This window comes from Rhodanobacter sp. DHB23, assembly GCF_014842975.1.
Classification (GTDB): Bacteria; Pseudomonadota; Gammaproteobacteria; order Xanthomonadales; family Rhodanobacteraceae; genus Rhodanobacter_A.
Map to the genome: position 1 here is coordinate 170,455 of NZ_JACYXK010000027.1, position 110,697 is coordinate 281,151.

Consider the following 110,697-nt stretch of genomic DNA (forward strand, 5'->3'; position numbering starts at 1 on the left):
TAACGCGATCTCGGAGCTGATTCGTCCGGTGGGCTGAATCAGCGCCACCGCGATTACCAAGAACAACCCGAATACGGGATCCAGGAATTCCTCTAGACGCAAATCCCGAACCAGCGCACCGAGAAAGAAATAAGGCGCCACATCGAGCAGGCTGATCAGATCGGTACCGTAAAACACCGGATGCTGCGCTGGCTGGTGCGCCCGGGCGTACCACAAGCTGATCGAGCACAGGCCAAATGCAAACAGCGCGAACATCGAATGACTCTTCGCGCGCTGCTGGATCCAGCACACCATCGGCAGCAACAAATACATCGTAAATTCCACCGGCAGGCTCCACAGCGAGCCGTTCACGGCTATCGGATACGGGTTGAACTGAAACAGTCCCGGAAGGTCGTAGACTGGCCGCAGCAACACGTTCACGAGGTAGTAATAGGTGTGCGCATACCCGAAATAGGTGCGCAACGGAATATCGGTTATCAACGGCCCGGCGATGAATACCGTCAACAGACACAGCACCACCAGTGCCGGAAATATGCGCAGCGCCCGTTTCTGCAGGTACGGAATTGCGCTGGGCTGGAGACTCCAGCTTGTGCATATCAAGTACCCGCTGATGACGAAAAAGACTTTGACGGCGACAGCCTGCACCGAACTACCCAGCAGGCTCAAGTCGAGGCTTTTGGTAAGCGGATGTGCGTGCCCGAAAATGACTGCAATCGCCGCCAGCAGGCGTAGGGCATCAAAATTGTTCGTGCGATGCATGACTCGTTCCTGTAGTTTTACAAGCACCTATCCTGACCGTCGTCAGGATCGAACTGCTCACGCCGAAGCGTCCTCGATGCAAATGTTCCACATGGGAATTCCGACCAGTCCTGTGCTGACCTGGCTGGAATGACTGCTCACGACCAATGCATCGTGATACCAGTGATGCACCACATGGGAATCCTGACTCCCCTCCGATACCGCGACCGAGACCGCATATTCCCCTGCTGGAAGAATCGGCATTCGGAATTCGAAAATCGCAACCTTTTCCTGGCCTGCTTCGCAGCATACTGGTCGATCGACATAAGCCAAGAACGTGTTGTCGCCAAACAGGGATTGGCCCTGCTTGTTCTTCACCAGAAACCCCACGATCACATTCGTCAGCGGCTGCAGTGCGCGAAAACGCACACACAGGCGCACGGATTCACCGCCAATCGCCCACGATAGGAGCCCACCATCAGGCTGTGTCAGGTGCACGGCGGTCACCTTCGCCCCACCCTTTCCGAAGCTCTCCGCATGGGTGTCGAAGCGGCCGACTTGAAGATCGTTGCGCAGGTTGGATGCAAGCACCAGTTCGCGCCGCGCATCAACATAGTCCATGGCTTCGCTCGATCGTCCCTCGGCCAGCGTCATGCCGCTACTCAACCGATCACCACCCTGATTGGCGAGATACATATCTGCCAGATAATGCTGAGTCACCCGCTTAGGCGTGTCGTCCATGCGGATCGCTCCTTCGGACAGCCAGATGGCACGATCGCAGAGCGCACTGATCGCGCTGCTGTCATGACTTACAAACAGCAACGTGCCACCCTTTTCACGGAACCGACGCAGAAAGCGCATGCACTTCTGTACGAAGTATGCGTCACCGACCGCCAGCGCCTCGTCGATCACCAACACGTCCGCATCCACATGGGCAATCACTGCAAAAGCGAGCCGCATGAACATGCCACTGGAATATGTTTTGACGGGCTGCAGAACGTATTCGCCGATATCCGCAAAAGCCACGATCTCGTCATAGCGCCGCTCGATCTCATCCTGGGAGAGGCCAAGGATCTGCGCACTCATGAAGATATTTTCGCGCCCGGTAAATTCCGGGTTGAATCCGGCCCCCAACTCCAGCAGCGCGGCGATGCGGCCATGCACCAAGCAATGTCCGGAATTCGCCGAAACCACACCACAAAGGATCTGCAGCAAAGTGGATTTACCGGCGCCATTACGACCGACGATGCCTACCGTTTCGCCCCGGCGTACCTGGAACGAAATGTCCCGCAGCACCTCATGTTCCTGGTAAAACCGGCGGCGCCCGCGGAACAGCATTTGCAACAGGCGATGCGATGGTTTTTCGAAGATCAGGTAGCTCTTGCAGAGCTGATGTACGTCGATGGCAATTTCAAAGGACATCGGCGAAACCGTTCTTTGTACGCATGAACCACCAGTATCCGAACACCAATATCGCGTATGCGAAGAGCGCATATAGGCCCAGTGTGCCCCAATGCGGGAAGCCACCCTGCAACGTCACCTGCCGGAGTTCATTGACAGGAAGGGTCAAGGGGTTTAGGTCCAGCCAGCCGCGGTATTCCGGTGGCACCATATCCACCGGATACAGGATGGGGCTGAGATACATCAGGACCATGGCAAGAATGCCGGTAACCTGGGCAATATCGCGCAGGTACACCCCAAGAGAAGCCAGGAAATACGCCACGCCCAGCACCAGCATCAGCAGTGGCAGCACCACCAGCGGCGCGAAGATCCAAGTCCATGGCAACGCTCCGGTCAGCAGCAATTCGCCAGCCAATAGAATCAGCATCGCCAGCAGCAGATTGACCAAGGCCCCACCGACCGTGACAGCCGGGAGCACGTCCAGTGGGAATATCACTTTCTTGACATAGTTGTCGTTCTGGACAATGAGGGTCGGCGCCTTGTTGATTACGTCACTCAGAAAAATGAACAGTATCAGCCCCGAGTAAATAACCAGGCTGAAATTTTGCTGGGCCGATCCCCAGCGGGCATGCATCACTACACCGAACACGAAGCTGAATAGCGCGAGCAGCGCTAATGGATTGAGCATGGACCACAAAAAACCCAGCACCGAGCCTTTGTAGCGCAGACTTACATCGCGAACGACCAAGCGATACAGCAACAACCGATGGCGGCGCAACTCGACGAAAGGCGCCACCAGTGGTAACCACGCACCACGCAAAGGGATCGAAAGAACGCGGTCGGTCATCGCAGCGCCGCATCCAGTTCGGCTTTCAGATCCGCAACATCCTCCACTCCTACCGAAAGCCGCACCAAGCCGTCGCTGATACCCAACCGTTTGCGGTTCGCCGGTGGCACCGAGGCATGAGTCATGATGGCGGGATGCTCGATCAGGCTTTCCACGCCACCGAGCGATTCGGCGAGCGAAAATAATTTGCATCGCTCCAGCATTCGGCGCGCCTTCTTCAAGCCGCCCTCCACTTCGATGGTGATGATGCCACCGAAACCATGCATCTGGCGCTTGGCCAGCGCATGTTGCGGGTGACTCTTCAGGCCCGGATAAATCACCTGCCCGACTGCCGGTTGTTTTTGCAACCAACCCGCCAGCTCCAAGGCGCTGGCGCAATGCTGGCGCATGCGCAGATGCAGGGTCTTCAGGCCGCGCATGGCGAGGAAGGCATCGAACGGTCCGGCGACTGCACCCACCGAGTTCTGCAGGAACGCCATGCGCTCGGCCAGTTCCGGATTGCTGGCGACCACGATGCCACCCACCATGTCGGAATGACCATTGAGGTATTTGGTGGCCGAATGCAGCACCAGGTCCGCGCCGAATTCCAATGGACGCTGCACCATCGGCGAGCAGAAAGTGTTGTCCACCACCAGGATCAGGCCGTGCTTCTTCGCGAAGGCGGCGACCTTGGCCAGGTCGACCAGCTTCAGCATCGGATTGGTCGGCGTCTCCGCCCAGATCATCCGCGTATTCGGTTTGAGCGCAGCCTTCAGCGCCGCGCCGTCGTTGAGGTCGATGAAGCTGAAATCCAGCCCCGCGGAACGACGACGCACCCGCTCGAACAGGCGATAACTGCCGCCGTAGAGGTCATCCATCGCAATCACATGGCTGCCCGAGTCGAGCAGGTCCAGTACCGTGGCCGCCGCCGCCAGGCCGGAAGCAAAGGCGAAACCCGCCACGCCGCCTTCGAGGTCCGCCACGCAACGCTCGTACGCCATGCGCGTAGGATTTTGCGTGCGCGAATATTCGTAACCCTTGTGCTTGCCGGGGCTCTCCTGGACATAGGTCGAGGTGGCATAGATCGGCGTCATGATCGCGCCGGTCGAAGGATCCGGGTGCTGACCGGCATGGATGGCGCGGGTACCGAGGCCGAGGCTGTCGACGGGTATCTTTTTGGGCATGACGGGCAACCATAGCTGTGCGGCAATTGCCGAGAACCGGCCACCGCGTGTAATGAATCACGCATTGTACCCGCGGGATCAGCAGTTGCCTTAACCAAAGCCGGCGCTCGAACCGAATGTCGAACGCCTGCGCCTTTGAGTCGCGGGGCACACATGCAAAAATGGGTCTTTGTTGCCACACGGATCACGTGCCCTCATGCAAACCCTTCTAGTCACCGGCGGCGCCGGCTTCATCGGCGCGAACTTCGTGCTGCAGGCCGTGGCCGATGGCTTCGCCGTGGTGAACCTCGACAAGCTCACCTACGCCGGCAACCTCGACACCCTGGCCTCGCTCGATGGCAACGATCGCCACCTGTTCGTGCAGGGCGACATCGGCGACCGCGCGCTGGTGGCGAAGCTGCTGGCCGGGCACAAGCCCGACGCCATCGTGAACTTCGCCGCCGAGTCGCACGTGGACCGCTCCATCGACGGCCCCGCCGAGTTCGTGCAAACCAACGTGGTCGGCACGCTGGGCCTGCTGGAAGGCGCGCGCGACTACTGGCGCAGCCTGGAAGGCGCCGCGCGCGAAAACTTCCGCTTCCTGCACGTCTCCACCGACGAGGTGTACGGCTCGCTGGGCGAGACCGGCATGTTCACCGAGACCACGCCGTACGCGCCGAACTCGCCGTATTCGGCATCGAAGGCCGCTTCCGACCACCTGGTGCGCGCCTTCCACCACACCTACGGCCTGCCGGTGCTCACCACCAACTGCTCGAACAACTACGGCCCGTACCAGTTCCCCGAGAAGCTCATCCCGCTGGTGACCGCCAAGGCGCTGGCCGGCGAGTCGCTGCCGGTATACGGCGACGGCCTCAACATCCGCGACTGGCTGTTCGTGGGCGACCACTGCTCGGCCATCCGCCGCGTGCTGGAAGCCGGCCGCACGGGTGAGACCTACAACGTGGGCGGCAACGCCGAGCGCACCAACATCACCGTGGTGAAGACGATCTGCGCCTTGCTGGACGAACGCCGCCCGCTGGCCGATGGCCGCCAGCGCGAGTCGCTGATCACCCACGTGAAGGACCGCCCCGGCCACGACCGCCGCTATGCGATCGACTCGTCCAAGCTGCAGCGCGAGCTGGGCTGGAAACCCTCGCAGACCTTCGAGAGCGGCATCGCCGCCACGGTGGACTGGTACCTCGCCAACCAGCCCTGGGTGCAGCGCGTGCTGGACGGCAGCTACCGCATGGAGAGGCTCGGCCAATGACCGCCAAGGGCATCATCCTCGCCGGCGGTTCCGGCACCCGCCTGCACCCGATCACCCGCGCGGTGAGCAAGCAGCTGCTGCCGGTGTACGACAAGCCGATGATCTACTACCCGCTGGCCACGCTGATGCTGGCGGGCATCCGCGAGATCCTGGTCATCAACACGCCGCACGAGCAGGCGATGTTCCAGCGCCTGCTGGGCGACGGCGCGCAGTGGGGCATCGACATCCACTACGCGGTGCAGCCCTCGCCGGACGGCCTGGCGCAGGCGTTCACCATCGGCCGCGATTTCATCGCCGGCCAGCCCAGTTGCCTGGTGCTGGGCGACAACATCTTCTACGGCCATGGCTTCACCGAACGGCTGAAGCGCGCCGCCGCCCGCGAGCACGGCGCCACCGTCTTCGGCTACTGGGTGAAGGATCCCGAGCGTTACGGCGTGGCGGAGTTCGACGCCAGCGGCAAGGTGGTCGGGCTGGAGGAAAAGCCGGCGCAACCCAAGTCGCACTACGCCGTCACCGGCCTGTATTTCTACGACAAGCGCGTCTGCGACTACGCCGCCGCGCTGAAGCCCTCGCCGCGCGGCGAACTGGAAATCACCGACCTCAACCGCTGCTACCTCGACGACGGCTCGCTGCACCTGGAGCAGCTCGGCCGCGGCTTCGCGTGGCTGGATACCGGCACGCACGAATCACTGATGGAGGCGGGCAACTACATCGAGACGATCGAGAATCGCCAGGGCCTCAAGGTCTGCTGCCCGGAGGAGATCGCCTACCTCAACGGCTGGATCGGCGCGGAGCAACTGCTGGCGCTGGCCGCCCCGCTGGCCAAGACCGGCTATGGCCAGTACCTGCAGAAAGTCGCGAAGGAGGGCGTGGCCCGATGAAGGTGATGGCGACGCGCCTGCCCGGCGCAGTGGTGATCGAGCCGCAGGTGTTCGGCGACTCGCGCGGTTTCTTCTACGAGAGCTACAACGAGGCGAAATACCGCGAGGCCGGCATCGACCGCCGCTTCGTGCAATCCAACGTGTCGCGCTCGGCGCGCGGCGTGCTGCGCGGCCTGCACTACCAGTGGCCCAACCCGCAGGGCAAGCTGGTCAGCGTGCTGGAGGGCGAGGTCTACGACGTGGCGGTGGACATCCGTCGCGGCTCGCCCACGTTCGGCCAGTGGGCTGGCGTGATGCTCACCGAGGAGAACCATCGCCACTTCTGGGTGCCGGAGGGCTTCGCCCACGGCTTCTGCGTGGTCTCCGAGTTCGCCACCTTCGCCTACCAGTGCACTGCGCTGTACGACGCCAAGGCCGACGCCGGCATCCGCTGGAACGATGCCGCGCTCGGCATCGACTGGCCGATCAGCGAACCGCTGCTGTCGGACAAGGACGGCAAGACGCCGTTGCTGGCCGAGGTGCCTGCCGAGCGCCTGCCGGTGTACGCGCCGTGAGGATTCTCCTGCTTGGCGCCAACGGCCAACTCGGCCGCAGCTTCATCGAGGATGGCGGCTTGGCTGCACGCGGCGGATTGATCGCCGCCAGTCGCGATGGCCGGCGTTACGACGACGCCAGCATCGAAACCGCCGACCTTTCCGCCCCGGACAGTCTGCCGGCCCTGCTCGACCGCGTGCGACCCGACGTGATCATCAACGCCGCCGCCTACACCGCCGTGGACCGCGCCGAGCAGGAGGAAGCGCTGGCCACCCGCGTCAACGGCGAAGCCGTCGGCGTGCTGGGCCGCTGGGCCGCTGCGCACGGCGCCCTGGTGATCCATTACTCCACCGACTATGTGTTCGACGGCGCGGCCGGCGCACCCTATCCGGTCGATGCGCCCACGGCACCGCTGGGCGCGTACGGCCGCAGCAAACTGGCCGGCGAGCAGGCACTGGGCGACAGCGGCGCGGCACATTTCATCCTCCGCACCGCGTGGGTGTACGCGCCGCACGGCCAGAACTTCCTGCGCACCATGCTGCGCGTGGGCGCCGAGCGCGACGAACTGCGCGTGGTGGCCGACCAGATCGGCGCGCCCACCAGCACCGCGCTGATCGTGGCGGGCACGCTGGCCGCGCTGGATGCGTGGCGAACTGCGGACGCCGGACAACGCAATGCGTTCGTCGGCACGCATCACCTCGTCGCCAGCGGCCACACCAGTTGGCATGGCTTCGCCTCGATGATCTTCGACGGCGCCGTCGAGCGTGGCCTGATCGCACGCGCGCCGCATGTGGCGGCCATCGCCACCGCGGATTACCCGACGCCGGCACGACGCCCTGCCTGGTCGGTACTCGATAACACGGGCTTCCAGCAGCGCTTCGGCTATGCTTTGCCCGATTGGCAAAGCGGCCTGGACGACGTGCTGGATGCGCTTTCGCACCAGCACGCCTGAACCGCCGACGGGAGTGCACCCTGTGCGCGAATGCTCCTGGCCTGGGCCAGGCATCAGAGCATTCGCGCACAGGGTGCGCTCCTACCGGCAAGCCATTGGCCGCAGGCAGACAAAGGTCGATCCACCATGCTCATTCCCCTGATCCTCAGCGGCGGCAGCGGCACCCGCCTGTGGCCCGTCTCGCGCCGGAACCTGCCCAAGCAGTTCCTGTCCCTGGCCGGCCACGGCACGCTGTTCCAGCAGACCGTCGCGCGCACGCGCGCCCTGCCCGAGGTGGCCGCGCCCATCGTGGTGGCCAGCGAAGACCATCGCTTCCTCGCCGCCGAGCAGTTGCTGGAGGCCGGCGTCGAAGGCGCCGCCATCGTGCTGGAACCGCTGGCGCGCAATACCGCGCCGGCGATCGCGCTGGGGGCGCTGGAAGCGCTGAAGCGCGACCCCGCGGCGCTGCTGCTGGTGCTGCCGGCGGATCACCTGATCGGCGACACCGGCGCGTTCGCCGCCGCGGTGGCGCAGGCGGTGCCGCTGGCGAAACAGGGCTGGCTGGCCACCTTCGGCATCCGCCCCGACCGCGCCGAAACCGGCTTCGGCTACATCCGCCGCGGCGCGGCGCTGGCCGAAGGCGCGTTCCGCGTCGAGCGCTTCGTGGAGAAGCCCGATCTCGCCACCGCCGAGGGCTACCTCGCCGACGGCGGCTACGGCTGGAACTCCGGCATGTTCCTGTTCCGTGCCGACCGCTACCTGGAAGAACTGGGCCAGCACGCGCCTGCGATGCTTGCCGCGGTACGCGCCGCGCACGCCGCCGCGCAGGCCGACCTCGACTTCGTGCGCGTGGACAAGGAGGCCTTCGCCAAGGTGCCGGAAGACTCCATCGACTACGCGGTGATGGAAAAGACCGCGCGCGCCGCGGTGATCCCGGTGAGCTGCGACTGGAGCGACATCGGCTCGTGGTCGGCGCTGTGGCTGGCCGGCGAACGCGACGCCGACGGCAACCTGCGCGAGGGCGACACGCTGACCGTCGACACGCGCAATTCGCTGCTGCGCTCGCACGGCCGCCACCTCGTCGCCGCCGTGGGCGTGCAGGACCTGGTCGTGGTCACCACGCCCGACGCCACCCTCGTCGCGCACCGCGACGCGGCGCAGGACGTGAAGAAGATCGTCGACCAGCTCAAGGCCGGCGGCCGCAGCGAACACTCCTTCCACCGCGTGGTACACCGCCCGTGGGGCAGCTACGACTCGCTGGAGGCCGGCGAACGCTTCCAGGTGAAGCGCATCGTGGTGAAGCCAGGCGCCAGCCTCAGCCTGCAGAAGCACCACCACCGCGCCGAACACTGGATCGTGGTCTCCGGCACCGCCGAGGTCACCTGCGACGACAAGGTGTTCCTGCTCGGCGAAAACCAGAGCACCTACATCCCACTGGGCAGCACGCACCGCCTGCGCAATCCCGGCAAGGTGCCGGTGGAGCTGATCGAGGTGCAGTCCGGCAGCTACCTCGGCGAGGACGACATCGTGCGCTACGACGACGTGTACGGCCGCGCCTGAATCGCGCACAGGGTGCGCTCCTACCGGCGTTTGCGCAGGCGGTATTCGTCGCGTATCACGTAGCCCGCCGCACCCAGCACCATCAACGCCAGCAAATACCAGGTGATCAGGTAGTTGAGGTGGTGGTTGGGGAACTGGATCACCGTCATGCCGCCACGCGGCCACGCGGATGCGTCCGCACCCGGCGTGGCAGCGGCATCCACGAAGTACGGCGCCACGTCGGTCAGGCCCCGCGCCCTGGCGATGGCCGCCACGTCGCGGGTGTACCAGCTGTCGGTGGCCGGGTCGTTGCGCGGAACCAGGCCGGAAGGCTCGCTGATGCGCAGCAGGCCGGTCACCGTGACCTCGCCGGTTGGCGCCGCCGGGCAATGCCCCTTGAAGTCGCACCAGCCGTCCGGCGCGAAGCCGCGGTTCACCAGCACGATGCTGCCGTCGTCGCGGCGCAGCGGCGTGAGTATCCAGTAGCCACCGCCGGCGTCGGTGGCCGTCCACACCCGCGTCTGGCGCCCGGGCACCCATGTGCCGCTGAGCTGCACGTGGCGGTACTCGGCATTGGCCGCCGTGATGCCGCTCCAGTCCGCCCTCCCGGGCGCAGGCACCGGCGGGGCATGCACGCGCTCATTGGTGTGGGCGATCAGCGCCGTCTTCCACGCCAGCCGGTGCACCTGCCAGGTGCCCAGCCCGACGAAGGTCGAGAACAGCACGATACCGAGCAGCGCCAGCAGGGCAAGCGCCAGCGGGCCGCGCATGTGGCGCGTGTTGTCGCCGGGGGGAGTCGATGTGTCAGGCATGGCACGGCATGGTCGCCTGCCGCACGCGTTGTGCGGCAGGCGATGGACAGCTCGCCGTCAGTCGTTGGGCAGGCCGGACTGGCGGCTGAACCACAAGGCCGCCAGCGTGCCGATCGCACCCGTCAGCAGGTACAGGCCCACGTATGGCACCCCGGCATAGATGGCGAGCGACAGCGCCACCAGTGGCGCGAAGCCCGCGCCGATCAGCCAGCCCAGGTCCGAGGTGATCATGGCACCGGAATAGCGGAACTCCGACGGGAAGTTCGCGCTCACCGCGCCGGCCGCCTGCGCATGGGTGAAGCCGAGCAGGGCATAGCCGAAGATGATGAACAGGTAGCTGTTCACCACGCCGCCGGAAAGCAGCAGCGCGGTCCAGCCGCTGTACACCGCGATCAGCACGCCGCCCACGCCCAGCGTGGTGCGGCGGCCGAAGCGGTTCGCCACCTTGCCGGAGATGACCATGCAGGGCATCGCCACGAAGGCGCCGACCACCTGCACCAGCAGGAAGCTGGTCACCGACTGCTGCGTATAGAGCAGCGCCCACGACAGCGCGAAGATGGTCACCAGGTGGAACAGCGCATAGCTGGCCAGCGGGGCAAAGGTGCCCAGGGCGACGTTGCGGCCCTGCGCGCGCACCAGCTCGCGCATCGAGGAGGGCTCGAGATCACGCTCCCTGAGCTGCTCGGCGTAGCGCGGCGCCACCACCATGCGCAGGCTGGCGAACAGCGACACGATGTTGATGGCGAACGCCGCGAAGAACGGATAGCGCCAGCCCCACTCGATGAATTCCTGCGGCGTCAGGCTGGACCAGATGTAGGCGAACAGGGCCGCGGCGAGGATGAAGCCGACCGGGTCGGCCAGCTGCGGCAGCATGGCGTACCAGCCGCGCTTGTCCTTCGGCGCCTTGAGCGCCGCCAGCGAGGCAAGCCCGTTCCAGCTGCCGCCCAGCGCGAAACCCTGCATGAAGCGCAGCACCGACAGCGCCGCGATGGCGGACCAGCCCAGCGTGGCGTAGCCGGGCAGGAAGGCGGTGCCGGCCGTGGCCATGCCGAGCAGGAACAGCGCGATGGTCAGCTTGGCGGCGACGCCGATCTGGCGTTGCAGCACCACGAAGAACATGGAGCCCAGCGGGCGGGCGACGAAGGCCAGCGCGAACAGCACGAACGAATAGAACACGCCGTCCATGTGGCTGGCGAAGGGGAAGAACACCTCCGGGAACGCCAGCACGCAGCCCAGGCCGAACACGAACAGGTCGAAGGACTGGCAGATGCGACCAATCACCACACCGATGGCGAGGTCGCCCGAGGTGAGCTGGTCGTGGGGATTCGCGCCGTGCGCTAGGGAGGCCGGGTGGCCGGCCGACTGGACGTTGCTGATTGACATGGTGATTCCGTGGAAAAGCGCGTGCAACGGGGATGGTCGAACAAACCGGCTGCGGCGCGGCGGAACATGAAGGCCGGCTTCATCTGGCCGTCCGGATTCCTTTGCGACGCCGAACCACACCTGGGCGAACCCGTCCAGCCGGGGGAAACTCGTCTACATAGGGAGTATTATAGGCGCTCCCTGCGGGAGCAGTGTAAGCAGCTCCCCGTTGCCTCCCTACATAGATACATGTGTCCATGACAGTGAAACGCCTCCGCGGCTTGCTGCTGCTCCCCCTCGTGCTGCTTTCCGGCTGCCACCTCGCGCTGCTCGATCCCTCCGGCGACATCGCGCGCCAGCAGAGCGACATCATGCTCGTCACCACGGGGATCACCCTGCTGATCGTGGTGCCGGTGCTGGTCGCCATCGGCGTGATCGCCTGGCGCTACCGCGCCTCCAACAAGCAGGCCCACTACGACGCCCACTGGGACCACTCGCCCAGCCTGGAACTGCTGGTGTGGGCGGCGCCGCTGCTCATCATCATCGCCGTCGGCGCGATCACCTGGATCGGCACCCACCAGGTCGACCCCTACCGCCCGCTCAGCCGCGTGGCCCCGGGCAAGCCCGTGGCGGCGGACGTCAAGCCGCTGGAAGTGGACGTGGTGTCGCTGCGCTGGAAGTGGTTGTTCTTCTACCCGCAGTACGGCATCGCCACGGTGAACCAGCTGGCGGCGCCGGTGGATCGGCCCATCCAGTTCAAGCTCACCTCAGACGAGATGATGGATGCGTTCTCCATCCCGGAACTGGCGGGCATGATCTACACCATGCCCGGCATGCAGACGATGCTGCACGCGGTCATCAACAAGCCGGGCCAGTACCAGGGCTTCTCGGCCAACTACAGCGGCGAAGGCTTCACCGATATGCGCTTCACCTTCGACGGTATGAGCCAGCAGGATTTCGACAGCTGGATCGCCAAGGCCCGCGCCTCTGGCGGCACGCTCGACCTGCAGGCCTACGAGCAGCTGCGCCAGCCCGAACGCGACGTGCCCGCGCGCGCCTTCGGCAGCTTCGAACCCGACCTGTTCACGCGCATCCTCGAACGCTGCATCGACGCCAGCCAGACATGCATGAGCCAGACCATGTCCGGTGACGCCATGCAGGACATGCACAACGACAACGCCGCGCCCACGGATGCCGCCAAGCCTGACGGCATGCAAGCCATGGCGAAATCTCAGGCAGCGCTCTTTGTAGCGCACGGGCAACCTGCCGATCCGCGTGCCAGCGCGAAGCACTGATTCTGTTTAGGGATCCAAACCATGCTTGAACCAATCACCCATCCCGCCGGCAGGAGCCTCCTGTTCGGCCGGCTTACGCTCGATTCCTTGCCGTTCCTGAAGCCCGATCTCGAGGGCCACATCGTCCTCGCCACACTCGTCGGCGTGCTTCTCGGCGGCCTGGCCATCCTCGGCATCGTCACCAAGAAGCGCCTGTGGGGCTATCTCTGGAACGAGTGGTTCACCAGCGTGGACCACAAGAAGCTGGGCATCATGTACATGATCCTCGGCACGGTGATGCTGCTGCGCGGCTTCGCCGACGCCGTCATGATGCGTGCGCAACAGGCGGTCGCCTTCGGCCCGAACATGGGCTACCTGCCGCCCGAGCACTACGACCAGATCTTCACGGCGCACGGCTCGATCATGATCTTCTTCGTGGCGATGGCCTACATCGTCGGGTTGATCAACTACGTGATGCCGCTGCAGATCGGTTCGCGCGACGTGGCCTTCCCGTTCCTCAACAACCTCAGCTTCTGGTTCACGTTCTGGGGCGCGATCACCTTCATGGTGTCGCTGTTCGTGGGCGACTTCTCCACCGCCGGCTGGCTGGGCTACCCGCCCGTCTCCGAACTGCAGCAGGGCCCCGGCGTCGACTACTACATCTGGGGCCTGCAGCTGTCCGGCGTGGGCACCCTGCTCAGCGGCGTCAACTTCGTGGTCACCATCATCAAGATGCGCGCGCCCGGCATGACGATGATGAAGATGCCGGTGTTCACCTGGACCTCGCTGTGCACCAGCGGCCTGATCATCGCCACCTTCCCGGTGCTCACCGCCACGCTGCTCCTGCTCTCGCTGGACCGCTACGTCGGCACGCACTTCTTCACCAGCGACTTCGGCGGCAACGTGATGATGTACATCAACCTGATCTGGGTGTGGGGCCACCCGGAGGTGTACATCCTGATCCTGCCGATCTTCGGCATCTACTCGGAGATCGTGCCGACCTTCTCGGGCAAGCCGCTGTTCGGCTACTCGTCGATGGTGTACGCCACCTGCGCGATCATGATCCTGTCGTACCTGGTGTGGCTGCACCACTTCTTCACGATGGGCTCGGGCGCGGACGTCAACTCGTTCTTCGCGCTGACCACGATGATCATCTCGATCCCCACGGGCGTGAAGATCTTCAACTGGCTGTTCACCATGTACCGCGGCCGCGTGCACTTCACCGTGCCGATGCTGTGGACGATGGGCTTCCTGTTCACCTTCACCATCGGCGGCATGACCGGCGTGATGCTGTCGGTGGCGCCGGCGGACTTTCTGCTGCACAACAGCCTGTTCCTGATCGCGCACTTCCACAACGTGATCATCGGCGGCGTGGTGTTCGGCGTGTTCGCGGGCGTGAACTACTGGTTCCCCAAGGCGTTCGGCTTCAAGCTCGACGAGTTCTGGGGCAAGGCCAGCTTCTGGTTCTGGCAGATCGGCTTCTGGCTGGCGTTCGGCCCGCTGTACATCATGGGCTTCATGGGCGTGACCCGCCGCCTGAGCCACTTCGACAACCCGGCGCTGCAGCCCTACTTCATCGTCGCCGGCATCGGCGCCGCGCTGATCGCGCTCGGCATCGGCAGCTTCGTCCTGCAGATCGCCATCAGCATCCTGCGCCGCAAGCAGTACGCCGTGGGCGGCGACCCGTGGAACGGCCGCACGCTGGAGTGGGCCACCTCGTCGCCGCCGCCGGGCTACAACTTCGCGTTCACCCCGAACGTGCACCAGCGCGACGCCTGGATGGACATGAAGAAGCACGGCTACCAGCGCCCGCTGGAGGGCTTCAACGACATCCACATGCCGAGCAATACCGCCGCGGGCGTGGTCATCGGCGTGCTCTCCTTCGCCTGCTGCTTCGCCCTGGTCTGGTACATCTGGTGGCTGGCCGCGGCGTCCTTCGTCGGCGTCATCGTCGCCAGCATCGTCCACACCTTCAACTACCACCGCGACTACTACATCCCCAAGGATGAGGTGCGCACGTTCGAGCACAGCGGCAACTGGCAGCCCGAGAGCCAGGGAGCAAACGCATGAGCACCACGGCTGTCGATTCCGCCGGCATCGCGCGATCGCCGTTCCTCTGCCACGAGGAACCGCACGCGCACAACGGGACCCTGCTCGGGTTCTGGATCTACCTGATGAGCGACTGCTTCATCTTCGCCTCGCTGTTCGCCTGCTACGCCGTGCTGGGCACCAGCACTGCGGGCGGCCCGACCGCGGCGGAGGTGCTGGACCTGCATGGCCTGGCGGTGAACACCGCCTTGCTGCTGGTCTCGTCGGTGACCTTCGGCTTCGCCATGCTGGAAATGGCGCGCAGGAAGAAGGGCGCCGTGCTGCTGTGGCTGGCCGTGTCCGGCCTGCTGGCGGCCGGCTTCGTGACGCTGGAGCTGCGCGAGTTCGCCAGCATGATCGCCGACGGTGCCGGCCCCGGCCGCAGCGCCTTCCTGTCCTCGTTCTTCACCCTGGTCGGCACGCACGGCCTGCACGTGTCCGTCGGCATCCTGTGGCTGATCGTGCTGATGGTGCAGTTGGGCAAGTTCGGCTTCAACGAGGCCAACATCCGCCGCATGCAGTGCCTGAGCATGTTCTGGCACTTCCTCGACCTGGTGTGGGTCGGCGTCTTCAGCTTCGTCTACCTGGCAGGTGTGCTGCGATGAGCCATTCCGATTCCCACGACCACGCCGCGCACGGCCACGACGAGCACGCCAACCACGGCAGCCTGCGCAGCTACCTCACCGGCTTCGTGCTGGCGGGCATCCTCACCGTCATCCCGTTCTGGCTGGTGATGGGGCACGTGTTCCAGAGCCACTGGGTGACCATCACCGTGGTGCTGCTGCTGGCCATCGTGCAGATCCTGGTGCACGTCATCTACTTCCTGCACCTCGACACGCGCTCGGAAGGCGGCTGGAACATGCTGTCCTTCGTCTTCACCATCGTGCTGGTGGTGATCGTGCTGGGCGCCTCGATCTGGGTCATGTACAACGAGAACACCAACATGATGCCGATGTCGCCGCAGTACCAGCACAACGGTGAGTGATCATTGCGATCATCCCTGATCGCGAGGATCAAATGGGCGGCCATCCATGACCGCCCCCTCAAGGAAAAGCCGGCAATTGCCGGCTTTTTCGTTGCCTTGACCCGCGCGGGCGAGGCGCCAGGCTGGCCAGTCGTTCCAGCCCACGATCCAGTTCCCGGTCCCGCATCGGCGGCGCCCGTGCCAGGCCCCTTCGAACCTGCCACCGCCGCGCCTTTGCCCACGCCCACAGCCGAGACGTCAATGATGCGGGCAGCGCAAAATGCATCGCCCGCCCGCATGACAGTGGCGCTGGTGACCAAGGGGCATTCGACGGCTTCGCCAGGAGCCTCGGAAGAAGCTTCCTCACGACAGGAAACTCCCAATGATGCATCGCCGTGTTTCTTCGAGCAGTATCGTCCAGCGCTGGATGGGGTTGATCGGCGGCATGCTCGCCGCCTCATCGGCGTTCGCGGCATCCAGTCCGAAGGCGCCGTATTACCACCCGCATCGCCTGGTGCAGATCGAAGCCGGCCGCCGGCTCAACCTGTATTGCGTGGGAAGCGGAAGCCCGGTCGTGATCTTTGATTACGGGCATGGCGGCCCGATCACGGTATGGTCGAAGGTCCAGCCCGCGATCGGAAAGCTCACCACGGCCTGCGCTTACGACCGTGCCGGCTATGGCTTTTCCGATCCGGGCCCGTTGCCGCGCAGCACCGCCGCGCGCGTGTCGGACCTGCACGCCTTGCTTCACGCCGCCGGCCTGAAAGGCCCTTACATCTTCGTCGGTCACTCCCTGGCAGGCCTGGACGGCGACCTGTTCGCGGACAAATATTTACCCGAACTGGCAGGCATGGTGTTGGTGGATCCTTCGATCGAGGGCCAGGACGAAGCTTTCAACGCAGTGCTGGGCTCCAGGGTCCGGTTCGACAAGATCCGCTCCGGCTTTTCCAGGTGTGCAGCGATAGCCAGGTCGGGAAAGCTCCCGACCGATGCCAAGGATGTGAATGATTGCCTGGATCGGGATCCCCACGACGATGCGCTGGCGCGACGCGTCAAGGACCAATGGAGCATGAGCCCGGCGCTTTGGGACACTCTCCGTTCGGAGTTTGAATCCATATATCCCGGTTCACCGAGCCCCGATCAGGACTTCGCCGGCATCGATGCCGCGCAACGGGACTGGGGCCACCTCCCGCTCATCATTTTGACGGCAGGCCATTCAAGCGACTGGGCGCCGGCGTCGTTGCGCCGGCGAGTGAAAGCGGTGTGGGTATCGCACCACGATGCCCTGGCCGCCCGCTCGTCGCGAGGGCGCAACATCCTGGTTCCCGATTCGGGTCATTACATCCAGCTTGAACACCCCGCCGTGGTGGTCGATGCGATCACGGAAGTGCTCAAAACGGCCCGTCAGGATGCCAGTGGCAAGTCGACGCCATAACGACGTGTGTGCGGAAACCACACCCTCGGTCCGGCGCCAGGCTCAATTTCCCGGCGCCAGATGGGCGAATCCATGGTCGGTCCGGCCGCGCTGAGTTGCCCAACCATTGCCCAGTTGGACCAACTATTCCCACACCAGCTGCCCGGGCGCCTGTCGCCTATTCCACCGTCACCGACTTGGCGAGGTTGCGCGGCTGATCCACGTCGGTGCCACGCAGCACGGCCACGTGGTAGGCCAGCAGTTGCAGCGGCACGGTGAACACCGCCGGGGCGATGAAGTCGCCGCCGGCGTCGATGCGTAGCAGGTGACCGCGCGCGGCATTGCCGTCCATCGGCGCCGCGCTGTCGGCGAACACGATCAGCTCGCCGCCGCGGGCACGTACTTCCTGCAGGTTGGACTTCAGCTTGTCCAGCAGCGGGCCGTTCGGCGCCACCGCCACCACCGGCATGTCCTCGTCCACCAGCGCCAGCGGGCCGTGCTTCAACTCGCCCGCGGGGTAGGCCTCGGCGTGGATGTAGGAGATTTCCTTGAGCTTGAGCGAGCCTTCCAGCGCCACCGGGAACTGCGCGCCACGTCCGAGGAACAGCGCGTGGTGGCGCGGGATGAAATGCGCGGCCAGCTCCACGATCTGCGGCTCCAGCTTGAGCGCGTCCGCGATGGCGTGCGGCAGGTGCTGCAACTGCGCGCAGAGGTCGAGGTAGCGCGCGTCGTCCAGCCCGCGGTGCCGCGCCAGTTGCAAGGTCAGCAGCGCCAGCGCCGTGAGCTGGGTGGTGAAGGCCTTGGTGGAGGCCACGCCGATCTCGGGACCGGCGCGGGTCATCAGCTTGAGGTCGGCCTCGCGCACCACCGAGGACTCGGGCACGTTGCAGATCGCCAGCGTGCCGAGGTAGCCACGACGACGCGACTCGCGCATCGCGGCCAGCGTGTCGGCGGTTTCGCCGGACTGCGAGATCGCCACGAACAGCGTGCCCTCCGGCACCACTGCCTCGCGGTAGCGGTATTCGCTGGCCACCTCGACGGCGACCGGCAGGCGCGCGTACTCTTCGATCCAGTACTTCGCCACCATGCCGGCGTGGTAGCTGGTGCCGCAGGCGATGATGTGCACGCCACGCACCCTGGTCAGCAGTTCGTCACCACCCACGCCGAAGATGTTCGGCAGCACGCCGTTCGCGCCCAGGCGCGATTCCAGCGTGTCGGCCACCGCGCGCGGCTGCTCGAAGATTTCCTTCTGCATGTAGTGGCGGTATTCGCCGCGCTCCACCGCGTCGGCGGACAACTCGCTCTCGTGCACGGCACGTTCGACCGGGCGGCCGTCGAGGCCGAACACCTGCACGCGTTCGCGGGTGATCTCGACGACGTCGTCCTCGTCGAGATAGATCATCCGGTTGGTGACCTGGATCAGCGCCTGCGCATCCGAGCCCAGGAAGTGCTCGCCGATGCCCACGCCCACCAGCAGCGGCGCGCCGCGGCGGGCGCCGATCACGCGGCCGGGTTCGTCGCGGCTGACCACGGCGATCGCATAGGCGCCCTCCAGGCCGCGCACCACGGCCAGCACCGCCTCGCGCAGACCCATGCCTTCGGCAAGGCGCTGCTCGACCAGGGCCGCGATCACCTCGGTGTCGGTTTCGGAAGTGAACACGTGGCCACGCGCCTTCATTTCCTCGCGCAGGCTGGCGTAGTTCTCGATGATGCCGTTGTGCACGATGGCGACGCGCCCGGCGACATGCGGGTGTGCGTTCGCCTCGTTGGGTACGCCGTGGGTGGCCCAGCGCGTGTGCGCGATGCCGGTGCCGCCCGGGAACGGTGCGGCCAGGTATTCCGCCTCCATCTCGCGCACCTTGCCCTTGGCGCGCACGCGGCGGATCTCGCCCCCCTCCAGCACGGCCAGGCCGGCCGAGTCATAGCCGCGGTATTCCAGCGCCTTCAGGCCGGCGATCAGCAGCGGTGCCACATCCCGCTGGGCGGCGGCGGCGACGATTCCACACATGGCGAAGCTCCGTGTCGATTGATGCAAACGAAGGCGGCGACTGTGCCGCCCACGCGTTTCAACCAACTTTCGACACCGTTGTCAGGCCAGCGCCTGTTCCACATCTCCCGGCGCGGGCTACGTGGAGATATTGAACAGACGCTCAGTTCACCTTGCGGCGAAGCCAGTTCAACAGGTCGATGCGGGTGATCAGGCCGAGGAACTGCTCGCCGTCCATCACGATCGCCACGTGGCCGCGCTCGAACACCGGCAGCAGCGACTCGATCGGCGAGCGCACGTCGAGCATCTGCAGGTCGCTGATCATCGCCACCGACACCGGATCGCGGAAGCGCGTCTCGTCGGCATGCACGTGCAGCAGCACGTCCGACTCGTCGACGATGCCCACCAGCTTGTTGCCGTCCATCACCGGCAGCTGCGAGACGTCGTACAGCTTCATGCGCGTGTAGGCGGTGATCAGCAATTCGTTCGGGCCGATCACCACGGTGTCGCGCTTGGCGAACGGGCGCAGCAGCAGGTCGCGCAGGTCGCCGTGCTGTTCGCGCTCGAGGAAGCCGTTGTCCAGCATCCAGTAGTCGTTGTAGAGCTTGGACAGGTACTTGTTGCCGGTGTCGCAGACCAGGGTCACCACGCGCTTCGGACTGGCCTGCTCGCGGCAGTACTTCAGCGCCGCGGCCAGCAGGGTGCCGGTGGAGGAACCCGCCAGCACGCCTTCCTTCGCCAGCAGTTCGCGCGCGGCGAGGAAGCTTTCCCTGTCGGAGATCGCATAGGCCTTCTTCACCCGCGAGAAGTCGCTGATCGGCGGCAGGAAGTCCTCGCCGATGCCTTCCACCAGCCAGCTGGCCGACTTGGTGGAGAGCGTGCCCTCGTTGATGTACTGGGCGAGGATGGAGCCCACCGGGTCGGCCAGCACGATCTCGGTGTGCGGCGAGGCCTTGGCGAAGTACTGCGACAGGCCGGTCATGGTGCCCGAGGAACCGCAGCCCACCACGATGGCGTCGATCCGCCCGTCCATCTGTTCGAGGATCTCCGGCCCGGTGCTCTCGATGTGCGCGCGCGGATTGTCGGGATTGCCGAACTGGTTGATGAAATAGGCGCCGGGCGTCTCGCGCGCGATGCGCTCGGCCATGTCCTGGTAGTACTCGGGATGGCCCTTGGCCACGTCGGAGCGCGTGAGCACCACCTCGGCGCCCATCGCCTTGAGGTTGAAGATCTTCTCGCGGCTCATCTTGTCCGGCACCACGAGGATCAACCGGTAGCCCTTGGCCTGCGCCACCAGCGCAAGGCCGAGGCCGGTGTTGCCGGCGGTGCCTTCGACCAGGATCGCGCCGGGCTTGATCCTGCCGGCCTTCTCGGCGCCCTCGATCATCGACAGGCCGATGCGGTCCTTGATCGAGCCGCCCGGGTTCGCGCTCTCCAGCTTCAGGAACAGCTCGCACGGCCCGGTGGCCAGGCGCTGCGCGCGCAGCATCGGGGTGTTGCCGATCAGTTCGAGAACACTTTGCCGGATCGTCATGGAGAAACCGTCGCTTGCTGGAAAGGCGTCCATGATAGCCGAGCACCGGAAACCCACCCGCCCAAAACGTCGCGGCCCCGGTGGCTTCCCGTGGGAAGCGGCCGGGGCCGTCGTGGTGCCGGGTCAACGATTCAATTGGACAACTGGCGCCGCCCTTCCCACATGCGTTCCAGGCGCGCCTTGGCGTACAACTTTTCCTTCTTCATGCTGGCGAGGGTGAAGTCATCGAGCGGGAGCACGCCGATCTCGGCGTCGTGCACCTTGCTGTCGAGTTCCCGATGGTGTTGATAGAGGCGGCGGAATTCCGCATCGGCCTTCATCAATGCCTCGACGTCATCACGCTGCTGGTTTTCGAACATGATCCAACCTCCTCGTGAGTGAGCATGCGGCGCAGGAACGCGCCCATCCACCGACCCGGATCACGCGCACACGTCCTCGCCCACCCGCACCGGCAAACCGGTGGAGGGCGGGAAACTGGCAAGGAAATGGGGCATGGGTCGGACCGGCAGGCATGGAGCGGAACGGCTCCATGGGTCCGACCCTACTCCCCCCGGAAAAGTGCCGCAAGCCTTCCCGGCGACAGCGGCCACGGGGAGTCGAAACGGTGTGAAGTCCGCATGAAAACTGCCGAAACAGCTTGTTGCGCCCCTTCAAAACAACATGGCGCCGCTCTCGCGACGCCATGCAGGGAGAAGCTTGCATTGAAGAGTGCAGCCATGGATGGCTGCCCGCTTGATCTTCGCAATCAAGGACGATTGCAGAACCCGCTGCATGGATGGCCGCCCGTTTGACTTTTGCGATCATGGACGATCGCAAAAGTAAAGCTACGGGTTGCCGCTGCTGTCCTTGTCCTGCTGCTGCATCTGCGCACGCATCGCCTTGGCGGCCTTGGCGGCAAGGTCGGCTTCGTGCTTGGCGGAACGCGCCACCCGGCTCTGCGCCTCGGCCAGCTTCTTGGCCTTGGCCGCCTCGGCCTGGGCCTGCTGCGCCGCCTGCGAATAGGCCTCGCCCTGCTCCTGCAGGCGCTGCGCTTCTTCCTGCGCCATCTGGTTCAGCAGGCGCTGGCGCTCCAGTTCGCGCTGCGCCGTCTCCGCCTCGCGGCGGGTGTTTTCCAGCTGGATCTGGTCGTGTTCGCGATCCAGTTGGGCCAGTTTCATCTGGGCGTCCTGCAACTGGGCGGAGGCACGGGCCGTGTCCACCAGGCGCTCGGCCATGTACAGCGCGTGCGGCCGGTCGTGCGAGTCGGCCTGGGCGAGCTGGGCGATGGCGTTGCGGGCCAGCGACTGCTCGGCCTGGGCATAGTTGCCCAGCACCGGGTCACCGGCGAGCTGGTTGAGGTTGCCGGTCAGCCGGCTGACGTCGATGTCGTCGCGATGGGCCTGGACGGTGCCGGCGATGCCGAGCGCGATCATGCCCATGACGAATACGGTGGCGGCGCGCTTCATGGCTGGCCTCCCGCAGGCTGGAAGCCCTGCGTTGTGTTGGAATCCTGGTCCGGCGGTGGCGCCAGCACCGAGGCCGACGGCGCCGGCATGTCCTCCACCGGCGCGGCGGACGGCAACGCACCGGAGCTGGCTGGCGCGGGCGCCGAACCGGCCGCTGCCGGCACCGGCAGCGGCTTGGCGAACTCGGCGGCAGCCGCGGCGGCAGCCTGCGCCCCCTCCTCGCGCAGCTCGGCGTTGGTGTTCATCTTGTCCTGGATCTTGGCCCGCGCCGCGCCCAGATTGGCCTTGGCCCGCGCCAGATCGGCATCGGCCCGCGATTCGGCGGCCAGGTCGGCGGCCAGCGCATACTTGCGGTCGGCCATCGCGGCCTGCGCCTGCTGGAACTTGTCCTGCGCAAAGCCCAGGTCCACCGGGTCATAGTCGGTCGCGCCGGCATCGCGTGCCGCCTGCAGCCGCGCCTGCGCCTGGTTCATCCCCTCGTTCGGCGGGGGAACGCTGGCGCAACTGGCCAGCAGCAGCACGCCGGCCAGCAGGCCGGCCAGGGCCGGCAACCGTCCCGCCACGCTCAAGCCCGCCGCAGTCCGGGCCGATGAAAAGGAGATGTGCACCATCACGCATTCCTGATTAAGCTTCTGGGCGTATTGTGGGCGTGCGCAATCGCTCAATGCAACGAAAACGAACAGGGGATTCGGCGTGGATATCGGTTACTTCCTCAAGCTGATGGTCGACAAGGGCGCCTCGGACATGTTCCTGTCCACCGGTGCCCCGGTGAACATCAAGGTCGAGGGCAAGCTCTACCCGCTCGGCAACACCGGACTGCCGGGCGGCATGGTGAAGAAGATCGCCTACTCGTTGATGGACGAGGGTCAGGTGCCGCAGTTCGAGCGCGACCTGGAACTCAACATGGCGCTGGCGGTGAAGGAGGCCGGCCGCTTCCGCATCAACGTGTTCAAGCAGCGCGGCGAAGTGGGCATGGTGATCCGCGCGATCAAGAGCGAGATCCCCAACGTCGAGCAGTTGCAGCTGCCGCCGATCTTCCGCGAGCTGATCATGGAGCCGCGCGGGCTGATCCTGGTGGTGGGCGCCACCGGCTCGGGCAAGTCCACCACGCTGGCCGCGATGCTCGACCACCGCAACACCAACTCGGCGGGCCACATCCTCACCATCGAGGATCCGATCGAGTACCTGCACCGGCACAAGCGCTCCATCGTCAACCAGCGCGAGGTGGGGCTGGACACGCACACCTACCACGAGGCGCTGAAGAACGCGATGCGCGAGGCGCCGGACGTGATCATGATCGGCGAGATCCGCGACACCGACACGATGGAAGCGGCCATCGCCTTCTCCGAGACCGGCCACCTCTGCCTGGCCACCCTGCACTCCAACAACGCCGACCAGACGCTGGAGCGCATCCTCAACTTCTTCCCCGAGTCGGCGCACAAGAACGTGCTGATGAACCTGGCGCTGAACCTCAAGGCCGTCATCAGCCAGCGTCTGGTGATCGGCAAGGACGGCCGCCGCCTGCCCGCGGTGGAGGTGCTGCTGAACACCCCGCTGATCCGCGACATGATCCGCCGCGGCCAGGTGCACGACATCAAGGAAGCGATGGACCGCAGCCTGCAGGAAGGCATGCAGACCTTCGACCAGTCGCTGTACCGGCTCTACAAGGATGGCCGCATCGAGCTGGACGAAGCGCTCAACAAGGCCGACTCCCGCGACGGCCTGGCGCTGAAGATCCGCCTCGCCGAAGGCGGCGGCACGAACGACAACGCCTTGATTGGCGGCAGCAACGACCCTTACGGCATGGGGTTCTGAATCCGGGCATCAGGCCGCGGGGCGTACGTCGACCCGCGCGCCCTTGACCCAGCAGAGGCCGGCACCCGGCGTACCCTTGCAACATCCTGTCGCAGCCACCGGCCCGCCGGCCACGCCGCCGGCGCCACGGGTGTTTCCAGGCCGATCCCACACGCTCATCCCTGCGCGGCCGGCGCATCCGGCTGCGCTTCCGGCGCAGCCATGCGGAACGCCTCGAGTTCGCCGCAGGCCGCATCGATGCGCAGGATCGTCGGATAGCCGTCCAGCGGCAGCTTCCAGCGCCGCGCGTTGTACACCTGCGGGATCAGGCAGGCATCGGCCATGCCCGGCGCGTCGCCATGGCAGAAGCGACCGGTGGCCGCGTTGCCCGCCAGCATCGCTTCCAGCGCCGCGAAGCCCGTGGCGATCCAGTGCCGCGACCACGCGCCACGCAGCGCCTCGTCGGTGCCCAGCTCGTGCTCCAGGTATTGCAACACGCGCAGGTTGCCCAGCGGATGGATGTCGCAGGCCACCAGCTGCGCCATCGCCCGCGCCTGGGCGCGACCACGCGCATCGGCCGGCAGCAACGGCGGCTCGGGATGGAGTTCTTCGAGGTATTCCATGATCGCCAGCGATTGCGTCAGCGTCCGGTCGCCGTCGCACAGGCTGGGCACCAGTTGCTGCGGGTTCATCGCGGCGTAGGCTGGCGCGTGCTGCTCGCCGCCGTCCTTCACCAGATGCACGGGACGGTTCTGGTAGTCCAGGCCCTTGAGGTTCAGCGCGATGCGCACGCGGTAGGCGGCGCTGGAGCGCCAGTAGCCGTACAGCACGAGTCCGGAGGTCATGGTGCCCGCCCGCCATGGAAAACCCGCAGTGTAATTTGCATCCCCTCCGGGCGAGCGGGAAAATACGCGATTCCTGCCGCCGACGCGGCCCATCCGCCACCACCGGAGTCTTGATGTGACCGTCCTGCGCATGAGCGACCTCGACCTCCACGGCCAGCGCGTGCTGATCCGTGAAGACCTCAACGTGCCGATCGACGACCACGGCCACATCACCTCCACGCAGCGCCTCGACGCCGCGCTGCCGACGATCAGGGCAGCCCGCGATGCCGGCGCGAAGGTGATGGTGCTCTCGCACCTTGGCCGTCCGAAGGAAGGCCAGTTCGACGAGGCCTCCTCGCTGGCACCGGTGGCCGCATGGCTGGGCGACAAGCTCGGCAAGCCGGTGCGCCTGGTGCGCGACTACCTCGACGGCGTGGACGTCGCCGACGGCGAGGTGGTGGTGCTGGAGAACTGCCGCATGAACGTCGGCGAGGGCAAGGACGACGAGGCGCTGTCGAAGAAGTACGCCGCGCTGTGCGACATCTTCGTGATGGACGCCTTCGGCACCGCGCACCGCGCACAGGCCTCCACCCACGGCGTGATCAGGTTCGCCCCGGTGGCCGTCGCTGGCCCGCTGCTCTCGGCGGAACTCGATGCACTGGGCAAGGCGCTGGAAAACCCGGCGCACCCGCTGCTGGCGATCGTGGCCGGCTCCAAGGTCTCCACCAAGCTCACCCTGCTGGAGAACCTGATCGGCAAGGTGGACCAGCTGATCGTGGGCGGCGGCATCGCCAACACCTTCATCGCCGCGATGGGCCACTCGGTAGGCAATTCCCTGGTCGAGCCCGACCTGCTCGACGCCGCGAAGAAGGTGCTTGCCGACGCCAAACGCCGCGGCGCCGAAGTGCCGCTGCCGGTGGACGTGGTGGTGGCGCCGGAGTTCTCCGCCAAGGCGCCGGCCACGGTGAAGCCGGTGGACCAGGTGCGCGACGGCGAGATGATCCTCGACATCGGCCCGGAGACGGCGCAGCAGTACGCCGCGCTGATCGCCAAGGCCGGCACCGTGGTGTGGAACGGCCCGGTCGGCGTGTTCGAATTCGACGCCTTCGGCAAGGGTACCGAGACACTGGCGCGCGCGATCGCAGCGTCGAAGGCGTTCTCCATCGCCGGCGGCGGCGACACGCTGGCCGCGGTGGACAAGTACGGCATCGAGAACGAGATCTCCTACATCTCCACCGGCGGCGGCGCCTTCCTCGAATTCCTCGAAGGCAAGGAACTGCCCGCGGTGGCCGCGCTCAAGGCGCGGGCCGGCCAGTGACGCTCTGCCTGTTCGATCTCGACGGTACGCTGATCGATTCCGAACCCGGCATCACCGCCTGCATCCGCTACGCCTTCGACAAGCTGGGCGTAGCGGCGCCGACCGACCTGCGCCCATGGATCGGCCCACCGCTGCGGCACGGCTTCGCGCCGCTGCTGGAGCATGACGCCGAGCGTGTCGAGGCCGCGGTGGATTACTACCACGAGCGCTTCGCCACGCTGGGTTGGCGCGAACACGCGGTCTACCCCGGCATCGTGACGATGATCGAACGGCTGCAAGCCGCCGGCCATGTGCTGGCGGTAGTCACCAGCAAACCCGAACGGCATGCGCGACCGATCATCGAGCACCTGCCATTCGGCGACGCATTCGCCCGCCTGTACGGCCCCGATCCGTCCAGTCCGCACAGCGAAAAGGCCTCGATGATCGCCGCCGCGCTGGCCGATTTCGATGCCTTGCCCGAACAGGCCGCGATGATCGGCGATCGCCATTTCGACATCGAAGGCGCCGTGGCCAACCACGTGCGCGGCATTGGCGTGCTGTGGGGTTTCGGCAGCCGCGAGGAACTGGAGCTGGCCGGCGCACATGAACTGGCGCGCGATCCGGTGCATCTCGCGGATCTGTTGGCGACATAGCCGTCTGCTCCGGAGCGCACCCTGTGCGCGAATGCTTTTGCTTCGGTCGTCACCAGAGCATTCGCGCACAGGGTGCGCTCCTACAGCAAACGAAAACGCCGCGGGATTTCCGCGGCGTTCTTGTTTGGGAAAGGCGTCGATCAGCCGACGACGCGCTTCACCGCATCAACCACGTTCGTCACGGTGATGCCGAAGTACTCGTACAACTGCTCGATCGGGGCCGAGGCGCCGAAGGTGGTCATGCCGATCACTTCGCCGTCGAGGCCGACGTACTTGCGCCAGAAGTCGACATAGGCCGCCTCCACCGCCACGCGCGCGCGGCACCAGCCGGGCAGCACGCCTTCGCGGTATTCCAGCGGTTGGGCGTCGAAGGTCTCGGTGCACGGCATCGACACCACGCGCACCGGCACGCCTTGCTGCGCCAGCGTGCGCATCGCTTCCATCGCCAGTTCCACCTCGGAGCCGGTGGCGATCAGGATGGCCTTGAACTTGGTATCCGCCGGATCGGACAGCACGTAGGCGCCGCGCGTGATGTCCGCGACCTGCTGTGCGCTGCGCGACTGGTGCTTGAGCGTCTGGCGCGAGAACACCAGGCAGGAGGGGCCGTCCTTGCGCTCGATCGCCGCCTTCCACGACACCGCCGACTCCACCGCGTCGCAAGGACGCCACACGCGGTTGTTCGGGATGTAGCGCAGGCTGCCCAGGTGCTCCACCGGCTGGTGGGTGGGGCCGTCCTCGCCCAGGCCGATCGAGTCGTGGGTGTAGACGTGGATGGAGTGCGCGGGGATCAGCGCGCTCATGCGCACCGCGTTGCGCGCGTAGTCGGAGAACACCAGGAAGGTGGCGTCGTACGGGATGAAGCCGCCGTGCAGCGCGATGCCGTTGCCGATCGCGGTCATGCCGAACTCGCGCACGCCGGAGTGGATGTAGTTGGCGTTGGGGCTGGTTTCGGTGACGCTCACCGAGCCCTTCCAGATCGTGAGGTTGGAGCCGGCGAGGTCGGCCGAACCACCGATCAGTTCCGGCAACAGCGGGCCGTAGGCATCCAGTGTCATCTGCGAAGCCTTGCGGCTGGCCACATCCGGGCCTTCGGCCTGCAGCTTGTCGACCCAGGCCTGCGACTTCGCGGCCCAGTCGGCGGGCAGTTCGGCGGCGAGGCGGCGCTTCAGCTCGGCCGCCAGACCGGGGTGCGCCTTGGCGTAGGCGTCGAACAGCGCGTTCCACTCGGCCTCGCGCTTCGCACCGGCCGCCTTCGCGTCCCAGCCGGCGTAGATCTCGGCGGGGATCTCGAACGGCGGGGAACGCCAGTCCAGCATGTCGCGCGCGGCGGCCACCTCGTCCTTGCCCAGCGCCGCGCCGTGGCAGGCCTCGGTGCCTTCCTTGTGCGGCGCGCCGAAACCGATGATGGTCTTGCACATCACCAGCGTGGGCTTGCCGGTTTCCGCCTTGGCGGCGGCCAGCGCGGCCTTGATCTTGTCGGCGTCGTGGCCGTCCACGTCGCGGATCACGTGCCAGCCGCAGGCCTCGAAGCGCATCGCGGTGTCGTCGGTGAACCAGCCCGGCACCTCGCCGTCGATGGAGATGTTGTTGTCGTCGTAGACCAGGGTGAGCTTGCCCAGCTTCCAGGTGCCGGCCAGCGAGATCGCCTCCTGGGAGATGCCTTCCATCAGGCAGCCGTCGCCGCAGAACACCCAGGTGTGATGGTCGACGATGTCGAAGCCCGGCTGGTTGAAGCGCTCGGCCAGCACCTTTTCGGCCAGCGCGAAGCCCACGCCGTTGGCGATGCCTTGGCCCAGCGGGCCGGTGGTGGTTTCCACGCCCACCGTGTGGTGCGCCTCGGGATGGCCCGGGGTCCTCGAATGCAGCTGGCGGAAGCGCTCCAGCTCGCCCATCGGCAGTGCGTAGCCGGACAGGTGCAGCAACGCGTACTGCAGCATCGAGCCATGGCCGTTGGAGAGCATGAAGCGGTCACGGTTGAACCAGTGCGGGTTTGCCGGATTGTGGCTGTGGAAGTCGTTCCACAGCACCTCGGCAATGTCGGCCATGCCCATCGGCATGCCCGGATGGCCGGAATTGGCCTTCTGCACGGCATCCATGGCAAGGGCTCGCACGGCATTGGCGAGTTGGCGGCGGGTGGTCATGGGGAAAGCTCCGGGCGACGACGGAAAGCGCGCATTGTCGCCGATCCCGTCGATGCTGTCGCGACGCGCCGACAGGATGGACATTAACTGGCACTTAATTCTGTACTAATCGGTATTGAATTCCTTCAGCCAGCTTCCCATTTAATGCCCCGGCACCGCCCACGAGTGGTGCCGAGCCACGGCGATGCCTTTCCCCAAGGTGCCGTGGACTGACCAGAACAAGAGGAATTCCCCATGAAAAAGACTCTGCTCGCTCTCACCGTGGCTGCCGCCGGCTTCGTCGCCGTACCGGCCGCCTTCGCCCAGGATCAGGCTCCGTCCGCCACGACCGGCACCGCCCAGCAGGGCTGGTACGTCAGTGCGGACCCCGGCTACGCCAACATCAGCAAGGGTCCCTACGACGACGGCAAGTTCGCTGGCGGCGTGAAGGGCGGCTACCGCTTCGCGCTCAACCCCGAGACCTCGCTGGGCGTGGAAGTGGGCTATCAGTGGCTTGGCCGCGTGACGCCCGAGGGCCAGTACGCCAGCCAAGGCCCGGGCAACGCCCAGTCCAAGCTGCGCGGCAGCACCGCCGGCCTGGACCTGCGCTACAACGTCGCCCCCAACTGGTACGGCGAGCTGCGCAGCGGCCTGTTCTATGCACAGGGCGAAGGCCTTACCGACGCGCCGAACCCGCAGTTCCGCCAGTTCAACCGCACCAAGTACTACGCCGGCGCCGGCGTGGGCTACAACATCAACCCGAACTGGAGCGTGGGCGTGAACTACGACTACTACGCCGGTACGGGCAATGGCGTGCAGTTGGATACCAGCAAGTATTCGCTGAACGCGGAATACCGTTTCTGAGCGTTGCTCGCTCATGTCGCACGAATTGGAACGGGCGCCGATGGCGCCCGTTCTTCTTTCAAAACAGTCGCTTGCCGGGAAAGTTAATCGTTACTTAATAATGTACTAACGAGTATTGAATTTTTCCGTCCCGGCAACCATCTAAGAAAACGTGCCCGGCATTTCCCCGATACCAGGCATGCGGCACCGCCCTTCCCCAAGGTCCGGCAGCCGTTTTCCCATAACAGGAGAATCTCCATGAAAAAGACCCTGCTCGCCCTTGCCCTCGCCTCCACCGGCCTGCTGGCCATCCCCGCCGCCTTCGCGCAGACCGCGCCGAGCGACGGCAACTGGTTCATCAACGGCAACGTCGGTCGCACCGCCATCAACCAGGGCCCGTACGACAACGGCCACGACACCGGTTACGCCCTCAACGGCGGCTACCGCTGGGCGCTGTCGCCGAACTTCCAGTTGGGTGCGGAAGTGGGCTACAACGACCTGGGCAACATTCGTGCGAAGAACATCTTCAACAATTCCCCGATCGTCGCTCCGGGCAAGTCGCAGCTGCACGGCTGGACCGCCGGCGCCAACGCCCACCTCGACCTCAGCCCGAGCTGGTACCTCAGCGGCCGCGCCGGCCTCTACAGCTGGACCGGCCACGGCATGAGCAACGACGTGAACCCGATCAACAAGGGCCTGAGCGACAACAGCTGGTACGCCGGCGCAGGCGTGGGCTACAACATCACGCAGAACGTGAGCGTGGGCCTGAACTACGACTACTTCGACGCCAAGAAGCACAACGTCGACCTCAGCACGGACATGATCTCGGCCAGCGCGGAATTCCGCTTCTGACCCGAACCTCGCTGCTGCACGACCGCGAAGGGCGCCGAAAGGCGCCCTTCGTTCATTTAACAATCCTTGAAGCCCAATCAACGGTCTCTTAACATTTGGCGGTCGCGGAACAAAGCGACACGACCATTACCAAGGCACAAGGAATTCATACATGTACAGGAAACTGCTTCCGCTCGTTGCCGCCGCCTGCGGCTTCTTCGCCACCGCTGCCCATGCCGATCAGACCGATGGCTGGTTCGTCAATGGCAACGTCGGCACCGCCCACTACAAGGCCACGGTCGACGGCCAGGGCACGGGCACCGACAGCAACACGGCTTTCATCCTCAATGGCGGCTGGCGATCCCAGGGCCTCATCGGCTTCGAGGCCGGCTACACCAACCTGGGCAGTGTCAGTGCGAAAGACGTCTATGGTGATCGCGCCAAGATCAAGGGCGACGGCTGGACGTTCGGCCTCGACGGCCATTTCAACTTCAACGACCACTGGTACATGTCGGCCCGCACCGGCGGCTTCCTGTGGAAGCTGAAGGCAACCGCCACGATCGACGACGGCCTGGGCTCTTCGGAATCCTTCCGCAACAGCAAGCAGGGGCTTGGCTGGTTCGCCGGACTGGGTACCGGCTACGACATCAACCAGCACTGGAGCGTGGGCGCGAACTTCGACTACTACAACATGCGCAACCGCGGCTACTACGAAATCGGCACGCGCATCTTCTCGGTCAGCGCCGAATACCGCTTCTGAGTCTCCGCTCCAGGCAAAAGCAAAACGGGCGCCGCGAGGCGCCCGTTTTGTTTGAACCTTGAACAGTGCAGCCATGGATGGCTGCCCATTTGATCTACTCGCGATCACGGATGACCGCAAGAACCCGGCCCTCAGCCGTTCCAGCGCCCCAGCGCGGCGAGGCCGTTGTCCTTGGCGCGGGCGTGCACGGTCTTCTGCGCTTCGGCGTAGTTGGCCTTCATGTCCTTGGCCCACAGCTTCAGCGCGGCCTGCTGCATGGCACGGCCGTAGGAGAACGACAGCGGCCACGGATGCGGGCCGATGCGGTTCATCGCGTTGAGGTGCGCGGTGCTCTGCTCGTCGGTCTGGCCGCCGGAGAGGAACACGATGCCCGGCAGCGAGGCCGGCACGCAGGTCTTCAGCACGCGCACGGTGGCCTCGGCCACTTCCTCGGCGTCGACCTGTTCGGACGAATCCTTGCCCGGGATCACCATCGACACCTTCAGGATGGTGCCTTCCAGCATCACGTTCTGCTCGTACAGCGCGTTGAACAGGCTGCGCAGCACGGCCTCATGCACCTCGTAGCTGACCTCGATGCTGTGGTCGCCGTCCATGATCACTTCCGGCTCGACCATCGGCACCAGGCCGGCTTCCTGGCACAGCGCGGCGTAACGGGCCAGCGCGTGGCAGTTCGCCTCGATGGCGGTGGAAGACGGGTTGTCCTCGGAGATGTTGATCACCGCGCGCCACTTGGCGAACTGCGCGCCCAGCTTCACGTATTCGGCAAGGCGCTCGCGCAGGCCGTCGAGGCCTTCGGTGACCACGTCGCCAGGGAAGCCGGCCAGCGGCACCGGGCCCTTGTCCACCTTGATGCCGGGGATGATGCCGGCCTTCTTCATCAGCTGGGTGAACGGCACGCCGTCCCTGGTGGACTGGCGGATCGTCTCGTCGTACAGGATCGCGCCGGAGATGTGCTCGTTCAGGCCCGGCGTGGTGAGCAGCAGCTCGCGATAGGCGCGACGGTTTTCCTCGGTGTTCTCGATGCCGACGGCCTCGAAACGCTTCTTGATGGTATTGGTCGACTCGTCGATGGCGATGATGCCCTTGCCGGGGGCGACCATGGCCAAAGCGACGCTTTCGAGATCTTCGATACTCATGACGGCTCCGTGCAACGAGGCGTAATCCGCCCGCTCAAGGTGGGTGCCGCCCGGGTGGGCGGCGGGATGAAAGGCCGCGAATTATAACGAAACCGCCGGAAAGGCGCCGGTTACTGCCCGTAACCCGGCAATTTGCAGGGTTCCATCACCTTCTGCATGCCATCCGCACCCTCGGGTGCGTTGAACGGCACGATGTAGTAGGTGTCGATGGGCTGGCCGATCCGGTTGGTGAGCGCGGGACCGTAGCGGAAGTTCTTCACCGCGGTCACCGCGGCATTGCCCAGGTCGCTCTTGGGCACCAGCTTGACCAGTTGCACGTTCATCGGCACGCCGTCGGAACCGATGGTGTAGGTCACCGCGGCGCAGCCGGGCTTGTCCAGGTTGAGGCCCGAATTGGGCAGATCCGTGTCCACCTTGGTATTGAGGCGGATCCAGTAGTGGTACTGGTCCTGCGGGTCGATGCGATGGGACGACTGCGCCAGCACGGGCACGGCGCAAACCAGCGCCGGCACCAGCAGGAGGGAGCGGATCAGGCGACGGGCGTGCGGGTGCATGGCGATACTCCGGGGGTGGGGGCGCCGACAGTCTAGCCGTGCGGCCCGATCCCGTCGTCAGTCTCCGCCGACGCATGCGGTGGACGCCCGCGCATGCGCTGCAGGAGGGTCATCAGCCCGCGCGCGCCCAGCATCAAGGCCATGCCACCAGCCGCCTGCACGAGGTAGTAGATCACCCAGTGCCATCCCGACACGGGCAACTGCCCGGTTGCCGCATCCGCCAGGCGGCTCCTCAAGAGGAGCATGGTGAGCCCGTGCCCGAGGCAGCCCGCCAGGCCCGACACGCCGAGCATGGCGCCGGTCACGGTCAGCGCCACGCGCATCAAACCGTCGGCATCCAGCTGGATTTCCAGCAGCTCGTGTCCGCGCCGGCCGATCGCCCAGCCGGCAAGGATGCCCGGCCACAACCATAGTGCCCCGGCCACCAGCAGGCCGAACACCGCCAGCAGCACGGCATCCAGGGCGAAGCCGCCAGCCGGTGATTCCCAGAGGAACACCGGCAACCGCTCCAGCAACCCCACGGCCATCAGCACGGCCCCCAACCGGATCGCGACGCACAGCACCGTGTACAGAGTCGTTTTCACCCTTCCCCCTGCTGCACGCGCCCCTGCCCAGGTCAGAGCTCGCGGATGTTGTCCACCGTGCCGCCCGGACCCACCGAGAGCAGCTTGAGCGTGTTGGTGCCGCCGACGTGGCCCACGCGGTCACCGTAGGTGATGACCACGCTGTCGCCCTCGACCAGCTTGCCCTGTTCGAACAGCAGGCGCACCGCGGCACGGGTGGAGGCGGCCATGCTCTGGTTCTCGCCGTGGCTGAACTCCACCGCGCGCACGTCGCGCAGCACCTGCATGCGGCGGCGCGCGGCGGCGAACGGCGACAGGCCGTAGATCGGTATCGCGCTGCGGTAACGCGACAGCCACTGCGCCGTGGCGCCGGATTCGGTGAGCGCCACGATCGCGCGCACGCCGAGCTGCGCCGCCAGCACCATCGCGGCCAGCGCGATCGCCTGGTCGGTGCGGCTGAGGTGGTGGCTGACGTTGGCGAGGTCTTCCTTGGGCTCGAACTGGCGCTCGGCGCCGAGGCAGATGCGCGCCATCGCCGCCACCGCCTTGTCGGGGTGGGCGCCGGCAGCGGTCTCCTCGGACAGCATCACCGCGTCGGTGCCGTCGATCACCGCGTTCGCCACGTCCAGCACTTCGGCGCGGGTGGGGATCGGCGAGCGCACCATCGACTGCAGCATCTGGGTGGCGGTGATCACCGCGCGGTTGCGCTGCACCGTCTCGCGGATGATCTTCTTCTGCAGGCCGGGCAGCTCGGCGTCGCCGATCTCCACGCCCAGGTCGCCGCGCGCCACCATCACCACGTCGGAGGCGTCGATGATCTCGCCGAGCACGGGGATCGCGTCGGCGCGCTCGATCTTCGACACCAGCGCGGCGCTGCCGCCGGCCTCTTCCATCAGCCGCCGCGCCAGGTGCATGTCGTCGGCCGAGCGCACGAAGGAGACGGCGAGGAAGTCCGCGCCGATCTCGGCGGCGAGCTTGATGTCGGCCTTGTCCTTGTCCGACAGTGCGGAGACGGACAGGCCGCCGCCCTGGCGGTTGAGGCCCTTGCGGTCGGACAGCTTGCCGGCCACCAGCACCGTGCAGTGGATCTCGGTGCCGGCGACCTCGTTGACGGTGAGCGCGACCAGGCCGTCGTCCAGCAACAGCACGTCACCGGAACGCACGTCCTGCGGCAGGCCGAGGTAGCTCACGCCCACGCGGCCGATGTCGCCGGGCGGCGCGTCGGCGCGGCAGTCCAGCACGAAGGGCTGGCCGACCTCGAGCTGGATCGGGCCGTTCGCGAACTTCTCCACGCGGATCTTCGGGCCCTGCAGGTCGGCGAGCACGCCCACCTCGCGGCCCGCCGCCGCCGCCGCGGCCTTCACCGCGGCCGCGCGCGCGCGGTGGTCGTCCGGCTGGCCGTGCGAAAGGTTGAGCCGGACCACATCGACGCCGTTGGCGATGATGCTTTCGAGCATGCCCGGCGCGTCGGTGGCAGGGCCGAGGGTGGCGACGATCTTGGTGCGGCGTAGCGGTGTGCTGGTCATGCGTTGGGCCTGATGGGCTATGGACGTCTAAATTCGGTCAAGCCGTGGAGGCTAGCAGATACCCGGTGCCATGCCAGCCTGCATTCGTATGTATCGCCGCATGCAACACATCGGGACTTGTCCGCGCCCCAGGCGAACCCCGCGCCACGGACCATCCGCGCAGGGCACTGGGCGACCATGGACAGGCCTTCAGTCCGACAGCGCGAGGTTGAGCACTTCGGCCAGCCGGCGCCCGGCGACGCGCAGCTGGTTCTCGGCCACCGGCAGTTCGGCATCGACGTAGGCCTGGCCGACCTTGTGGCCGTCCGGATAGAAACCCGGGGCGGCGGTGATGCGACAGGACTCTTCCGCCCACTGCGCGTAGGGGTCGTCCAGCGGCGCGCCGTCCGGCGGCAGCGCCACCGGGCCTTCGGCATCCAGCTTCTGCGCATAGGCCTGCCAATCGAGGCCGCGCGTCTTCAGCATGCCCGAGTCCCAGACCTTGTGCAGGTTGCTGCCCTTGCCCTCGAACTGCACCTGGTACTTGTTGCCGCCGAGGTCGTCGCGGTAGCCGTCGTGCAACGGCTGGTGCTCGTCGCCCACGAAATGCACCACGAACTTCAGCGCCGCGAGGCGCGCCGCGTCCGGCTGCGACTTGTCGTGCAGGATTTCCACGTAGTGCGCAAGCCCGCCCACCACGCATTCGCCGTCGCGGCAGTCGCGCGGCGGCACGTAATCGCAGGCGGGGCCGCCGCGGAAGTTGATGTAGTGCAGCTTGCGCGTCTGCTGCCACAACGTGGCCTGCGCCGGGTCGTCCTGGATCTGGTCCGGCCAGCTGGCGACGTCGGCGAGCTGCGTGGTGTGGTCGGCCGCGAGCAGGTGTTCCACCTCGGCCTCGGCGGCTTGGCTCAGGTGCTTCTGCGCCAGCGCGGCGACGATGCTGTGGCCCAGCGGCCCCCAGGCCTGCGCGGCGGGAACGAGGACGAACACGGCCAGCGAGGCGGCCAGCAGGCGGCGGGTGGACTTCATGGCAAGCACTTCGAACAAGGGGGTCTGGCAGTGTGCCACAGCGTCAGCGCGCCCAACGTCCCGCCAGCCACCAGCCCAGCAGCATCGCCGGCAGCAACCATGCGAGGTCGGCATTGCCCAGGCCGACGCCCGCCAACGCCGGGCCGGGACAGTAGCCGCCCAGTCCCCAGCCAAGGCCGAACACCGCCGCGCCGGACAGCAGGCGCCCGTCGATGCGGCGATGCGCGGGCACGTAGAACCGCGTGTCCAGCCACGGCCGCCCCCGTCGAATCACGAGCCGCCAGCCGATCGCGTAAGTCAGCGTCGCGCCCGCCATCACCAGCAGCAGGCTGGGATCCCACGCACCGGCCACGTCGAGGAAGCCCAGCACCTTGTGCGGGTCGGCCATGCCCGACCATGCCAGGCCCGCGCCGAACAGCAAGCCGGCCAGCCATGCTGCCAGCCGGTTCACCACAACACCCCCGGCAACAGGTGACGCCACGCGTAGACGCACATCATCGCGGTGGCCATGAACACCGGCACCGCCACCATCGAGCGTGGCGAGAGGCGTCCCAGCCCGCACACGCCATGGCCGCTGGTGCAGCCCGAACCGATGCGCGTGCCCACGCCCACCAGCAGCCCGGCCAGCGCGAGCTGCCAGGAAGGCGCATGGCTGGCCAGCACCGGACCACCCTGCCCCTGCATCCACAGCGCCGCGCCCATCGGCAGGCCGAGCACGAAGGCCAGCCGCCACGCGGCATCGCCACGACGAGGCGGCAACAGGCCGGAGGCGATGCCGCTGATGCCGGCGATGCGCCCCAGCGCGACCAGCAGCAGCAACGCGGCCAGGCCGATCAGGATGCCGCCGCCCAGCGCGCTCCATGGCGTGAAGTCGGCGATCACGGCTTCGCCGCCAGCGCGTCCGCGTCCAGCGGCAGCTTCAGGAAGCGCCGCCCCTCGTCGTCCGCCGGCGGCAACTCGCCCGCGCGGATGTTGACCTGCAGCGCCGGCCAGAACAGCCGCGGCACCGCCAGCGTGGCGTCGCGCCGCTCGCGCAGCGCCACGAAATCCGCTGCGCCGGTGCCGGCGGCGAGATGCACGTTGTGTTCGCGCTGCTCGCGCAACGGCACCCTGTCGCGCGGCGCGGCGCCGGCCGGTGGATAGTCGTGGCAGAGATACAGCTGCGTGTCGTCCGGCAAGGCATACAGGCGGCGCACCGAGGCATGCAGCGCCGCCGCGCTGCCGCCGGGGAAATCGCAGCGCGCGCTGCCCGCGGCCGGCGAGAACAGCGTGTCGCCGATGAACACCGCATCGCCCACGCGATAGCTCATGCTGTCGGCGGTGTGGCCCGGCGTGGCCAGCACCTCGATCGTCGACCCGCCCAGCGGCAGCGTGTCGCCATCGCGCAGCAGGCGATCGAAGTGGGAGCCATCGGCCACGAACTCCCCGCCCAGGCCAAGCCGCTGCTTGAACCCGGCCTGCACCTCGACGATGCCGGCGCCCACCGCCACCGGCGCGCCGGTCCGCGCGCGCAACCAGGCCGCGGCGGTGAGGTGGTCGGCATGCGCGTGGGTTTCCAGTATCCACCGCAGGTCCAGCCCGTGCGCTCGCAGGTGGTCGAGCACCGCCTGCGCCGGCCCGGTGCCGATCCGGCCGGCGACCGGATCGAAGTCCAGCACGGGGTCGACCACCGCCGCCGCGCCGGTCGCGGCATCGCCGGCCACGTGCGTCCAGGTGGAGGTGGCGGCATGGAAGAAGGAGGCGACATCGACGGGCATGGGCTTGCATCCGCGGGAACCATTCGCGCCAATATATTAGATACAGCTAATTTAGAAAAGCATGCAACAATGCCCGCATGAAAACCGCGATCGACCCCGGCCGCATGCGCGCCCACGCCGGCAAGGCCAGCGAACTGCTGAAGGCGCTGGCGAACGAGCAGCGCCTGCTGATCCTGTGCCACCTGTCCGAGGGGGAGCTGGCGGTGGGCGAACTGCTGGAACGGCTGGAGCTGGGCCAGTCGGCGCTGTCGCAGCATCTCGCCCGGCTGCGCGAAGCCGCCCTGGTGCAGACCCGCCGCGAAGCCCAGACCATGTATTACCGGCTCGCCGACGGTCCGGTGCAGGCGCTGATGGCCACCCTGCACGACATCTACTGCGGCAAACCGGCGCGCGGCCGGCGCTGAGCGGGCAACCGGGGCGTTTCCCCGCTAGAATCGAGGCTTTCCGGTCGCCTCCCACGACCGCCCTTCCCCTGTAATTCGGAGGACGCTGTCCCATGACCATCAAGGTCGGCATCAACGGCTTCGGCCGCATCGGTCGCAACGTGCTGCGCGCTGCGGTGCAGAACTTCGGCAAGGACATCGAGATCGTCGCGATCAACGACCTGCTGGAGCCGGACTACCTCGCCTACATGCTGCGCTACGACTCCGTGCACGGCCGCTTCAAGGGCGACGTGGCGATCGAGGACGGCCAGTTGGTGGTCAACGGCAAGACGATCCGCCTCACCCAGGAGCGCGATCCCGCCGCGCTGAAGTGGAACGAGGTGCAGGCCGACGTGGTGATCGAGTCCACCGGCCTGTTCCTCGACAAGGCCACCGCGCAGAAGCACCTCGACGCCGGCGCGAAGAAGGTGATCCTGTCCGCGCCGTCGAAGGACGACACGCCGATGTTCGTCTACGGCGTGAACGACAAGAGCTACAAGGGCGAGGCGATCATCTCCAACGCCAGCTGCACCACCAACTGCCTGGCGCCGCTCGCGAAGGTGCTCAACGACAAGTGGGGCATCAAGCGCGGCCTGATGACCACCGTGCACGCCGCCACCGCCACGCAGAAGACCGTGGACGGCCCGAGCAACAAGGACTGGCGCGGCGGCCGCGGCATCCTGGAGAACATCATCCCGTCCAGCACCGGCGCGGCCAAGGCTGTCGGCGTGGTGATCCCCGAGCTCAACAAGAAGCTCACCGGCATGAGTTTCCGCGTGCCGACCTCGGACGTGTCCGTGGTCGACCTCACCTGCGAGCTGGAGAAGCCCGCCACCTACGCGGAGATCTGCGCGGAGATGAAGGCGCAGTCGCAGGGCGCGCTGAAGGGCGTGCTGGGCTACACCGAGGACAAGGTGGTCGCCACCGACTTCCGCGGCGAAACCTGCACCTCGGTGTTCGACGCCGACGCCGGCATCGCGCTGGACTCCACCTTCGTCAAGCTGGTGAGCTGGTACGACAACGAGTGGGGCTACTCCAACAAGTGCCTGGAAATGGTGCGCGTGGTGGCGAAGTAAGCCCGCACCTTCCCTGCGATCACCCCTGATCGCGGGAACCGGGCGTGCGACCGGCCATCGCCGCGCCCTCGAACCGAAAAAGCCCGCGCAAGCGGGCTTTTTCGTGTGCGCACGCGATGCCGCGGCTGGCCGGCGACGCCCGTGGCGAGAGGGCGCAGCAAGCGCAAGCGCGCCGGCATGCACGAGCCATCCCGGCCCATCCGGCACACGGTGCGCGGAGACGCCCGCGGGCCAGGGGCGGCACCCACCGTCACGCCAACCATGCACCATGGCCCGCAGCATGACCAACCCGATAGGTCAAATTGCCGCGGCCACTTGACCGGCGTCATGGCGTCCCGCCACGGCCTGCAGAAAATGTAGCGCCGGATACCGAGGGAATTCGCATGCCGAACACCGAGTACTACAACGACAGGGTCGTGCGCCAGTTCCTGCTGGCCGCGGCGGTCTGGGGCATCGTCGGCATGTCGGTGGGCGTGTACATCGCCGCCGAGCTGATGTGGCCCGCACTGAACTTCGACCTGCCCTGGATCACCTTCAGCCGGCTGCGCCCCGACCACACCTTCGGCGTGATCTTCGCCTTCGGCGGCTCGGCGCTGATGGGCACCTGCTACTACGTGGTGCAGCGCACCGGCCATGCACGGCTGGCCTTCAACCGGCTGGCCGGCTTCACGTTCTGGGGCTGGCAGGCCGTCTGCCTGATGGCGATGGCGTCGATGCCGCTGGGCCTCACCACCAGCAAGGAATACGCCGAGCCGGAGTGGTGGGTCGCGCTGTTCACCGCGGTGGTGTGGGTGAGCTTCGGCGTGGTGTTCTTCGGCTCGCTGGCGCGCCGGCGCATCAAGCACATCTACGTGGCGAACTGGTACTACGGCGCCTTCATCATCGCGGTGGGCCTGCTGCACATCGTCAACCACCTGTCGCTGCCGGTGTCCTGGAGCAAGTCCTACCCGATCTACTCGGGCACGGTCGACGCGATGGTGGAGTGGTGGTACGGCCACAACGCGGTGGCGTTCTTCCTCACCGCGGGCTTCCTCGGGATGATGTACTACTTCGTGCCGCGCCAGGCGCAGCAGCCGCTGTGGAGCTACCGCTTCTCCATCGTCAATTTCTGGGCGCTGATCTCGGTCTACATGTGGGCCGGCTCGCACCACCTGATGTACACCGCCCTGCCCGACTGGGTGCAGTCGGTGGGCATGGCGTTCTCGCTGGTGCTGCTGATGCCGAGCTGGGGCTCGGCGGCGAACGGCCTGCTCACCTTCAACGGCTCCTGGAGCAAGGTGAAGACCGACCCGGCGGTGAAGTTCATGGTGATGTCGCTGGTGTTCTACGCCGCCGCCACCTTCGAGGGCTCGATGATGGCGATCAAGACGGTGAACTCGCTGTCGCACTACACGGACTGGACGATCGCCCACGTGCACTCGGGCTCGCTGGGCTGGGTGGCGATGATCACCATCGGCTCGCTCTACGCGATGGCGCCGCGCGCGCTGGGCCGCCCCGCGATGCATTCGATCAAGGCGATGAACCTGCATTTCTGGCTGCACATGGCGGGCACCCTGCTGTACGTGTGCGCGATGTGGGCCGCCGGCATCACCGAGGGCGAGATGTGGCGCGCCACCCTGCCGGACGGCGCGCTGAAATACGGTTTCCTCGACAGCCTGATCGCGATCAAGCCGATGTACCTGATCCGCTGGTTCGGCGGCGTGCTGATCCTGGCCGGCATGTGGGTGATGGCGTGGAACCTGTGGCATACCGCCGCCGACGCCCGCGCGCGCCTGATCAAGCCGATCCCGGTGCCGATCCCGGAGCCGGAACCGCACCAGATCCCGGCGCCGCTGGCGGCTACCTGATGCGCCCGTCCGTGATCGCCGCTTCGGCCAGGCTCCCGCTGCGGGGAGGTCACTCGATCCTGCAAGTCCACCGCGGCCATCCGTGGCCGCACTCTTCAAATAGGAAACAGGGCTGACACCCATGGCCTACAGGCATTTCGAAGCGATCGAGAAGCACGCCGGCCTGCTCGGCATCGGCATCGCGATCATGGTCTCGCTGGGCGGGCTCGCCGAGATCACCCCGCTGTTCATGCAGGCGCACGAGGTGCGGGCGCCGGACGGCGTGAAGCCCTATGACCCGCTGCGGCTGGCCGGCCGCGACGTCTACGTGCGCGAAGGCTGCTACCTCTGCCACTCGCAGATGATCCGCGCGCTGCGTTTCGAGACCCAGCGCTACGGGCATTACTCCACCGCCGAGGAATCGGTGTACGACCGTCCGTTCCAGTGGGGCTCCAAGCGCACCGGGCCCGACCTCGCCCGCGTGGGCGGCAAGTATTCCGACGACTGGCAGCGCATGCACCTGACGAACCCGCGCAGCGTGGTGCCGCAGACCAACATGCCCGGCTTCCCGTGGCTGGCCAGGGCCGGCATCGACGGCGCCGACCTGCAGGCGCGCATGCGCGTGCTGCGCAAGCTGGGCGATCCGTACAGCGACGCCGAGATCGCCGCCGCGCCCGACGCCGTCAAGGGCAAGACCGAGATGGATGCCTTGATCGCCTACCTGCAAGGGCTGGGCATAGCCAACGAGCCGGCGAGTGCCACGGCGGCTCCCGCCAGCGACGGAGGTGCGCCATGAATCCGTTCTGGGGCCACCTGGCCGGCGTGCTGATCGTGCTGATGATGGTGAGCTTCGTCGGCATCTGGATCTGGGCCTGGCGCAGATACCACAAACCCGTGTTCGACCGGATGGCGCAGCTGCCGATGCAGGACGACGACATCCCCGCCGGCGACGCGACGCAGGAGGGAACGCGATGAGCAGCGGCTGGTCGTTGTGGGTGATGTTCCTGGTGGTGCTGAACCTCGGCATCACCTTCTTCCTGTACCTGTGGGGACCGCGCGCGAAGATCCCCACCCAGCCCGACGGCACCAGCGGCCACGTGTGGGCGCACGGCGTGCTGCGCGAGGGCGTGCGCCGGCTGCCGACCTGGTGGATCGTGTTCTCCGGCGCGATGTTCTGCGCCGCCTTCGTCTACCTCGTGCTGTATCCGGGCTTCGGCAACCACAAGGGCGTGCTGGGCTGGACGTCGCACGGCCAGCTGGCCGACGAACAGGCCGCCAACGGCGAGAAGCTCGAACCGCTGATGCAGCGCTTCATGCTCTACACGCCCGAGCAGTTGGCCGGCGACCCTGCCGCGCAGCAGCTCGGCAAGGTGCTGTTCGAGGACAACTGCGCCGCCTGCCACCAGCGCAGCGGCAAGGGCAACCAGCAACTGGGCGCACCCGACCTCACCGACAGCGACTGGCTGTACGGCGGCAGCGGCAAGGACATCACCACCTCGATCCACGACGGCCGCGCCGGCGTGATGCCGCCGTGGGCCAGCCTGGGCGAAGACACGGTGAACAACCTGGTGCAATACGTGCTGGGCCTGTCCGGCTCGCCCCACGACGCGAAGATGGCGGCGGCGGCCGAACCGATCTTCAAGGGCACCTGCGCCGCCTGCCACGGCCCCGACGGCAAGGGCAACCAGGCGCTGGGCGCGCCCAACCTCACCGACCACATCTGGCTGCACGGCGGCAGCGTGGCCGATATCCACGCCACCATCCACGACGGCCGCCAGGGCCACATGCCGGAGTGGGACAAGCGCCTCAGCGACGACCAGATCCACGTGCTGGCGGCCTATGTCTACCACCTGTCACACACCGATGCCGGTGCCGCCGAGTAAATCCGGCGGGCGCTGGTACCACCAGCCCATCCTGTGGCTGGGCATCGCGGTGTTCGTCGCCTCGATGCTCGGCTGCACATGGATCATCGTGGCTGGCGCGCGCAGCGCCGACACGCCGCTGCAGACCTCGCGCACCGTGTTCGGCGTACCCACCACCGCAGGCGACCCGCACGCCGCCGACAGGCCATGAACGCGCACGCCGCCTGGAGCCACCCGCAGCTGCTCGCGCAGGTGCTGCGCCCGCGCCGCGACGGCCGCAGCGAAGTGGCACTGCGCATCGACGCGCTGGGCGAACCGCGCCGCGCGCTGGCGCTGGAGCAGGCGATCCGCGCCCTGCCCGGCGTGCAGCGCGTGGCCATCCTGCCCACCGCCCGCCGCCTGCGCGTGGTGTGGGACACGCACCGGCTCTCGCTGGACGCGCTGGTGGAACGCTGCACCGCGATGCAGTGCCCGGCCCAGCCGCTGCCGCACGACGACGCCGACGACGCGCGCGCCGCCGAACTGCACGACGCGCTGAAGCGCCTGCTGGTCGCCGGCATGTGCATGATGCAGGTGATGGCCTACGCCCTGGTGATCTACCTCGGCGCCGTCGATTTCGTGGACTTCACCACGCGCGGCCTGTTCCGCTGGCTGGGCTTCCTCACCACCATCCCGCTGGTGGCCTACTCCGCGCAGCCATTCTTCGCCGGCGCATGGCGCGAACTGCGCGCGCGCCGGCTCGGCATCCACCTGCCGGTGGCGCTGGCGGTGGCGCTGGTGTTCCTCGCCAGCGCGTACGACACGCTGCGCGGCGCGGGCGAGATCTACTTCGATTCGGTGAACATGTTCGTGTTCCTGCTGCTGGCCGCGCGCTACGTGGAACTGCACGCGCGCCATCGCGGCAACGCGCAGGGCGATGCCGCCATCGACGCCGCGCCGCTGCTGGCGCAACGCCGCCGCGCCGACGGCACGCTGGAAACCGTGCCCGCCCTGGCCTTGCGGGCCGGCGACATGGCGCACGTCGCCGAAGGCGCCACCGTGCCCGCCGACGGCGTGCTGGAATCGGCGTCGGCGCGGCTGGACGAGGCCCTGCTCAGCGGCGAATCGCGCCCGGTGCTGCGCCGCCGCGGCGAGCGGCTGGCGGCTGGCAGCGTGCTGCTGGACGGCCCCGCCACGCTGCGCGTGGAATGCAGCGGCGAGGCCACCGCGCTGGCACGCATCGGCGCGCTGGCGGCACGCGCGCGCCAGGCGCGCGACTTCGCCGCCGCCAGCGACCGCGACATCGCCCGTTTCGTGGTCCGCGTGCTCGCGCTCACCACGCTCACCGCCGCCGGCTGGCTGCTGGTCGACCCCGCACGCGCCTTCGACGCCGCGCTCGCCGTGCTGGTGGTGGCCTGCCCCTGCGCCTTCGCGCTCACCGCGCCGGCCGCCTTCGCCCGCGCGCTGGGCGTGCTGGCGCGGCACGGCGTGCTGGTCACCGATGGCGCCGCGCTGGATCGCCTCGCGCGCGTGGATGTCGCCCTGTTCGACAAGACCGGCACGCTGGGCGTGCCGCAACTCGGCATCGCCGGCGTCGAGCCATTGCGCGGCGACAGCCGCGAGGAAGCACTCGCGCTGGCCGCCGCGCTGGCGCGCGAAAGCTCGCACCCGCTGGCGCGCGTGCTGGCCGATGCCGCCGCCCAATGCGGCCCGCCGCGGCAGGCCGAGGGCGTGGAAGCCATCGCCGGCGCCGGCCTGCGCGGCATGGTGGCGGGTCGCGCACTGCGCCTCGGCCGCGCCGACTTCGCGCTGGATCGTGCGCAGGCAGGCATTCATGCCAACTCTGCCCTGCTGCTGGCCGATGCCGACGGCGCCATCGCCGCCTTCCACCTGGCCGAGCACCCGCGGCGCGACGCCCAGGCCACGCTGGATGCGCTGCGCGGCGACGGCATCGCGGCATGCATCGCCAGCGGCGACACGCCCGCGCGCGTGGCCGCGCTGGCCACGCGGCTCGGCATCGCCGACTGGCATGCGCACCAGGCCCCCGCCGACAAGCTCGCCCTGCTGGGCGCGCTGCGCGCCGCGGGCCACGTGGTGCTGGCGGTAGGCGACGGCAGCAACGACGCCCCCATCCTCGCCGGCGCCGATGTCTCCGCCGCGCTGGGCGGCGGCACCGGCCTCGCGCAGGCGCAGGCCGACCTGCTGCTGGCCGACGATCGCCTCGCCGGCCTCGCCCACGCGCGCGCCGTCGCCTGCCAGGTGCGGGACATCGTGGCGCAGGGCCGGCGCTGGTCGCTGCTCTACAATCTGTGCGCGGTGCCGTTCGCCGCGCTCGGTTTCGTGCCACCGTGGCTGGCCGGCATCGGCATGTCGCTCAGCTCGCTGGCCGTGGTGGCCAACGCGCTGCGCACCGGCCGCGAATCCGGCCATTCCCGACAGGAACTGCGCGCATGAACATCCTGCTGGTGCTGATCCCCGTCACCGCGCTGGTGGTGATCGTGGGCGTGGCGCTGTTCTTCTGGGCGGTGAACCACCAGCAGTTCGACGACCTCGACACGCCGGGCATCCTGCCGCTGCTGGACGAACCCGCCTCCGACGCAACGCCGGCACCGGCCGAAGACACGACAAGCAAGCCATGAGCACGCTCGACGAAACCCGCATCGCTACCCTGGTCGACCGCTTCTACGACAAGGTGCGCGCCGACACCTCCATCGGCCCGATCTTCAACGCCGCCGTGCACGACTGGCCCGAACACAAGGCGCTGCTCACGCGCTTCTGGTGCTCGGTGGCGCTGGGCGCGCAAAGCTATCGCGGCAACCCGATGGCGGTGCACCGCGGCCAGCCGGCGATTCTCGCCGTGCACTTCGTGCGCTGGCTGGAGCTTTGGCGCGAAACCACCCGCGAAGTGCTGGACGAAGACGATGCCGCGCAGATGCAGGACTACGCCGACCGCATAGGTCGCAGCCTGCGCATGGGCATGGGGTTGCCGGAGCGGCTGGATGTGCGGCCGCTTGGCATTCCGGTGGTGGGGGTTGGTCGACCTCGATAGCCCGATGCTCTCTGTCCACAAAGAGCAGGGACGCCTTGCGTTCTCTCGTATGCCTCGATATGTAGGTTTGTCTTCGGCGGTTTTTTACGCACCTTTCCGCAAGCGACAAAGCAGTTTCGGTCGCCTGTCGGCGCCCGAGTCACTTCTCTTTGCTGGCCCACGCAGCCGCAGAAGCGGCGGCGAACAGCGAAGCTGGCCCGAAGGGCGGAGGGCAGGATGCCCGGAATCAAGAGAAGTAACCAATAGAAATGGCCTTGTTCAATCCGCCGGGATTACAGGCAGTGATGTCTCGAGGGTTTGGGAACAACTCCTGCCTACGCGATTGACGGCGCGGCCACGCCGCGTCGTATCTGGGAGCCGGGGCACAAAGCCTCGCGGCGCTTCGCGCCGCTTTGGCTTTGCTCTGGCTATTGCTTCTGGCGCGCACGATGCGCGCCTGCTCTTCCGGGGCCCCTGGGCGGCGGTGAGGCGGGGACGAAAAGGCCGCGCAGCGGGCGAGGCCACGGATGGCCTCGCCTTTTCGCGCGGGCAGGAGCCCGCTCGAAAAGCCCGGCCCCGCCTCACGGACTTGCCGGGCAGGACGCCCGGCAAGCGCCAACCGGGGTGGCCTTTCTCTTTGGTTGCTTTCTCTTTGGCCACGCAAAGAGAAAGTAACTCGGGCGCCGGCAGGCGCTCGAAACCGCTTTGAATCCAGCGATAACGCAGAAAGCGAAAAAACCTCAGCCCAGCGCCTGCAGTGCCGCGTCGTAGTCCGGCTCGTGCGTGATCTCGTCCACCAGCTCGGCATGGATCACCTTGTCCTGCCCGTCGAGCACCACCACCGCGCGCGCAGCCAGACCGGCCAGCGGACCGTCGGCGATCGCCACGCCGTAGTCGCGCAGGAACTCGCGGCCACGCATCAGCGACAGCATCTGCACGCTCTGGATGCCCTCGGCGCCGCAGAAGCGGCCCTGCGCGAACGGCAGGTCGGCCGAGATGCACAGCACCACGGTGTTGTCGAGCCCGGCCGCCAGCTCGTTGAAGCGGCGCACCGACATGGCGCACACGCCGGTGTCCACGCTGGGGAAGATGTTCAGCACCTTGCGCTTGCCGGCATGACTGGCCAGCGTGGCCTCGGACAGGTCGCCGCCGACCAGGTGGAATGCCGGCGCCTGGCTGCCGGGCGCGGGGAAGCTGCCGTCGACGCGTACCGGCTGACCCTTGAAATGGACTGTGGACATGGCGCACCTCGCGAAGTGGGGAAGATGGGTCTACAAGTAGAACATGGTCTTGGCCAGAAAGACGATCGCCGCCATCAGCACCAGCACGATGCGGTGCGTGTGGCGGAAGCGGCAGGCGCCCATGCGCCCGCGCGCACCGGCCCACACCGCGTTGGCGAACACGCCGAGCACGCCGAACGCCAGCGCCACCTTCAGCAGCAGGAACCCGCCGAAGCGCGTCGTGCCGATGCAGCGGATGCCGTCGCAGCGCAGGTCGAACAGCAGGCCGCCGCTGGCGAACAGCAGCAGCACCACGAACGGCATGTAATGGCGCACCCGCGCCATCACCGCCGCCTCGATCCGTTGCACGGTGGCAGCGTCGAAGCGCTTGTGCAGCGCCTCCAGCGCGAACACCTCGAACGCTGCCGCGCCCACGAACACGATCGCGCAGGCCAGGTGCACCAGCACGATCCACGGGTAATACGGCGCGACCAAGTCCCGCATGGCGATCTCCTCAGCCCGGCTTGCCGTCGGTGCGGGGCGTCAAGTAGATCCATGCCGAACGCAGCACCCACGGCAGGAAGGCCAGCAGCCAGCCCGCGCCGGCGATCACCAGCCACAGGTAGCGGTCGCCGCCCAGCTCGGCGCGGATGCGCATGCACGCCACCCCTTGCAGCAGCGCGAAGCACAGCCACGGCACCGGATGCATCTGCAGCGGCCGGCCGGAGTGGCCGTGGGTGACGCGCGTCACCATCGCCACCAGCATCGAGCCGAAGAAGCCGATCGCCAGCGCATGCAGCGGCGCCAGCCCCAGCACGTGCCTGCCGCCGACGGCGAGCGCGAGGTCCTGCACCGAAAACAGCACGAAGGCCACCGGCAGCCACGCGAACGCGATGTGCAGCACGGCGAGCAGGCCGGGCCGCAGGCAGCGCCACGGCTTCCACATCAGCGCATGCAGACCGAACACCATCGCCAGCGGCAGGTCGCACAGCCACAGCCACTGCGCCAGGCCGCTCCAGTCCAGCAGCGCATGCGCCAGCAGCAGCGCCCACGCCACCGGCAGGCTCCACGCCGGCCGCCACATCGTGTAGCCGGCCACCATGTTCTTGCTGAAGAACGGCAGCATGCGATGGCAGACGGTGAAGTACACCGGCAGCAGGAAACCGAACGTGCCCAGCTTCACCGCCAGCCAGCCCAGCGCCGCCGGCAGCCCGGGATCGAACAGCCAGGCGATGAAGAGCGCAAGCCCCAGCGTGCCCACGCCGAACGCCGCGAGGCACGACCAGCCATGCCGGTTGCGATCCACTGCCGCGCGCAGCACGCCGGCCAGCGTACCCGTGCCCACCAGGTAACCCGCCAGCATCAGCAGCAGGCCGGACTTGAGCAATGCCGGCATGCCGAGCAACCCCAGCGTGCCCAGCACATAGCCGCCCAGCACGCCGCCGGCCACCGGCAGGTAGCGCCGCGGCGGCACTGGCGGCCCGTCCATCCAGCGCGGGAAGGTGGTCATCAGGAAGCCGAACATGAAGAGCGGGAACAGTCCGTACTGGATCAGCACGGCATGTCCCCACACCGGCGGCACGGGGGGTTGCGGCCAGCGCACCCAGCCGAAGCGCAGCGAAGCCAGCTCCAGCGTCCACCAGACCATGGAAAGCAGCACTGCGACGGTACCGGCGAGGAACAGCGGCCGGTGCGGCGCCGCCGCGAGCAGGGCAGTCGGGTCGTTGCTGGTGGAAGTGGTCGATATGTCCATGGCAGGCGGCGTGTCGGTCGTCCACATGCTGGCAGGCCGGCGGTGCCGCCGCCCTGACCTGGATCAGCCCGCCCCGCCTATTCCGGCAGCAGGCTGCCACCCAGTTCGCGCAGCGCGTCCATCCGCAGCAGCGTCAGTTCGCGGCCTTCCAGGGCAATCAGGCCCTGGCTGCGGAAGCGGCCCAGCACGCGGCTCACCGTCTCCGCCGCCAGCCGCAGGTAGTTGGCGATGTCCCCGCGCGACATGCTGAGGTGGAAGCCCGTGGCCAGGAAGCCGCGTGCCGCGTAGCGGCTGGAGAGATCGACCAGGAACGCCGCCATGCGCTCGTCCGCCGCGTGGTCGCCGGCCAGCAGCGACACCGCGCCCAGCTCCTTGCTGATCAGCCGGAACAGGTGCTGCTGCACCGCCGGCAGGCGCGCGGCCAGCGCGCTCATCGCGGGGAAGGAGAAACGGCAGAACCAGGTGTCCTCCAGTGCCACCGCGTCGCACGGAAAGTGCTCGGGGTAGATCGCGTTCAGGCCCACCACTTCGCCGGGCAGGTAGAAGCCCAGCACCTGTTCGTTGCCGTCGCGGTCGAACATCCGCGTCTTCACCGAACCGGAACGCACCGCGTAGATCGCGCGGAACGGATCGCCCGTGCGGAACACGTGCTCGCCCGCGCGGAACGGCCCCACGTGCTCGACTAGGCAATGCAGTTCGAGCAGCTCCGGCTTGCCGTAGCCCACCGCGATGCAGGCGTCGGAGAACGCGCAGCTGGAACAGAACCGCGTGGCATCGCCATCGTCGGTGATCGGCCGGGGCACCACGTGCAGTCGTCTTGTCAGAGGGCTGGGGGGCATGGGCTCGCTCACACCGTAGTCTAGGCACGCGGTCGACCGCGCCATGATAGCAAGCGCGATGACGATCGCCGTCCGCCGCGGCGATGCGACGCCGTCCGCTACTTCTCCACGAACGCCCGCTCGATCACGTAGTCGCCCGGCTCGCGGGTGCGCGGCGAGGCGTGGAAGCCGCGGCCATCCAGCAGGGCGCACAGGTCGTCCAGCATCGCCGGGCTGCCGCACAGCATCACGCGGTCGGTCTCCGGATTCAGCGGCGGCAGGCCGGTGGTTTCGCTCATCAGGCCGTCGGCGATCGCGTCGGTGATGCGGCCGCGGTTGCGGAACGGCTCGCGCGTCACCGTGGGGTAGTAGACCAGCTTCTCGCGCACCAGCTCGCCCAGGTATTCGTGCCGCGGCAGCTCGTGTTCGAGGTAGTCCGCGTAGGCGAGGTCATTGATGTGGCGCACGCCGTGGGCCAGCACGATCCGGTCGTAGCGCTCGTAGGTGTCCGGGTCGCGGATGATGCTCATGAACGGCGCCAGCCCCGTGCCGGTGCCGAGCAGATAGAGATGCCTGCCGGGCTTGAGGTCGGTGAGCACCAGCGTGCCGGTGGGCTTGCGCGTGACGATCAGCGGATCGCCCGGCTTGAGGTGTTGCAGGCGCGAGGTGAGCGGGCCGTTGGGCACCTTGATCGAGAAGAACTCCAGGTGCTCCTCCCAGCTCGCGCTGGCGATCGAGTAGGCGCGCATCAGCGGACGGCCGCCGGTTTCCAGGCCGATCATCACGAACTGCCCGCTGTCGAAGCGAAAGGCCGGGTCGCGCGTGGTGCGGAAGGAGAACAGCGTGTCGTTCCAGTGCCGCACGTCGATCACGTGCTCGGTCGCGAAAGCCACCATGGTGTTGTCTCGTGTGATTGCCGGATAGGGACTTGCGGGCGCCGCGCTGCCGGCCGTCCGGCACGCCGGAGGCGGAATCTCGCGGGGAGGGCAGTGTCGCTGCGATGCCGTGCGAGCGCCGGGGTGACCGCGGCGGCAGGTGTCCAAGGATACGCGAGTGGACACCAATGCGCCTGTGCGCTGGTGCGCCATGTCCTTCGTCCGGATGGTGATTGCCGCGCAGGCGTCCCGGCGCCGGCGCCCATCCGTTCCTGCCGGGAACGTTCTACGGCATCATGGAACCGATCAGACCAAGGCAGGCAGCCCGCATGGAAAACATGGCACCGCAGCCGCTGCGCGAGGAGCACGTACGCCAGCGTCATCTGGATCGGCTGGTGATGATGTCGGACGGCGTCTTCGCGATTGCGATGACCTTGTCGGCGGTGGAACTGAGGCCGGAGCTGTTGCCGGGGAAATCGCTGCTGGAGACGTGGGCGACGCCGCTGGGCATTTATTTCCTGAGCTTCACTGTCATCGCGGGCGTGTGGTACGCGCATCGCCGTACCCTGGCCCACCTGCGCGATGTGGACAACGTGACTACCGGGCTCAACCTGCTGCTGCTCAGCCTGGTGGCCCTGATGCCTGTGGTGGTCCGATTCCTGCTGACCGACCCCTCCCGACGGATCAACAATGCCGGCATGATCGCTTACGGAGTCGCCATGGCGACGACCTATGGCTGTCTTGCGCTGACCTGGGGTTATCCCGCGCTGTATGCCGGCCTGGCGCCCCATGTTTCGCGCCGCCAGGCCTGGGGCTGGCTGCTGGAGTACCTGTTCGTCTCCGTAGTGTTCCTCGCCATGGCGTTGTTCGGCCTGCGTCTGGTGACGCTTGCCGTGCTGGTGGCCGCGGCAGGCGTGGTCATGCGCATCGCTTCGTTCTGGCTGGGGCGCACGGGCAAGACCTGACGATCAGCATCATCGCCCGCGTGCGCCGGTCGCGCGCGGGTTCGCGCCGGCCAGCGCCCCGGCGACCACGCTGCGTGTCATGGCGTGGATGGCTCCAATCGCGGAGAATGGCCACCTTGATGACACTCGCAAGCACCCCTTTTCCGCCCATCGACACCGCGTCCTGGCGCCTCTCCGTTGCCCCGATGATGGACTGGACGGACCGGCACTGCCGCTTCTTCCACCGCCTGCTCTCCCCGCACGCGCGCCTGTACACCGAGATGGTGACCAGCGCGGCGCTGGTGCGCGGCAAACAGCTGCGCCTGCTCGAACACAGCCACGAAGAGCATCCGGTGGCGCTGCAGTTGGGCGGCAGCGAGCCGGCCGAGCTGGCCGAGGCGGCGCGGCTGGGTGCGGCGGCCGGCTACGACGAGATCAACCTCAACGTGGGCTGCCCGTCCGACCGCGTGCAATCCGGCCGCTTCGGCGCTTGCCTGATGTACGAACCGGCGCTGGTGGCCGACTGCGTGAAGGCGATGCGCGACGCGGTGGCCGTGCCGGTGACGGTGAAGTGCCGCATCGGCGTGGACGAGCAGGATGACTACGCCGACCTGCAGCACTTCACCGAAACCATGCTGGAAGCCGGCGTCGAAGTGCTGGTGGTGCATGCGCGCAAGGCCTGGCTGAAGGGCCTGTCACCGAAGGAAAACCGCGAGATCCCGCCGCTGGACTACCCGCGCGTGCATCGGCTCAAGCGCGAATTCCCGCAGCTGGTGATCGCGATCAACGGCGGCATCACCACGGTGGAGCAGGTGCAGGCGCAACTGGCCGAGCTGGACGGCGTAATGCTGGGCCGCGCCGCCTACCACGACCCGTACCTGCTGGCCCGGCTCGAACACGCGTTGTACGGCACGCCCCTGCCAAGCCGCGAGGACGTGCTGCTGCGCCTGCGCCACTACGTCGAGGCCGAGCTCAAGCGCGGCACCGCGCTCAAGCACATCACCCGCCACCTGCTGGGCCTGTACCAGGGTGAGCCAGGCGCGCGCGGCTTCCGCCGCGTGCTCAGCGAAGGGGCGCACCTGCCGGGCGCGGGCTGGGCCCTGCTCGAGCAGGCCATGGCTCCGCTGCGGCCGGCCGCGTGACAGCCGCCGCCCGTCCGGTCACTATTCAGCCCTGCTCGCCCAAACTGAACGACCAGAGACATCCCCCATGGTCGAGGCATGACATGAAAACCCGCCGCATCCTCCCGCTGCTCGCGCCGCTGGCGCTGGCGCTGGGCATGAGCCCGGCGTTCGCGCAGGCGCAGGCGCAGGCCAAGCCCGGCGACCTCAGCCTCGGCGAAGCCGTGAACAAGGCCAAGCTGGAATCCAAGGGACAGGTGCTGTCGGCCGAATCGCGCCACTATGACCGCCGCACCGAGTACCGCATCAAGGTGCTCACGCCGGAAGGCCACGTGCAGGTGATGAACATACCGTCCAGTGGCAGCGACAGCATCCGGCAGTCCGCCCAACCAAACCGCAACCCGTCCGGCCGGCGCGCCGGAGGCAAGGAGAGACACTGATGCGCATCCTCTTGGTGGAAGACGAAGCCCCACTGCGCGAGACGCTGGCGGCACGCCTGAAGCGCGACGGCTTCGCCGTCGATGCGGCGCAGGACGGCGAAGAGGCGCTCTACCTCGGTCGCGAGGTGCCGTTCGACCTCGCCATCATCGACCTGGGCCTGCCCAAGATGTCCGGCATGGACCTGATCAAGGCCCTGCGCGAGGCCGGCCAGCGCTACCCGGTGCTGATCCTCACCGCGCGCGGCGGCTGGCAGGACAAGGTGGAGGGCCTCAAGCAGGGCGCCGACGACTACCTGGTCAAGCCGTTCCACGTCGAGGAACTGCTGGCGCGCATCAACGCGCTGGTGCGCCGCGCCAGCGGCTGGTCCAAGCCCGTGCTGGCCTGCGGCCCGATCAAGCTGGACACCACCGCGCAGACGGTGACGGTGGAAGACAAGATCGTCGACCTCACCAGCTACGAGTACAAGGTGCTGGAATACCTGATGCTGCACGCCGGCGAGCTGGTCTCCAAGGCCGACCTCACCGAGCACATCTACCAGCAGGACTTCGACCGCGACTCCAACGTGCTGGAAGTCTTCATCGGCCGCCTGCGCCGCAAGCTGGACCCTGAAGGCGCCCTCAAGCCCATCGAGACCGTGCGTGGACGCGGATACCGTTTTGCCATCCCCCGCACCGACGGCGACGACGAGTGAGCGGGCGCCGCGCCGCCCGCTCTCGCTGGCGGCGCGCTCGGCCATCACCACCGGACTGGTACTGGCCGCCTTCCTCGGGCTGGTCGGCGTGGCCATGTCCGTGGCCAAGCAGAAGAGTGCGCTCAACAACCTGCAGGAACGCCTGAGCGACGCCGCCCTCGCCGACATCATCACGCACACCGACGTCAACCGCGACGGCCGCCTGCTGCCGCCCGATTCGCCGCCGCAGAAGTTCTCCCAGCCCGGCTCGGGGCTGTACGCGATGATCCTGGGACCGAACGGCTACCGCTGGACATCCGTCTCGGCGCTCGACAGCAACTTCAGTTTCCTGCAGCCGCTGCCGGTGGGCCAGCACCAGTTCGCCGGCCCGATCGATACCCGCATGGGCCGGGTGTACTACTACGCCACGGGCGTGGCGTTCGACTCGCTGGACGGCAGCAAGTCGACGCCCGCCACCGTCATGGTGGCGCAGACCGAGCAGCAGTTCGAAGGCGAGAACGCGGTGTACCGGCGCACGCTGGCGCTGTGGCTGTCGGTGCTGGGCGTGATGCTGATCGTGCTGCAGCTGCTGCTTCTGCGCTGGAGCCTCACCCCGCTGCGCAAGGTGGCCAGCGAGATGAGCCGGGTCGAGCGTGGCGACAGCGACCACCTGGACAGCCAGTACCCGCTGGAGCTGACCGGCCTCACCGAGCGCATCAATGCCTTCATCGACAGCGAGCGCGAGCAGCGCACGCGCTACCGCCACACCCTCGCCGACCTCGCGCACAGCCTGAAGACGCCGCTGGCGGTGATCCGCTCGCAGATGGAATCCGTCGGCGACGACCCCGCCCGGCGCAGCGTGCTCGACCAGGTGCGCCGCATGGACGAGCTGGTCGCCTACCAGCTGGCGCGCGCGGCCACCTCGGGCCGGCAGACCTTCGCCGCCGCCATTCCCATCGCCAGCCACGCCGAGGACCTGGTGCAGAGCCTGGAGAAGGTCTACGCCGCCAAGAACGTGCTGTGCGAGTTCGACATCGAGGACGGCACCTCCTTCCACGGCGAGTTGAACGACCTGCTGGAGCTGATGGGCAACCTGCTGGAAAACGCGTTCAAGTGGACGCGCCACCACGTGCTGCTGGTGGTGCAGAAACAGCCGCAACCGGGCCGCGCCCGCCCCGGCCTGTTGCTCAGCGTCGAGGACGACGGCCCCGGCATCGCCGAGGACAAGATCGAGAAGGTGCTGCAACGCGGCGTGCGCGGCGACGAACGCGTGCAGGGCCACGGCATCGGCCTGTCCATCGTGCAGGACATCGTGCGCGCCTATCGCGGCGAACTGACGGTGGACCGCTCCCCCGACTTCGGCGGCGCCCGTTTCAGCGTGAAGCTGCCCCCCGAGTAGGAGCGGCTTCAGCCGCGATTGGCTTTGTCGCGGTGGCTTCAACCACGACCCACCCTGGTCGGGCCAATTCCTTCAGCGGTCCGCCAATCGCGGCCGGGGCCATGGCGATAGATGGCAACAAGGCCCATGGCAGCAAAGCCACGGCGATAGGGTCATCAAGAACTGTCGCGGCTGAAGCCGCTCCTGCGCGCCGCTCCTACTGGATCGAGCCTGGCAGCAGGGATTGCCAGCCCAGCGTGGCCGGCTTCGCGGTCGTGGGCGCGGAAATCCGGCCACCATGCTCGCCGCTGCCAGCGCCGCGGCCATCGGCATCCGCATTGTCCGCATCGCCGCCACGGCGGGGCGGGGTGCAGTCGCGGTTGAGCCCCAGTGCGTCGCTGGCGGCATTGCCGCTGGCGTCGCGCGCGCCGTTGTCCGCCGCGGAACGGCTGGGGGTGGCGACGTCGCGGTCGCCCATGTCCGCCGCCATGGCCGTGCCCATGCCGGCCAAGCCGATCAGGCAACCGATCATCCAATGTCTGGCACGCATGACTGGGTACCCCTTGATGCGCAGGCGAGATTCCCGATCCTCGCAGAAACCCGGGCGCCGGCGCCAGTGCCGCTGCCGGCCCCGCCGCGCCCGGCTAGAATCCGCCGGATGCGTGCCACCCTCCCCCTCTCCTGATGCAAGCCGCCGACCTGTTGGCCGAACTGGCCGCGGGCGAGTCGCGCTCCGGCGTCGAACTCGCCGCCAGGGCGGGCGTGACCCGCGCCGCCGTGTGGAAACAGATCGAGGCGCTGCGCGCGCGCGGCGTGCCGATCGAGGCCGGCGGCAGCAGCGGCTACCGGTTGCCGTGGCCCGTACAGCTGCTGGATGCCGGACGCATCCGCGCCGCCCTGCCCGCCGGCCTCGCCGCACAGCTGGGCGCGCTGGAAGTGCACTGGGAACTCGATTCCACCTCCAGCGAACTGCAGCGCCGCGGCGCCGCCGCACCCGACCTGTCCGTGCTGATGGCCGAGACGCAGAGCGCGGGGCGTGGCCGGCGCGGCCGCCCCTGGCTGTCGCCGCCGGGGCTGAACATCTATCTGTCCTGCGTGAAACGCTTCGATGCCGGTTTCGCCGCGCTGTCGGGCCTGTCGCTGGCGATCGGCGTGATCGTGCTGCGCACGCTGGCGGCGCTGGGCATCACGGGCGCGGGCCTGAAGTGGCCGAACGACGTGCTCGCGGCCGCACCCGGCGCCGCGCCCGGCAAGCTGGCCGGCATCCTCGTCGAATTGAGCGGCGAATATCAGGGCCCCTGCGCCGCGGTCATCGGCATCGGCCTCAACCTGCGGCTCACCGACGCGCTGCGCGGGCAGGCCGGCCAGCCGACCTGCGACCTCGCCGCGCTGGCCGGCGGCGCGCCGCCGGACCGCAATCGCGCCGCCGCCGCACTGATCGCCGCCCTGGCCGAAGGCCTGCGCCAGTTCGAGCGCGAAGGCTTCGCCGCGTTCGCCGGCGAATATGCCCGCCACGACCTGCTGCACGGCCAGTCGCTGCGGCTCAGCGGCGCCGGTGGCGAACGCGATGGCACCGGCGCCGGCGTGGACGGCCGCGGCGCCCTGCTGCTGCGCCTGCCCGACGGCGAGACGCAGCGCATCGACAGCGCCGACGTCACGGTGCGCCGCGCGTGAAGCTGCTCCTGGACCTGGGCAACACCCGCCTGAAGTGGGCGCTGCAGCGCCACGGCGACCGGCTCGCCGGCGGCGCGGTGGCGTGGAACGAGGACGTGGCGGCAAGCCTGGCCGCCGCGTGGTCGACGCTGGCGCCGCCCAGCGCCGTGTTCGGTGCCTCGGTGGTGGATGCCGCGCGCGAACGACAGGTCGCCGCCTGCGTCGCCGCCGCGTTCGCGCGTGAACCGCAATGGCTGCGCACGCCCGCCGAGGCCTGCGGCGTGCGCAACGCCTATGCCGAGCCGCAGCGGCTGGGCGTGGACCGCTTCCTCGCCATGCTCGCCGCCCGCGCCGATGGCCTCGCGCCCTGCGTGCTGGCCGGCGTGGGCACCGCGCTGACGCTGGATGCGCTGGCCGCCGACGGCCGCCATCTCGGCGGCCTGATCGCGCCGGGGCCGCGGCTGATGCAGCAGTCCCTGCTGGGCGCCACCGCGCAGGTGCGGCCCGCGCACGCGGGCACCATCGTCGAGGCGGCGGACAACACCGCCGACGCGGTGGCCTCCGGCTGCTGGCTGGCGGCGGCGGCGCTGGTCGAACGCTTCGCGTCGCGCATGGCGCCCGCGCTGGGCGGCGCGCCCGCGCTGCGCCTGGGCGGCGGCGACGCGGAAACCCTGTTGCCCCTGCTCGCCACCCCCGCGCAACTCGTCCACGACGGCGTGCTGCGCGGACTGGCGGCCTGGGCCGCGGCACAATAGGCGAACGCCGCTGGCGTGAATGACGGGGGATCGATGTTCCTGCGATTGCTGTTCGTGTTGCTGGTCATGCTCAACATCGTGGCCGGGGCCTGGCTGTTCCTCGGCCAGCCGTATGCGCGCGTGCCTGCGGCCACCGACCCCGGCGTGCCGGAACTGCGCCTGCTTTCCGAGCTGCCCGCGCAGGCAGCCACGGCGGCGCCTGCCGCCGGCACCTCGACGCCGGCACCGCCCCCCGCGGCCACGAGTGCGGACGACGCGGACACGCCCGGCACGGACGGCAGCGCCGGGCTGCGCTGCCTCACCCTCGGCCCGTTCGCCACGCCGCACGACCTGCTGCAGGCGCGCACCGCGCTCACGCCCGTCGCCAGGCGCATGCGCTCGCGCCAGGAACAGGTCGCGCAGTCGCGCAGCTGGTGGGTCTACCTGCCCGCGCCCGCCAGCCGCGCGCAGGCGCTGGCCCTGACCAGGCAACTCGCCGCGCACGGCATCAGCGACTACTTCGTGGTCGGCGGCGGCGACCAGCCCAACACGGTCTCGCTGGGCCTGTTCAAGGACCAGGACAACGCGCGCAAGCGCCGTGCCGAGGTGGTCACCGCCGGCTTTCCCGCCCGCATCACCGAACGCAGCGAAACCGCGCCGCAATACTGGCTGGACCTGGTGGCCGAAGGCAGCGGCATAGACTGGCACAGCCGCGTCCACGCCGACGGCGTGGGCTCGCACAGCACATCCTGCTTTTGAACATCCCCTGCTAGAATCGCTCGCTGCGCCGGCATAGCTCAGTTGGTAGAGCAACTGATTTGTAATCAGTAGGTCGCGGGTTCGATTCCTGCTGCCGGCAGACCCCTCCCCCGCTCGAAACGGCCCCGTTGCAGCCGACCCGTTACACTTGATGGCTGCAAGTCATCGACGTGGACACCAGCAACATGAGCAAGCAGACCATCGCCCTGGTGGGCGTCCCCACCGACATCGGCGCAGGCCATCGCGGCGCATCCATGGGCCCGGAGGCGCTGCGCGTGGCGCAGATCGCGGAAAAGCTGCGCGCGCGCGGGCTGGAAGTGGTCGACCGCGGCAACCTGCACGGCCCGCACAACCCCTGGCTGCCGCCGGTGAACGGCTATCGCCACCTCGCCGAAGTGACGGCGTGGAACCAGGCAACGCATGCGGCGATCCACGCCGAACTGGCGCAGGGCCACCTGCCGATCATGCTGGGCGGCGACCACTGCCTGGCGATCGGCACGATCAGCGCGATCGCGCGCCACTGCCGCGAGCAGGGCAGGAAGCTGCGCGTGCTGTGGCTGGATGCGCACGCCGACTTCAACACCGCCACCATCACGCCCTCCGGCAACATCCACGGCATGCCGGTGGCCTGCCTGTGCGGCAACGGCCCCGCCGAGCTGGTGCAGATCGGCGGCCACGTGCCGGCGACCACGCCCGACGTGTTCCGCCAGATCGGCATCCGTTCGGTGGACGAGGGCGAGAAGCGGCTGGTGCGCGAGGCGCAGATCGTCGTGCACGACATGCGCAGCATCGACGAGATGGGCATGCGCAGCACGATGGAGCAGGCGCTCGCCGGCATGGACGACGACACCCACCTGCACGTGAGCTTCGACGTGGATTTCCTCGACCCGATCATCGCGCCCGGCGTGGGCACCACGGTGCGCGGCGGCCCGAACTACCGCGAGGCGCAGCTGTGCATGGAGATGATCGCCGACAGCGGCCGGCTCGGCTCGCTCGACATCGTCGAGCTGAACCCGGCGTTCGACAAGCGCAACCAGACCGCGAAGCTCGCGGTGGACCTGGTCGAGTCGCTGTTCGGCAAATCCACCCTGCTGCGCTGATGCGAATCCCGAATCCCGAATCCCGAATCCCGAGCATGCAGACCCGAGTCCTCACCGGCATCACCACCACCGGCACCCCGCACCTGGGCAACTACGTGGGCGCGATCCGCCCCGCGATCAACGCCAGCCGGCGCGCGGACGTGGATGCGTTCTTCTTCCTCGCCGACTACCACGCGCTGATCAAGAGCGACGATGCCGCACGCATCGAGCGCTCGCGGCTGGAGATCGCGGCAACCTGGCTGGCCGCCGGGCTGGATCCCGCGCGCGTCACCTTCTACCGCCAGTCGGACATCCCCGAGATCCCCGAGCTGACCTGGTTCCTCACCTGCGTCACCGCGAAGGGCCTGCTCAACCGCGCGCATGCCTACAAGGCCGCGGTGGACAAGAACGCCGAGGCGGGCGAGGACGCGGACGCCGGCGTCACCGCGGGCCTGTACATGTACCCGGTGCTGATGGCGGCCGACATCCTCGCCTTCGACGCGCACCAGGTGCCGGTGGGCCGCGACCAGATCCAGCACATCGAGATGGCGCGCGACATTGCGCAGCGCTTCAACCACATCCACGGCCGCGATTTCTTCGTGCTGCCCGAGGTGGTGATCGAGGAACAGGTGGCCACCCTGCCCGGCCTCGACGGCCGCAAGATGTCCAAGAGCTACGACAACACCGTCCCGCTGTTCGCCGGCGGCGCGAAGGCGTTGCGCGAGGCGATCATGCGCATCGTCACCGACTCGCGCGCGCCGGGCGAACCCAAGGACCCGGACAGCTCCGCGCTGTACACGATCTTCCGCGCCTTCGCCGGCGACGCCGAAAGCGCGGCGTTCCGCCAGGCACTGGTCGACGGCATCGGCTGGGGCGAGGCCAAGCAGCGCCTGTTCGAGCGCATCGAGACCGACGTAGCGCCGATGCGCGAACGCTACGAGGCGTTGATCGCCAGGCCCGACGAGATCGAAGTGATCCTGCGCAAGGGTGCCGCGAAGGCCCGCACCGTCGCCACGCCGAAGCTCGCGGCGATCCGCGATGCCATCGGCCTGCGCGCGATGGGGATGGCGCCCGCCGCCAGGGCCGCCAAGCCGGCCGCCGCCAGGGCCGGCAAGTCGCCGCGCTTCGCCAGCTTCCGCGACGGCGACGCCGGCTTCCGCTTCCGCCTGTTCGCCGCCGACGGCGAGGAACTGCTGCTGTCGATGCCGTTCGCCGACCCCAAGGCCGCCGGCGTGTTGCAGCAGCGCATCCGCACGCTGGGCCACGCGGCCGTATTGCGCGAAGACGGCGCGGCGCTGGTGCTGGAACTGGACGGCGAAGCCGTCGCCCGCACCCCGCAGGCCGGCGGCGACGAGCTGCACGCGCGCCTGCGCGAGGCGCTGGAACAGCTGGCCGCGCAGGACTGAGCCGGTCGCCCCGATGCGCTACCTCGCCCTGCTGCTGCTCGCGCCATGGCTGCTGATCCTCGGCTGGGCCTACGCGAACTACCCGAAGTCGCTGCCGCGCACGCCGGCACGGCGGCTGTTCGACGTGCTGGCGCTGCTGCTGGCTTTCGGTGCCGCGATCTGTGCCGGCCTGCTCGGCCACGACGCGGTGCAACTGCCCGGGCTCGACGAGGCCGGCCGCCGCGCCAGCGGCGCGATCTGGCAGCAGGTGCTGCCAGCGTTGTGCGGCTACGGGGCGTTCGCCGGCGTGCTCGCACTGGCGCTGCCGCTGCGCCGCCTGTTCTGGCATCGCCCGCGCTGAAGCGCGGGCACACACGGAATCGCCCCATGGACACCGCCACACTGCAACGCCACCTGCTGCGCCTGTTCGAGCGTCACGAGGTGGAACTCGAACCCGACGAGGACTGGTTGCTCACCGACGGCGACTTCCCCGCGATCCGCGCCAGCTGGCACGACGCCGCAGGCGCGGCCCCGGGACGGCTGGATCTCGACATCGTGCTCGGCGAGGACCAGCAGATCGAGGAAAGCTACGCCGGCATCGGCACCGGCGACGCGGCTTGCCGCGACGCGCTGCAGCGCTTCGAGCAGGGCAGCCTGCACGTGTTGCTGGCCGCATGCTGGTACGTCACCGACGCGCGCAAGTTGCAGCTGGATTCGTGGGCCGGCGGCGTGCATGGCTGGGATGCGTTCATCGGCCCGCTCGTCGTGCAGGGCGCGGCCGTGACGCTGCCGGCGGATGCGCTGGCGCCGTTGATCGCCGCGCTGCGCAGCGAAGTGCTGGCGCCGCGGATGCACTGGGTGCGGCTGTTCCTGCGCCGCGAGGCGGACGGCGGAACCACCATCGAGGCACGGCTCGACAACGAGTCGTGGCCGGCGGGCGACCGCGCCCTCGCCGCCGTGGCGTGGCCGCCGGCCGCGGAGCCTTACAGCGTGCGCTGCTTCATGATGCTGGACATCCGCGACTACTGAGAATGCTCAGTCCCAGCGGTTGAGGTGCGGCTCGAACGCGGCACGCTGCTTGCGCACGACGCAGAAGCGCTGCCCGCTGGGCGCCTCCATCACCCACCAGCGCTGGCGCACGAAGGCGATGCGCTGCGCGCCCAACTGCTCCAGCCGCGTCACCTCGGCTTCGAGATCATCGGTTTCGATGTCCAGGTGCACGCGGCTCTCGTGATCGACTTTCTGCAGCAGGATCAGCGGCTCGTCGTCCGCCGTGCGCAGTTCGGCGTAGCGGCCGTCGCCATCCTGGTCGAGCGCGACGATGGGCTTGCCCAGGGTCGCGCTCCAGAACCTGGCGGCATCGCCCAGGTCATCGACCTTGCAGTCCAATACCAGGGCACACAGGCGGCTGTAATGCATGGGGGCACCTCGCTGCGAGACGGGGCGCCCAGTGTGCGCCGGCATGCGAGCCGGCGCACGTCACGCTCAGCGCTTGAGCGGCGCGATGCGCTGCTCGATCGCGCCGAAGATCGAGGCGCCCTGCGGGTCGGTGACGTCGATGCGCAGCGTGTCGCCGAACTTCAGGAACGGCGTGCTCGGCTTGCCGTCCCGCAATGTCTCCACCGTGCGCTGCTCGGCAAGGCAGGAGGCGCCCTTCGAGGTGTCCTGGTTCGCGATGGTGCCGGAGCCGACGATGGTGCCGGCGGTGAGCGGCCGCGTCTTCGCCGCGTGCGCCACCAGTTCGGCGAAGCTGAACTGCATGTCCACGCCGCATTCGGCCTCGCCGAACCAGGCGCCGTTCAACCAGGTGCGCATCGGCAGGTGCAGCTTCTCGCCCTGCCAGTTCGCGCCCAGCTCGTCCGGCGTCACCAGCACCGGCGACAGCGCCGAGCGCGGCTTGCTCTGCAGGAAGCCGAAACCCTTGGCCAGCTCGCCAGGAATCAGCCCGCGCAGCGAGACGTCGTTGACCAGACCGACCAGTTGGATGTGCGCGGCGGCCTGTTCGGGCGTGGCCGCCATCGGTACGTCGTCGGTAACCACCACGACTTCGGCCTCGAGATCGATGCCGTAGTCCTCACTGGGCACCACCACCGCATCGCGCGGGCCGAGGAAGCCGGCGCTGGTGGCCTGGTACATCAGCGGGTCGGTGTAGAACGAGGCCGGCACTTCGGCACCGCGCGCCTTGCGTACACGTTCCACATGCGGCAGGTAGGCGCTGCCGTCCACGAATTCGTAGGCGCGCGGCAGCGGCGCGGCGAGCTGCACCATGTCCAGCGGGAACGTGCCTTCGGCGGTACCGCCGTTGAGCGCATCGGACAGCGCATTGAGCCGCGGCGCGGCGTTCGACCAGTCGTCCAGCGCGGCCTGCAGCGTGGGCGCGATGCCGGCGGCCTTCACCGCGATGCCGAGGTCGCGGCTGACCACCACCAGGGTGCCGTCGCGGCCACCTTCTTTCAGGGAACCCAGTTTCATGTTTTGCTCCACGGACCATGGCGATGGCGCCGGCCCCTTCGTGCTCGGTTGATGGGGTGCCCGGCGCCTATTTGCCGGTGAAATGCTTGTGGATGCCCTGCCAGCACTCGTGGTAGTTGCCTTGCAGCTCGTTCGACTCCAGCGCCTGCCGGGTCGGATGGAGCACGCGGCGCGCCTCGAACATGAAGGCCATGGTGCCGGTGATCACGTCAGGCTGCGACAGGTCGCGCGTCGAGGCCTTCTCGTAGGTGGCGGCATCCGGGCCGTGGCCGCTCATGCAATTGTGCAGCGAGGCGCCGCCCGGCACGAAGCCCTCGGCCTTGGCGTCGTAGGCGCCGGTGACCAGGCCCATGAACTCGCTGGCGATGTTGCGGTGGAACCACGGCGGGCGGAAGGTGTGCTGCGCCACCAGCCAGCGCGGCGGGAAGATCACGAAATCCATGTTGCTCACGCCCGCGGTGTCGCTGGGCGAATGCAGCACCAGGAAGATGCTCGGGTCCGGGTGGTCGTAGCTGATCGAGCCTATCGTGTTGAAGCGGCGCAGGTCGTATTTGTAGGGTGCGTAGTTGCCGTGCCAGCCCACCACGTCGAGCGGCGAGTGGTCGATCCTCGCCCGCCAGAGGTTGCCCTGGAACTTGGCCACCAGCTCGAAGTCGCCTTCCACGTCTTCGTAGGCGGCGACCGGGGCGAGGAAGTCGCGCGGGTTGGCCAGGCCGTTGCTGCCGATCGGACCGAGGTCGGGCAGGCGCAGCAGCGCGCCGAAGTTCTCGGCGATGTAGCCGCGCGCGGTGTCGTCCAGCAACTCCACGCGGAAGCGCACGCCGCGCGGGATCACCGCGATCTCCAGCGGCTCCAGTTCGATCACGCCGAACTCGGTGGCCAGGCGCAGGCGGCCCTGCTGCGGCACGATCAGCAGCTCGCCGTCGGCGTCGTAGAAGTAGCGACCCTGCATCGAGCGGTTGGCCGCATACAGATGGATGCCGATGCCCGACTGCTCCGCCGCGCCGCCGTTGCCGGCCATGGTGACGATGCCGTCGACGAAGTCGGTGGGCGCGGTGGGCGGCGGCAGCGGATTCCAGCGCAGCTGGTTGGGGCTGGCCGGCACCTCGTCGAAGCGGTTGTGGAAGCGACCGGGCGCCATCGCCTCGAACGGCTGGTGCATCGCCGCCGGGCGGATGCGGTACAGCCAGCTGCGCCGGTTGCTGTGGCGCGGCGCGGTGAACGCGGTGCCCGACAGTTGCTCGGCGTACAGGCCGTGCGCCGCCTGCTGCGGCGAGTTCTGGCCTTCCGGCAGCACGCCGGGGATGGCCTCGCTGGCGAATTCGTTGGCGAAGCCGGATTGGTAGTTGCGGGAAGCCATCACGCTCATCGCTCTTCGCCTTTGAGCCCCTCTCCCTCCGGGAGAGGGGTTGGGGTGAGGGTTCGGTTTTCAGCGATACCGAGGATTGCCTCGAGCACCGCTTCCGTCTGTTGCAGGACATCATTGTCCCAGTAACGCAGGACCATCAGACCACAAGATTCGAGGAACTTCGTACGCGCACGATCGACAGTCTCGTCATGCTGCGAACCATCCAGTTCCACGACGAGTTTCCTTGCCTCGCAGTAGAAATCCACAACGTAGGGTGGAATGGGGTGTTGGCGGCGGAACTTCAGGTTGTTGAGCCGGCCACCACGGAGGTGGAACCAGAGCTTCTGTTCCGCGTCCGTGGCCGATCTGCGCAATCCACGCGACTGCTCACGCGTTCGTGTCGGCAGTGGCGGATTGATGCGTTCCGGCATACCCGGACCCTCTCCCCAACCCCTCCCCCGAAGGGGGAGGGGCTTCAAGGATCAAAGCACGCCGCGCTTCATCTGGTCGCGCTCGATGCTCTCGAACAGTGCCTGGAAGTTGCCCTCGCCGAAGCCTTCGTTGCCCTTGCGCTGGATGATCTCGAAGAAGATCGGGCCGATGTTGTTCTGCGTGAAGATCTGCAGCAGCTTGCGCTGCTTGGTCTCCGGGTCGGCGTCGATCAGGATCTTGTTCCTGCGCAGGCGCGGCACGTCCTCGCCGTGGTCCGGGATGCGCAGGTCCACCACGTCGAAGTAGGTGTCCGGCGTGTCGAGGAACTCCACGCCCTGCGCACGCATCGCCTCCACCGTGTCGTAGATGTTGTCGGTGAACATCGCGATGTGCTGGATGCCCTCGCCGTGGTACGCGTCGAGGTATTCGTTGATCTGCGACTTCGGGTCGCTGGACTCGTTGAGCGGGATGCGCACGATGCCGTCCGGCGCGGTCATCGCCTTGGACACCAGGCCGGTCTTGGCGCCCTTGATGTCGAAGTAGCGGATCTCGCGGAAGTTGAACAGCTTCTCGTAGTAGTCCGACCACTTCTGCATGTTGCCGAAGTACAGGTTGTGCGTGAGGTGGTCGATGAAGGTGAGGCCGAAGCCCGCGGGGTCCTGCGCCACGCCCGCCACCGGCTCGTAGTCGCCGTCGTAGATGCTGCCCTGGTCGCCGTAGCGGTCCACCAGGTACAGCATGCAGTCGCCGATACCCTTCACCACCGGCGCGTCCACCGCCTTGCTGTCGGCCTGGTCGCCCACCGCCTCGCCACCGTTGGCGAGCACGGCGTCGAACACCTCGTTCGCGGGCTTGCGGAAGCGGATGGCGAAGCCGCAGGCGCAGGGACCGTGCTTGGCGGCGAAATCGGCGGCGAAGGAATCCGGCGCCTCGTTGACCAGCACGTTCACGTCGTTCTGGCGGTACACCGTGATCGGCCGCGACTTGTGCTTCAGCACCGCGGTGAAGCCCATCCTGCGGAACAGCTCGTGCAGTTCGTGCGCACGGCCCTCCGGCGCGGCGAACTCGACGAACTCGAAACCGTTGATCCCCATCGGGTTCTCGAAGGTGGTGACCTGCATGCCGAGGTTGGGCTGGGCTGTCATGCGATTTCTCCGACGGGCTACGATGGGGGAACAAGCTGCGCCGCCGAATGCTTTTGGCACCAGGGGCGCTAACGCGAAGCGTGCTTTTCGTGAAAACTGCCGCAGCGGATGGCTACATGCCCCACGCCATCGGTGCGCCACGTCCAGCACGCGCTTTTCATGAAGAATGCGGCCATGGATGGCCGCCCGTTTGATCTTCGCGATCATGGATGAGCGCACTAGTTATAGTTTCATTTGTAACCAACTGCAAGGAACACCGCACCAGTGCCCACCAGACGCCATCCCGACCACGCCCCGCTGGAGCTGGAACGCTTCCTGCCCTACCAGCTTTCCATCGTGTCGAACACGGTGAGCCAGGCGATCGCCGACGACTACCAGGCCCGCCACGACCTCAGCGTCACCGAATGGCGGGTGATGGCGGTGCTGGCGCGCTTCGACGGCCTCTCGGCACGCGAGGTGGCCGAGCGCACCGCGATGGACAAGGTGGCGGTGAGCCGCGCGCTGGCCCGGCTGGTCGCCGCCGGGCGCGTGCGCCGGCACATCCATGCCAACGACAAGCGCCGCTCGGTGCTGGGGCTTACCGCGGCCGGCTGGAAGATCCACGACGAGGTGGCGCCGATGGCGCGGCAGCGGGAAAGGGAGTTGCTGGCGCGGCTGGCGCCGGAGGAGCAGGCGTGGCTGCGGTGCATCCTCGACAAGTTGATGCCCGACGACCACGAAGGCTGAGCCAGCGCCGTTATCGATGTCCCGGGACAGGGCTCTTGCCCTGCCCGGGACCCGCCTTGCCCGGGCCGAGTCCGGACAAGGCTCCGTCATGCGCGCATCCGCGCGCATGACGACGGGCCGTCCATGGCCCGGGTTCGGTCCCGGTCACTTCACGCCGTGCATCAACCGGTTGATCAGCGGCGAGATCAGCAGCAGCACGACGCCGGCGCCCGTCAGCACCCAGAAGCAGAACGTGAATCCGCTCAATGCGGACGCAGCGGTCATGCCGGTCTCGCCGCTGATGCGGGCCGCCAGCAGGCCCGACAGGTTGCCGCCCACGGCAATAGACAGGAACCACCCGCCCATCGCCAGGCCCACCAGGCGCGGCGGCGCCAGCTTGGTCACCATCGACAGGCCGATCGGCGACAGGCACAGCTCGCCCACGGTCTGCAGCATGTAGCAGGTCGCCAGCGGCCAGAAGGGAATCAGGCCGCGGCTGCCCAGCAGATGCGACAACGCGTACATCAACACCAGGAAACCCAGTCCGTTGAAGACCAGGGCCAGGCCGAACTTGCGCGGGATGGACGGCTCCATGCGCCGCCTGGCCAGCCGCGACCACACGAAGGCGACGACGGGCGCCAGCACGATGATCCCCAACGGCGTCATCGACTGGAACCAGCCCACCGGGAACATCCAGCCGCCGAACATCTGGCGGTCGACCAGGTTCTCCGCGAGGAAGTTGAACGAGGTGCCGAACTGGTAATAGAACATCCAGAACAGCAGGCTGAACACGAACACGATCATCATCGCGATGACGCGCTCCACCTGGACACGGTCATGGCGCACCGCCTCGACGATCAGCATCGCCGTCACGCCGACGAACAGCAGGCCGAGCAGCCATTGCAGGCCGACCGCGCCGATCCGCGAGAACAGCAGGTACACCAGCGGGATCGCCACGACCACGCCAACGGCCACCCACAGCACGCGCATCAGGCCGGCGGCTTCGGGCGCCGGGCGCCCCACCTCGCGCAGGCTGCGGCGGCCGAACCAGAACCACAGCACGCTGAGCAGCATGCCGACGCCGGCCGCCCCGAACACGATGCGGTAGTTCTGCTGCATCGGCGTATCGGTGAAATAGCCCGCCAGCCAGCCCGTCACCAGCGGCGCGATGAAGGCACCCGCATTGATGCCCATGTAGAACAGCGTGAACCCCGCGTCGCGGCGCTCGTCGCCGGGCCCATACAACTGGCCCACCATCGACGAGATGTTCGGCTTGAACAGGCCATTGCCGACCACCACCATCGCCAGCCCCAGCAGCATGGCCTCCTTGCTCGGCAACATGATGGCGAACAGGCCCGCCGCCATCACCACCGCGCCGAGCAGGATCGAACGCTGGTAGCCGATCAGCCGGTCCGCGACGTATCCGCCGAAGATGCCCGAGGCGTAGACCAGCGCGGTATAGGCACCGAAGATGCCGCTGGCCCAGGCCTGGCCCGAAGGGTCGCCGTGGTAGAACTGCGCCACGATGTACAACGCCAGCGCCCAGCTCACGCTGTAGAACGCGAAACGTTCCCAGAACTCGGTCATGAACAACATCCACAGCGGACGCGGATGCCCGAACAGCTGCGGATAATCCGGCGCGCTGCCGGCCTCGATGGTCTGACTCATGACATTCCCCCAGTGATCCGTGGCGTGCGAGTGGATGTTATGAAAAGTGCGGCCATGGATGGCCGCCCGTTTGATCTCGGCGATCAGGGACGATCGCAAAGGTCACGAAAAGTGCGGCCTTGGATGGCCACCCGTTTGATCCCCGCGATCAGGGATGATCGCCCTCAAGTGCCTAGCACCGTGCGCACTTCGAGCAGCTCCGGGAAGAAGCTGAGATCCAGCGCCTTCTTCAAAAAACCCACGCCTGAGGAGCCGCCAGTGCCGCGCCGGTGGCCGATGATGCGCTCCACCGCCTTCATGTGGCGGAAACGCCAGAGCTGGAAGTTCTCCTCGATGTCCACCAGCGTCTCGCACAGGTGGAACTCGGTCCAGAAGCTTTCCGGCGCCTCGTAGATGCGCTTGAACACCGGCAACAGCTCGTCGTGGCGTTGCCATGGCTGGCTGACGTCGCGCTCCAGGATGCCGCTCGGCACCGCATGGCCATGCCGTGCCAGCCAGTGCAGCGCCTCGTCGTACAGGCCGGGCGCATGCAGCGTGTCGCGCAGGCCCTGCTGGACTGTCGCGTCGTGCGCGAACACCGCGAGCATGTCGGCGTTCTTGTTGCCGAGCAGGAATTCCACCGTGCGGTACTGCGCCGACTGGAAGCCGGACGAGGGCCCCAGCGCGTCGCGGAAGGCGAGGTATTCGTGCGGCGTCATCGTCTCCAGCACCGCCCACTGCTCGAACAGCTGGCGCTGAATCTGCTTCACCCGCGCCAGCACTTTGAGCGCCGGGCCGATGCGCTCGTCGCGCATGAATGCCATCGCCGCACGCAGTTCATGGATCAGCAGCTTCAGCCACAGCTCCGACACGTGGTGCTGCACGATGAACAGCATTTCGTCATGGTACGGCGGGTCGGACACCGGTCGCTGCGCCGATAGCAGGGTGTCCAACCGCAAGTAGCCTGCATAGGTCATGCGTCCCGAGAGGTCTCGCTCGATGCCTGCCTCGAGTTCGCGCTGGTTGTCCGTCATGGTCGATCGCGGCTGCCCAAAAGACGCATGGTAACCGGTGGCGCCATCGCCGTTTCTTGCGAGCCCCGTACCCTCCCGCATGCTGCGGCGTGCCTTGCGACGCAACATGGCCGCCTGCTATCTATATGCGGCTTTTCCCGGCCGTTTTGATCGCCACGGTGGTCGCCGGCAAGGGAGCTTCGCGTGTCTGGCCCCACTGGATGGGCCACCGCCCCCACCCCATTCGTCACCAACGGGAGCGCGTCGTGTCCATCGCCGCCAAGTTCGAAATCGAATACCTGCAATACCTCGACGCCGAGGGCAAGCAGGTTCGCCAGGATCTGCCCGCCTTCGCCAAGGACCTCGACCACATGGTCGAGCTCTACAAGCTGATGATGTCGACTCGCGTGTTCGACGCCAAGTCGGTGGCGCTGCAGCGCACCGGCAAGCTGGGCACCTACGCCAGCTGCCTGGGCCACGAGGCTGCCCACGTCGGCATCGGCAGCGCGATGAAGCCGGAAGACGTGCTGGCCGTGAGCTACCGCGAATACGGTGCCCAGCTGTACCGCGGCGTGCAGCCGCGCGAGGTCTACATGTACTGGGGCGGCGACGAGCGCGGCAACGACTACCAGAACGAGCCGGCCCGCCACGACTTCGCCTGGTCGGTGCCGATCGCCACGCAGTGCCTGCACGCGGCCGGTTCCGCGCTGGCTTTCAAGATCCGCGGCGAGAAGCGCGTGGCCGTGTGCACCATCGGCGACGGCGGCTCGTCCAAGGGCGACTTCTACGGCGCCATCAACATCGCCGGCGCGCAGAACCTGCCGCTGGTGGCGGTGATCGTCAACAACCAGTGGGCCATCTCGGTGCCGCGCAAGATCCAGTCCGGTGCGCCCACGCTGGCACAGAAGGGCATCGCCGCCGGCCTGTACTGCATCCAGGTCGACGGCAACGACATCATCGCCGTGCGCAAGGCGATGGAAGACGCGCTGGAACGCGCCCGCAACGGCGAAGGCGGCAGCGTGATCGAGGCGGTGACCTACCGCCTCGGCGACCACACCACCGCCGACGACGCGCGCCGCTACCGCGGCGAGCAGGAAGTGAAGGACGCCTGGGCGAAGGAGCCGATGAAGCGCCTGCGCGCCTGGCTGGTGGGCAAGGGCGTGTGGGACGACGCCAGGGAAGAGGCCTGGAAGGCCGAGTGCGACGAGTGGATGGACAACGAGGTGAACGCCTACCTCGAGACCAAGACCCAGCCGGTGACGGCGATGTTCGACTACACCTTCGCCGAAGTCCCCGCCGATCTCGCCAAGCAGCGCGATCTCGTCCTTTCGTACGACCAGAAGGCCCACTGAGCCATGGCACAGATCACCCTCATCGAAGCCGTCACCCAGGCGCTCGCCTACGAGATGAAGCACGACGACAGCGTCGTGGTGCTGGGCGAGGACGTGGGCGTCAACGGCGGCGTGTTCCGCGCCACCCAGGGCCTGCAGGAAAAGTTCGGCGAGCTGCGCGTGCTGGACACGCCGCTGGACGAGACCACCATCGCTGGCGTCACCGTGGGCCTGGCCGTGCAGGGCATGAAGCCGGTGGCCGAGGCGCAGTTCGAAGGCTTCATCTACCCGATGATGGAGCAGATCGCCTGCCACGCCGCGCGCATGCGCAACCGCACCCGCGGCCGCCTCACCGTGCCGGCCGTGTGGCGCGCACCGTGGGGCGGCGGCATCCGCGCGCCGGAGCACCACTCCGAGGCGAACGAGCACCTGTTCACCAACATCCCCGGCCTGCGCGTGGTGCTGCCCTCCTCGCCCGCACGCGCCTATGGCCTGCTGCTGGCCGCGATCCGCGATCCCGATCCGGTGATCTTCCTCGAACCCAAGCGCATCTACCGCCAGTACAAGGAAGAAGTGCCGGACGACGGCGAAGCCTTGCCGCTGGACGTGTGCTTCGTGCTGCGCGACGGCACCGACGTCACCCTGGTGACCTGGGGCGCGCAGGTGAAGGAAACGCTGGAAGCCGCCGACGAACTCGCCAAGCAGGGCATCAGCGCCGAGGTCATCGACGTCGCCACGCTGACCCCGCTGGACTTCGACACCATCGCCGAGTCGGTGCAGAAGACCGGCCGCTGCGTGATCGTGCACGAAGCCCCGAAGACCGCCGGCTTCGGCGCAGAGATCGCCGCGCGCATCGCCGAGGAATGCCTGTACGACCTGCTGGCCCCGGTCGAGCGCATCACTGGCCCCGACACCCACATCCCGCTGTTCCGCCTGGAGATGAAGTACCTGCCGAGCACGGAACGCATCGTCGAAGCCGCGCAGCGCACGCTGGCCGCTTCGTAGTTCCTTCTCCCCTCCGGGGAGAAGGTGCCCCGGAGGGGCGGATGAGGGGCCAAGGCTTGCGGCAAGATGCATCGAAGCGGCTTTCGATGAAGTCCAAGGCAAGCCCCATCCCCTCACCCCGGCCCTCTCCCCGCAGGGGAGAGGGAGAAAACCACAAAACCCTGGAAGCTCACTCATGGCCGACATCAAGACATTCCACCTGCCCGACCTCGGCGAAGGCCTGCCCGACGCCACCATCGTCGAGTGGCACGTGAAGGAAGGCGACTACATCAAGCTCGACGCGCCGCTGTGCTCGATGGAAACCGCCAAGGCCGTGGTCGATGTGCCGTCGCCCTATACCGGCACCGTGAAGAAGCTGCATGGCGCCCCCGGCGACATCATCGAGACCGGCGCCGCGCTGGCCGACTTCGAGCCCGACGCCAACGCCAAGCAGCGCGCCGAGGCCGAATCCACCGGCCACCACCACGGCCCGAAGAAGGTCGAGGCGCCCGCGCCGGCCCCCGCGCCTGCAGCCAAGGCCGCCACCGCCGACCGCGAGGACGAAGGCACCGTGGTGGGCGCGATGGTCAGCGGCAACACCGTGCATGTCGAGCAGGCCGCCAGCATCGGCGGCGTGAAGGCGGTGCCCGCGGTGCGCGCGCTGGCCAAGAAGCTCAAAGTCGACCTCGCCCGCGTGCGCCCCAGCGGTGCCGACGGCGTGGTCACCCTGCAGGACGTGAAGAACGCCGCCGCCAACGGCAGCGCCCCGCTGGGTGCGGCCGCGGCACGCGCCGTGCCCGCCTCGGCCGGCCGCCACCTCGCGCCGGAACTGCCGGAGCCCGGCGCGGCACCGAGCCGCACCACCGTGTCGCTTGCCGGCAAGGCCGTGCGCACCGCGCCACCGAGCGTGCAGGCCAGCGGCCAGCCGGAACAGCTCAAGGGCGTCCGCCGCAACATGGCGCGCGTGATGGCCGAAGCCCACGCCAACGTGGTGCCGACCACCCTGGTCGACGACGCCGACCTGCACGCCTGGATCGGCAAGCAGGACATCACCGCGCGCCTGATCCGCTCCATCGTCGCCGCCTGCAAGGCGGTGCCGGCGCTCAACGCCTGGTTCGACGGCAAGAACCTCACCCGCACCCAGCACCCGCACGTGGACATCGGCATCGCCGTGGACACCGAGGACGGCCTGTTCGTGCCGGCCCTGCGCAACGCCGACGTGCTCGACGGCGCCGGCATCCGCGCCGCAATCAAGCGCCTGCGCAGCTCGGTGGAGGATCGTTCCATCCCGGCCTCGGAGCTCTCGGGCTATACCATCAGCCTCAGCAACTTCGGCATGTTCGCCGGCCGCTACGCCACGCCGGTGGTGGTGCCGCCGACCGTCGCCATCATCGGCGCCGGCAAGCTGTGCCACGACGTGGTGGCGGTGATGGGCGGCATCGAGGTGCATCGCCGCATGCCGATCTCGCTGACGTTCGACCACCGCGCCGCCACCGGCGGCGAGGCCGCGCGCTTCCTCAAGGCGTTGCTGGACGACCTGTCCTTGCCGAACTGAGGCACGTTGCCTGAACCTGTAAACGGGGCGCCTGCGGGCGCCCCGTTTGTTTTGCGCGATCGCCAGCACGCACGCAGCGCCCCCGCGGCTCTTGCCCACCTGTTGTCGCAGGACAAAGTATTCCGGACGCCAGCCGGCACACGGGGACCACCTTGTCATGCCCGGGGCGCTGGTCTCCCACGCAACGAGCCGCGAAAGGCAGGCAAGCATCCCGGGCAGGCACCCGCGATGCAATCAAAGGATCGGATCGAACAAGCGCGCCACGTGCATGGCCACGCGGCGCAGGTAGGGCGCGTCGAGGTACTCGCGCGCGTCCACCTCGCGCGACTGCACGAAGTCGCGTTCCAGCATCGCCTCGACCTGCTGCGCGAAAGCGCGGTCCAGCACCAGTGCGCTGGCCTCGAAGTTGAGCCGGAACGAGCGGGAATCGAGGTTGAGGCTGCCCACCGCGGCGCAGTCGTCGTCCACCAGCAGCACCTTCTGGTGCGTGAAGCCGGGCTGGTAGCGGAACACGCGCACGCCGCCGCGCAACGCGTAATGGGCATGCAGGGTAGAGGCGGCGAACACGGTGCGGTGGTCCGGCCGCGACGGGATCAGCACGCGCACGTCCACGCCGCGGAAGACCGCCAGCAGCAGCGCGGCGCGCACCGAGTGGTCGGGCACGAAGTACGGCGTGGCCAGCCAGATGCGCCGGCGCGCCGCGTTGATCGCGGCGGTGACGAACAGCGAGCCGGTTTCCTGCGGATCGGCCGGCCCGCTGGCCACCACCAGCACGCGCGCGCCGCCGTCCGGTGCCGGCTCCGGATGCAGCGGCGGCGGCGCACCGGTGATCCACTCCCAGTCGTCGGCGAACAGTTGCTGCAGGTCGGCCGCCGCGGGGCCGGCCAGCTCCATGTGCGTGTCGCGCCACGGCGCCAGCGGCGGCTTCAGGCCCAGGTACTCGTCGCCCACGTTGAGGCCGCCGACGAAGGCGCGCACGCCGTCCACCACCACGATCTTGCGGTGGTTGCGGAAGTTGAGCTGGAAACGGTTGCGCAGGCGATTGGTGGCGAAGGGATGGATCGCCACGCCGCCCGCGCGCAGCGTCTCCACGTAGCGGTGCGGCAGGTCGTGGCTGCCCACGCCGTCGTACAGCACGCACACGCGCACGCCGGCCGCCGCGCGCTCCAGCAGCGCCTGCTGCATGCGCCGGCCCAGGCCGTCGTCCTTGAAGATGAAGAACTGCACCAGCAGCGTGTGCCGCGCTTCGGCGACGGCGGCGAAGATCGCCTCGAAGGCCGCCTCGCCGTCGACCAGCAGGCGCAGCCGGTGGCCGGGGCGGAACGGGCGGCCCAGCATCGTCACCAGTGCGGCATAGCGGCCCTCGTCGTCGTCCGACGGGCAGGCCAGTCGCTCGCGCGGCGCGGCGCCGCGGTGCCGCTTGAGGTAGCCGCGGAAGCGGCTGGCGCCCAGGAACAGGTAGGGCACCAGGGTGAGCGCGGGCAGCAGCAACAGGCCCAGCACCCAGCCGATCGCGCCCTGCGGGGTGCGCGTGTGCATCAGCGCGTGCGCGGCGGCGAAGACGCCGAGCACTTGCAGGAGCAGGACGACATCGCCGAACAGGCTGAGGGTCATGGTGAAGCGGCTGGTTCTATTCCGCCAGCAACTGGTCGGCCACGGCGCGCGCCTGCTGGCGGATTTCCGGCATCGCGGTGGATTCCCACAGCGTACCGCGCAACAGGCTGCCGATGGCGAACAGCCGCGACCACTCGCCGCCTTCGTGCAGCAGGCGGCCCTGCGGCGTGGCCTGGCAGCCCAGCCCCAGCGGGTCGGGCAGCACGTGCCGGTTCACCACCAGTTGGCGCATCAGCGGGTGCGGCGTGCGCGCCACGTCGAAATCCATGCCCACCGACTGCACCACCAGGTCCGCGTGCAGCGTCTGCAGCTTCGCGGCGTCGCGGTCGTGCGGGTGCAGCTCCATCCGCAGGCCGTCGCCATCGATCCCGACGTGGTACATCTGCCCGCGCTGGCGATGCAGGCGACCCGAGCGTTCCAGCGCGGCAAGGCCTTCGTGCACCGCCGGAGGCATGCGGTGACGCGCGCGCTCCCACGCCCAGCGCGCGTGGCGCTGGAAGCGCGCGCGCTGGTCCAGCGGCAGCGCCGCCCACAGCGCCGGCGTGTGCGGGCGCAGGCTGTCGATCACGCTGCGCCAGTCCTCCTCCTGCGCGATCGCCTCGCGCAGCAGGCGCAGCCAGCGGCGCACGTCGGGGCCGTCCAGCATCGCCTCGACCATCTGCACGCTGTCTTCGAGCGGCAACGAGGTGCCGCGCAGGTGCGGCTCGGGCAGCAGGCCATGGCGGGAAATCGCGGTGAACCGGGTGGCGGGCCAGCGCGCGGAAAGCTCCAGCAGCACGTCGGCGGCGGTGAGCCCGAGGCCGATCACCACCACGTGCCCGGGCGCTTCGGCGGGCGGGTCGGCGAGCAGCGGCCACGGATCCACCACGTAGCGGCCGCTGGCCAGCGCAGCCTCGCTTGCGCCCGCCAGGGGCTGCGGCGGCAACGCGCCGATCGCCAGCACGGCGGCGTCCACGCGGTGGACGTCCTCGCCGCGGAACACGCTGACGCCATTGTCCTCGGGCACCACGGCATCGGCGGCAAACGGCACGACCTGCACATCGTGGCCGCGCGCCCTGCCCTGCGCCAGCGCCTGCGCCACCTCGGCCTCCAGGTAGTCGCCGTAGCGCCGGCGCGGCAGGAAGTCGGTGCCGGCGATGGCAGGATCGGCACGCTGCACGAAATCGAGGAAGCCCTGCGGCTTGCCAGCGAACATGCCCATCGACGCCGCGCGCACGTTGAGCAGGTGGCGCTCGGAAGCGGTGGAATAAGCCACGCCGCGCGCGGGCGTGGCGCCGCCGGCATACCAGTCGAGGTGCAGTGGCTGCGGCGGCCGGCGTGCCAGCAGCTCGCCAAGCAACGCGGCGGAAGCGGCGCCGCCGCCGATGATGGCGACACGTCGATGCATGCGTTGCTCCGGTTGTGGGGTCAGGGCACCAGTTGGCCGGCGAGGTGTTGGCGCCGCGCCCGCACGATCCGCGCAGGCGCCTGCGGCTCGCCGTCGCGCTGGCCCGGCAGCTCGCCGCCGTAGACGTGCAACGTGTAGGCGATGTCGTGCCGCGACAGGTTGCGGCAGCGATGCGCACGGCCGGCGTCGCGCTCGAACCAGTTGGCGTCGCCCGGGCCCAGCCAGTTGCGCCCCTGCGCCTCCAGCTCGCCGCTGTGCGGGTCACGCCGGTACGACTGCCATTCCAGCGCGCCGTGCAGGGTGAGCTCCAGTCCCCAGCCGCCGGCATGGTCCAGCAGCGGCATGCGCTCGCCGGGTGGCCAGGCGCGCACCAGCACGCACAGTGCAGGCTGGCGGCACTCGACCAGCACGCGGGTGTCGATGCCGCGGCGATGCACCGCGGCCAGGCGCGCCGACAGCCCGGGGCCGTCGCCATGCACCACGCGGCCAAGGTCGCGCGCCATCGCGGCCAGGTCGGGATAGTCGGCGCGACCGTATTCGAGCGCGATCTCGCGCAAGGTCTTCAAGTTGTGCATGTACCTGCCCATGCGGAACCCGGCGTGGAAGCGTCCGGGCAGTGGAGCATGGGCATCGTTAAACGGCCGTAAGGCAGTACGTGCGCACGCCTTACGGCCGTGCCTGCGTCAGCTCACAGGTTGTCCAGCACGAAATTCACCGGCACCTTGGCCCATGCGCGCACCGCGTGGCCGTCCACCGTCGCGGGCTGGAAGCGCCAATGCGCCAGCACCTGTTCGCGCGCGCTGCGGTCGAGCAGGGCGTAGCCGCTGCCGTGTTCGACCTCGACCTGCAACGGCGCGCCGTTCTCGTCGACCAGCACGCGCAGCAGCACCGTACCCTGCATGTGCCGGCGCAATGCCTGCACGGGGAACTGCAGCGGCGCGGAACGGTAGGCCAGCGTGGCCTCGACCGGCGCGGAAGTGTCCACGCCGCCGGACGCGTTGCCCGGCGGCGCCACGACCGGCATCGCCTGCGTGCCCTCCGTGGTCGGCACCACCATCGGCGGCGCGATGACGGGATGCGGCAACGCATGCACCGGCATGACGGGCGCGCGCGGCAACGGTTTCAGTTCGATCGGCGGCGGCGGCTTCACGGGTGGCGGCGGCTCGATCAGGGTGACCTGCGGCACCGTGGTGATCCGGTGCATCAATTCCAGCGCCTGCGGCGCCAGCGGGCGGGTGAGGATCAGCAGGGCGGCGAGGTTGAGTGCGATGGTCGCACTGAGCGCGGCGATGCGCGCGGCATCGGGTTGGGGGCGAACGGCAACAGCCAGGCTTGCGGACGACATGAGCGACCTCCTGACGGCGTTTCGGTTTTTGGGTTGTGGCGCCGGCGACGCTGCGGGTGCAGGGGGACCGTCGTGGACGCGGCTTGAGCCTATGCCTGCACCCCGACGGTGCGCAAGTGGACGGCCAAACGCCGCAGCGGTAGCCAGGCGGGAACGCCCGCGTTATGGTGCAATGCAGGATCACTTCCCTGCCGGAGTCGCCATGATCGCCGCCATCGCCGCCATCGCCGCATCCCCGCGCTACCGCCGCGGCGACGAATTCGCCAGCAGCCTGCTGCACGGCCTGGGCATCGTGCTCAGCATCGGCGGTCTCGCCACCCTGGTGGCCTTCGCGGCACTGCGCGGCGATGCGCGCGACGTCGCCGCCTGCGTGGTCTATGGCGTCACCCTGATCCTGCTCTACACCGCTTCCACGCTGTACCACGCGATCCCCGTGGTCGCGGCCAAGCCGGTGCTGCGCACGCTGGACCACATCGCGATCTACCTGCTGATCGCCGGCACCTACACGCCGTTCACCCTGATCGCCCTGCCGGGCACCTGGGGCTGGAGCCTGTTCGCCACGGTGTGGACGCTGGCCCTGGTCGGCAGCGTGCTGGAACTGGGCTGGTTCCGCCGCTGGCGCAAGCTGGCCGTGCTGCTCTACGTGGGCATGGGCTGGGTCGGCATGCTCGCCTTCAAGCCACTGGCCGCGCACTTGCAGGTGGGTGGCATGGCGCTGCTGATCGGCGGCGGCGTGGCCTACACGCTCGGCGTGCCGTTCTACCTGTGGCGCAAGCTGCCGTACCAGCACACGCTGTGGCACGCCTTCGTGCTCGCCGGCAGCGTGCTGCACTACCTTGCGGTGCTGCTGTACGTGTTGCCGGGCTGAAGCCCGGCCATCAGCCGAACAGCATCGCCACGCCGAACAGGCCGACCATCACCAGCGAGATCACCAGCTTCACCAGGGTGCCGCACAGCAGGCCGATCCAGGTGCCAATGCCGACGTGGGCGGAGCGCAGCACGCTGGTGCCGGAGGAAAGCTCGCCCAGCAGCGCGCCGATGAACGGCCCGAGCAGGATGCCGGGGATGCCGAAGAACATGCCGGCGAAGGTGCCCAGCGAGGCGCCCCACAATGCGCGCCTGCTGGCGCCGACGCGTCTGGCGCCCAGCGTGCTGGAAACGAAGTCCGCGATGACGGCCACGGCACCCAGCGCGCCGATCAGCAGCAGCCACCACAGGCCGAGGTGGCGGTAATCGTCCACGGCGGCGACCAGCCAGATGCCGCCGAAGATCATCGGCACGCCCGGCAGGCTGGGCAGGATCGCGCCGACCAGGCCGCCCACGATCAGCGCGGCGCCGAGCGTGTAGAACACGATGTCGAACAGCATGCGCGGGTCTCGGTTTTTGCGATCGTCCATGATCGCGAAATCAAACGGGCGGCCAGCCATGACCGCACTCGATCTTTATCCTTGCGATCATCCTTGATCGCGAGAATCAAACGGGCGGCCATCCATGGTCGCACTCTTCAATTCAGATCTGGCGCAGGCGCTGGGTGAGACCGCGCAGGAAATGCCGCAGCAACTGGTCGCCGCAGGGGCGGTAGTTGGGGTGTTCGGGCTTGCGGAACAGCGCGGTGAGTTCCGATTTCGACAGCGGGAAACCCGCGGCAGCGAGGATGGCGTGCAGGTCGTCGTCGCGCAGCTCGAACGCCACGCGCAGCTTCTTCAGCACGAGGTTGTTGGTGACGCGCTTCGCCACCGGCAAGGCGGGACGGCTTTCGTCGCGGCCGCGCAGGTGCGTCACCAGGCCGTCGAGGAAGTGCGCCATCACCTTGTCGGGACAGTCCTGGTAGCCGGGTTCGTCGTCCTTCTTCAGGAACGCGTCGAAGTCGGCCTGCGGCACCGCGAGTCCGGCCAGCGCGGTGATCGCCGCGAGCTTGCCGTCGGGCAGGTCGAGCATGTAGCGCACGCTGCGCAGGATGTCGTTGTTGATCATGCGGGCATTGTATCGGGGCTTGCCGGTGCCGTTCGCAGCGTGCGGTGGATGGCCCGGCCACGCCGCACCGCATCCGGAAGCCGGCGGACTCCGCTCAACCCTGCCGCCAGTGCCTGCCGCACAACAGCCACGCGACGAACACGCCCACCGCCGCGCCCAGCAGCTCGCACATCGCGCGCGTGCCGATGCCGTCCGGATCGTGCACCTCGGCCAGCTTGGCCTGCAGCAGCTGCAGCGACTGCAGGCGCGCGTAGTTGAAATAGAACAGGTTCCAGAAGTCCACGCGCCCGGTCAGCACCAGCGCGAGGAAGTACGACCAGGCGATCTGCCGCGCGTCGTTCCAGCCATTGCGCCGGCCGAACGCATGGAAGGCGAGATACAGCACGAGGCCGGCGCCAAGGCTGATCGCGCCAGCCTCCAGGCCGCCGATCCAGCCGTATCCCATCCACGATTGGTCGTAGTTCATCGCACCCTGTTCCATCCGCACCGAACCCGCATTATGCCTGCGCGCTAGACTTTCGCCCTTGCCATGCACACGGGACCGCCATGCCTTTCGCCAGCACCGAACGCACCGCCCTGATCGTGGTGGACGTGCAGCCGGATTTCATGCCCGGCGGCACGCTGGCCTGCCACGAGGGCGACGCCATCGTGCCCGGCATCGCCCGCCTGCTGCGCGCGCGCCGCTTCCGCCACGTGGTGGCCACGCAGGACTGGCATCCGCCGGGCCACGCTTCCTTCGCCAGCTCGCACCCGGGCACGCAGGCGTTCCAGCAGATCGACCTGCACGGCCATCCGCAGACGCTGTGGCCGGACCACTGCGTGCAGGGCACGCCGGGCGCGGCGCTGCACCCGGGCGTCGACTGGTCGGCGGCCGACCTGATCCTGCGCAAGGGCAGCGACCGGCAGGTGGATTCGTACAGCGGCTTCCGCGAGAACCACGGCCCGCACGGCACGCGGCCCGCCACCGGCCTCGCCGGATGGCTGCGCGAACGCGGCGTGGACGAGGTGCTGGTATGCGGCCTCGCGCGCGACGTCTGCGTGCTGTGGACGGCGCAGGATGCGCAGGCGGCCGGCTTCAGGGCCGGCCTGCTGTGGGAGCTTTCGCGCCCGGTGACGCCGGCCAGCGACGAGGCAACCCGCGCCACGCTGGCCGCGCAAGGCATCGCCCTGGTCCGGCTCGACGACTAAACTGCAGGCGCTGATACCTCGGACGACGACGATGGCTGAACGCGAATTCCCGGATTACACCGTGCGCTCCGGCGCCAGCCTCGAAGGCTCGCGCTACACGGCGTGGCTGTGCGTGGTGCCGCATGGCCACGGCTTCCCCGTGTACTACGCGATCTGCGAGAACCGCAGCTTCCGCCACCAGGACCTGGCCGAAAACGCCGCGGATGAGGCACTGCTCGCGGTGCTGGCGCTGGAGGAGGACGGTACGCCGGTATTCCCGGACGACTACACCGGCTTCGCCGACGAGGCGCCCGCCAATCCGGCGTAAGCGCCTGACCAGTCCTGCGGCGTCACGATGTCGAAACCGTGGTCGCGCCGCGTGCGCCGCGCCAGCTTCAGGAGTTCCTTGTCGCGGCTGAGCAGCCATTGCGCGCCGCAGGCCTGCGCGAGTTCGAGGAACATCTGGTCGTCGGGATCGGCGCAGCGCGGCAGCCCGGGCAGCGCCGGCACCGGCTGGCGCTCCGCTTCCGGCAACAGGCGCAGGTGCGCATCGAACGCCGCAGCGGCGGCATCGCGCCGCGCCGCATCCAGCGCCAGTTGCGGATAGCCGAGCACCTCCAGCCATTCATCGCGGCAGGCCGCATCGGTGGCCGCCTCCACCGTTCCCGCGCGCAACGCCTCGCGCAGGGCCATGCACTGCGCATCGCCGAACACGAACAGGTCGAGGCAGACGTTGGTGTCCAGCACCAGGCGCGGCGGCGGCATCAGGCCAGCGCGTCCAGTTGCGCCAGTGCGGCGGGGATTCCCGACGCATCCGCCACCTCGCGCATGCGCGGCGCGTCCCGTGCGTCCAGTCCGTTCTCCAGCTCGTGCGCCCAGGTCACGTGGTAGGGCATGTGCACGCCCCAGCCGCCGAGGCGCAGCACCGGCTCGATGTCCGAACGCAGCGAATTGCCCACCATGGCGAACTCGTGCGGCGCGACGCCGAACTCGTCCAGCAGGCGCCGGTAGGTGGCCGCGTCCTTCTCGGAAACGATCTCGATGCGGCGGAACAACCCGGCCAACCCCGATTCGGCCACCTTCTTCTCCTGGTGGAACAGGTCGCCCTTGGTGATCAGCACCACCGCATGCGCTTCGGCCACCGCCGCCACCGCCGCGCGGATACCGGGCAGCAGCTCCACCGGGTGCTGCAGCACGCGCTTGCCGATCTCGACCAGCCGGTGGATGTCCTGCGCACCGATGCGGCCCTCGCTGAGCGCGATGGCGGTTTCCACCATCGACAGCGTCATGCCCTTGGCGCCGTAGCCGAACAGCGCGAGGTTGCTGCGCTCGGTGGCCAGCATGCGCGCGTGCACCGCGCTGTCGGCCAGGTCGGCGTAGTTGCCCACGATGGCGGCGAATTCGGCGTTGGCCTCGCGGTAATAGTCCTCGCTGCGCCAGAGCGTGTCGTCGCCGTCGAAACCCACCATCTTCAGCATGACTGCCTCGCTGTGCCTGAATCGCGGAGAAGCGCCGGATTATCCGCGACATCGCCGCGATACGGTGCATGGCCTAAGCTCGCACCATTGTCCCGCGCGGAGAAAGCCATGCGCCGCCACCTGTCGTTGTTGCTGCCGTTCGCCGTCGCCGCCTGCGCGTCCATGCCGCTGGCCGCCGCCGATGCGACCACGCCGGATCCCGCCTTGCTGGCCGGCTACCACTGGCGACTGGTGCTGGCCACCGACCACGACGGCCAGCGCATCGACGCGCTGTTCGTGCGTCCGGACAGACCGCTGCAACTGGATTTCGCCAACGGCCGGCTCAGCGTGCGCAACGCCTGCAACGGCATCGGCGGCAGCTACCGGATCGCGGACGGCCAACTGGTTGTCGGCCCGATGATGCACACCATGATGGCCTGCCGCGAGCCGGGGCTGAACCAGTTGGACGGCCTGATCGACCAGCGCCTCGCGAGCCGTCCCGCCATCGAGGTCACCAGGCATGGCGACGCGCCGCAACTGCAACTGCGCACCGCCGCCGGCGACACCCTGGATTTCACCGGCGAGCCCACGGCCGAGACGCGCTACGGCGGCCCCGGCACCACCGAATTCCTGGAAGTGGCGGCGCGGACCGTGCCTTGCCAGCAAAGCCAGCCCTGCCTGGACGTGCGCGAGGTCCACTACGACGCCAACGGCCTCAAGACCGGCACGCCCGGCGACTGGCATGCGCTGCCCGCCATCGAGGGCTACACGCATCAGGCCGGCGTGCACGACGTGGTGCGCGTGAAGCGCTACGCCAGCGGCAATGCGTCCGCGGCCTACGTGCTGGACATGGTGGTGGAGACCGGCACCCCGAAACCGTGAACGCGGGGCGCGGCGACGGTCACGCGCCCACGCGCCGGCGCACCGCCTCGAAGTCGCGCAGCGGCCGCACCTCGATGCAGCCGGTCTGCGCCCACGGCAGCTCGGCGGCCATGCGGATCGCCTCTTCCTCGCTGTCCGCCTCCACCAGGTTGAAGCCGGCGAGGTATTCCTTGGTTTCCGCAAACGGGCCGTCCAGCACCAGGGTCCTGCCCGCGCGGATGCGTACCGATTTCGCCGTAGCTGGCGCTTCAAGCTGCTGCGCGTCCAGCAGCCTGCCCTGCCCGCGCAGTTCGTCCGCGTGCGTGATGCACGCATGCATGCGCGTGTCGAACTCGCCCGGCGGCAGGGCATCGAGCAGGGCGTCGTCGCTGTAGACCAGCAGCAGGTATTTCATGGCGCGCTCGCATCGCGGCGATGGGAAACCCGATGCTCGCACACATCACCGGCACGTGCCGACGGAGCATCCCTTGACTCAGGCCCGCAAGGAGGAAGGGCCCGGACATCGGCGGGCGCCAGTAAGACCGACGTAGGCAAGCCAGGGACAGAAACGCAGGTGTGTCGCGAGCCCCGCCCCTCGTCCCACAGGGGACCTGATCAGCGTCGTGTCTCAGCGGCAAGCTGATTTGCTCCTCCCCCTGCTTGCAGGGGGAGGCTGGGAGGGGGTGAAACCTTGCGAAGGACTCTCATGGCTTGCCTCGCAAGAGCCTGACCCCACCCAGCCCTCCCCTGCATGCAGGGGAGGGAGACAGAACATGGCACGACTGGGACTCGACGCTAATCAGGCACAGGGGAGAGGGGGTCATCCCCGGCCGTGCGCCAGCGCGTAGTCGATCGCCGCGCGCACCGCCGCCGCCTGCGCGTCGTTGCACTGCGCGGGCGTGGCGCGCGGGCTGTCCGGGTAGACCTCGGTGGTGGTGCGGTAATGCGCGTTGGTGATGCCGGCGCACAGGCCCAGCTTGCGGCAGTCGTATTCGATCACGCCATGCGCCACCACCGGCGAGCCGATGATGGTGCCGTCGGGATCGGCCGGCGCGATGTGGGTGACCTTGGCCACCTCCGCGATCACCGCCTGCTGGAAGGCCGGCTCCGGCCGCGCGCTGTCCGCGCACAGGTAGAAACCGTCCGGGATGGTGCCCGGCTCGAACGGCTTGCCGTCGCGCGCGGCCAGCGCGGGACGGTATTCGCTCTCGTCGGTGTCGGTGGTCTCGTGCAGGTCGATGTGCATGCACGCCGTGTCGCGCAACGGCGAGAGCAGGCGCCACAGCGCGGCGGACTCCTGCGCCGGGCTGTCCGCGCGGAAATTGCGGTTGGGGTCCAGCGCATCCGCGTTCCAGCGATGGATGCGCTCGTAGCCCCACGGGCTCACGCAGGGCACGGCCAGCAGGTTGACGCGGCCCGCGTAGCGCGCCGCGTCGTGCTCGAGGAATTGCAGCGCGCCGTGCACGCCGCTGGTCTCGTAGCCGTGCACGCCGCCGGTGAGCAGCATCACCGGTAGCGCGTCGTTCCAGTCGCGGCTCTTCACGAAGAACAGCGGGTAGCTTTCCGGCGCGTAGTCCAGCCGCCCGTACTCGCCCACCTCGAAGTTCGCCCGCAACGCCATGATGCGATCCTGCACTTCATCCGCGTAGCTGCGCAGGCGGCGCTGGCGCGCGCGCCATTCGGCGACTTCCGCCGCCCCCCAGGGCTTGCCGGGCGTACCGATGGGATAGAAGGCGGGTGCGGTCATGACGGGCTCCACTGCGACGATCGACTGGCTTGGGACTCTAGCACCGCGCCGGTATCGCGCCCGCGACTGTGCGCGATTCCGCGTTGCCGGCACGGCTCTTCCTGAAGGGTACGGCCACGGATGACCGCCCATTCGATCTCCGCGCCCATGGACGAACGCAAAAACGAAAGCCGCCGCACGGGGTGCGGCGGCTTTCCGGTTTCGCTGCGTCGTCGCTGGCGCTTACTTGCCGGTGCTGGCCGGCAGCGGCTCCAGGTTGAAGTTGAGCGTGGTGATCCTGCCGTCCAGGCCGCTCACCACTTCGGGCGTGAGGTCGTTGGTGGTGTTGCCGCCCAGCACCGCGTCGCGGTTCAACAGCAGGCCGCAGTGGTGGCTGCTGTAGGTGCTGTTGACGATGGGCTGCGCCTGCTGGCCGATCTGTTCCATCACCTTGCCGCGGGTCAGCTGGATGCGCTGGTCGAGCTGCTGCGCCTGCGCCTGGAAGGTCTGCATGCGCTGCTGCAGGGCCTGGCCCTGCTGCTGGCGCTGCGCCTCGGTGAGCGTGGAAGCCTTCTGCTGATAGGCCTGGATGTCCGCGTCCAGCGGCTTGCGCTCGGTCTCCAGCGACTGCTGCTGCTGCGTCGCCAGCGACTTCAGGCGCTCGCTCGCGGCCTGGCCCACCTTGGACTGCGCGAACACCGCCTCGCGCGACAGCATGCACACGCCCGGCACCGCGTTGCCGCCCAGCGGATTGGCGGCGGGCGCAGCAGCGGCCTGCGCCGACGCGGCAGGAGCGAAGGAAAAGCCGGTAGCGGCAGCCAGCGCGGCGACAAGCAAGGTGCGGTGCAGGTTCATGGGCGGTATCCGATGGCAAGGTTCGAGGATGCCCTGGGCCGCAACGGCCCGAGGCGAACCGCCATCCTACAAGGGCGAAGCTGTCTGCGTCATGGCTGCGCACGCCGCACGCAGGCGGGCGGTCTGGCACACGACAGGGGGCCGGCCCGCCCCGAAGATGCCAGGGAACCAGGGCGGGCGCAGGCCCGCGCCTGCCTCTGCGGCTGGATCCACCGCCGTTCTGGAGACCATTGAAGGATGCCCAGGCCAACCGCTTCGACAGCGCCATCGATCGCCACGACGGGACGCCGGCTGGCCGCCGGCATCGTCGTGGCGACGCTGCTGGCCCTGACCATCGTGGTCGCCGACCTGGCGAATGGCGGTCGTGCCGATCCGCCGCCGCTGCGCTCCGCCGCCACCCTGCTCGACGGCACCTGGCGATTCCATGTCGGCGACGATCCACGCTGGGCAAACGCCGATGCCGACGACAGCGGCTGGGAGACGGTCGACCTGACCGCCCCTCCGGGCAGCCACGACGGCGACGTGGGCCTGCCCGACTACGTGGGCGGCTGGATGGCGCACGGCCATCCCGGTTACCACGGCTACGCCTGGTACCGGCGTGCGGTGGCGGTGCCGGCCGGGCACGCAGCGTGGGACATCCTCGGGCCCACCCTCGTCGAGGACGGCTACGAACTGTATTGGAACGGCCGTTTGCTGGGCGGCTCGGGCCGGCTCGGCGCAAACCCGCGCGTCGTCGGCACGCGGCCACTGCAGTTCGCCCTGCCCGCCGATGCCGCGGGCACGCGCGGCGTGCTCGCCGTGCGCACCTACATGGACCCCGGCTCGGCGGCCAGCCCCGACGGCGGCGGCATGCACACCGCGCCCATACTGGCGCCACGACCGATCGGCGATGCGCTGCACCGCGTGCAATGGGCGCGCAGCATCGCCGGCTACATCGTCGAAGTGGTCGAACCGGTCGCCATGCTGGCGCTCATCGGCCTGGCGCTCGGATACCGGTCGCGCAGCAACCGCAAGGGCTTCCTGGCCTTCGCCAGCGTGGCGCTCGCGCTCATGGCCGTCCGGCGCCTGGAGAATGCGATCGTCGCGTGGACCGACCTGGAAAGCCTGGCCACCTATGCATGGCTGGCGTCGGTGCTGTGGATACCGACGGTAGCCGCCTGGACATGCGCGTGGAATCGCTGGTGCCCGCGGGCTTGGCGAAGCATCGACGTGGCTGCGCTGGCGCTGGCGGTCGCTGGAATGGCCGGCGCTGCGATGCACTCCGTGGCCTGGACGAGTGCCAGCCGATTCGCCTCGCTGGCACTGTTCGTCGTGATCGGCGTGCGCATCGCACGCAGCGACCCGATGCGGCGGCTGGCGCTCACCACGCTGGCCTCGATCGCGGCCTCGCTGTTCGGCGACGAACTGCTGGGCATGATCGGCATCCCGGGCATCTGGTTTCCGTTCGGCATCGGCGTGTCGCGTACGCAATACGTCTATGCGATCGCCATTCCGCTGCTGGCCTTCCTGGTCGCGCGGACCGTCCTTCCGAAGAAAGCGCATCGATAGGCAGCGCAGGGACATTCCGCTGGCGCGGTGCCACGGCACGCCGCCGGCGAAGCAGGATGGGCCCGCATGCTCCGGCACTTTCCGCCAGATGAAAGTCGAAATATCTTGCGAAACACCAGATCCCTGTACCATCCGCCGCAGGAGTCAACCATCCGCAGACATGGAGTCCAGCTATGGATGCGACCCACTCCAAAAGCGCTTTCGTGTACGAACAGGTCAGACGCGCACTGCGGTCGGGGCGCTATGCACCCGGGCAATGGATCGATCCGACCGGGCTCGCCGCCGAGTTCCATACCAGCCCCACGCCGGTCCGGTTCGCCCTGTACCGCCTGGTCGGCGAGGCCCTGATCGTCGATCACGCCCGCGGCGGGCTGCACGTCCCGTTGCTCACCGAAGTCGCCATGCACGACCTCTACGACTGGATGGAACGCCTGCTGCTGATGGCATGCGATATCGGCGTACCACCGGCATCCCGGAAGGCGGAGAAACCCGAGCCCGTGCCTGCCGACGGCGACCTGGCCAAGCTGACGTGGCAGCTGTTCGATGCGATCGCCCGCGGGGCGGCGCATCGCCTCCTGCATCATGCCGCGAAGCAGGCCAACGACCGGCTGGCGCCGATACGTCGCGCCAAACAGGGATTGCTCGAACACAGCTTCGAAGAACTCGCCGAGCTGAACCGGCTGTGGCAGGCACGCGACGTCCCGTCACTGAAATCCGCACTGCGCGCCTACCACGAACGCCGGAAGCAGAACGTCCCGCGCATCGTGGCCCTGTTGAATGATCGCAGCGAGTACCTGCACTAGCGCGCGCCAGCCGTGGCAGGGTCGAAGCAGGCCGAATCCTCCATGGCGGAACGACCGTCACGCCCCCGGAATAATCACCGGATGACAGCGCAATAATCATTTGAAAATAAAAAATCCCGGCTCCTACGCTGCCCGCGTCATGGGATCGCCATGACGCAACCGCAGGAGATTGAGATGAACACGAACGAGAACACCCGCAACAACGCATCGGACGATGTCATCGAGCTCGGCGTCGCCAGCGTCGAGACCCAGGGCCCCGGTGTGGGGATCGAATTGGCCGGTCCTGGCCAGCAGACCCTCGGCGCAATCGCCGAGGAGTGATCAACCGGGCGCGCCGTTCCGGCGCGCCCTTCCCCTCTCCACGGGAAAACACGCATGCAGTACCAACTACGCGACGGCCTGTCGTTCTGCATCGTCGACGACCACCCGGTCTTCCTGGACACAAGCGGTGATCGCTACTTCATGCTTCCCGAGGCGCTGGAGTCTGCATTCACTGCATATATCGAAGGACGCGACGCATCCACTTCGTCCCTGCGCACTCTCCTCGGGCACAGGATCCTGCTTCCCGAAGGGCATCCGGATCGGAGATGCGAAACGTCCAGTGCCGAACCGGTGACACGCAGTGCGATGGAGGACCAGACGCAAGGCGATGGCGTGTCCGCCCGCACCTACCTCGAAATTCTCGCGATCGTCTGCAGGGTCAGAAGTCGCCTTCGAAGAAAGAACCTTCACGCGTTGCTGAGCGATCTGGCCGCCCATCGCAGAGGCAAGGCAGGCTGCACAGCCGCAGCCAGTGGCAAGTCCATCGAAGAGAACTTGGTCGCCGCCGCCAACCAATTCCGCCATGCACGAAAGTGGGTTCCCCTGGGGACCACGTGTCTTCTCGACTCGCTGTCGCTGGTCACGTACCTGGCAAATCACCAGCTTCCAGCGGACCTGGTGTTTGGCGTGGCGCTCTCGCCCTTCTCGGCCCATTGCTGGGTCCAGTTCCGCCACATCGTCTTGAACGAAACGGTGACTGGCGCAACCGCACATACACCGATATTGGTGTGGTGATGAGCTACAGGTTTCTCGCACTCGCCAGCGACGAAGGCCGGAATACTCCGCCGATCCACGCCGCGACGTGGAAGGCCCTCGGCATGCAGTGCCAGTTGTCACAAGGCAACCTGCAGGTATTCGTCGCGGACGACACGCCCACACTCTCCATTCCCGGCCGCGGGATCTTGGTCGGCCGTCTGTTCAACAGGCATGGGCGACCCGTCACGGGGGAACTGGATTTCGGTCGGACGGACATCCCGCTCCAAAAGTACCTTCTGGAAAGCTTCTGGGGCGAATACGTCCTCGTCGAGCCGGGACAGGGGAACGAGACCGCTGCCAGGTTCCTGCGTGACCCTTCCGGCGGCATGCCATGCTTTTACTCCGCCATCGCAGGCACCGGGTTTGTCACGTCCAGCGTGTCGCTGGCAACCGAGCTTGGACTATGCGGCCGGGAGGTGGACTGGGACTTCGTCCTTCATGTCCTTGCCTATACCTATCTCAAGTCGGAACGCACGGGACTTCGGGAGATCCGGGAGCTGCTGCCCGGTTGTTCGCTGGAGATCGAGGGTGACCACATTTCCACGAGGGCAATCTGGTCTCCATGGACCTTCGTCGCGCCAGACCGACGCCAGACCGATCTCGCCGAAGCGTCAGCCAGCATCCGTGACGCCGTTTCCCTGGCCGTAAAGGCATGGGCGGAAGTGGACCGAACCGTCTTGCTCGAGCTGTCAGGCGGGCTCGATTCCTCGATCGTGGCAGCCTGTCTGCGCAAGGCCGAGGCGAAAACCATTTGTTGCACCATGGTCGCACCCGTGCCCGGAACGGACGAGCGGCAATACGCCAGGCAGGTGGCAGACCATCTTCGGTTCGAGCTGCTGTCGGCGGACATCGACCTGGAGAACGCCCGGTTTGACTTCCCGCCACCGCTGGACTCCGCCTCGCCGGGCATGGGGATACTTCATTACCCCGTCGACTCCGCGGTTTCGACACTTGCGAGCAGTCTCGGTACGACCAGCCTCTTCTCGGGTGCCGGGGGCGACACCATATTCTGTTACCTGCAAGGTGCGACGCCTGCCGCGGATGCACTCAGGGAGAGAGGAATTTCCGCCGGAATCGCCGCGATCCTGGACCTGTCCTCACTGCATCGATGCACCCTGACGCGAGCCGCACGATTGACACTGCGGAAGCTGATACATGGAGCCAAGCCACATTGGAGACCGAATCACGAACTCCTGGACCACTCGGGTTGCGACATGCCGTTCGACGCGCACCCCTGGTTCGACACGCCCGAGAACGCGCTTCCCGGCGATCAGGAGCGGATATCCGACCTGGTCGGAACGCAGTCGTACCGCGACGGCATCGCGCGCAGCGCCCGCTGGCCGATGCGTTACCCGCTTCTCTCGCAACCGGTGATGGAAGCATGCCTGGGCGTACCGACCTGGATGTGGATCACCGGGGGACGGAACAGGTCGGTCGCGCGGATGGCGTTCTCCCACGCGCTGCCCGACAGCATTTTGAACCGCAGGAGCAAAGGCACGTACAGCAGGTACTACGCTGCCATCTACGAGAGAAAGAGGGACGACATGCTGCGCTTCCTGGTGGACGGGGCACTCGCATCGCGAGGCTTCCTCGATGTGGACGGCCTCAGGCGCGAGGCCGGATCCGCCTATCGGCCGGAAAGCCCATTGAACACGCGCGTATTCGACCTTTGCATGGTCGAGAACTGGATACGCCATCAGGGCACCTTTTCCTCCCTCCGCGGTCCGTGAGCACCATCGGCCTGCATCGTGCGCCAACGTGCGTACTGGTGCTGTTTCATGGGATTCGGATCCTCGTATCCCTGCAACCAGAATCTGAACCAGTCGACGTTCCGCTCGTAGACGGCCAGCTTGTGCAGCGGCTGGAACTTGATATGCGGCTCGTCCGGAAAGACATACATGTCCGCCCGTCCCTTCCGGATCAGCGGCAGCGTGTATTCCACCGCCATCAGGTACTCCTGCTCCGGCATCTGGAACAGGACCGGCGCCTCGATCCTGTCCAGGTTGAACACTGGCGACATCATCCGCCAGCGCCGCGGGCTCTCTTCGGGCGATCCGAGTTGCCAGTTCTGCCTTACCACCTCGCGAAAACCCTTTCGCAGACTGTTGAACAGATACCAGTTCGGAGTGAGGGATGGCGACGAGATCGAGGCCGCGGCCAGCAGGTGGGATCGCATGAGCGTCCACATCGTCACCTCGCTTCCATAGCTCAGGCCACCCATGCCGACCCTGGCGGGATCAATGCGCCCTTGTTTGGCTAGCATGTCCACCGCGCCCTCAACCGCCGAAAGGCCTTGGTCGTAATACCTGGCGACATCGACGTAGCCCGGATTTGCGTTGATGCACAGCGCGGAAATCCCATCGCCGGCCAGTGTCGCCAACGGCCATTCGTCCCCGACGCCACCACGCAGGAACCCCTCGCAGCTGTAGTACGTCACGAACAATGGCGGCCGGGTTGCTCCCCGTGCCGCGAACAGCCAGCCGGAATATTCCTCTCCATGCCCTCCTCGCCATTGCAGGAATTCGGCAGGCATGGTCGCCGCCATGTCGGACGCCAGCCCCGCGTTCGGATCGAACAGTACCGTCCTTCGTCCCGTCTCGATATCGATCGCCTCAAGTCGCGGCGGACGGTCTGCTTCCGCAGTGACGCACACCAGCAGGACGGCGGAAACGCCGCAGGGAACATCCTGGAAGCGCTGTTGCGTACTGTCTCCTCCGAGCAGCCCGCGGGACCGCAAGACCAGTTCGACCGTGCCCCGCTTGACGTCCCATCGGTAGATCGACTGCGCCCTTCCCTGGCGCCGATCGGTGACGGTGAACAGCACGTCATCGCTTCCTGGGCGCCATTCGACCGCCGTGATGTTCTTGCCCGTGCACAAGGGGGCCTGGCACTTCACCGGGTGGCCGGACTCCGCGTCCGGCAGCACGGCGAGTTCGACGTCCGGCTTGATGAATCGCCCCACCGCGTCCCCGACCCTTGTCAGGAGCGCAATACGGCCATCCTGAGCATTCAACGCCCATTTCCATGGTTTCAGGCGGTCCAACGTTTCCTTGATCGCGGGAGCTGGCCCTGGTGGCCCTGACTGGCCTACGTCCCGTTTCTTCAACGTCTCGAGGTCGACCTCCTTCCACCGGTCGGCCACCTTGCTCAGCAACGGCCCCGGTTCGAACCACTTCCCGACGAAGCGCTGGGTGGTCGGTCGTCCCTGCACCTCGCTCGAACGGAACAATCCGGCTCCGATGAAGATGGTGTCGTCGATGTGCACGCCACTGTCGTACTCCGCCTGCTCCGCAGTAGCGATCTCTTCCCGCGTAGCTCCCACGCTGTAGCTCAGGACGGTGCCGTCCTTGTCCAGCCTGAAGTCCCGCACATCCGCCGGGTCGGATGCAACGGGGACAGCACCCGAGCCATCCGCTGCAGCACGCCATACCTCGACCCTCCCACCAATGAGCGCACGGTAGAAGATGGCGCGGCCATCGTGCGCCCAGACCGGGATCGTGGGAGTGGAAAGTCCGGTCGAATAGTCGCGAAGCGGCGCTCCGCCATCCGCGATGCGTTGCGGCGGCCCCGCTCCATCCAGGCGTTGGACGTACCAGCGGGTGTCGTAGCGGTTGCGCTCGGTCGATGCCTGTTCCAGCCTGAAGGCCACGCTGTTTCCGTCAGGCGAGACGGCAGGCCCGACGATGTCTGCGACCTCCAGCAATCGCTCCGGCGAGATGCGCGCCACTTGGGCCGCAACCGTGGACGAGAGCAGCGCCACTCCCAACAGCAACCATGGCCTTGCAACCGGACCGACGCGGCTCCTGGATGGCGCCGCTCGCGCACTGGCCTCGGCATCGGCCGATCCTGCACTGCAGTTCATGTCGGCCACCTCACCAATGCTTGGACAGGGCGACACCCAGAAACCGGCCGATCGCGGAATAGTTCGTCGAGTCGTAGGGAACGTCGGCCATCGCGACCGGCGTATACAGGGGCGGCGCCCTGTTGAGCAGGTTCTGGCCAGTAAGGGAGAGCTCCAGCCCCGACCAGGGGCCGCGAAGTCCATCGAAGGCATAGCGGATCGTCGCGTCGAAGGTCGTGAATGAGGACGTCTTCCTGCCCGAGACCTGATCGGTCACGCCACCGACGTATTTCGCAAATAGCGAGGCAGAGAAGCCGCCACTCGCCCAGACGGCGCCCGCGCGGGCATTGAGCTTCGCAGGGTAGAAGAGCGTGCCGGACAGGTCGAATGGCGCCTGATTCGCGGTATTCCTTTGCCAGCTGTCCAGCCAGCTTGCTGAACCGCGAATGGTCAGCTTTCCCGTTCCCAGGTCCATGCGGTAGGACCCGGTGAGGTCCATGCCGTCGATGTGCTGGCGCATTGCGTTGGCGTATTGCCCATAGGCAATGGCAACCACTTTGCCAGGATCGTATTTGGCGCCTGCGTAGTTGTAGAACGCGTAGTTGTAGGTCGCGAGGACGGCCGCCAGTTCTTCGGCAGTCGGCGAGTACTGGATGAAATCGGCAAGTGCGGGATTGCTCAGGCTCTGGCTGTAGACCGGAAGTGGCTGCACCACGCGGTCGTCGTAATTGATGCGGAACCAACTCAGCTCAGCCTCGAGTGCGGGCAACGCTGCCGGATGAAAGTCCAGGGATGCCGTGAGCGTATTGGCGCGCTCCGGCTTGAGATTCGGGTTGCCACCGAACGCCATCAGCACGGTGGCATCCGGTGGATACCCCGCGCCACCTACTGCGCTTGCGGTCCACAGGCCCGCGATGCGGCTTGCATACAGCTGGCCAAGCAAGGGCGCCTTGAACGATTTCCCCCAGGATGCCTTGAGGGTGAAATCCTCGCCCGGACCATAGATCAGCCCAAGCTTGGGCGTAGTGACGCTGCCGAAGCTGTTGTAGTTTTCCCAGCGCAGGGCGGCGGACAGCTCCAGCCGCCGGATACCGGCGACACCCGTGTCCGGACCGACAAAGGGCAGATTCAATTCCCCGTAGAAGTAGCGGCTTTCCTGCCGTCCGCTTTCGCGCGTGCTGCCCAGGAAGGAGCGGTTCTCATACCGAGTCGTCCGGCTTCCCGCCCCCACCGCCAGTCGCGCGTCGTCGCCAGGCAGTGCGAACAATGGACCTTCCGCCCCGACCTCGGCCGACCCACCCTCGTTGCAGTAGCAGGAGTGAAGCACAAGGGTCTCGGCACCCGTCCCCGCGACCACCATCTGCGTCCAGTTGAGGTTGCTGTCCTTGCCCCATGTCGCTTCAACCGTTCCTGTCCAGTCGCCGGGAAGGTCGACCGTGAGGCTCGGTGCCACAGACGTGGTGGTGGTGTGAGAGATGTTCTCGTAATAGAACGCGCCATAGTTCTGGAACCACGTCTGGTCCCGTTCCGTCCTGAAAGCGTCCATCTGGAACTCGACACGATCGCCCAGGGCCTGATGGACGCTGAGCAGGCCGCTATGGAGTTCACTTCCCGGGTAGAGGACGAACGGCTCACCCATGTATGCCGTGTAATTGCGCTGGTCCGCGTGGATCGGGTCCACCGTGGTGTCTTCGTATGCCGCTATCAGCCCGCCGCTTGCCCAGGTTGTGCCGGCAACAGCGGTGTATTCCCTCGTCGCCAGCCCACCGTCCGTTGCCCCGCCGTAGCGGGCACCGACCGTCACTCCGTCAAAGTCGCGCTTGAGCACCACGTTGCCGACGCCGGCCACCGCATCGGAGCCGTAGATGGCCGATGCACCATCGGCGACGATGTCGATGTGATCCACCGCCTCCACCGGGATGGCGCTGATGTCCACCGCCTCGCCGAAGCCGCTATTGGGAAGACGCCGGCCATCCAGCAGCGTCAGCGTGGCATCCGCCCCGATTCCCCGCAGGTTGAGGCTCGATCCTCCCGTCGCGTTCTGGTTGTAGGTATTTCCCGAGCCCGTCGCCGTGACGACGCCGGGGTTCTGCCCGCCGCTGAAGTTCTGGGGAAGGTCGCGTATCACCTCGCCGAGGTCACTCAAGCCCTCCTCCTGCATCTGCTCGCTGCCGATGGTGATCACCGGCGACGGCGTGCTGCCGCCACGGATGCGCGTGCCGGTGACCGTGACGGTCTGCAGGTTGGTGGTCGCTGGCGCCTTGGACGTGCCGGCCGGTTTCTTCGGATGCGTCTTGGTCGCCGCGTCGGTTGCTGACGTCCCATCCTGCGTGGTCGCGCCCCTCGTGGCGTCCTGGGCCGCGGCCCACTCGCTCACGCCGGGAGCGGCGACGAGCAAGGCGATGGAAATGGCATTGCGTAGCGTGCTGGTCTTCATGCTGCGTCCTTGTGCTTTCCCTAGGTGGACCCCGCCCGCACGCAGGCTTGACCGCGTGTCGGGCCAGGCAAGATCGTTCGATGCGATCGGCCCGGCATACGGCATGCATTGGCGGCACGGTGCCGCCAGCCAGGGACATCCACCGTCATGGCCGCCCTGGTCGCGGGTCGCTGGCCGGCCGTCGCCACCAACCCGCCCGCTCGCTCGCGTCAGGCCGGCGGTCCTCGAGGCGCGCGGCCGCCCCTGCCGCGCCGAGGCGGCCTCTTCGATTGCCTTGTCATGTCTTCCCTCGTGCAAACCGTGACTGGACGGTTCGCGGCTGGTCACCACCCCGCCCTCAAGCGGGGACACTCCCCGTGCCGCCCCGCATTGGCGTTGGCACCAAAGCCGTTCGCGCGCGCGTGCGGATCAGGAGCATCACCGGCCTTGTCCGCAACAGCGCCACGCCAGGCTTGTAGAATAGCAATTCTGATTTGTAATCACAAGCATAACTTGTCAAACGCGGTTGGTCGGCTTGCAAGAATGACTTGGACTTTCGCTGTACTTCCCGGTCCGCATGCCCCATCCCGCGCCTTACGTCGATTTCGCCAGCCGCCTGCAGCACGCATGCGACGAAGCCGGCGTGCCTGGCGGGCGCCAGCGCGTGGTCACGGTTGCCACGCATTTCGGCGTGGCCCGCGAAACGGCCAGGCTGTGGTTCGCCGGACGCGCCCTGCCGGAGCTGTCGCGACTGATCGAGATAGCCATGGAATACCGCTGCAGCCTGGACTGGCTGGCGATGGGGCGCGAGCCGGCAGCTTCGCGGGTCGGCGAACAGGCCTCCAGCTACGAAGCACTATCGGCGCAGGAGCGCCGCGTGATCTCGGCCATGCGTGGGCTCGGCGCGAAGCGCCGCGCCGGCCTGGTGGACTTGCTCTGCGAGCAGTGAACCGCGGGGCACGACCAGGCCCGGGACAATTCATCCATGAGCAGCCTTCCGCGGTCGAGGCGCGGGTTCGAGGCTTCCGGGCCGACGCATGACGGCATGCAGGCCAGCCGAGGAACCTGCCACCCGGCTGACTGCCACCCGCTCTGCCGTGATGATGGATCCGTTCCTGTTGCTGATCTGGCCGCCCATGGTCGCCGCCGGCCATATCAGCGCCTTCAATTGGGGCGAGACGTACGCGACTGGGTATTGGCTGCGGCGGCATGGGTAGTGGCTGACCCGTATCGCGGAGGCATGTTGGCCCGGGCCTGATCAACCCCAGTACTGGCCCGCCTTGCCTGGCGCAGTTCTCCCGGCACCCGCTTGCCCATCAGGAAATCCGCCACCACACCCGCGGCTCGCGGAACTGTCCTTGATCCGCTACCTGCAGCGCTGCAGCTGGGCGCCGTACTCGCGGGCAAGGTTGTCGACGACGTCGGCCGTCTGCAGCAGGTGGCGGTCGTGCTGCCACTGTCCGCTGCGGTAGCCGCCGATGCCCTCGTGGTAGGCCAGGTACAAGTGCCGCGGGTCCCACTTCGAGATGCCCAGCTCGCGATGGATGCGGTCGGTGTACCAGCCCAGGAAATCGAGCGAGTCATCCATGTCCTTGCGGCTCTTGAACCAGCGGCCGTTCTCTTTCAGGTATTCCTTCCACACCGGGTCCTGCGCCTGCGCGTAGCCATAGGCGCTGGACCGGCGCGGCAACGGGATGAACAGGAAGTGCGGCCGGGCCGGCTGGGCCTTCCTGCGGAAATCGGACTCCCGCTGCACGAACGCCATCAGTACATTGACCGGAGTGCCCCAGCGTTTCTGCGCCGCGCGGGCATCGCGGTACCAGTTGGGGTACTGGTCGAAGACCTGGCAGATGTCCTGGCTGTTGCGCGGCGGCGCAGTGGCGCAGCCACCCAGCGCCAGCAGGCCCATGACAAGAAGGACCAAGCCGTGATGTCGTACTGTTCGATGCAGCAGGATTGCCACCGACACCCTTTTCTTCGGAGAGGATCAAGCCATGCGTATCGCCAGCATAGGGCATGCCGTGTTTGCGGCGACCCTGGTCGCCCTCGGCCTCCTGGGCCTGACCGGAAGCGGATTCACCGTGATATGGCAGCCGGTGTTCGACCACATACCGGCCGCAACGCTATTGGCGACTCTCTGCGCCGTGGTTTCGCTGGCGTGCGGCCTCGGCCTGTTCTGGCCACGCTCGACGCCACTGGCGGCGCGCGTGCTGTTTGCCTACGCGCTGCTGTGGCTGCTGGTGTTCAAGCTGCCGCTGATCGTCCGGGCGCCGCTTACGGAAGGCTCGTACCAATACTGCAGCGAGATGGCGGTGGTCGTGGCGGCCACATGGGTACTGCATGCGTGGTTCGCCACCGACGCGGACCGGCGCCGGTTCGGCTTCGCCATTGGCCAGCGTGGCCTGCGCATGGCGCGCGTGCTCTACGGCCTGGCGCTGATCGGCTTCGGCTTCTCGCACTTCGTCTATCTCAACCTCACCGCCCCGCTGATTCCCCACTGGCTGCATGCGCCGGTGTTCTGGGCCTACCTGACCGGTGGCGCCTACCTCGCCGCAGGCGTGGCGATCCTGTTCAACGTACTCGCCCGGCTGGCCGCCACCCTCTCGGCCGTGATGATGGGCCTGTTCCTGCTGCTGATCTGGCTGCCCATGGTCGCCGCCGGCCATATCAGCGCCTTCAACTGGGGCGAGACCTATGCGACCTGGGTGCTGACGGCGGCGGCATGGGTGGTGGCGGATTCGTATCGCGGGATGCGCTGGCTCGGGTCTGGCAAGTGAGCCGGACATCGTCCTTCGGACGGCAACAACACAAAGGGCAGCGAAACGCTGCCCTTTGTGCTCCACACTTTTATCTATGGTGCACCTATCAACCGCACTTGCTGTATCCGCAGTTGAGGCAAGTCTGACATCCATCCATCAGCACCAACGCCTGCGTGTTGCACTTGTGGCAGAGCGTGGCGCCAGGCGGGAAGCTGCCGCCTTCGGCTTCAGCCTGGGTGGTCGCGACTGATGCCGCTCCTACGGACGAGACGCTGGCATCAGAGTTTTTTTTTGCGCTGGCCGCCTCGTAGGCAGCGCGCTTCTCGGCGATCAGCGCACGCTGGCTGTCGCTCATCTCGGGGTCGTGGATCAGCCCGATGTTCTTCATGTGCTGCTCGATCACCGCGCCGATCTCGGCGACGATGCTGGGCATGTAGACGCCGCCGGCCTTGAAGTAGCCGCCGCGCGGGTCGAAGACGGCCTTCATCTCCTCCACCAGGAAGGTGACGTCGCCGCCCTTGCGGAACACGGCGGAGAGGATGCGGGTGAGCGCCACGATCCACTGGAAGTGGTCCATGTTCTTCGAGTTGATGAAGATCTCGAAGGGGCGGCGCTGCTCATGCTTGGTGCCGGCGTTGAGCACGATGTCGTTGATGGTGACGTACAGCGCGTGCTCGAACAGCGGCGACTTGATCTTGAAGGTGGAGCCGATGAGCTGCTCGGGGCGCTCCAGGCTCTCGTGCATCTGGATGACTTCGGCCTGGCGCGGTTCGGCGGCCTTGGCCTGGGCGGGTGCGGCGGCGGGCGCGGCCTTGTCCTCGGGCTTGACGACGTTGTAGCCCTTGATCTTTTTTTCGATCTTGATCGCCATGGGGCGTTCGTTCCTGGTGGTGAATGGCGGCGCGCGCAACCTGGATAGAAAAACAGCCGGCCCGGCGCGTGGCCGGGCCGGCTGCTTCGGGACTTACTTCTTGCGGGCGGCCTTCTTGGCGGCGGGTTTCTTCGCCGACTTGACGCTCGCCTTCTTGCTGGCAGTGGACCTCTTGACCGCCTTGGCGGCCTTCTTCACGGCAGCCTTCTTGGCTGTCTTCTTCGGAGCGGCTTTCTTCGCCGTCTTCTTGCTGCTGACCTTCTTTGCGGCCTTGGCGGGCTTCTTCGCCTTGCCGGCAACCTTCTTCGCGACCTTCTTCACCGCCTTCCTGGCGGCGGGCTTCTTCGCGACTTTCTTCTTGGCGGCTTTCTTGGGGGCGGCCTTCTTCGCCGCCGCCTTCTTCACGGCCTTCTTGACTGCCTTCTTCGCGGCAGCCTTCTTGGCCGGGGCCTTCTTCGCCGCAGCCTTCTTCGGCGCGGCCTTCTTCGGCGCGGCTTTCTTCGGCGCGGCTTTCTTTGCGGCCTTCTTCGCAGCGGCCTTCTTCGGCGCGGCCTTCTTCTTGGCTGCCGCCTTCTTCGGTGCCGCAATCGGCGCGGCCGGCGCAGGCGCGGCGGCGACCGGCGCTTCGATCACCGGCTCCACGGGAGCGGCCGGCGTCACACTGTCTTGCACTTCGATTTCAGGATCGTTGGACATGCGGTGTACCCCTCGGTGATCGTTGCGTTCGTGGACTGCGTGTCAGAACTTGCCGTAATAGCCTTCCTTCAAGGCATCGAACAGGTTGGCGGCGGTGTGCATCTCGCCGTCGTATTCCACTTCTTCGTTGCCGCGAAGTTCCACAACACTACCGTCCTCCAGTTCGAAGTGGTAGAGGGTGTTGGCAAGGTCGGCCTCCTTCACCAGCACGCCCTGGAACGCGGCGGGGTTGAAGCGGAAGGTGGTGCAGCCCTTCAGGCCCTGCTTGTAGGCGTAGAAGTAGATGTCCTTGAAGTCTTCGTAGGGGTAGTCGGTGGGCACGTTCGCGGTCTTGGAGATCGACGAGTCGACCCACTTCTGCGCGGCAGCCTGGATGTCCACGTGCTGCTTGGGGCTGATGTCGTCGGCGGCCACGAAGTAGTCGGGCAACTTGGCCTGCGGGTCGTCGCTGAACGGCATCGCGTTGGCGTTGATCAGCGCGCGGTAGGCCAGCAGTTCGTAGCTGTAGACCTCGACCTTTTCCTTGGTCTTGCGGCCTTCGCGGATCACGTTGCGCGAGTAGTGGTGGGCGAAGCTGGGCTCGATGCCGTTGCTGGCGTTGTTGGCCAGCGACAGCGAGATGGTGCCGGTTGGCGCGATCGAGCTGTGGTGGGTGAAGCGCGCGCCGGTCTCGGCCAGCTCGTTCACCAGGTTCGGCGCCACCTCGGCGATGCGCTGCATGTAGCGGCTGTACCTGGCGTGCAGCACGCGGCCGGGGATGCTCTGGCCGGCCTTCCAGCCGTCGCGCACCATTTCCGGGCGCTTGCGCAGCATGTCGCCAGTGACGGTGTAGTCCCGGGCGAGCACGGGCGCGGTGCCCTTTTCCTTGGCCAGCTCCAGCGCCACCTCCCAGCCGGCCACGGCCATCTCGCGCGAGACGTCCTCGGTGAAGGACACCGCCTCGGCGCTGCCGTAGCGCATCTTGAGCATGGCGATGGTGGAGCCGAGGCCGAGGTAGCCCATGCCGTGGCGGCGCTTGCTCATGATCTCGTTGCGCTGCTGCTCCAGCGGCAGGCCGTTGATCTCCACCACGTTGTCCAGCATGCGGGTGAACACCTTCACCACTTCGCGGTATTCATCCCAGTCGAAGCGGGCCTTGGGGCCGAACGGGTCGCGCACGAAGGTGGTGAGGTTGATCGAGCCGAGCAGGCAGGAGCCGTAGGGCGGCAGCGGCTGCTCGCCGCAGGGGTTGGTGGCGCGGATGTGCTCGCACCACCAGTTGTTGTTCATCTCGTTGACCTTGTCGATCAGGATGAAGCCGGGCTCCGCGTAGTCGTACGTGGAGACCATGATCATGTCCCACAGGTGCCGCGCGCGGATGTGGCCGTAGATCTTGCAGGCGACCAGGCCGTCCTCGCGGTCCACGTAGTTCTCGTGCGTGGGCCACTCGCGCCACACCACCTTGGCGGCGTCGTCGAGATCGAGCTCGTCGCGCTCCTTGACGTGGATCGGGAACACCAGCGGCCAGTCCTGGTCGTGCTCCACCGCCTGCATGAAGCCGTCGGTGACCAGCAGGCTGAGGTTGAACTGGCGCAGGCGGCCGTCCTCGCGCTTGGCGCGGATGAATTCCTTGACGTCGGGATGGCTGACGTCGAACGTGCCCATCTGCGCGCCGCGGCGGCCGCCGGCGGACGACACGGTGAAACACATCTTGTCGTAGATGTCCATGAAGGACAGCGGGCCGCTGGTATACGCGCCCGCGCCCGACACGTAGGCGCCACGCGGGCGCAGCGTCGAGAACTCGTAGCCGATGCCGCAGCCGGCCTTCAGCGTGAGGCCGGCCTCGTGCACCTTCTCCAGGATGTCGTCCATCGAATCGCGGATGGTGCCGGACACCGTGCAGTTGATCGTGGAGGTGGCGGGCTTGTGCTCCAGCGCGCCGGCGTTGGAGGTGATGCGGCCGGCCGGGATCGCGCCGCGGCGCAGCGCCCACAGGAAGCGTTCGTTCCACTGCTCGCGCAGCTCGGGCGTGGTTTCCACGTCGGACAGGGCGCGCGCGACGCGCTGCCAGGTGCCATCGACGTCGGCGTCCACCGGCGCGCCAGCCTTGCTGCGCAGGCGGTACTTCTTGTCCCAGATGTCCTGCGAGGCAGGCTGCAGCGGGATCGCCGCGGCGGTGTCGCGTTGCAGTTCCGATCCCGTCGCTGGTACGCGCGCTGTGCTCATCGGCTCCCTGACCTCTTCAATGCGGCCTTGCGGCCCTGTCGTTTTGATTGCCGGCATCGCGGCCGAGCCACGCCGTATGGGCGTCGCTGCGCCAGCTTGCCGGCCGGATGCCTGGCCTGCCCCCTTTGAAGCGATCAACCACACCAGTGCTTGTCCGTTCGATCGCAGGCAGGCACAAGATGTTGTGATTGCGAACCAGTGGCAAGGTACCGCCGGGAGCGGCCGATGTAAAGTGGTTTGGCGTCCCGGAAGCGCATCCGCGCGGGGAACCACGAGCCTTTCTCCGCAGTCGAAGCGGCGCCGTTTCCGCATCTGGCACGAGGAGCCCATATGTCATCCCGTCACCCGCGTTTTCCGCTCTGGCTTGCCGGCGCCTGCGTGCTGCTGCTCGGCGCCGCCTTCCCCCGCGCCAGCCACGCCACGATGCCGCCCGCGGTGAACGGCCAACCCATGCCTTCGCTGGCACCGATGCTGGAGAAGGTGACGCCGGCGGTGGTGAACATCTCCACCAGGACGCGCGTGCAGGTGCGCAACCCGTATTTCGACGACCCGGTGTTCCGCCAGTTCTTCGGCCTGCCGGCCACGCCGCGCGAGCGGGTGGAGCAGAGCCTGGGCTCGGGCGTGGTGGTGGACGCGGCCAAGGGCTACATCCTCACCAACAACCACGTGGTGGGCGGCGCCGACGACATCACGGTGACGCTGCAGGGCGGGCGCACGTACAAGGCCAGCCTGGTCGGCACCGACCCCGACACCGACGTGGCGGTGATCCGCATCAACGCGCCCGATCTGCAGGCGCTGCCGCTGGCCGACTCCTCCGGCCTGCGCGTGGGCGACTTCGTGGTGGCGGTGGGCGAACCGTTCGGGCTCAGCGAGACGGTGACCTCGGGCATCGTCTCGGCGCTGGGGCGTTCGGGGCTGAGCAAGTCCGGCTACCAGAACTTCATCCAGACCGACGCCTCGATCAACCCCGGCAATTCCGGCGGCGCGCTGGTGAACCTGCGCGGCGAGCTGGTGGGCATCAACACCATGATCTTCTCGCCCTCGGGCGGCAACGTGGGCATCGGCTTCGCCATCCCCAGCAACCTCGCCGCCGAGGTGATGCAGCAGCTGATCGCGCACGGCAAGGTGCAGCGCGGCACGCTGGGCGTGCAGTCGCAGGACATCACGCCGCGCATCGCGCAATTGCTGGGCCTCACGCAGGACAAGGGCGTGGTGGTCACCGGCGTCGATGCGGGCTCGCCCGCCGAACAGGCCGGCCTGCAGCCCGGCGACGTGCTCACCTCGCTGGACGGCAAGCCGCTGCGCAACGTGAACGACCTGCGCAACGCCGAGGGCCTGCTGCCGGTGGGCAGCACGGTGAAGCTGGGCATGCTGCGCGACGGCAAGGCACGCGACGTCAGCGCCGTGCTGCGCCCGGAGCGGCTCGCCAGCGTCGACGGCGCCAGGCTCGATCCGCGCCTCGCCGGCGTGACCTTCACCGAGCTGGACCAGAACCAGCGCGGCCAGGGCATGTACGGCGTCGCGGTGGGCGCGGTGCAGCCGGGCAGCCGTGCCGCCGCGGCAGGCCTGCACGCCGGCGACGTGGTGATCGGCGTGGGCAATGTGCGCATCACCGACCTGCGCATGCTGCGCGAACTCGCCGGCATGCGGCCGCGTCAGCTTGCCCTGGTGGTGGCCGACGACGACGGCACGCATTACGTGCTCGTGCAGTGACTGCCGCGGGCCATGCGGCGACGCATGGCCCGCATGCGTGAACAAACGCACAGTGGCGGGTGGGCGCACGTCGCACAAACCCTCGCGTGCGCTTGATGTTTTGCGCCCCAGCCGCTGAAATACCCTGCATTCGCCCGCTTTGCGCGCCGGCCGGGATCACGCGCCGCCGCCCGCCACCGCCTTCATCCTCCATTCCCGTCGGGGTATTCCGTCACCATGTCCGTTCGTGCTGTCCGCCTGTTGCCCGCCTTCCTGCTCGGCGCCTGCCTCGTCGCCCCCGCTTTCGCCGCCACCACCACGACGACGAAATCCGCTCCCGTCCACCACAAGACCACCAGCAGCAAAAGCAAGAGCAGCAAGGGACCCGCGCTGATCTGGCGCGGCGACGTCACCACGGCCCGCGCGGTGGTGACCGACATCGCGAAGGAATGGCAGCGCACCGGCCACGCCCGCATCGAGCTGCAGCCGTTCAACACCGCCTCGGGCATCGATGCGGTGGCCGGCGGCACCGCCGACCTCGCCGGCAGCGCGCGCGGCAGCGACGGCACCCCCGAAGACAGCCGCCTCACCTTCACCCCGGTGGCCTGGGATGCGCTGGTGATGATCACCAACCCGTCCAACCCGGTGCGCAACCTCACCGTGCGCCAGCTGCACGAAATCTATTTCGGCAAGATCACCAACTGGAAGGACGTGGGCGGCAAGGACGCGCCGATCGACCTGTACGCGGTGATCAGCCCCAACGACGGCGTGGAATACAGCCTGCGCGCCCTGCTGTACGGCCACGGCGACCAGCAGATCTCCGCGCCGCGCCTGTACCTCAACACCAAGGCGCTGGAAGACGGCATCGCGCTCAACCCGAACGGGCTGGGCCTGTCCACGCTGGCCAACGTCAACGGCAACCCCAAGCTGCGCACCATCCCGGTCGACGGCGTGGCGCCCACCGTGGCGAACATCGCCGACGGCAGCTATCCGCTGTACACCCCGCTGTACCTGGTGACCAACCCGAACAGCACGAAGGCCGCCGCGGTGAAGGACTTCGTCGATTTCCTGCAAAGCGACAAGGCCAAGGCCGTGCTGCGCGACCACTCGGTGCTGCCGTACCAGGACGGCATCGCGCTGGTGGCGAAGGACGAGGAGCGCCGCGAAAAGGTGTACGCCGAATCCACCGCCAGCAACGCCAAGCCGCCGCTGGCCGCGCCGGGCGCCAGCTATGCCGCGGCCGCCGCGATCGCGCCGACCTCGGAGCGCACCGAGGCCGCCCGCGCCGCGCTGGACGAGCGCAACGCCGCGGCGAAGGAAACCGCCGCCGCATCGACCGGCGCCGGCAAGCCTGCCGGCGAGGCATCCAAGGCCTACACCGTGGCCAAGGGCGACACCTTGTCCGGCATCGCCCAGAAGCACGGCGTGACCGTGGCCGACCTGCGCGACTGGAACCACCTGAAGAACGACAACATCAAGCTCGGCCAGTCGCTGCAGGTCAGCCACGACTGACGTCGTGCCGATCCGCGCCGTCACGTTCGACCTCGACGACACCCTGTGGCCGGTGATGCCGGCCCTTGAGCTCGCGGACCGCGCGGTGGACGACTACCTGCGCGAACACTGGCCCGAGGTGGCCCGCGCATGGCCAATCCCGGCCATGCGCGAGTTGCGTGCGCAGGTGGCCGCGTCGCGGCCCGACCTCGCCCACGACTTCACCACCCAGCGCAGGCTCACCCAGCAGCACGTCTTCGCCTCCTGCGGCATCACCGACGCGCCGCTGGACACGCTGTGGGAGATCTACTTCGCCGCGCGCAACGCGGTGCAGCCGTGGCCCGACAGCCTGCCCGCGCTGCAGCGCCTCGCCGCGCGCTGGCCGCTGGCCAGCCTCACCAACGGCAACGCCGACCTCGCGCGCACCGGCGTGCAGGCGCATTTCGCCCACCACGTCTGCTCGCGCGACGTGGGCGCGGCCAAGCCCGATCCGCGCATCTTCCTCGCCGCCGTCGAGCGCTTCGGCGCGGCTCCGCACGAAGTGCTGCACGTGGGCGACGATCCCGCGCTCGACGTGGTCGGCGCGCGGCGCGCCGGCCTGCGCGCCGCGTGGATCAACCGCCACGGCGAAACCTGGCCCGCCGAGCTGGGCGAGGCGCCGGAGCTGGTCTTCGCCGATCTCCGCGGACTCGCCGAATGGCTGGAGGCCCACGCCGCGGCGTGACCGCGCGGCCACATCGGCGCATCATTCGCGGCTGCGAAACACGCACGCCACGAGGTCTCCCATGTCCGCCCTGCTCGACCGCTCCGCCGCCCCCCGCCACTGCGTCGCCATCGAAGCCACCGACGCCCGCCACCTCGCCGCCGCGAAGAAGCGGCTGGATGCGGCGCAGCGCCGCTGGCTGGAGGCGAACGGCTTCGACGCCAGCCCCGGCACCTCGATCCTGCTGGCCGACGCGCAGGGCAAGCCCGCGCGCGTGCTGGTCGGCGTGGATGCGAACGACCCGCTGGCCGCACTCGCGGCCTTGCCGATGACCTTGCCGGAAGGCACCTACCAGCTCGCGGCCGAGGGCGTCGCGCTCGATCCCGTGCAGGCCGCGCTGGGCTGGGCGCTGGGCGCCTACCAGTTCACCCGCTACCGCAAGGCGAAGCGCGCACCGGCCACGCTGGCGGTGGATGCCGCCACGCTCGCCGCCGCGCAGCCGCTGGCCGGGGCCACGGCGCTGGTGCGCGACCTCGTCAACACACCCACCGAGGACATGGGCCCCAAGCAGCTCGGCGAGGCGATCGCGCAGCTCGGCAAGGCGCACAAGGCCAAGGTGCGCGACTGGGTCGGCGACGAGCTGCTGAAGGCGAACTTCCCCACCATCCACGCCGTGGGCCGCGCCAGCCACCGCGCGCCGCGGCTGGTGGAACTCAGCTGGGGCAAGCAACAGCACCCCAGGCTGGTGATCGTGGGCAAGGGCGTGTGCTTCGACACCGGCGGCCTCGACCTCAAGCCTTCCGACGGCATGCGCTGGATGAAGAAGGACATGGGCGGCGCCGCGCACGCCATCGCGCTGGCGCAACTGGTGATGCAGGCGAAGCTGCCGGTGCAGCTCACCCTGCTGGTGCCCGCGGTGGAGAACGCGGTGGGCGGCAACGCGCTGCGCCCCGGCGAGGTCGTCGTCACCCGCGCCGGCCTCAGCGTGGAGATCGACAACACCGACGCCGAGGGTCGCCTGGTGCTGTGCGACGCGATGGCCTACGGCGCCGAGCAGAAGCCCGAGCTGATGATCGACTTCGCCACCCTCACCGGCGCCGCGCGCGTGGCGCTGGGCCCGGACCTGCCGGCGCTGTTCGGCAACGACGACGCGCTGGCCGATGCCGCGCTGGCCGCCGGCCGCGCGGTGAACGACCCGCTGTGGCGGCTGCCGCTGTGGCGCCCGTACCGCCGCATGCTGGACTCCTACCTGGCCGACTTCGCCAACGCCGGACCTTCGCGCCATGCCGGCGCGATCACCGCCGCGCTCTACCTCGAGCGCTTCGTGCCGGACGGCCTGCCCTGGCTGCACCTCGACACCTATGCATGGAACGACGGCGATCGCCCGGGCCGGCCGCGCGGTGGCGAGGCGATGGGCCTGCGCGCGCTGTTCGTGCTGCTGCAGCAGCGGTACGGCAAGGGCTGAGCATTCCCGCGCTGATCCGGAGAAGGTCCGGAGGAACGGCCGGTCCACTCCACCGGCATCGGGCGCCTGGGCCGGTGGAGTGGCGGAAGCGGCTCCCGCCTGCGCGATGTGCTGCGCCATGCATCGAGGCACGAAGCAATCAATGCGCGCCTCCGCTCACCGTATGCCGTCAGGATAGACACGAGGACGTGTCATAGCTGGCCGCGCCTTGGAGCCGCAAGGAATCCGCGCGCGCCGCTCAATGCCCGCCTGAGCGCTCTTCCGCCAGCCGTGCATCCAGGTTCTTGCCCGCCTCGGCGGCGTAGTCGCGGCAGGCCTGCCTGTCGACCAGGGCATCCACATCCGTGGGCGACTTGCGCCTGGCGATCCTGTCCCAGAAATCACTGGCGTCGGGGTGTGGCGTGAGCAGGATGTCGCAAGGCAGCGCGGCGACGGCGGCGATGCCCCGGCGGAAGTCGGCGACGTAGGCGGGGTGGTCGGTGAACCGGTAACCGGGGGCGCTGATCGCGCTGAGGCTGTCGGCATAGGCGATGCGCAGGCAGCGTCGGCCCTCGCACGAGGTCCAGGTCCACGAGGTGCTGCCCGCCGTGTGGCCGGGCGTGTCGTGCGCGGTGATCGCGACATGACCCAGCTGCAGGGTCTCGCCGTCACGCACCACGCGCACGTCCTTCAGGGGCGTGTAGCGTGGAGCCGAGCCGTATTGCGGATCGCTGCGGTCGGCGCCGCCGAGTTCCAGTTCGTGCTTGCCGGCGGCGCTCGCCAGCACCTGCGCGCCGCTGGCGGCCTGCAAGGCAACGATGCCGCCGGCATGGTCGCTGTGGGCATGCGAGTTGAGTATCCACTTCACGTCGCGCACGCGGAAACCGAGCGAGCGGATATGCGCCTCGATCACCGGCGCGGACTCCGGCAGATCGCCGTCGAACAGCACCAGCCCCTGCCCGGTGTCCACCAGCAGCGAGGTCAGTCCGTAGGGCCCCACGTACCAGGTGTCGCCGTAGATGCGGAACGGCTTTTGCGGTGCGTTCCACTGGTCGTGCGGAATGTCGCCGCCGGCCTGCGCGGCATGCGCCACCGGCAGGACCAGGGCAAGCGCCAACGCGGCGACGACGGGCAGTCGCGGATGCATGGTGGGGTTCTCCTCGGGTGCGGTTGCGCAGCATCGCCGCCGCGACGGGCGCGTCGCGGGCGCAGCGCGGGCATTTCGCGGACGGCGATCAGCGACGGAGCGCGCGGCGTCGCCAGAGCAGCAGGCCGAGTCCGGCCACGGCGACGGCGAGCCACGCGGCGACCGCCGGCAGGCTCGCGCCCAGCCACGGGATCGCGGCGGACGCCGCCGCCGCAAGCAGGCCGCCGCCGAGCGCGGCCAGCGGATCGATGCGCTTCGCATCGCGCGACAGCAGCAGGCCCGTACCCAGCGCCGCCAGCAGCACGGCAAGCACGCGGCACGACCAGGCGTGCGCCGGACGCGCCGCCATGTCCGGGCGCATGTCGACCAGCGCGCTGTCGCCCACGTCGACCTGGTAGCCCTTGCCGTCGGCGGCATCCGCCGCGGGCACCAGGCGGTCGCCATCGACGCGGGCGATCACGGTGATCTCCTGCAACGGCGCCGCGCCCCAGCTCACGCGCAGGTCGCCTACGCGCGGGGCGCCCGGCCTGGCGCTGGTCACCAGCGCGTCGTCGTACAAAGAAAAACTGGCCGCGAGGTTCTCCGGCAGCGACTTGGCGTCGGGCGAGATCGCTTCGCTGCCCGGCAAGTCCTGCACCAGCCCGGGGCCCAGCGCGAAGCCGCCCAGTTGCACGCGCTCGGCGGCGAAGCGCTTGCCCTGCAGCGGGAACGCCCCGGGATTCGCATGGCCGTTCGGCTGGGCGAAATGGCTGCTGTCCTGCGGCGTGTCCGACCAGTCCAGTTCGTAGGTCACGTCGTTGCCCATGCGCAGCTCGTGCCACTGGAACATCTGCACGTGGCGCACCAGCAGCGGCGTGTCCGCCTGCTGGTTGAAGTCCGCGTCCAGCGGCTGCACCACCACACGGGGCGTGCCGCTGATGCGCACCAGCCGGCCTTGCAGGTTCGGCTGCGGGTCCGCGTCGCTGCCGAGGTCCAGCACGTCGCCGCCGTGCTGCTGCAGCGCGCCCCGATAGACCGCGAGGCCATGCTCGGTCCACGCCGCCAGCACGATGCCCAGCGCCAGCAACGCCACGCCGGCCGCGATGGCCAGCACGCCGCGCGGAATGGTGTCGATGCGCATCAGGCCACGCTCCCGCGCAATTCGGGCAATTCGTCCGTGCAGCCGTAGCGGCCGCGCGCGTCGCGCTGCACGCTTGCCACGGCGCAGGCATGGTCGTGGGTGAAGAACAGCCGCACGCCGCGCGCGAGCTTGTCGTCGAGGAAGCTGCGCTTCTCCTCGATCAGCCTTTCCGGATAGCGGTCGTAGCCCATGGTGATCGGCAGGTGCACCCAGGAACGCCCCGGGATCAGGTCGGCGCAGAACGCCACGCCGCCGATCTCCGCCAGCATCAGGCCCGGCGTATGGCCGTCCGAATAGCTGAAGCGCACGGCATCGCCCAGCGCCCTGGAATGTTCGCCCTCCACCAGCTCCAGCCGGCCGCTGTCCAGCAGCAGCTGCGTGAGTTCCGGGATGAACGAGGCGCGGTCGCGCGGATGCGGCTCCAACGCGCGTTGCCAGTGCGCCGCACCCGCCACGAAGCTGGCGTTGGGGAACAGCAGGCGCGGCGGCTGGCCTTCCTGCCACGCGGCGAGCAGGCCGCCGGCATGGTCGAAGTGCAGGTGCGACAGCACCACGGCGTGGACGTCCTCGTGCGCGAGGCCCGCCGCCGCCAGCGAATCGAGCAGCACGTGGCGATCCTCCACCACGCCATAGCGCTCGCGCAGCGAGGGCTCGAAGAACGCGCCGATGCCGGTCTCGAACAGCACGTTGCGACCGGGCACGCCGTTCACCGTCACGCCCTTCGCCAACAGGCAGCGGCAGGCCAGCGGGATGCGGTTCTGCTCGTCCGGCGCGATCCAGCGCGACCACATCGCCTTCGGCGCGTTGCCGAACATCGCGCCGCCATCGAGACGTTGGGAATTGCCGGAAATCGAATAAAGCTCCACGTCGAAAACCTCGAGTCCGAACACCGCCTCACGCCGGCCTTGCCGGTCATCCCGGCGAAGGCCGGGATGACGAAGAATCACTCCACCTTGCCCAACCCCGACGGCCGGCGCGGATCGCTGGCGGCATCGAGCGTGTTGGTCTTGTGGTCCC

General features: G+C 67.9%; 113 protein-coding genes and 1 tRNA gene (2 of these 114 cut by a window edge). 58 read left to right on the plus strand and 56 right to left on the minus strand.

Annotation, left to right across the window (positions count from 1 at the left end; all coding sequences use genetic code 11):
* The 4 genes in view from IHE47_RS10620 to IHE47_RS10635 are tightly spaced (at most 57 nt apart) and all read right to left on the minus strand, a layout consistent with a single transcriptional unit that may run on beyond the window.
* Positions 1 to 759: the 5' portion of an acyltransferase gene (locus tag IHE47_RS10620; protein ID WP_192105863.1), read on the minus strand. The gene continues 315 nt to the left of window position 1, outside the view; the window shows 759 of its 1,074 coding nt (coding positions 1–759); the start codon lies at positions 757 to 759; the stop codon falls past the left edge of the window.
* 57 nt (positions 760 to 816) lie between these two features.
* The gene (locus IHE47_RS10625; RefSeq protein WP_192105864.1) at positions 817 to 2,160 is read right to left on the minus strand and encodes an ABC transporter ATP-binding protein; all 1,344 of its coding nucleotides are present in this window, start codon (positions 2,158 to 2,160) and stop codon (positions 817 to 819) included.
* Complete coding sequence (locus IHE47_RS10630; RefSeq protein WP_192105865.1) at positions 2,150 to 2,986, minus strand: ABC transporter permease; 837 nt, start codon at positions 2,984 to 2,986, stop codon at positions 2,150 to 2,152. Before IHE47_RS10630 ends, IHE47_RS10625 begins: the two co-directional genes overlap by 11 nt.
* Positions 2,983 to 4,149: a PLP-dependent aspartate aminotransferase family protein gene (locus IHE47_RS10635; RefSeq protein ID WP_192105866.1), complete on the minus strand. Its 1,167-nt coding sequence runs from the start codon at positions 4,147 to 4,149 to the stop codon at positions 2,983 to 2,985. Before IHE47_RS10635 ends, IHE47_RS10630 begins: the two co-directional genes overlap by 4 nt.
* A gap of 196 nt (positions 4,150 to 4,345) precedes the next feature.
* Here IHE47_RS10635 and rfbB point away from each other — a divergent pair, with 196 nt between their 5' ends.
* From rfbB to IHE47_RS10660, 5 genes are all read left to right on the plus strand, one after another.
* Entirely contained in the window at positions 4,346 to 5,395 is a 1,050-nt protein-coding gene (rfbB, locus tag IHE47_RS10640; protein ID WP_192105867.1) for a dTDP-glucose 4,6-dehydratase, read from the plus strand.
* Positions 5,392 to 6,276 carry a glucose-1-phosphate thymidylyltransferase RfbA gene (gene rfbA / locus IHE47_RS10645; protein ID WP_192105868.1) on the plus strand — a complete coding sequence of 295 codons (885 nt, stop codon included), beginning with the start codon at positions 5,392 to 5,394 and terminating at the stop codon, positions 6,274 to 6,276. Before rfbB ends, rfbA begins: the two co-directional genes overlap by 4 nt.
* Entirely contained in the window at positions 6,273 to 6,830 is a 558-nt protein-coding gene (rfbC, locus tag IHE47_RS10650; RefSeq protein WP_192105869.1) for a dTDP-4-dehydrorhamnose 3,5-epimerase, read from the plus strand. Before rfbA ends, rfbC begins: the two co-directional genes overlap by 4 nt.
* A complete protein-coding gene (gene rfbD, locus IHE47_RS10655) occupies positions 6,827 to 7,762 on the plus strand; it encodes a dTDP-4-dehydrorhamnose reductase (RefSeq protein WP_192105870.1) in 936 nt (311 codons plus the stop codon). Before rfbC ends, rfbD begins: the two co-directional genes overlap by 4 nt.
* Before the next feature lie 126 nt (positions 7,763 to 7,888).
* A complete protein-coding gene (locus IHE47_RS10660) occupies positions 7,889 to 9,301 on the plus strand; it encodes a mannose-1-phosphate guanylyltransferase/mannose-6-phosphate isomerase (RefSeq protein ID WP_192105871.1) in 1,413 nt (470 codons plus the stop codon).
* A 20-nt stretch (positions 9,302 to 9,321) separates the two neighbouring features.
* On the opposite strand, the gene IHE47_RS10665 is transcribed toward IHE47_RS10660, so the two are convergent.
* Both IHE47_RS10665 and IHE47_RS10670 read right to left on the minus strand, forming a co-directional pair.
* On the minus strand, positions 9,322 to 10,092 hold the full coding sequence (locus tag IHE47_RS10665) for an SURF1 family protein (protein ID WP_225561767.1): 771 nt from the start codon (positions 10,090 to 10,092) through the stop codon (positions 9,322 to 9,324).
* A gap of 57 nt (positions 10,093 to 10,149) precedes the next feature.
* Entirely contained in the window at positions 10,150 to 11,475 is a 1,326-nt protein-coding gene (locus IHE47_RS10670; protein WP_225561768.1) for an MFS transporter, read from the minus strand.
* Positions 11,476 to 11,711: 236 nt separating this feature from the next.
* Here IHE47_RS10670 and cyoA point away from each other — a divergent pair, with 236 nt between their 5' ends.
* From cyoA to IHE47_RS10695, 5 genes are all read left to right on the plus strand, one after another.
* Complete coding sequence (gene cyoA / locus IHE47_RS10675) at positions 11,712 to 12,749, plus strand: ubiquinol oxidase subunit II (protein WP_192105872.1); 1,038 nt, start codon at positions 11,712 to 11,714, stop codon at positions 12,747 to 12,749.
* Positions 12,750 to 12,809: 60 nt separating this feature from the next.
* Positions 12,810 to 14,798 (plus strand): cytochrome o ubiquinol oxidase subunit I, encoded by a 1,989-nt coding sequence (cyoB, locus tag IHE47_RS10680; protein WP_225561800.1) that lies wholly within the window; start codon positions 12,810 to 12,812, stop codon positions 14,796 to 14,798.
* A complete protein-coding gene (gene cyoC, locus IHE47_RS10685; RefSeq protein ID WP_192105874.1) occupies positions 14,795 to 15,421 on the plus strand; it encodes a cytochrome o ubiquinol oxidase subunit III in 627 nt (208 codons plus the stop codon). Before cyoB ends, cyoC begins: the two co-directional genes overlap by 4 nt.
* Positions 15,418 to 15,801 carry a cytochrome o ubiquinol oxidase subunit IV gene (gene cyoD, locus IHE47_RS10690; RefSeq protein ID WP_192105875.1) on the plus strand — a complete coding sequence of 128 codons (384 nt, stop codon included), beginning with the start codon at positions 15,418 to 15,420 and terminating at the stop codon, positions 15,799 to 15,801. Before cyoC ends, cyoD begins: the two co-directional genes overlap by 4 nt.
* A gap of 361 nt (positions 15,802 to 16,162) precedes the next feature.
* Positions 16,163 to 17,215 carry an alpha/beta hydrolase gene (locus tag IHE47_RS10695; protein ID WP_192105876.1) on the plus strand — a complete coding sequence of 351 codons (1,053 nt, stop codon included), beginning with the start codon at positions 16,163 to 16,165 and terminating at the stop codon, positions 17,213 to 17,215.
* Between the two features lie 157 nt (positions 17,216 to 17,372).
* Here the strand turns inward: IHE47_RS10695 and glmS are convergent, their stop codons facing one another.
* The 5 genes from glmS to IHE47_RS10720 all read right to left on the minus strand — a co-directional run bounded on the left by glmS (position 17,373) and on the right by IHE47_RS10720 (position 22,771).
* Positions 17,373 to 19,202 carry a glutamine--fructose-6-phosphate transaminase (isomerizing) gene (glmS, locus tag IHE47_RS10700; RefSeq protein WP_192105877.1) on the minus strand — a complete coding sequence of 610 codons (1,830 nt, stop codon included), beginning with the start codon at positions 19,200 to 19,202 and terminating at the stop codon, positions 17,373 to 17,375.
* A gap of 142 nt (positions 19,203 to 19,344) precedes the next feature.
* Positions 19,345 to 20,715: a pyridoxal-phosphate dependent enzyme gene (locus IHE47_RS10705; RefSeq protein ID WP_192105878.1), complete on the minus strand. Its 1,371-nt coding sequence runs from the start codon at positions 20,713 to 20,715 to the stop codon at positions 19,345 to 19,347.
* Between the two features lie 131 nt (positions 20,716 to 20,846).
* On the minus strand, positions 20,847 to 21,074 hold the full coding sequence (locus tag IHE47_RS10710; RefSeq protein ID WP_192105879.1) for a YdcH family protein: 228 nt from the start codon (positions 21,072 to 21,074) through the stop codon (positions 20,847 to 20,849).
* A gap of 465 nt (positions 21,075 to 21,539) precedes the next feature.
* On the minus strand, positions 21,540 to 22,160 hold the full coding sequence (locus IHE47_RS10715; protein WP_192105880.1) for a hypothetical protein: 621 nt from the start codon (positions 22,158 to 22,160) through the stop codon (positions 21,540 to 21,542).
* The gene (locus IHE47_RS10720; RefSeq protein ID WP_192105881.1) at positions 22,157 to 22,771 is read right to left on the minus strand and encodes a DUF4398 domain-containing protein; all 615 of its coding nucleotides are present in this window, start codon (positions 22,769 to 22,771) and stop codon (positions 22,157 to 22,159) included. The genes IHE47_RS10715 and IHE47_RS10720 overlap by 4 nt, the downstream gene beginning before the upstream one ends.
* Before the next feature lie 82 nt (positions 22,772 to 22,853).
* On the opposite strand from IHE47_RS10720, the gene IHE47_RS10725 reads away from it, so the two are divergent.
* Complete coding sequence (locus IHE47_RS10725) at positions 22,854 to 23,975, plus strand: PilT/PilU family type 4a pilus ATPase (RefSeq protein ID WP_343227471.1); 1,122 nt, start codon at positions 22,854 to 22,856, stop codon at positions 23,973 to 23,975.
* 155 nt (positions 23,976 to 24,130) lie between these two features.
* On the opposite strand, the gene maiA is transcribed toward IHE47_RS10725, so the two are convergent.
* Positions 24,131 to 24,799, minus strand: coding sequence for a maleylacetoacetate isomerase (gene maiA / locus IHE47_RS10730; RefSeq protein WP_192105882.1), 669 nt, complete (start codon positions 24,797 to 24,799; stop codon positions 24,131 to 24,133).
* A 115-nt stretch (positions 24,800 to 24,914) separates the two neighbouring features.
* Here maiA and IHE47_RS10735 point away from each other — a divergent pair, with 115 nt between their 5' ends.
* Together IHE47_RS10735 and IHE47_RS10740 are read left to right on the plus strand one after the other, a co-directional pair.
* Positions 24,915 to 26,096 (plus strand): phosphoglycerate kinase, encoded by a 1,182-nt coding sequence (locus tag IHE47_RS10735; protein WP_192105883.1) that lies wholly within the window; start codon positions 24,915 to 24,917, stop codon positions 26,094 to 26,096.
* Positions 26,093 to 26,728 carry an HAD hydrolase-like protein gene (locus IHE47_RS10740; protein ID WP_192105884.1) on the plus strand — a complete coding sequence of 212 codons (636 nt, stop codon included), beginning with the start codon at positions 26,093 to 26,095 and terminating at the stop codon, positions 26,726 to 26,728. Before IHE47_RS10735 ends, IHE47_RS10740 begins: the two co-directional genes overlap by 4 nt.
* Before the next feature lie 140 nt (positions 26,729 to 26,868).
* Here the strand turns inward: IHE47_RS10740 and tkt are convergent, their stop codons facing one another.
* Positions 26,869 to 28,869: a transketolase gene (tkt, locus tag IHE47_RS10745; protein ID WP_192105885.1), complete on the minus strand. Its 2,001-nt coding sequence runs from the start codon at positions 28,867 to 28,869 to the stop codon at positions 26,869 to 26,871.
* A 234-nt stretch (positions 28,870 to 29,103) separates the two neighbouring features.
* Between tkt and IHE47_RS10750 the strand changes: the two genes are divergently transcribed.
* From IHE47_RS10750 to IHE47_RS10760, 3 genes are all read left to right on the plus strand, one after another.
* A complete protein-coding gene (locus IHE47_RS10750) occupies positions 29,104 to 29,712 on the plus strand; it encodes an outer membrane beta-barrel protein (protein ID WP_192105886.1) in 609 nt (202 codons plus the stop codon).
* 237 nt (positions 29,713 to 29,949) lie between these two features.
* Complete coding sequence (locus IHE47_RS10755; protein WP_192105887.1) at positions 29,950 to 30,543, plus strand: porin family protein; 594 nt, start codon at positions 29,950 to 29,952, stop codon at positions 30,541 to 30,543.
* A gap of 151 nt (positions 30,544 to 30,694) precedes the next feature.
* Complete coding sequence (locus IHE47_RS10760) at positions 30,695 to 31,282, plus strand: outer membrane beta-barrel protein (protein WP_192105888.1); 588 nt, start codon at positions 30,695 to 30,697, stop codon at positions 31,280 to 31,282.
* Between the two features lie 131 nt (positions 31,283 to 31,413).
* Here IHE47_RS10760 and IHE47_RS10765 read toward each other — a convergent pair whose 3' ends face one another.
* The 8 genes from IHE47_RS10765 to IHE47_RS10800 all read right to left on the minus strand — a co-directional run bounded on the left by IHE47_RS10765 (position 31,414) and on the right by IHE47_RS10800 (position 37,826).
* A complete protein-coding gene (locus tag IHE47_RS10765; RefSeq protein WP_192105889.1) occupies positions 31,414 to 32,418 on the minus strand; it encodes a class I fructose-bisphosphate aldolase in 1,005 nt (334 codons plus the stop codon).
* A gap of 110 nt (positions 32,419 to 32,528) precedes the next feature.
* Entirely contained in the window at positions 32,529 to 32,972 is a 444-nt protein-coding gene (locus tag IHE47_RS10770) for an energy transducer TonB (protein WP_192105890.1), read from the minus strand.
* A 32-nt stretch (positions 32,973 to 33,004) separates the two neighbouring features.
* A complete protein-coding gene (locus tag IHE47_RS10775) occupies positions 33,005 to 33,556 on the minus strand; it encodes a hypothetical protein (protein WP_192105891.1) in 552 nt (183 codons plus the stop codon).
* 32 nt (positions 33,557 to 33,588) lie between these two features.
* The gene (gene pyk, locus IHE47_RS10780; RefSeq protein WP_192105892.1) at positions 33,589 to 35,061 is read right to left on the minus strand and encodes a pyruvate kinase; all 1,473 of its coding nucleotides are present in this window, start codon (positions 35,059 to 35,061) and stop codon (positions 33,589 to 33,591) included.
* Between the two features lie 189 nt (positions 35,062 to 35,250).
* Positions 35,251 to 36,069 carry a S1/P1 nuclease gene (locus tag IHE47_RS10785; RefSeq protein ID WP_192105893.1) on the minus strand — a complete coding sequence of 273 codons (819 nt, stop codon included), beginning with the start codon at positions 36,067 to 36,069 and terminating at the stop codon, positions 35,251 to 35,253.
* 43 nt (positions 36,070 to 36,112) lie between these two features.
* Positions 36,113 to 36,520, minus strand: a complete 408-nt coding sequence (locus tag IHE47_RS10790) for a DUF6691 family protein (protein ID WP_192105894.1) — start codon at positions 36,518 to 36,520, stop codon at positions 36,113 to 36,115.
* Positions 36,517 to 36,948, minus strand: a complete 432-nt coding sequence (locus tag IHE47_RS10795; protein ID WP_343227473.1) for a YeeE/YedE thiosulfate transporter family protein — start codon at positions 36,946 to 36,948, stop codon at positions 36,517 to 36,519. Before IHE47_RS10795 ends, IHE47_RS10790 begins: the two co-directional genes overlap by 4 nt.
* Positions 36,948 to 37,826, minus strand: coding sequence for an MBL fold metallo-hydrolase (locus IHE47_RS10800; RefSeq protein WP_192105896.1), 879 nt, complete (start codon positions 37,824 to 37,826; stop codon positions 36,948 to 36,950). Before IHE47_RS10800 ends, IHE47_RS10795 begins: the two co-directional genes overlap by 1 nt.
* Before the next feature lie 77 nt (positions 37,827 to 37,903).
* Here IHE47_RS10800 and IHE47_RS10805 point away from each other — a divergent pair, with 77 nt between their 5' ends.
* From IHE47_RS10805 to IHE47_RS10850, 10 genes are all read left to right on the plus strand, one after another.
* The gene (locus IHE47_RS10805; protein ID WP_225561769.1) at positions 37,904 to 38,230 is read left to right on the plus strand and encodes a metalloregulator ArsR/SmtB family transcription factor; all 327 of its coding nucleotides are present in this window, start codon (positions 37,904 to 37,906) and stop codon (positions 38,228 to 38,230) included.
* 92 nt (positions 38,231 to 38,322) lie between these two features.
* Positions 38,323 to 39,324, plus strand: coding sequence for a type I glyceraldehyde-3-phosphate dehydrogenase (gene gap, locus IHE47_RS10810; protein ID WP_192105897.1), 1,002 nt, complete (start codon positions 38,323 to 38,325; stop codon positions 39,322 to 39,324).
* A 383-nt stretch (positions 39,325 to 39,707) separates the two neighbouring features.
* Positions 39,708 to 41,171 carry a cytochrome-c oxidase, cbb3-type subunit I gene (gene ccoN, locus IHE47_RS10815; RefSeq protein ID WP_192105898.1) on the plus strand — a complete coding sequence of 488 codons (1,464 nt, stop codon included), beginning with the start codon at positions 39,708 to 39,710 and terminating at the stop codon, positions 41,169 to 41,171.
* A gap of 121 nt (positions 41,172 to 41,292) precedes the next feature.
* The gene (ccoO, locus tag IHE47_RS10820) at positions 41,293 to 41,946 is read left to right on the plus strand and encodes a cytochrome-c oxidase, cbb3-type subunit II (RefSeq protein ID WP_192105899.1); all 654 of its coding nucleotides are present in this window, start codon (positions 41,293 to 41,295) and stop codon (positions 41,944 to 41,946) included.
* A complete protein-coding gene (locus tag IHE47_RS10825; RefSeq protein WP_192105900.1) occupies positions 41,943 to 42,125 on the plus strand; it encodes a cbb3-type cytochrome c oxidase subunit 3 in 183 nt (60 codons plus the stop codon). The genes ccoO and IHE47_RS10825 overlap by 4 nt, the downstream gene beginning before the upstream one ends.
* Positions 42,122 to 43,033, plus strand: a complete 912-nt coding sequence (ccoP, locus tag IHE47_RS10830; protein WP_192105901.1) for a cytochrome-c oxidase, cbb3-type subunit III — start codon at positions 42,122 to 42,124, stop codon at positions 43,031 to 43,033. The genes IHE47_RS10825 and ccoP overlap by 4 nt, the downstream gene beginning before the upstream one ends.
* Complete coding sequence (locus IHE47_RS10835) at positions 43,020 to 43,223, plus strand: hypothetical protein (protein WP_225561836.1); 204 nt, start codon at positions 43,020 to 43,022, stop codon at positions 43,221 to 43,223. The genes ccoP and IHE47_RS10835 overlap by 14 nt, the downstream gene beginning before the upstream one ends.
* Positions 43,220 to 45,445, plus strand: coding sequence for a heavy metal translocating P-type ATPase (locus IHE47_RS10840; protein ID WP_192105903.1), 2,226 nt, complete (start codon positions 43,220 to 43,222; stop codon positions 45,443 to 45,445). Before IHE47_RS10835 ends, IHE47_RS10840 begins: the two co-directional genes overlap by 4 nt.
* Complete coding sequence (gene ccoS / locus IHE47_RS10845) at positions 45,442 to 45,630, plus strand: cbb3-type cytochrome oxidase assembly protein CcoS (protein WP_192105904.1); 189 nt, start codon at positions 45,442 to 45,444, stop codon at positions 45,628 to 45,630. Before IHE47_RS10840 ends, ccoS begins: the two co-directional genes overlap by 4 nt.
* A complete protein-coding gene (locus IHE47_RS10850; protein ID WP_192105905.1) occupies positions 45,627 to 46,040 on the plus strand; it encodes a group III truncated hemoglobin in 414 nt (137 codons plus the stop codon). The genes ccoS and IHE47_RS10850 overlap by 4 nt, the downstream gene beginning before the upstream one ends.
* Before the next feature lie 719 nt (positions 46,041 to 46,759).
* On the opposite strand, the gene tpx is transcribed toward IHE47_RS10850, so the two are convergent.
* The 5 genes from tpx to IHE47_RS10875 form a co-directional block, all read right to left on the minus strand.
* A complete protein-coding gene (gene tpx, locus IHE47_RS10855; RefSeq protein ID WP_192105906.1) occupies positions 46,760 to 47,260 on the minus strand; it encodes a thiol peroxidase in 501 nt (166 codons plus the stop codon).
* Positions 47,261 to 47,290: 30 nt separating this feature from the next.
* Entirely contained in the window at positions 47,291 to 47,743 is a 453-nt protein-coding gene (locus IHE47_RS10860; protein ID WP_192105907.1) for a hypothetical protein, read from the minus strand.
* Positions 47,744 to 47,753: 10 nt separating this feature from the next.
* Positions 47,754 to 48,992, minus strand: coding sequence for an NnrS family protein (locus IHE47_RS10865; protein ID WP_192106084.1), 1,239 nt, complete (start codon positions 48,990 to 48,992; stop codon positions 47,754 to 47,756).
* 77 nt (positions 48,993 to 49,069) lie between these two features.
* Positions 49,070 to 49,831 (minus strand): helix-turn-helix domain-containing protein, encoded by a 762-nt coding sequence (locus tag IHE47_RS10870; RefSeq protein ID WP_192105908.1) that lies wholly within the window; start codon positions 49,829 to 49,831, stop codon positions 49,070 to 49,072.
* Between the two features lie 98 nt (positions 49,832 to 49,929).
* Positions 49,930 to 50,706, minus strand: a complete 777-nt coding sequence (locus IHE47_RS10875) for a ferredoxin--NADP reductase (protein ID WP_192105909.1) — start codon at positions 50,704 to 50,706, stop codon at positions 49,930 to 49,932.
* 308 nt (positions 50,707 to 51,014) lie between these two features.
* On the opposite strand from IHE47_RS10875, the gene IHE47_RS10880 reads away from it, so the two are divergent.
* The 5 genes from IHE47_RS10880 to IHE47_RS10900 all read left to right on the plus strand — a co-directional run bounded on the left by IHE47_RS10880 (position 51,015) and on the right by IHE47_RS10900 (position 55,260).
* The gene (locus IHE47_RS10880) at positions 51,015 to 51,650 is read left to right on the plus strand and encodes a TMEM175 family protein (RefSeq protein WP_192105910.1); all 636 of its coding nucleotides are present in this window, start codon (positions 51,015 to 51,017) and stop codon (positions 51,648 to 51,650) included.
* A 119-nt stretch (positions 51,651 to 51,769) separates the two neighbouring features.
* The gene (gene dusA, locus IHE47_RS10885; RefSeq protein ID WP_192105911.1) at positions 51,770 to 52,771 is read left to right on the plus strand and encodes a tRNA dihydrouridine(20/20a) synthase DusA; all 1,002 of its coding nucleotides are present in this window, start codon (positions 51,770 to 51,772) and stop codon (positions 52,769 to 52,771) included.
* An 83-nt stretch (positions 52,772 to 52,854) separates the two neighbouring features.
* Positions 52,855 to 53,190 carry a hypothetical protein gene (locus IHE47_RS10890; protein WP_192105912.1) on the plus strand — a complete coding sequence of 112 codons (336 nt, stop codon included), beginning with the start codon at positions 52,855 to 52,857 and terminating at the stop codon, positions 53,188 to 53,190.
* Positions 53,190 to 53,882 (plus strand): response regulator transcription factor, encoded by a 693-nt coding sequence (locus tag IHE47_RS10895; protein ID WP_192105913.1) that lies wholly within the window; start codon positions 53,190 to 53,192, stop codon positions 53,880 to 53,882. Before IHE47_RS10890 ends, IHE47_RS10895 begins: the two co-directional genes overlap by 1 nt.
* Entirely contained in the window at positions 53,848 to 55,260 is a 1,413-nt protein-coding gene (locus IHE47_RS10900) for an ATP-binding protein (protein WP_192105914.1), read from the plus strand. Before IHE47_RS10895 ends, IHE47_RS10900 begins: the two co-directional genes overlap by 35 nt.
* 196 nt (positions 55,261 to 55,456) lie before the next feature.
* Here the strand turns inward: IHE47_RS10900 and IHE47_RS10905 are convergent, their stop codons facing one another.
* Positions 55,457 to 55,789, minus strand: a complete 333-nt coding sequence (locus IHE47_RS10905) for a hypothetical protein (RefSeq protein ID WP_225561770.1) — start codon at positions 55,787 to 55,789, stop codon at positions 55,457 to 55,459.
* 134 nt (positions 55,790 to 55,923) lie between these two features.
* Between IHE47_RS10905 and IHE47_RS10910 the strand changes: the two genes are divergently transcribed.
* From IHE47_RS10910 to IHE47_RS10945, 8 genes are all read left to right on the plus strand, one after another.
* Positions 55,924 to 56,913, plus strand: coding sequence for a biotin--[acetyl-CoA-carboxylase] ligase (locus IHE47_RS10910; protein WP_192105915.1), 990 nt, complete (start codon positions 55,924 to 55,926; stop codon positions 56,911 to 56,913).
* Positions 56,910 to 57,647, plus strand: a complete 738-nt coding sequence (locus IHE47_RS10915; protein ID WP_192105916.1) for a type III pantothenate kinase — start codon at positions 56,910 to 56,912, stop codon at positions 57,645 to 57,647. The genes IHE47_RS10910 and IHE47_RS10915 overlap by 4 nt, the downstream gene beginning before the upstream one ends.
* Positions 57,648 to 57,680: 33 nt before the next feature.
* On the plus strand, positions 57,681 to 58,385 hold the full coding sequence (locus tag IHE47_RS10920) for an SPOR domain-containing protein (RefSeq protein WP_192105917.1): 705 nt from the start codon (positions 57,681 to 57,683) through the stop codon (positions 58,383 to 58,385).
* Positions 58,386 to 58,412: 27 nt separating this feature from the next.
* Positions 58,413 to 58,485, plus strand: a tRNA-Thr gene (locus tag IHE47_RS10925).
* 85 nt (positions 58,486 to 58,570) lie between these two features.
* Positions 58,571 to 59,485: an arginase gene (gene rocF / locus IHE47_RS10930; protein WP_192105918.1), complete on the plus strand. Its 915-nt coding sequence runs from the start codon at positions 58,571 to 58,573 to the stop codon at positions 59,483 to 59,485.
* Between the two features lie 35 nt (positions 59,486 to 59,520).
* Positions 59,521 to 60,870, plus strand: a complete 1,350-nt coding sequence (locus IHE47_RS10935; RefSeq protein WP_192105919.1) for a tryptophan--tRNA ligase — start codon at positions 59,521 to 59,523, stop codon at positions 60,868 to 60,870.
* A gap of 13 nt (positions 60,871 to 60,883) precedes the next feature.
* Positions 60,884 to 61,210, plus strand: coding sequence for a hypothetical protein (locus IHE47_RS10940; protein WP_192105920.1), 327 nt, complete (start codon positions 60,884 to 60,886; stop codon positions 61,208 to 61,210).
* A gap of 26 nt (positions 61,211 to 61,236) precedes the next feature.
* Positions 61,237 to 61,878 (plus strand): DUF6348 family protein, encoded by a 642-nt coding sequence (locus IHE47_RS10945; RefSeq protein WP_192105921.1) that lies wholly within the window; start codon positions 61,237 to 61,239, stop codon positions 61,876 to 61,878.
* Between the two features lie 6 nt (positions 61,879 to 61,884).
* Here IHE47_RS10945 and IHE47_RS10950 read toward each other — a convergent pair whose 3' ends face one another.
* The 5 genes from IHE47_RS10950 to hppD form a co-directional block, all read right to left on the minus strand.
* Positions 61,885 to 62,268, minus strand: coding sequence for a VOC family protein (locus IHE47_RS10950; RefSeq protein ID WP_192105922.1), 384 nt, complete (start codon positions 62,266 to 62,268; stop codon positions 61,885 to 61,887).
* Between the two features lie 66 nt (positions 62,269 to 62,334).
* Positions 62,335 to 63,321 carry a fumarylacetoacetate hydrolase family protein gene (locus IHE47_RS10955; protein WP_192105923.1) on the minus strand — a complete coding sequence of 329 codons (987 nt, stop codon included), beginning with the start codon at positions 63,319 to 63,321 and terminating at the stop codon, positions 62,335 to 62,337.
* Positions 63,322 to 63,388: 67 nt separating this feature from the next.
* Positions 63,389 to 64,690: a homogentisate 1,2-dioxygenase gene (gene hmgA, locus IHE47_RS10960; protein WP_192105924.1), complete on the minus strand. Its 1,302-nt coding sequence runs from the start codon at positions 64,688 to 64,690 to the stop codon at positions 63,389 to 63,391.
* A complete protein-coding gene (locus IHE47_RS10965) occupies positions 64,687 to 65,100 on the minus strand; it encodes a DUF559 domain-containing protein (protein ID WP_192105925.1) in 414 nt (137 codons plus the stop codon). The genes hmgA and IHE47_RS10965 overlap by 4 nt, the downstream gene beginning before the upstream one ends.
* Positions 65,101 to 65,151: 51 nt before the next feature.
* Positions 65,152 to 66,246 (minus strand): 4-hydroxyphenylpyruvate dioxygenase, encoded by a 1,095-nt coding sequence (gene hppD, locus IHE47_RS10970; RefSeq protein ID WP_192105926.1) that lies wholly within the window; start codon positions 66,244 to 66,246, stop codon positions 65,152 to 65,154.
* A gap of 264 nt (positions 66,247 to 66,510) precedes the next feature.
* Between hppD and IHE47_RS10975 the strand changes: the two genes are divergently transcribed.
* The gene (locus IHE47_RS10975) at positions 66,511 to 66,972 is read left to right on the plus strand and encodes a MarR family transcriptional regulator (protein WP_192105927.1); all 462 of its coding nucleotides are present in this window, start codon (positions 66,511 to 66,513) and stop codon (positions 66,970 to 66,972) included.
* Between the two features lie 144 nt (positions 66,973 to 67,116).
* On the opposite strand, the gene IHE47_RS10980 is transcribed toward IHE47_RS10975, so the two are convergent.
* Entirely contained in the window at positions 67,117 to 68,619 is a 1,503-nt protein-coding gene (locus IHE47_RS10980) for an oligopeptide:H+ symporter (protein WP_192105928.1), read from the minus strand.
* 164 nt (positions 68,620 to 68,783) lie between these two features.
* A complete protein-coding gene (locus IHE47_RS10985) occupies positions 68,784 to 69,632 on the minus strand; it encodes a tryptophan 2,3-dioxygenase family protein (protein WP_192105929.1) in 849 nt (282 codons plus the stop codon).
* A gap of 245 nt (positions 69,633 to 69,877) precedes the next feature.
* On the opposite strand from IHE47_RS10985, the gene pdhA reads away from it, so the two are divergent.
* From pdhA to IHE47_RS11000, 3 genes are all read left to right on the plus strand, one after another.
* Entirely contained in the window at positions 69,878 to 70,963 is a 1,086-nt protein-coding gene (gene pdhA, locus IHE47_RS10990; protein ID WP_192105930.1) for a pyruvate dehydrogenase (acetyl-transferring) E1 component subunit alpha, read from the plus strand.
* A 3-nt stretch (positions 70,964 to 70,966) separates the two neighbouring features.
* Positions 70,967 to 71,947, plus strand: a complete 981-nt coding sequence (locus IHE47_RS10995; RefSeq protein ID WP_192105931.1) for an alpha-ketoacid dehydrogenase subunit beta — start codon at positions 70,967 to 70,969, stop codon at positions 71,945 to 71,947.
* A 175-nt stretch (positions 71,948 to 72,122) separates the two neighbouring features.
* The gene (locus tag IHE47_RS11000; protein WP_192105932.1) at positions 72,123 to 73,481 is read left to right on the plus strand and encodes a dihydrolipoamide acetyltransferase family protein; all 1,359 of its coding nucleotides are present in this window, start codon (positions 72,123 to 72,125) and stop codon (positions 73,479 to 73,481) included.
* 234 nt (positions 73,482 to 73,715) lie between these two features.
* Here IHE47_RS11000 and cls read toward each other — a convergent pair whose 3' ends face one another.
* The 4 genes from cls to IHE47_RS11020 form a co-directional block, all read right to left on the minus strand.
* Positions 73,716 to 75,095: a cardiolipin synthase gene (gene cls / locus IHE47_RS11005; protein ID WP_192105933.1), complete on the minus strand. Its 1,380-nt coding sequence runs from the start codon at positions 75,093 to 75,095 to the stop codon at positions 73,716 to 73,718.
* A 16-nt stretch (positions 75,096 to 75,111) separates the two neighbouring features.
* Positions 75,112 to 76,482: an FAD/NAD(P)-binding protein gene (locus IHE47_RS11010; RefSeq protein WP_192105934.1), complete on the minus strand. Its 1,371-nt coding sequence runs from the start codon at positions 76,480 to 76,482 to the stop codon at positions 75,112 to 75,114.
* Between the two features lie 20 nt (positions 76,483 to 76,502).
* Positions 76,503 to 77,057 carry a cysteine dioxygenase gene (locus IHE47_RS11015; protein WP_192105935.1) on the minus strand — a complete coding sequence of 185 codons (555 nt, stop codon included), beginning with the start codon at positions 77,055 to 77,057 and terminating at the stop codon, positions 76,503 to 76,505.
* A 113-nt stretch (positions 77,058 to 77,170) separates the two neighbouring features.
* Positions 77,171 to 77,827 (minus strand): energy transducer TonB, encoded by a 657-nt coding sequence (locus tag IHE47_RS11020; protein ID WP_192105936.1) that lies wholly within the window; start codon positions 77,825 to 77,827, stop codon positions 77,171 to 77,173.
* Positions 77,828 to 78,029: 202 nt separating this feature from the next.
* Between IHE47_RS11020 and IHE47_RS11025 the strand changes: the two genes are divergently transcribed.
* Complete coding sequence (locus IHE47_RS11025) at positions 78,030 to 78,695, plus strand: hemolysin III family protein (protein WP_192105937.1); 666 nt, start codon at positions 78,030 to 78,032, stop codon at positions 78,693 to 78,695.
* A gap of 10 nt (positions 78,696 to 78,705) precedes the next feature.
* Here the strand turns inward: IHE47_RS11025 and IHE47_RS11030 are convergent, their stop codons facing one another.
* From IHE47_RS11030 to IHE47_RS11040, 3 genes are all read right to left on the minus strand, one after another.
* Positions 78,706 to 79,194 carry a DUF456 family protein gene (locus IHE47_RS11030; RefSeq protein ID WP_192106086.1) on the minus strand — a complete coding sequence of 163 codons (489 nt, stop codon included), beginning with the start codon at positions 79,192 to 79,194 and terminating at the stop codon, positions 78,706 to 78,708.
* Positions 79,195 to 79,336: 142 nt separating this feature from the next.
* Positions 79,337 to 79,801 (minus strand): DUF1456 family protein, encoded by a 465-nt coding sequence (locus tag IHE47_RS11035; RefSeq protein ID WP_192105938.1) that lies wholly within the window; start codon positions 79,799 to 79,801, stop codon positions 79,337 to 79,339.
* A 94-nt stretch (positions 79,802 to 79,895) separates the two neighbouring features.
* On the minus strand, positions 79,896 to 80,267 hold the full coding sequence (locus tag IHE47_RS11040) for a hypothetical protein (RefSeq protein ID WP_192105939.1): 372 nt from the start codon (positions 80,265 to 80,267) through the stop codon (positions 79,896 to 79,898).
* Positions 80,268 to 80,347: 80 nt separating this feature from the next.
* On the opposite strand from IHE47_RS11040, the gene IHE47_RS11045 reads away from it, so the two are divergent.
* The gene (locus IHE47_RS11045) at positions 80,348 to 80,989 is read left to right on the plus strand and encodes a nicotinamidase (RefSeq protein ID WP_192105940.1); all 642 of its coding nucleotides are present in this window, start codon (positions 80,348 to 80,350) and stop codon (positions 80,987 to 80,989) included.
* 31 nt (positions 80,990 to 81,020) lie between these two features.
* On the plus strand, positions 81,021 to 81,296 hold the full coding sequence (locus IHE47_RS11050; protein WP_192105941.1) for a hypothetical protein: 276 nt from the start codon (positions 81,021 to 81,023) through the stop codon (positions 81,294 to 81,296).
* Here IHE47_RS11050 and IHE47_RS11055 read toward each other — a convergent pair.
* Both IHE47_RS11055 and IHE47_RS11060 read right to left on the minus strand, forming a co-directional pair.
* Complete coding sequence (locus IHE47_RS11055) at positions 81,254 to 81,733, minus strand: PIN domain-containing protein (RefSeq protein WP_192105942.1); 480 nt, start codon at positions 81,731 to 81,733, stop codon at positions 81,254 to 81,256. The genes IHE47_RS11050 and IHE47_RS11055 overlap by 43 nt on opposite strands.
* Positions 81,733 to 82,446: an HAD family hydrolase gene (locus tag IHE47_RS11060; RefSeq protein WP_192105943.1), complete on the minus strand. Its 714-nt coding sequence runs from the start codon at positions 82,444 to 82,446 to the stop codon at positions 81,733 to 81,735. Before IHE47_RS11060 ends, IHE47_RS11055 begins: the two co-directional genes overlap by 1 nt.
* Before the next feature lie 108 nt (positions 82,447 to 82,554).
* Here IHE47_RS11060 and IHE47_RS11065 point away from each other — a divergent pair, with 108 nt between their 5' ends.
* On the plus strand, positions 82,555 to 83,307 hold the full coding sequence (locus IHE47_RS11065) for an META domain-containing protein (RefSeq protein ID WP_192105944.1): 753 nt from the start codon (positions 82,555 to 82,557) through the stop codon (positions 83,305 to 83,307).
* Between the two features lie 19 nt (positions 83,308 to 83,326).
* Here IHE47_RS11065 and IHE47_RS11070 read toward each other — a convergent pair whose 3' ends face one another.
* The 3 genes from IHE47_RS11070 to IHE47_RS11080 all read right to left on the minus strand — a co-directional run bounded on the left by IHE47_RS11070 (position 83,327) and on the right by IHE47_RS11080 (position 85,867).
* On the minus strand, positions 83,327 to 83,701 hold the full coding sequence (locus tag IHE47_RS11070; RefSeq protein WP_192105945.1) for a YciI family protein: 375 nt from the start codon (positions 83,699 to 83,701) through the stop codon (positions 83,327 to 83,329).
* 405 nt (positions 83,702 to 84,106) lie between these two features.
* Positions 84,107 to 85,033, minus strand: coding sequence for a M14 family metallocarboxypeptidase (locus tag IHE47_RS11075; RefSeq protein WP_192105946.1), 927 nt, complete (start codon positions 85,031 to 85,033; stop codon positions 84,107 to 84,109).
* Between the two features lie 222 nt (positions 85,034 to 85,255).
* Positions 85,256 to 85,867, minus strand: coding sequence for an OmpH family outer membrane protein (locus IHE47_RS11080; RefSeq protein ID WP_192105947.1), 612 nt, complete (start codon positions 85,865 to 85,867; stop codon positions 85,256 to 85,258).
* Between the two features lie 237 nt (positions 85,868 to 86,104).
* On the opposite strand from IHE47_RS11080, the gene IHE47_RS11085 reads away from it, so the two are divergent.
* The 5 genes from IHE47_RS11085 (at position 86,105) to IHE47_RS11105 (ending at position 91,025) form a co-directional block, all read left to right on the plus strand.
* Positions 86,105 to 87,415, plus strand: a complete 1,311-nt coding sequence (locus IHE47_RS11085) for a glycoside hydrolase family 2 (protein ID WP_225561772.1) — start codon at positions 86,105 to 86,107, stop codon at positions 87,413 to 87,415.
* A gap of 173 nt (positions 87,416 to 87,588) precedes the next feature.
* A complete protein-coding gene (locus tag IHE47_RS11090; RefSeq protein WP_192105948.1) occupies positions 87,589 to 88,218 on the plus strand; it encodes a GntR family transcriptional regulator in 630 nt (209 codons plus the stop codon).
* Positions 88,219 to 88,392: 174 nt separating this feature from the next.
* A complete protein-coding gene (locus IHE47_RS11095; RefSeq protein ID WP_192105949.1) occupies positions 88,393 to 88,539 on the plus strand; it encodes a benenodin family lasso peptide in 147 nt (48 codons plus the stop codon).
* Positions 88,540 to 88,593: 54 nt separating this feature from the next.
* Positions 88,594 to 89,274, plus strand: a complete 681-nt coding sequence (locus IHE47_RS11100) for a lasso peptide biosynthesis B2 protein (protein WP_192105950.1) — start codon at positions 88,594 to 88,596, stop codon at positions 89,272 to 89,274.
* On the plus strand, positions 89,274 to 91,025 hold the full coding sequence (locus IHE47_RS11105; RefSeq protein WP_192105951.1) for an asparagine synthase C-terminal domain-containing protein: 1,752 nt from the start codon (positions 89,274 to 89,276) through the stop codon (positions 91,023 to 91,025). The genes IHE47_RS11100 and IHE47_RS11105 overlap by 1 nt, the downstream gene beginning before the upstream one ends.
* Here IHE47_RS11105 and IHE47_RS11110 read toward each other — a convergent pair.
* Positions 90,992 to 93,157: an Atxe2 family lasso peptide isopeptidase gene (locus IHE47_RS11110; RefSeq protein ID WP_225561812.1), complete on the minus strand. Its 2,166-nt coding sequence runs from the start codon at positions 93,155 to 93,157 to the stop codon at positions 90,992 to 90,994. The two genes, IHE47_RS11105 and IHE47_RS11110, sit on opposite strands and share 34 nt — an antisense overlap.
* Before the next feature lie 10 nt (positions 93,158 to 93,167).
* Entirely contained in the window at positions 93,168 to 95,573 is a 2,406-nt protein-coding gene (locus IHE47_RS11115; RefSeq protein ID WP_192105953.1) for a TonB-dependent receptor, read from the minus strand.
* A gap of 556 nt (positions 95,574 to 96,129) precedes the next feature.
* Between IHE47_RS11115 and IHE47_RS11120 the strand changes: the two genes are divergently transcribed.
* Complete coding sequence (locus IHE47_RS11120; RefSeq protein ID WP_225561773.1) at positions 96,130 to 96,501, plus strand: DNA-binding protein; 372 nt, start codon at positions 96,130 to 96,132, stop codon at positions 96,499 to 96,501.
* Positions 96,502 to 96,918: 417 nt separating this feature from the next.
* On the opposite strand, the gene IHE47_RS11125 is transcribed toward IHE47_RS11120, so the two are convergent.
* Positions 96,919 to 97,476, minus strand: coding sequence for a hypothetical protein (locus IHE47_RS11125; protein ID WP_225561775.1), 558 nt, complete (start codon positions 97,474 to 97,476; stop codon positions 96,919 to 96,921).
* Positions 97,477 to 97,546: 70 nt separating this feature from the next.
* Between IHE47_RS11125 and IHE47_RS11130 the strand changes: the two genes are divergently transcribed.
* Positions 97,547 to 98,329 (plus strand): DoxX family protein, encoded by a 783-nt coding sequence (locus tag IHE47_RS11130; protein ID WP_192105954.1) that lies wholly within the window; start codon positions 97,547 to 97,549, stop codon positions 98,327 to 98,329.
* A gap of 88 nt (positions 98,330 to 98,417) precedes the next feature.
* Here the strand turns inward: IHE47_RS11130 and IHE47_RS11135 are convergent, their stop codons facing one another.
* The 3 genes from IHE47_RS11135 to IHE47_RS11145 all read right to left on the minus strand — a co-directional run bounded on the left by IHE47_RS11135 (position 98,418) and on the right by IHE47_RS11145 (position 102,083).
* Positions 98,418 to 99,182 (minus strand): NrdJb, encoded by a 765-nt coding sequence (locus tag IHE47_RS11135; protein WP_192105955.1) that lies wholly within the window; start codon positions 99,180 to 99,182, stop codon positions 98,418 to 98,420.
* Positions 99,183 to 99,275: 93 nt separating this feature from the next.
* Positions 99,276 to 99,878: a hypothetical protein gene (locus tag IHE47_RS11140; protein WP_192105956.1), complete on the minus strand. Its 603-nt coding sequence runs from the start codon at positions 99,876 to 99,878 to the stop codon at positions 99,276 to 99,278.
* A 42-nt stretch (positions 99,879 to 99,920) separates the two neighbouring features.
* The gene (locus IHE47_RS11145; protein WP_192105957.1) at positions 99,921 to 102,083 is read right to left on the minus strand and encodes an adenosylcobalamin-dependent ribonucleoside-diphosphate reductase; all 2,163 of its coding nucleotides are present in this window, start codon (positions 102,081 to 102,083) and stop codon (positions 99,921 to 99,923) included.
* 423 nt (positions 102,084 to 102,506) lie between these two features.
* Here IHE47_RS11145 and IHE47_RS11150 point away from each other — a divergent pair, with 423 nt between their 5' ends.
* The 4 genes from IHE47_RS11150 (at position 102,507) to IHE47_RS11165 (ending at position 107,434) form a co-directional block, all read left to right on the plus strand.
* On the plus strand, positions 102,507 to 103,796 hold the full coding sequence (locus IHE47_RS11150) for a DegQ family serine endoprotease (RefSeq protein ID WP_225561813.1): 1,290 nt from the start codon (positions 102,507 to 102,509) through the stop codon (positions 103,794 to 103,796).
* Between the two features lie 216 nt (positions 103,797 to 104,012).
* Complete coding sequence (locus IHE47_RS11155; protein WP_192105959.1) at positions 104,013 to 105,287, plus strand: substrate-binding domain-containing protein; 1,275 nt, start codon at positions 104,013 to 104,015, stop codon at positions 105,285 to 105,287.
* A 4-nt stretch (positions 105,288 to 105,291) separates the two neighbouring features.
* Positions 105,292 to 105,990, plus strand: coding sequence for an HAD family hydrolase (locus IHE47_RS11160; protein ID WP_192105960.1), 699 nt, complete (start codon positions 105,292 to 105,294; stop codon positions 105,988 to 105,990).
* Positions 105,991 to 106,051: 61 nt separating this feature from the next.
* A complete protein-coding gene (locus tag IHE47_RS11165) occupies positions 106,052 to 107,434 on the plus strand; it encodes a leucyl aminopeptidase family protein (protein ID WP_192105961.1) in 1,383 nt (460 codons plus the stop codon).
* 238 nt (positions 107,435 to 107,672) lie between these two features.
* On the opposite strand, the gene bla is transcribed toward IHE47_RS11165, so the two are convergent.
* The 4 genes from bla to ggt all read right to left on the minus strand — a co-directional run.
* Complete coding sequence (bla, locus tag IHE47_RS11170) at positions 107,673 to 108,560, minus strand: subclass B3 metallo-beta-lactamase (protein ID WP_192105962.1); 888 nt, start codon at positions 108,558 to 108,560, stop codon at positions 107,673 to 107,675.
* A gap of 88 nt (positions 108,561 to 108,648) precedes the next feature.
* Entirely contained in the window at positions 108,649 to 109,680 is a 1,032-nt protein-coding gene (locus IHE47_RS11175) for a TMEM43 family protein (protein WP_192105963.1), read from the minus strand.
* Positions 109,680 to 110,546: an MBL fold metallo-hydrolase gene (locus IHE47_RS11180; protein ID WP_192106090.1), complete on the minus strand. Its 867-nt coding sequence runs from the start codon at positions 110,544 to 110,546 to the stop codon at positions 109,680 to 109,682. Before IHE47_RS11180 ends, IHE47_RS11175 begins: the two co-directional genes overlap by 1 nt.
* Before the next feature lie 77 nt (positions 110,547 to 110,623).
* Positions 110,624 to 110,697 carry the final stretch of a gamma-glutamyltransferase gene (gene ggt, locus IHE47_RS11185; RefSeq protein ID WP_192105964.1) on the minus strand. Its footprint extends 1,645 nt past the window's final position, so 74 of the gene's 1,719 nt are visible here — the last part of the coding sequence; the start codon falls outside the window, past its right edge; its stop codon occupies positions 110,624 to 110,626.

Excerpts from the sequence above, each read along its gene's own strand:
- maiA (WP_192105882.1), bottom strand. The coding sequence starts at position 24,799 with ATGACCTCCGGACTCGTGCTGTACGGCTACTGGCGCTCCAGCGCCGCC.
- IHE47_RS10860 (WP_192105907.1), bottom strand. The coding sequence starts at position 47,743 with ATGCGGGACTTGGTCGCGCCGTATTACCCGTGGATCGTGCTGGTGCAC.
- IHE47_RS11100 (WP_192105950.1), top strand. The coding sequence starts at position 88,594 with ATGCAGTACCAACTACGCGACGGCCTGTCGTTCTGCATCGTCGACGAC.
- IHE47_RS10995 (WP_192105931.1), top strand. The coding sequence starts at position 70,967 with ATGGCACAGATCACCCTCATCGAAGCCGTCACCCAGGCGCTCGCCTAC.
- IHE47_RS10750 (WP_192105886.1), top strand. The coding sequence starts at position 29,104 with ATGAAAAAGACTCTGCTCGCTCTCACCGTGGCTGCCGCCGGCTTCGTC.
- IHE47_RS10950 (WP_192105922.1), bottom strand. The coding sequence starts at position 62,268 with ATGCATTACAGCCGCCTGTGTGCCCTGGTATTGGACTGCAAGGTCGAT.
- hppD (WP_192105926.1), bottom strand. The coding sequence starts at position 66,246 with ATGACAGCCCAGCCCAACCTCGGCATGCAGGTCACCACCTTCGAGAAC.
- IHE47_RS11165 (WP_192105961.1), top strand. The coding sequence starts at position 106,052 with ATGTCCGCCCTGCTCGACCGCTCCGCCGCCCCCCGCCACTGCGTCGCC.
- IHE47_RS11075 (WP_192105946.1), bottom strand. The coding sequence starts at position 85,033 with ATGACCGCACCCGCCTTCTATCCCATCGGTACGCCCGGCAAGCCCTGG.
- gap (WP_192105897.1), top strand. The coding sequence starts at position 38,323 with ATGACCATCAAGGTCGGCATCAACGGCTTCGGCCGCATCGGTCGCAAC.
- cyoC (WP_192105874.1), top strand. The coding sequence starts at position 14,795 with ATGAGCACCACGGCTGTCGATTCCGCCGGCATCGCGCGATCGCCGTTC.
- IHE47_RS10940 (WP_192105920.1), top strand. The coding sequence starts at position 60,884 with ATGCGCTACCTCGCCCTGCTGCTGCTCGCGCCATGGCTGCTGATCCTC.
- IHE47_RS10945 (WP_192105921.1), top strand. The coding sequence starts at position 61,237 with ATGGACACCGCCACACTGCAACGCCACCTGCTGCGCCTGTTCGAGCGT.
- IHE47_RS11035 (WP_192105938.1), bottom strand. The coding sequence starts at position 79,801 with ATGATCAACAACGACATCCTGCGCAGCGTGCGCTACATGCTCGACCTG.
- bla (WP_192105962.1), bottom strand. The coding sequence starts at position 108,560 with ATGCATCCGCGACTGCCCGTCGTCGCCGCGTTGGCGCTTGCCCTGGTC.
- IHE47_RS11040 (WP_192105939.1), bottom strand. The coding sequence starts at position 80,267 with ATGAACTACGACCAATCGTGGATGGGATACGGCTGGATCGGCGGCCTG.
- IHE47_RS11070 (WP_192105945.1), bottom strand. The coding sequence starts at position 83,701 with ATGAAATACCTGCTGCTGGTCTACAGCGACGACGCCCTGCTCGATGCC.
- IHE47_RS11120 (WP_225561773.1), top strand. The coding sequence starts at position 96,130 with ATGCCCCATCCCGCGCCTTACGTCGATTTCGCCAGCCGCCTGCAGCAC.
- IHE47_RS11020 (WP_192105936.1), bottom strand. The coding sequence starts at position 77,827 with ATGTCGTCCGCAAGCCTGGCTGTTGCCGTTCGCCCCCAACCCGATGCC.
- IHE47_RS11000 (WP_192105932.1), top strand. The coding sequence starts at position 72,123 with ATGGCCGACATCAAGACATTCCACCTGCCCGACCTCGGCGAAGGCCTG.
- IHE47_RS11175 (WP_192105963.1), bottom strand. The coding sequence starts at position 109,680 with ATGCGCATCGACACCATTCCGCGCGGCGTGCTGGCCATCGCGGCCGGC.
- IHE47_RS10770 (WP_192105890.1), bottom strand. The coding sequence starts at position 32,972 with ATGCACCCGCACGCCCGTCGCCTGATCCGCTCCCTCCTGCTGGTGCCG.
- IHE47_RS10910 (WP_192105915.1), top strand. The coding sequence starts at position 55,924 with ATGCAAGCCGCCGACCTGTTGGCCGAACTGGCCGCGGGCGAGTCGCGC.
- IHE47_RS11065 (WP_192105944.1), top strand. The coding sequence starts at position 82,555 with ATGCGCCGCCACCTGTCGTTGTTGCTGCCGTTCGCCGTCGCCGCCTGC.
- ccoN (WP_192105898.1), top strand. The coding sequence starts at position 39,708 with ATGCCGAACACCGAGTACTACAACGACAGGGTCGTGCGCCAGTTCCTG.
- IHE47_RS10695 (WP_192105876.1), top strand. The coding sequence starts at position 16,163 with ATGATGCATCGCCGTGTTTCTTCGAGCAGTATCGTCCAGCGCTGGATG.
- IHE47_RS10980 (WP_192105928.1), bottom strand. The coding sequence starts at position 68,619 with ATGAGTCAGACCATCGAGGCCGGCAGCGCGCCGGATTATCCGCAGCTG.
- IHE47_RS11135 (WP_192105955.1), bottom strand. The coding sequence starts at position 99,182 with ATGGCGATCAAGATCGAAAAAAAGATCAAGGGCTACAACGTCGTCAAG.
- IHE47_RS10920 (WP_192105917.1), top strand. The coding sequence starts at position 57,681 with ATGTTCCTGCGATTGCTGTTCGTGTTGCTGGTCATGCTCAACATCGTG.
- IHE47_RS10905 (WP_225561770.1), bottom strand. The coding sequence starts at position 55,789 with ATGCGTGCCAGACATTGGATGATCGGTTGCCTGATCGGCTTGGCCGGC.
- IHE47_RS10825 (WP_192105900.1), top strand. The coding sequence starts at position 41,943 with ATGAATCCGTTCTGGGGCCACCTGGCCGGCGTGCTGATCGTGCTGATG.
- IHE47_RS11095 (WP_192105949.1), top strand. The coding sequence starts at position 88,393 with ATGAACACGAACGAGAACACCCGCAACAACGCATCGGACGATGTCATC.
- IHE47_RS11130 (WP_192105954.1), top strand. The coding sequence starts at position 97,547 with ATGCGTATCGCCAGCATAGGGCATGCCGTGTTTGCGGCGACCCTGGTC.
- cls (WP_192105933.1), bottom strand. The coding sequence starts at position 75,095 with ATGACCCTCAGCCTGTTCGGCGATGTCGTCCTGCTCCTGCAAGTGCTC.
- IHE47_RS10705 (WP_192105878.1), bottom strand. The coding sequence starts at position 20,715 with ATGACGATCCGGCAAAGTGTTCTCGAACTGATCGGCAACACCCCGATG.
- IHE47_RS10800 (WP_192105896.1), bottom strand. The coding sequence starts at position 37,826 with ATGCCCGTCGATGTCGCCTCCTTCTTCCATGCCGCCACCTCCACCTGG.
- IHE47_RS10840 (WP_192105903.1), top strand. The coding sequence starts at position 43,220 with ATGAACGCGCACGCCGCCTGGAGCCACCCGCAGCTGCTCGCGCAGGTG.
- IHE47_RS10890 (WP_192105912.1), top strand. The coding sequence starts at position 52,855 with ATGAAAACCCGCCGCATCCTCCCGCTGCTCGCGCCGCTGGCGCTGGCG.
- IHE47_RS11060 (WP_192105943.1), bottom strand. The coding sequence starts at position 82,446 with ATGCTGAAGATGGTGGGTTTCGACGGCGACGACACGCTCTGGCGCAGC.
- IHE47_RS11155 (WP_192105959.1), top strand. The coding sequence starts at position 104,013 with ATGTCCGTTCGTGCTGTCCGCCTGTTGCCCGCCTTCCTGCTCGGCGCC.
- IHE47_RS10625 (WP_192105864.1), bottom strand. The coding sequence starts at position 2,160 with ATGTCCTTTGAAATTGCCATCGACGTACATCAGCTCTGCAAGAGCTAC.
- IHE47_RS11090 (WP_192105948.1), top strand. The coding sequence starts at position 87,589 with ATGGATGCGACCCACTCCAAAAGCGCTTTCGTGTACGAACAGGTCAGA.
- IHE47_RS10880 (WP_192105910.1), top strand. The coding sequence starts at position 51,015 with ATGGAAAACATGGCACCGCAGCCGCTGCGCGAGGAGCACGTACGCCAG.
- ccoP (WP_192105901.1), top strand. The coding sequence starts at position 42,122 with ATGAGCAGCGGCTGGTCGTTGTGGGTGATGTTCCTGGTGGTGCTGAAC.
- rfbC (WP_192105869.1), top strand. The coding sequence starts at position 6,273 with ATGAAGGTGATGGCGACGCGCCTGCCCGGCGCAGTGGTGATCGAGCCG.
- IHE47_RS10715 (WP_192105880.1), bottom strand. The coding sequence starts at position 22,160 with ATGAAGCGCGCCGCCACCGTATTCGTCATGGGCATGATCGCGCTCGGC.
- IHE47_RS11110 (WP_225561812.1), bottom strand. The coding sequence starts at position 93,157 with ATGAACTGCAGTGCAGGATCGGCCGATGCCGAGGCCAGTGCGCGAGCG.
- pyk (WP_192105892.1), bottom strand. The coding sequence starts at position 35,061 with ATGACCAGCACACCGCTACGCCGCACCAAGATCGTCGCCACCCTCGGC.
- IHE47_RS10635 (WP_192105866.1), bottom strand. The coding sequence starts at position 4,149 with ATGCCCAAAAAGATACCCGTCGACAGCCTCGGCCTCGGTACCCGCGCC.
- ccoS (WP_192105904.1), top strand. The coding sequence starts at position 45,442 with ATGAACATCCTGCTGGTGCTGATCCCCGTCACCGCGCTGGTGGTGATC.
- IHE47_RS10965 (WP_192105925.1), bottom strand. The coding sequence starts at position 65,100 with ATGCCGGAACGCATCAATCCGCCACTGCCGACACGAACGCGTGAGCAG.
- tkt (WP_192105885.1), bottom strand. The coding sequence starts at position 28,869 with ATGACCACCCGCCGCCAACTCGCCAATGCCGTGCGAGCCCTTGCCATG.
- glmS (WP_192105877.1), bottom strand. The coding sequence starts at position 19,202 with ATGTGTGGAATCGTCGCCGCCGCCGCCCAGCGGGATGTGGCACCGCTG.
- rocF (WP_192105918.1), top strand. The coding sequence starts at position 58,571 with ATGAGCAAGCAGACCATCGCCCTGGTGGGCGTCCCCACCGACATCGGC.
- IHE47_RS10765 (WP_192105889.1), bottom strand. The coding sequence starts at position 32,418 with ATGAGTATCGAAGATCTCGAAAGCGTCGCTTTGGCCATGGTCGCCCCC.
- IHE47_RS10875 (WP_192105909.1), bottom strand. The coding sequence starts at position 50,706 with ATGGTGGCTTTCGCGACCGAGCACGTGATCGACGTGCGGCACTGGAAC.
- IHE47_RS10785 (WP_192105893.1), bottom strand. The coding sequence starts at position 36,069 with ATGAAGTCCACCCGCCGCCTGCTGGCCGCCTCGCTGGCCGTGTTCGTC.
- IHE47_RS10755 (WP_192105887.1), top strand. The coding sequence starts at position 29,950 with ATGAAAAAGACCCTGCTCGCCCTTGCCCTCGCCTCCACCGGCCTGCTG.
- IHE47_RS10865 (WP_192106084.1), bottom strand. The coding sequence starts at position 48,992 with ATGGACATATCGACCACTTCCACCAGCAACGACCCGACTGCCCTGCTC.
- dusA (WP_192105911.1), top strand. The coding sequence starts at position 51,770 with ATGACACTCGCAAGCACCCCTTTTCCGCCCATCGACACCGCGTCCTGG.
- IHE47_RS10760 (WP_192105888.1), top strand. The coding sequence starts at position 30,695 with ATGTACAGGAAACTGCTTCCGCTCGTTGCCGCCGCCTGCGGCTTCTTC.
- IHE47_RS11085 (WP_225561772.1), top strand. The coding sequence starts at position 86,105 with ATGCCCAGGCCAACCGCTTCGACAGCGCCATCGATCGCCACGACGGGA.
- rfbA (WP_192105868.1), top strand. The coding sequence starts at position 5,392 with ATGACCGCCAAGGGCATCATCCTCGCCGGCGGTTCCGGCACCCGCCTG.
- IHE47_RS11025 (WP_192105937.1), top strand. The coding sequence starts at position 78,030 with ATGATCGCCGCCATCGCCGCCATCGCCGCATCCCCGCGCTACCGCCGC.
- IHE47_RS11140 (WP_192105956.1), bottom strand. The coding sequence starts at position 99,878 with ATGTCCAACGATCCTGAAATCGAAGTGCAAGACAGTGTGACGCCGGCC.
- IHE47_RS10630 (WP_192105865.1), bottom strand. The coding sequence starts at position 2,986 with ATGACCGACCGCGTTCTTTCGATCCCTTTGCGTGGTGCGTGGTTACCA.
- IHE47_RS10870 (WP_192105908.1), bottom strand. The coding sequence starts at position 49,831 with ATGCCCCCCAGCCCTCTGACAAGACGACTGCACGTGGTGCCCCGGCCG.
- IHE47_RS10720 (WP_192105881.1), bottom strand. The coding sequence starts at position 22,771 with ATGGTGCACATCTCCTTTTCATCGGCCCGGACTGCGGCGGGCTTGAGC.
- IHE47_RS11030 (WP_192106086.1), bottom strand. The coding sequence starts at position 79,194 with ATGCTGTTCGACATCGTGTTCTACACGCTCGGCGCCGCGCTGATCGTG.
- IHE47_RS10805 (WP_225561769.1), top strand. The coding sequence starts at position 37,904 with ATGAAAACCGCGATCGACCCCGGCCGCATGCGCGCCCACGCCGGCAAG.
- IHE47_RS10710 (WP_192105879.1), bottom strand. The coding sequence starts at position 21,074 with ATGTTCGAAAACCAGCAGCGTGATGACGTCGAGGCATTGATGAAGGCC.
- IHE47_RS10955 (WP_192105923.1), bottom strand. The coding sequence starts at position 63,321 with ATGAAACTGGGTTCCCTGAAAGAAGGTGGCCGCGACGGCACCCTGGTG.
- IHE47_RS11080 (WP_192105947.1), bottom strand. The coding sequence starts at position 85,867 with ATGAACCTGCACCGCACCTTGCTTGTCGCCGCGCTGGCTGCCGCTACC.
- IHE47_RS11015 (WP_192105935.1), bottom strand. The coding sequence starts at position 77,057 with ATGCACAACTTGAAGACCTTGCGCGAGATCGCGCTCGAATACGGTCGC.
- hmgA (WP_192105924.1), bottom strand. The coding sequence starts at position 64,690 with ATGAGCGTGATGGCTTCCCGCAACTACCAATCCGGCTTCGCCAACGAA.
- IHE47_RS11010 (WP_192105934.1), bottom strand. The coding sequence starts at position 76,482 with ATGCATCGACGTGTCGCCATCATCGGCGGCGGCGCCGCTTCCGCCGCG.
- IHE47_RS10660 (WP_192105871.1), top strand. The coding sequence starts at position 7,889 with ATGCTCATTCCCCTGATCCTCAGCGGCGGCAGCGGCACCCGCCTGTGG.
- IHE47_RS10850 (WP_192105905.1), top strand. The coding sequence starts at position 45,627 with ATGAGCACGCTCGACGAAACCCGCATCGCTACCCTGGTCGACCGCTTC.
- IHE47_RS10670 (WP_225561768.1), bottom strand. The coding sequence starts at position 11,475 with ATGTCAATCAGCAACGTCCAGTCGGCCGGCCACCCGGCCTCCCTAGCG.
- IHE47_RS11045 (WP_192105940.1), top strand. The coding sequence starts at position 80,348 with ATGCCTTTCGCCAGCACCGAACGCACCGCCCTGATCGTGGTGGACGTG.
- tpx (WP_192105906.1), bottom strand. The coding sequence starts at position 47,260 with ATGTCCACAGTCCATTTCAAGGGTCAGCCGGTACGCGTCGACGGCAGC.
- IHE47_RS10935 (WP_192105919.1), top strand. The coding sequence starts at position 59,521 with ATGCAGACCCGAGTCCTCACCGGCATCACCACCACCGGCACCCCGCAC.
- IHE47_RS11115 (WP_192105953.1), bottom strand. The coding sequence starts at position 95,573 with ATGAAGACCAGCACGCTACGCAATGCCATTTCCATCGCCTTGCTCGTC.
- IHE47_RS11145 (WP_192105957.1), bottom strand. The coding sequence starts at position 102,083 with ATGAGCACAGCGCGCGTACCAGCGACGGGATCGGAACTGCAACGCGAC.
- ccoO (WP_192105899.1), top strand. The coding sequence starts at position 41,293 with ATGGCCTACAGGCATTTCGAAGCGATCGAGAAGCACGCCGGCCTGCTC.
- rfbB (WP_192105867.1), top strand. The coding sequence starts at position 4,346 with ATGCAAACCCTTCTAGTCACCGGCGGCGCCGGCTTCATCGGCGCGAAC.
- IHE47_RS11105 (WP_192105951.1), top strand. The coding sequence starts at position 89,274 with ATGAGCTACAGGTTTCTCGCACTCGCCAGCGACGAAGGCCGGAATACT.
- cyoA (WP_192105872.1), top strand. The coding sequence starts at position 11,712 with ATGACAGTGAAACGCCTCCGCGGCTTGCTGCTGCTCCCCCTCGTGCTG.
- IHE47_RS10895 (WP_192105913.1), top strand. The coding sequence starts at position 53,190 with ATGCGCATCCTCTTGGTGGAAGACGAAGCCCCACTGCGCGAGACGCTG.
- IHE47_RS11050 (WP_192105941.1), top strand. The coding sequence starts at position 81,021 with ATGGCTGAACGCGAATTCCCGGATTACACCGTGCGCTCCGGCGCCAGC.
- IHE47_RS11055 (WP_192105942.1), bottom strand. The coding sequence starts at position 81,733 with ATGCCGCCGCCGCGCCTGGTGCTGGACACCAACGTCTGCCTCGACCTG.
- IHE47_RS11150 (WP_225561813.1), top strand. The coding sequence starts at position 102,507 with ATGCCGCCCGCGGTGAACGGCCAACCCATGCCTTCGCTGGCACCGATG.
- IHE47_RS10985 (WP_192105929.1), bottom strand. The coding sequence starts at position 69,632 with ATGACGGACAACCAGCGCGAACTCGAGGCAGGCATCGAGCGAGACCTC.
- cyoD (WP_192105875.1), top strand. The coding sequence starts at position 15,418 with ATGAGCCATTCCGATTCCCACGACCACGCCGCGCACGGCCACGACGAG.
- IHE47_RS10665 (WP_225561767.1), bottom strand. The coding sequence starts at position 10,092 with ATGCCTGACACATCGACTCCCCCCGGCGACAACACGCGCCACATGCGC.